Raw genomic sequence first — 115,343 nt, 5'->3', positions numbered from 1 at the left:
ATGTAATGAAGAAAAAAAAAGCGGGAATCAGGAACAGGATTTTAAGTTTCTGCTGGAACAATTTGCCGACCTGAAGATTATGCGATATCAGGTACCCGGATTTGACTCCCTCTCCCTTCAGCAAAAAGAACTGGTGTATTACCTGAGCCAGGCTGCAATCGCGGGTCGCGATATTCTTTTTGATCAAAACTACAAATACAATCTGGCAGTACGCCGTACGCTTGAAAACATTGTTGAGAATTATAAAGGAAATCGCGATTCTGAAGATTTTCAAAACTTTATGGTTTATACCAAGCGCGTTTGGTTTAGCAATGGAATTCACCATCACTATTCCAAGGACAAGTTTTTTCCTGAAATAAGCAAGGAGTATTTTGAATCACTCATCAGGGAAACCAAGGAAGGAAGCTTCCCCCTTCAGAACAATCAGGATTTAGAAGCTTTTATAACCCAAATCTCTCAAATCATATTCGACCCTGAAATTGCGCCCAAAGCAGTTAGTCAGGAAGCCGGAAAGGATTTATTACTAAACTCAGCCTGTAATTTTTATGACGGAGTTACAGAAAAAGAAGCTGAATTATATTATTCAAATCTCAAAGCCAACACCATTAAAAATGGCGGCGACACACTGGTTTCTTTTGGGCTCAACAGCAAGCTTGTAAAGAAAAATAATATTATCAGCGAAGAAGTTTACAAAGTTGGCGGATTGTACACAGAAGCCATTGAGCAAATTGTATTCTGGCTGAACAAAGCTGCTGAAGTTGCCGAAAACCCAGAACAGAAACAAATCATTAAATCATTGATCAATTATTATCAAACCGGCGACCTTTCCACCTGGGACGAATACAACGTACTGTGGGTTAAAGACTTAAAATCTGACATTGATTTTGTAAACGGATTTATTGAAAACTATGGCGATCCAATGGGGCTAAAAGCTACATGGGAAAGTATCGTAAACTTCAAAGATAAAGTTGCCACTAAAAGGGCAGAAATTATCAGTGCTAATGCTCAATGGTTTGAAGATCATTCACCGGTCGACCCCAAATTCAGGAAATCAGTAGTAAAAGGAGTGTCAGCCAAAGTTATAACAGCAGCTCAACTTGGTGGCGATTGCTACCCGTCAACACCTATTGGAATCAATTTGCCTAATGCCGACTGGATTCGCAAAGAACATGGTTCAAAATCAGTTACCATTGAGAACATTACCTACGCTTACGATAAGGCAGCTATTGGCAATGGCATGATGGAAGAGTTTGCAGGCTCTCCCGAAGAGATTGAACTAGCTAAAAAGTATGGAAGTCTGGCCAGCAATCTGCATACCGATTTACACGAATGTCTGGGTCATGGTTCAGGGCAATTATTACCAGGTACACGCGGTGATGAACTGAAAAACTATGGCTCACCGCTTGAAGAGGCCAGAGCTGATTTGTTTGCTCTTTATTATATGGCCGATCCCAGAATGATTGAGCTGGGACTTTATGACAATGAAGGGGTTTACAAAGCTGAGTACAACAGTTATATCCGTAATGGCCTGATTACCCAGCTTACCCGTATCCAACCCGGAAAAAACATTGAACAGGCGCATATGCGATGCCGTCAGCTGATTGCAGGCTGGTGTTATGAAAACGGCAAAAAAAACAATGTAGTGGAAATGTACGTCAAAGATGGAAAAACCTTTGTAAAAATAAATGATTACAAGGCTCTTCGCGTATTATTTGGCAATATGCTGGCCGAAATTCAACGCATCAAATCAGAAGGAGATTATGCTGCCGGCAGTGCTTTGGTCGAAAAATACGGAGTAATTGTTGACCCAACACTTCACAAGGAAGTGCTGGAAAGGTTTTCTAAATTAAACATTGCTCCTTACGGAGGGTTTATCAACCCCGTTTTTGTGCCGGTAATGAAAGATGGAATAATTGCCGATATAAAAGTTGAATATCCTGACGATTATACCGGACAAATGCTTGATTACTCAAAAAATCACTCATTCCTGCCTACCTATAATTAATTTATGAGCCGAGGCCGTCGATGAACCGACGGCCTCTTTTTTTTTAATGTATAACCTCTAATCACCTGTACATGCCAAAAAGAACAATCCTTTTTCTTGCATTTTTCGCACTTATAATCAGCAGCTTAAGCGCCCAGACAGAAGTTGACGAACGCGCCATGATATCATTTCGCAAAGGTTTGGGGTTTAACGCACCTGATAGCACTTTTGGTGTAAACATAAGATTAAGAATGCAGAATCGCCTTGTATTGAACATGAATGATGATTTTGACATTGAAGATATAGAAGCCAGGGTAAGTCGTCTCAGACTCAGATTTGATGGCTACATTCTCAACAGTAATCTGACTTATTACATTCAATTGTCGTTTTCGCGGGGCGATCAGGATTGGGACAATACACATATTCCCAACCTGGTGCGTGACGCTATGGTTTATTACCATTTTAATCCCAAATTTTATGTTGGCTTCGGACAGGGAAAACTACCGGGTAACCGCCAAAGAATAACTTCAAGTGGTCAGCAACAGTTTTATGACCGATCAAATGTAAATGCAAACTTAACTCTTGACAGGGACTTTGGATTTTTCGGATACTACAGCGACAAATTAGGAGGCGTTCATTATAATTTAAAGGCTGCTGTATCGACAGGCGATGGCAGAAACCAGCTTAAGACCAACGATGGATTGGCTTACACTGCAAGACTGGAGCTTTTACCACTGGGCAAATTTAAAAAAGACGGTGATTTTTCAGAAGGAGACCTTGAATTTGAATCTACTCCAAAAATTTCATTAGCTGCCGGATATTCCATCAATCAAAAAGCCAAACGAACCCGTGGTACAATAGGGACTGACCTTTATGAAAACCGCAACTTACAATCAGCGTTTGCTGATGTAATCATCAAATATAAAGGATGGGCACTTTCTTCCGAGTATTTAAACCGAACGGTAGATGGTTCGGCATATACTTATAATCCGGCTGATTCGTCACAGCTTGCATTTGTGGTTGCCGGGCATGGCATTAACACCCAAATAAGTTATTGCTTCAGAAACTATTGGGAAATTGCAGCGCGATATTCAGTTCTGGAACCTGATGCTGAAATAAGACCATTGGCCAGACAGGATTCTTACTATATTATCGGGGTAAATAAATACATCAAAAAGCACCTGACAAAATTTCAGGGTTTTATCGGATACCGTAATCAACACTTATACGATGCTTTACTATCTGATAAAAACAATCTGCTACTGGTATTTCAGGTAGAGTTAGGCATTTAATGAATAATCTTAAGAAAAAGCAGCTAACCGAAAATCAATCCGGTTAGCTGTTTTTTTTAATGCCCGCAAGAGCAACCGCTGCATCCGCCCATTTCATCATCATCTTCGTACCCGGTGCTGCAACTGCCAGAGCTGCACCCACCTGTATCACAGCTTCCTGAGCTGCAGCCATGGTTTACATTGTACTTAACCAAAAAACCTTCCTGAAACCAGGCCTGAACACCGCCAGCTACATAACCCACATTTTCAAACCCCTGATGATAAAGAAGGTTTGCGGCTTTAAAACCACTTGCCTCATCATAACCTCCGGCAATATACACAGGCGCTTTATCAAGCCATTGCAATTTTTCAAGTAACTGCAACAATGTAACCTGCGTAGTTTCAATGCCATCATAAGCAACAACACTAAATCCCTCTTCATCAATAATATCAAGGAATATAGCACCTTCATTCATTTTTTGGAAAGCCTCTGAGGGCTTAAGTTTCATTATTTCTGACATGATTTTATCGTTCTGAATTAAAGATGTGCAAAGTTATATATTTTACTGTTTTTGGACATGGATGAAATTATTCATTTCGCACTAACACTTTTAGTCATGCCATTTACAACACATAATAACCTGCATTTATGATATTTAAGCCAAATTTACGGGCTAAAAAAAATAAAATGATTAAACTGATTCAATCAACAAACTTTCCATAGTAAACCGAAACAAATCTAAATCAATTACCGGCAAATTTAAACCGGGTTCTATTGGCAATTTTTACTAAAGAAAGCATTACAGGTACTTCAACAAGGACACCAACAACAGTAACAAGTGTGGCGCCTGAATTAAGCCCGAAAAGAACAATGGCCACAGCCACCGAAAGTTCAAAAAAATTACTGGCTCCTATCATAGAAGCCGGAGCTGCAATACTGTGAGGAAGTTTCCAAATTTCTGCCCACTTGTAAGCAATAAAAAAAATAAAAAAAGTCTGTATAATTAACGGAATGGCTATCAAGAGAATATTTAAGGGATTTCCAAGAATAATATCGCCCTGGAATGAAAAAATAATGATAAGTGTGAATAACAGTCCGGCTATGGTTGTCCCGGTAAATTTTCTGATGAAAACCTGATTAAAATAGTTGAGCCCGTAACGTCTGATAACAGTTCGTCTGACAAAAACAGCAATAACGAGAGGGATAACGACAAACAACACCACAGAGAGTATCAATGTATTCCATGGAATTACAATGCCGCTGACACCCAGGAGAAAAGTAACAATTGGGATAAATGCCACCATAATTATCAGATCGTTAACCGCAACCTGAACAAGGGTATAAGCAGGGTTGCCTTGTGTAAGATGACTCCACACAAATACCATTGCAGTGCACGGAGCTGCTCCAAGCAGCACAGCTCCTGCCAGATATTCTTTGGCAAGGGTAGCCGGGATTAACCACTTAAAGATGACGAAAAAAAACAGCCAGGCAAAGCCAAACATCGTAAACGGTTTAACCAACCAGTTAACTACAAGAGTAATAGTCAGGCCTTTAGGCATTTTTACAGCATGTGCAACACTTGTAAAATCAATTTTAAGCATCATGGGAAAAATCATCACCCAAATTAACACTGCGATGGGGATTGAGACGCTGGCATACTCCAGTTTTCCGAGAGTTTGAGGAATTGCGGGAAAGGTCTTACCCAGAAAAATCCCTACAACGATACAACCAGTCACCCATAAACTAAGGTACCGGTCAAAAAAAGACATTTCCTGTAATTTGCTCATGGACTTTATGATAGCTGTTAGCAATTCAAAATAGTATTATTCCTGAATATTTTCGAGATAGAATTTCAGAAAACCTTCCTTTATTTCATTCCTAACCCTGATAAATTCGCTATAAACAAACTCATCAGTACCCACAGCATGGGAAGGATCATCAAAACCCATATGTAAACGATTTTTCACTTTACCAGAGAAAGCGGGACAAGACTCATTAGCTCCTCCGCAAACAGTAATCACATAATCCCACTCCTCATCGAGATATTTTTCAACCGAATCGGAAGTGTGCGTGCTGATATCCACTCCTATTTCGCTCATCACCTGAACGGCTTTTTGATTAAGCCTGCCAGAAGCATCAGTACCGGCTGAACAAACAACCAGACGAGGATCAAATGATTGTAAAAAGCCATGAGCCATTTGCGAACGGCATGAATTTCCAGTACAAAGAATCAGAATCTTCATGAATTTAATTGCTTTATTTTTCTTTAACTGAACTTAAAAAACACACTCCGGCGATACAATGACATCTTCAGGTTTTCCAGTCATATATATTACTATCTGCGCAAAATGAAAACAACAAACGACTTGTCGCCAGAAATGCAAAAACGAAGCAGCTTAAAAAAACTTCTTATTAACCCCTTTTTTAAACAGCTCAACTTTTACCTTTTCAGTCGTAATCAAACAACCGGTTGGTATCTTATGAAACCAGGGCCTGATAATATCCAAAAACTGGTTTATCATCTTATGGTCATCAACAATTTCAATGATTACAGGTAGTTTTTCAGTAATTTCCCACAACTTGGAAGTATGAACCACACTACTCGACCCATATCCCATGCTCCCTCTGAACACAGTTGCTCCGGCAAGGCCATACCTGCGGGCAGCAAAAACAAGTGTTTCACTTAGCAAGGAATGTCTGAACTTATCAGTATTGCTGATATAAACCCGCAGCCTGATGATTTCTGAATCTGCTTTCATGTTTTAAAATACTTTGGTTAATGCATTTCCTGCAAATGTGGCCGCCAGCCCCAAAAAAACACTTAATCCGGCATATAAGGTGAAATAAAGAAAACTACCATCGCGTAACAAAGCCAGATTTTCATTTGAGAAAGTTGAAAAGGTGGTAAAACCTCCGCAAAAGCCAACCGTTAGAAATAACCTCAGCTCGGCATTGTTCAGGTTGCCACGCTCAGAAAGTCCAAAAAACAAACCAATCAGAAAACAACCAATGATATTTACAAAAAAAGTCCCGAAAGGGATTGCAGAAACAAAGCCAGATTGAATATAGCGTGAAGCGAGATAGCGGGAAACACCACCTAAAAAACTACCGGAGCCAATCACAAAAAGTATTTTCAGCATACTGTGTTTTTGAGTTTTTAAAGGTAATCAACTTTTGAAAAATGGCCAGCCAGACACCCAAGCGAATACAAATATCCGAAATTCAGTATCAATAAATCCAATTAAAAATAAAACCTACAATGATGATACCAGTAGAAACAATACCCACAAAAGCAAAAATAAGTCTCAATTTCAACACTTTGCGAAGGATAATCAATTCGGGCAACGAAAGACCAATAACCGACATCATAAAAGCCAAAGCAGTGCCAAGCGGCACACCTTTCTCAATCAGAACACTTACAATCGGAATAATTCCTGCGGCGTTGGAATAAAGTGGAACGCCAATCAGAATAGAAAGAGGGACAGAATACCAGGTTGATTTACCCATCAGCTGAGCCATAAAGCTTTCCGGTACATAACCATGAGCTGCAGCCCCCACTCCTACGCCAATTACAATATAAATCCAGACCTTTCCAACAATTTCTCTAACGGCATCAAAACCCCTGCTGATACGCTGATCCATTGTAATAATTTCATTTTCACCATCAGTGACATTGCCCTTCATTTCGTAAACCCAGCCCTCAACATGCCTTTCCAGTTTGAGCTTTCCTATCATCCAACCTGCAGCAATGGCAAGTATAAGGCCTGTTCCAATATAAATAGCGGCCACCTCCCACCCAAAAAGCCCGAACAAAAGAACCACGGCAACTTCATTGATCATAGGAGCAGCTATCAAAAAAGAGAATGTTACACCTAAGGGAACACCGGCCTCCATAAATCCAAGAAAAAGCGGAATGGCTGAACACGAGCAAAAAGGGGTAACAATACCCAGCATGGCTGCCATAATGTTTCCGGCAAAAAGTGACTTTCCTTCAAGTGCTTTGCGGGTGCGTTCAGCTGTAAAAAAGGTCCTTACAATGCCCACAAAGAAAATTATCAGCACCAACAGCATCATGACTTTAGGCACTTCGAAAATAAAAAAGCGCAGTGCTTCTGTCAAATGAGCTCCCTGTTTAAGGTTGAAAACCTGCTCAATTAAAAAATCAACCGCAGGCTCCAGGTTATGATAAATGAAGTACCATATCACAATTCCGGCAATAATCCAGATAATTCTTTTCAATTTCATAATTTTCAATAAACTTGGCGGAGCAAAAAAGACTCAGATAAAAAAGATTACAATGTAGTATACGCCTACGCCTATAAACAATACAGAAACCACCCTGCGAAACCATAGTTCAAACATTTTCAACCGATTATAAGCCCTGCCAACATTCCCAACGGCATAGGCCAACAGCCAGGCAAAAATGATAACGGGCAACCCGGTAGCCAAAGCAAAAACTAATGGCAATAAAAGACCTGACGGACTTGAAATCGTTATGGGGATGAGCATTCCAAAATACAACACTCCACTATAAGGACAAAAAGCCAGCGCAAATGCCATTCCGAGCAACAATGCATTCCAGAAACCAATGTTTTTTTTGTTTTCCATCCGTTCAGCTAAATGAAAGCCGGGAATGCTCAATTTGATAAAATCAAGCATCAACAAGCCAATCAGAATCAGAACAGGGCCCAGGATTTTTTCGCCCCAACCCTGAAAAATCCGGATCACATCAAACTTGCTTGCTCCAAAAAAGAGAACAATACCAAGCCCCGTATAAGAAATAGCCCTTCCAAGTGTATAAATGAGCCCACTCGCAAAAACCCTGTTGCGGTTACTCAAATCGCGGCTAATAAAGCCGATAGCGGAAATATTGGTTGCCAGCGGACATGGACTAATGGCAGTCATTAAACCCAGCACAAGCGCCGTGAGGACTCCATAAGAAGAGTTTTCAAGCAGGGTGTTAAAAATGTTCATATCAGATTATGCTATTATTTTTTTGAAAGCCCTTAAAAAACTCAATTACAGCCAGATAAAACCTGGCAAAGCACTGAACAACTATGAAATTTTATCTCTTAAAACCGGGAAAACCATTGACAAAGCTGTGATCTTTACTATTTCAGGGCTGCATCAATAGTTGACTTAATCTCAGCTTTAAGTTTATCAGGCTCACTAAGAGCATACATAAACCCGGGTTCGGTCAAATCAGTTTGTAAAGTGTCCTTCAGGATAATCAATGCCTGCCCGGCAATTTTTAACCTATTGCCAAGCTCCTCCCCGTCCTTTTCTTCCAGATTAATTGACTGAAATGAAATTTCCCCATTTTTAAGTTTATCAGGGTAAAATTCATCTAAAACACTTCTGGTTACGTCTTCCACGGCATTACAGGTAGCACACCTGCGTGAGTAATGAAAATAGTACACTTGCACCCCTGCCCGGTCTTTGACAGTTGCCATAGCATCACCCTCTGTTTTAACACCGGAGTTATTACACGAAATCAGCGAAATACATATCAGTAATACGCCAAAAAAACTTAAATTTTTCATCCTTTATCGCTTGAAGTTAACCCAGAATAAACTTTGCAATTTCATCATTAGAAGGAACACGGCCTTTCACGACTACCTTTCCATCAACCACCAATGCGGGAGTGGTCATCACTCCAAATTTCATTATTTCCATGATATCGTCAACTTTAGTCACAGTTGCATCGATTTTGTTCTCTTCAACCACTTCACGGGTTGCTTTTTCGAGGGCTTTACATTTTTGGCAGCCAGGACCTAAAACTTTAATTTCCATTGATTTAATATTTAAAGGTTATTGATACAAAATATAAAGGCAAACAGGCTATTCCTTAAAAAAATTACGGAAAAGCGATTCAGCAAAAGCCCAGTTCTCCTTGTTGATACAATATTTAATATAGGGAGGGTTAATCTCCCCCTGAATCAATCCGGCGGCTTTCAATTCTTTGAGATGTTCAGACAAAGTTGAACGAGCAATATCGAGATTTTCATGCAAATCGCCGCTGTAACAGCAGGTTTTGGTATTACTGGCAATATAGTTAAGTATATAAACCCGCACCGGATGCGATAAAGCCTTGGCAAAACGGGCTATTTTATATTGTTCGTCGGAATAAATCTTAGCTTTGTCCATAACATTTCGCATTTCGTCGAATGACGAAACAAATGTAAATCAAAATAAAATCACCGGAAACAAAAAGGCTGAATAATTTTTAATTAAAAAAAAACACCCAAAACAGGAACAGATATGATAAGTTACAACTTATCAGCCAGCCATAGTTCCGCAAAGCTGATAAAGCACCCTGGCTCCGACATTGCCATCCCAGCTATCAGCACCCGGAGCAACTTCACAAAGGTCAAAACCAATAATTTCCTTTCCGCTAGCTTTCAACACATTCAGCAGATGCATCAACTCTTCAAAATCAAGCCCACCGGGAACCGGCGTACCAGTGTTCGGACATAGTTTAGGATCCAAACCGTCAATATCAATGGAAATATGAACCTTTTGAGGAAGCCTGCTTACTATTTCGAGACATAGCTGATGCCAGTTTTCACCGGTAAACAGCCTTCTTCTGATTTCCCTGTCGAAATAAACCGCAATTTTTTCAGGGTTATCTGCACACAATTCATTCTCCTGCAGGCAGTAATCTCTGATGCCTATTTGAACCAGTTTACTGATTTGCGGCACAGTTTCAAGTGCATTGTAAAAGATGGAAGCATGAGAATATGTAAACCCTTCAAAAGCCCTTCTTAAATCCATATGAGCATCGAGATGAAGGATACCAAAATCAGCATGATGCTCTCCCTGCAACTGAATATAACCAAGAGGAATACTATGGTCTCCTCCGATCAGGCCCACCATTTTCCCCTGATTTTTCCAATAAGCTGCTCTATTTTTAACCCAGTTATTCATTTGAATACAGGCGTTATTTACCTGATTGAGAACTTCTGTAAGTTCCTGATTCTTTTGAGGGTCAATTCCATCCTCAATGGCTTCAATAACTTTCTGAGCATTCGCTTTCGCCTGTTTCCCCATCAAAGCAATCTCCATGGGATACTCATCCAAAAAGATGCCTCTTTTCCACAGTTCAGGATAATTATGATGATGCAGGTCTATTTGTGTTGAAGCTTCATTCATGGCCAGCGGCCCATCTCCTGTTCCTGAGCCATAGCTTACAGTTACTTCCCACGGAACAGGAATAATAATGATATCAGACTGTTCAGCATTGAAAGGCAAGCCAAAAATCCCGGTAATACCCGAAGCTGCTGCACTGGGGTCGAATGTTGCAATTATTTCTTCCTTTTTCATTTTCAGATTATATCAATTAAGTGGCAAAAATAAAGATTAAAGGCAAGTTTTCTCTTATAAATAATCAAGCACATAACGAAACAGGGCAAACCTAATCGCTAAATTTGCCAAAATTTTCAACTGTCTTATGAGAACTGTCTTATTACTGATTGCTTCTAATGTATTTATGACATTTGCCTGGTATGGCCACCTAAAATTTAAAGAAGCTGCTCTTTGGAAAGTTATATTAATTAGTTGGAGTATAGCTCTTTTCGAATATATGCTGATGGTTCCGGCCAACCGCATCGGACATGGCACCTTTTCCGTTGCACAGCTAAAAACCATTCAGGAAGTAATTACCTTGCTTGTTTTTGCAGCATTTTCTGTCCTGTTTTTGAAAGAACCACTTAAATGGAATTACCTGGTGGGCTTTGCATTCATCGTTATGGCAGTATTTTTTATTTTTAAAAAGTGGTAAAACCCGCCAATTCTATCCCTTAAAATCAACATCACTATATTTTTATAATAGCCGGTTAACGTCGCCTGCCTGCCAAATAATGCTAAAATAACCGTGCAGATGAATTATTTCATCGGCTAATAATCTCACGTCATTCATAAACTTATCATTCTTATACCTACACCCCTTCCATCCTGAATAAACCGTGAGCTCTTCGAATCTTCAAACCTGTTTAATGCAAGGTCTATTAAACTCTTCCCTGTTTATAACCAAATAATTAACATGCCCTTAGGATTATTTTATCAAATTGTAAATTATTTATACACCAAGAAAATTTTGTGTAAAATTTAATAACTCTAACCCATTACTTTTTCGATTTTTTACCATTATTGTTAAACATTTTCCTTGATTTTAAGTAAATAATTTATACAGTCAACAATTTACCTCTGACATGAAAAGGCTCTTACTCCTTATTTGCCTTGCAGAACTCCTTATCACCACATCCACATTTGGTGTTTCAGTGAGCAAACAGGCCGTTCAGGTTTATCAACCTGACGGGAGCAAAATAGAGTGCTATGCTTCAGGGGATGAGTATTACAATTTTCTTGAGGACAAGGATGGATTTACCATTGTTCAGGCCAGCGATGGCTATTATTATTATGGTATTTCAGAAAACGGCATGGTTGTCGCTTCTCCTTACAGGGTAAATACAGTCGATCCGAACACCACCGGAATCAGGAAAGGAGTCAGAATTTCAAAGGAGAGGTACAACAGTAAAAGAGCTTTATTTAATGATGGCAACAGCCGTTCGGCCAGCGGGTTATCTACTGGAGCATTCAACAACATTGTTATTTACCTGAAATTCTCCGACGATACGGACTTTATCATACCGCGCCAGGATTACGACAACAAATTCAATCTTCCCGAAGGGAACTCACTCAAATCATACTTTCACGAAGTTTCCTATTCTAAACTAACAATTCACTCAACGCATTTGCCCGAAAGCGATGCAATGGCCAACCAATCCTATACAGACGCACACCCTCGCAGTTATTTTGAGCCATACAACGCCACAACAAACCCATCAGGATACACCGACGAGCCCGACAGGCGACTGCGCGAGCACACATTGGTGAAAGATGCAGTGGAATGGTTGAATACAAATTCACCAGTTCCGGCAAATCTTAATATCGACAGTGATGACGATGGGAAAATTGACAATATCAGCTTCATTGTCAGAGGCAATAACAGCGTCTGGTCAGGTTTACTATGGTCACACAAATGGGCATTAGGCTCGTTTAATGTTTACATGAATAACAAACAGGTTTGGAATTACATATTTGTGCCTGAATCACAAGCTTCTGTCACTACAATTTGCCATGAGATGTTTCATACGCTCGGAGCACCTGATTTGTACCACTATCATGACGACGGAGCTGACATATCACCTGTTTATGAATATGACATCATGGCCAATGGCAGTGGTCATATGACCTCATACATGAAATGGAAATACACAAATCAGTCCTGGATTGAATCAATTCCTGAAATTACTGAATCAGGAACTTATACGCTTTCTCCGCTCACTTCACCTGCCAACAATTGCTACAAAATTGCCTCCCCCTACTCTTCAGTTGAATACTTCGTACTGGAATACCGCCGTTCAACAGGTACTTTTGAAGGCAGCAGACCCGGTTCAGGGCTTATTGTCTACAGGGTTAATCCGCTAATTGAAGGAAATACTGACGGGCCACCTGACGAATTATATATTTTCAGGCCCAACGGCACAAATACTACAAACGGCGAGCCATGGAATGCATATTTTTCGCAACAGGCAGGACGTACAACCCTGAATGATGAAACAAATCCTGCTGCATTTCTTCAGAACGGAAATATAAGCGGATTGAATGTATATAATATATCAGAAGCCGGCAACACCATTTCGTTCAGCGTTGACTTTAACCCAATCCAAAACCCTGTTCAATTTATGGCAAATGCCATTACAGAAGAACAGATAGAGTTATCGTGGCAGAAAAAAAACCAGGAAGACAGAGTACTGCTGGCTTATCATAATTCACCTGATTTTGGCCAACCTGAAGAAGGACACATTTACCCAGCAGGGAGCACGTTGCCCGGAGGAGGTGAAGTTATTTATTCAGGTCACCTCTCAGATTTTGATCATGATTCTCTTTTACCTTCCACCGTTTATTATTACAAACTTTGGTCTGCCGACAGCACCATTTCTTACTCTTCAGGCGTAACTGTTTCTGCAAGTACACATTGTACTGTTGTAACATTACCATTTTCCGAATCATTCTCAGAAAACATTTTCCCTTTATGCTGGACCCAACAAACCTCAGGGACTGACATTTCGGGCAACTGGGAAGTATCAGTTACCAATAACACAAACGGCAATGCCAACGAAATAAAATCAACCTGGCAAAACAGAAGTCAGGCATTTACCCGGCTTGTTTCGCCTGCCATAAATACTTTAGGAGTTACAGAGCTATCTGTTTGTTTCAAATATTTATTGAATGATTATGGCCCCGGAGCTATTTTAAAAATCCAATCAAGCGCCGATGGAATAAACTGGACCAACGGCTCATGGTCGATAGAAACATCATCGGCTGCCATTTCATTGCCAACACAGGTTAACACCTCCATTGCAACAAATCCTTCATCTCCGCAATGGTATCTGGCTTTTACTGTTGAAGGAGATCTTTCGCAGTACAATTATTGGTATATCGATGACATAACAGTATCAGCCCTTTCAATGCAACAGGTAAATGTTGCATCTTCCGCCAGTCCCGATCAGGGAGGCATCGTTTCAGGAACCGGTACATACAATTTCGGAACATCTGTTAAGTTGGTGGCAGCCGCAAATTCAGGATACAAATTCAACTGTTGGTCTGAAAACGGGGCTGTAATTGCCACTGACCCTAAAATTACCATATCAGCAGACTGCAACCGTGAAATAACAGCAAACTTTAGCTTATCCGAATTCAACATTTCGGCTCTAACAAACAACGATAGCTGCGGAACAACCACTGGAGGTGGCATTTACAATTACGGAAACACGGCAAACATTACTGCTCAGCCTAATGAAGGCTGGACCTTTTTATATTGGAGCGAAAGCGGCCGTGTGGTATCAACCAATAATAACTATCGCTTTATTGTCGATTCAGACCATGTGCTGGTTGCAAATTTTACCCGATTATACAACATCTCAGCCAATGCCGATTCTGACATAAAAGGATATACAACAGGCAGCCAACAATACACCAGGGGCGAAAATGCAATAGCGATGGCATATGCCAATAGTGGATTCAAATTCGTATGCTGGACTGAAAATGGCGAGAAAATATCAGAGGAAGCCACTTTTTCGTTTTCTGTACAAAGTGACAGAAATCTTACCGCGGTGTTTGAACCTGCAGCCCTTTCAAACCATGGTGTCAACGAAAATTTCATAGCATACCCCAACCCAACCCAGGGACTTCTCAATATTGAATCAATACAATACCCCGGTTGTTTGATTGAAAACATAGTTGTTTACAACGCAAAAAAACAGCATATCTTCAACCAAAGTTCAGTCATCTCAGGGCAAAAAACCAGCATCGACTTTTCCAACCACCCCAATGGAATCTACTTTGTAAGATTAAATTCAAACACCCTGAATGAAGCAACAATTAAAGTAGTTGTAAAAAAGTAACATTCGGAAATACAACTGCCATTTGAGATGAGCACTCATATCATCATTTATCATCATTCAGGCCAGGCCATTACCTGAAAACCGGGTTTTCGGTTAAAGATCAAACAAAAGTCAAACTTCAAACAATTACACACCAAAAGATTCCAACCAAGTTTTTGCTCAAAGCCTGCAATTTTATGATTACTTTTTACCTTTAATTGCAATTAAATAATACAACAACATTGAGCTTTTTACAACATAAAGCACATTCAAAAAAAATAAATTTCCATGAAAAAGTTCTTCCTTTTACTTGTTTTTTCAACACTATTGCTGTCATCAAACATATTCGGAGCCTACGTTAAAGATCAGCCTTACCAGATAACTCAGCCAGACGGAACTGTCATCGATTGTTTTGTATCGGGTGACGAATTTTTTAACTGGCTGCATGATTCAGAAGGATTTACCATTATTCAGGCTGAGGACGGCTATTATTACTATGGAATTGAAGAAAAGGGCATAGTAGTACCATCAAGTTTCAAAGTAAACCAGGTGAACCCCGAAGCGGTTGGATTAAAAAGATGGGCAAAGATTTCAAGAGCAGAATATTTCAGCCGAAAGGAACTTTTAACTAAAGAAGCCAACACTTCAACCAGGGCCCCTCACCTTGGAACCATGAACAATCTGGTCGTTTATATCAAATTTTCAGATGATTCAGAATTTACAACTACCCGTCAGACATATGACAATTTGTTTAACCAGCCAACCGGCAACTCACTAAAATCATATTTTAACGAAGTCTCTTACACACAGTTTACCATAGGCTCAACTCATTATCCTGATTGCGCGCTTACAACAAACTATTCATACACCGACACGCACGCACGCAATTATTTTGAGCCCTATAACGCCACAACCAATCCCGCAGGTTATAATGGAAGTACTGAACGTACTACCCGCGAGCACACGCTTTTAAAAGATGCCATTACCTGGATTAATGCCAACTCTCCTGTTCCTGCCGGGCTCAATATTGATGGCGACAATGATAACAAAGTAGACAACGTTTGCTTTATTATCAGAGGAGGGAACGGCGCCTGGGCCAGCCTGTTATGGGCTCACCGCTGGGCTCTTTACACTGAAAATGTATACATTAACGGCAAACGTGTTTATGATTACACGTTTCAACCTGAAACGCAGGTCAATGTAAGAACATTATGCCATGAAATGTTCCATGCTTTAGGCGCACCTGATTTATATCATTATGATGATGGCGGTTTGAATATAGCACCTGTTTCTTCATGGGATTTAATGGAATCAGGGGGTGGACACATGGGTGCTTACATGAAATGGAAATACACCAATAATTCATGGATAAGCTCAATTCCGGAAATCACCACCTCAGGAACATATACCCTTAATCCATTAACATCATCAACCAACAACTGCTACAAGATTATTTCGCCTAATTCAACATCTCAATATTTTGTTGTTGAATACAGAAAAACGACCGGCACATTTGAATCTAACTTACCGGGAAGCGGATTAATTGTTTACCGCATTGATCCAGCTTACAATGGAAATGCAAGCGGCCCTCCTGACGAAGTATATATTTACAGGCCCAATGGAACCACTGCTGTAAATGGAACCACATCTTCTGCATATTTCTCTGCCGGTTCAGGACGTACAGCCATCAACGATGGAACCAACCCATCCTCTTTTCTTCAGGATGGCAGCGCCGGAGGATTAAACATCTACAATGTAACTGCAGCAGACAACACCATTTCATTTACCATTGGCATCAGCTACGTTACAAACCCCATAAGCCTTGCTGCAAACAGCGTATCAGGAAGCCAGATTAACCTGAACTGGCAAAAAAACAGCGCTAACAACAATGTTGTGCTGGCATACAGCACCACACCTACCTTTGGAATTCCTGTAACGGGAACAGGATATACCGCAGGCGCAACAATCCCTGGCGGAGGAACCGTTATATATGCGGGCAGTGGCACCAGTTTCAATCATACTTCGCTATCACAGGCTACCACCTATTATTACAAACTTTGGTCTGTTGACGGAACAAATACATATTCAAACGGATTAACAGCTTATGCTACTACCGATTGCGGTATAACAAACCTGCCCTATACTCAATCGTTTAATGAACAAATATTCCCGGCATGCTGGACACAGCAGGTTTCCGGTTCAAACGTATCACCAAACTGGACCATATCAAACACATCCAATGCCGGAGGCACAGCCAATGAAATGATGTCAACCTATCAGGATAAAAACCCTGCAACCACCAGATTGGTTTCCCTGCCTTTAAACACTACAGGAGTTTCAAGTCTCAACCTGAGTTTCAGGCATATGCTTGACGATTATGGCGCAGGTGCAACCCTTAAAGTTCAATCCAGCTCTGATGGAACAAACTGGACTGATGAAGCATGGTCTTTGGCAACATCCTCCAACAGCAATGTAGGCCCTTACCTGGTAAACACCACCATACAAAACAACTTAAACTCGGCTTCAACTTATATTGCCTTTACTATTGAAGGAAATCTTTATCAATATGACTACTGGTATATTGATAATGTATCCGTTTCAGCTGCCGCAGTTACATCATACCAGATAACAACCTCTTCAAACCCAACTGCAGGCGGAAGTACAAGTGGTGGAGGTAATTATAATCAAGGCGCTCAGGCCACTGTTACAGCTTCGCCAGCCAATGGTTATAACTTCATTAACTGGACTGAAAACGGAAATCCTGTTTCAACTTCGGCCAGTTATACCTTCACTGTAAATGCAAACCGAACACTGGTAGCTAACTTTACCATTCAGCAATTCACGGTTTCAACCTCCTCAAGCCCCATGGCTGGCGGCACAACTTCGGGTGGTGGAAGTTACAACTTTGGCGCTCAGGCCACTGTTACAGCTTCACCAGCCAATGGTTATAACTTCATTAACTGGACTGAAAACGGAAACACCGTTTCAACTTCGGCCAGTTATACTTTCACAGTAAATGCAAACCGGACACTGGTAGCTAACTTTGCCATTCAGCAATTCACGGTGTCAACCTCCTCAAGCCCCACGGCCGGCGGCACAACTTCGGGTGGCGGAAGTTACAACTTTGGCGCCCAGGCCACTGTCACAGCTTCACCAGCCAACGGTTATAACTTCGTTAACTGGACTGAAAACGGAAATCCTGTTTCAACTTCGGCCAGTTATACTTTCACAGTAAATGCAAACCGGACACTGGTAGCTAACTTTACCATTCAGCAATTCACGGTTTCAACCTCCTCAAGCCCCACGGCCGGCGGCACAACTTCGGGTGGCGGAAGTTACAACTTTGGCGCCCAGGCCACTGTCACAGCTTCACCAGCCAATGGTTATAACTTCGTCAACTGGACTGAAAACGGAAATCCTGTTTCAACTTCGGCCAGTTATACCTTCACAGTAAATGCAAACCGGACACTGGTAGCTAACTTTACCATTCAGCAATTCACGGTTTCAACCTCCTCAAGCCCCACGGCCGGCGGCACAACTTCGGGTGGCGGAAGTTACAACTTTGGCGCCCAGGCCACTGTCACAGCTTCACCAGCCAACGGTTATAACTTCGTTAACTGGACTGAAAACGGAAATCCTGTTTCAACTTCGGCCAGTTATACCTTCACAGTAAATGCAAACCGGACACTGGTAGCTAACTTTACTGAAGAAACAATTGAATACACCATCACCACCTTGTCCAGTCCTGCTTCAGGTGGCAACACTACAGGCGGAGGCACCTATGTTGCCGGCGCCCAGGCCACTGTCACAGCTTCACCAGCCAATGGTTATAACTTCGTTAACTGGACTGAAAACGGAAATCCCGTCTCAACTTCGGCCAGTTATACCTTCACAGTAAATACAAACCGGACACTGGTAGCTAACTTTACTGAAGAAACAATTGAATACACCATCACCACCTTGTCCAGTCCTGCTTCAGGTGGCAACACTGCAGGCGGAGGCACCTATGTTGCCGGCGCCCAGGCCACTGTCACAGCTTCACCAGCCAATGGTTATAACTTCGTCAACTGGACTGAAAACGGAAATCCTGTTTCAACTTCGGCCAGTTATACCTTCACAGTAAATGCAAACCGGACACTGGTAGCTAACTTTACTGAAGAAACAATTGAATACACCATCACCACCTTGTCCAGTCCTGCTTCAGGTGGCAACACTGCAGGCGGAGGCACCTATGTTGCCGGCGCCCAGGCCACTGTCACAGCTTCACCAGCCAATGGTTATAACTTCGTCAACTGGACTGAAAACGGAAATCCTGTTTCAACTTCGGCCAGTTATACCTTCACAGTAAATGCAAACCGGACACTGGTAGCTAACTTTACTGAAGAAACAATTGAATACACCATCACCACCTTGTCCAGTCCTGCTTCAGGTGGCAACACTGCAGGCGGAGGCACCTATGTTGCCGGCGCTCAGGCCACTGTCACAGCTTCACCAGCCAACGGTTATAACTTCGTTAACTGGACTGAAAACGGAAATCCCGTCTCAACTTCGGCCAGTTATACCTTCACAGTAAATGCAAACAGAACGCTGGTAGCTAACTTTACTGAAGAAACAATTGAATATACCATCACCACCTTGTCCAGTCCTGCTTCAGGTGGCAACACTGCAGGCGGAGGCACCTATGTTGCAGGCGCCCAGGCCACTGTCACAGCTTCACCAGCCAATGGTTATAACTTCGTCAACTGGACTGAAAACGGAAATCCTGTTTCAACTTCGGCCAGTTATACCTTCACAGTAAATGCAAACCGGACGTTGGTAGCTAACTTTACCATTCAGCAATACTTTATTAAACTGAATGCCAACCCCGAAAATGGCGGATATACAAACGGAGAAGGATATTACAATGAAGGGGAAACGGCTACTATTGAAGCTTTTGAAAACAATGGTTATATGTTTGTGAGTTGGGAAGAAAACGGAAACCCGGTATCAACCAATCCTGTTTATTCTTTTCAGGTTAACAGTAGCCGGGAGCTTGTGGCTCACTTTGAACTGCAGGTAGGAATAATCACCCATGATCAAATTGGAATTGTCATCTATCCGAACCCTTCCACAGGCATTGTTTATCTGGAATCAGCATCGCCAGAATCAGTTATATTTGAAGCTGTAGAAGTTGTAAACCTGGCCGGAAAGAAAGTTTACGATGCCCAAATCACCAACCCTATCTCTAAGGTTAAAGCCCGGTTGAATTCACTGCCCGACGGAGTATATTTTTTCAAGATTAAACCATTGAATCACAATGAATTCATCAGAAAAATAATCATTAAAAAATAACAATTGAAGACTACACATAAAAAGGCCGGAATTATCCGGCCTTTTCTTTTTGTTCACCTTTAATCAGAGAAGTCAAAAAGTGAATAAAACTACCAATCAGATGAATCAGAAGGCAACATAATCAGATTCGGGAATTCTATATATAAATATTTAAAAAACGCAGTAAAAATAAGCTTTTCAGGCTGACAATGACTGAACAATAGTCCCATCTGATTGTTTAAAAAGACTTAGATAAGTTCCCTAATTTTAGAAAACAAGGGAACATAAAAAAACATCAGAACAATGCCTCATTATCACAAGCTAGGACAAATTCCGCCAAAACGGCATACACAGTTTCGCAAACCTGACGGCAGCCTGTATGCTGAACAACTGGTTTCGACTGAAGGGTTTTCAGATGCCTACTCGCTCACATACCATGTTTACCCCCCTACTCAGGTAATTAAAATAGAACCACCTATTGATGTAAAACCGGAAATTGCCATACAAAACAACATGCAACATCGCAGTTTCCAGGGATTTAAAGTTAAGCCTACGGATGATTATCTTCAAAGCCGGGTACCCGTAATGGTAAACCACGATCTCAGTATAATTCTGGCATCGCCGACAAAATCAATGGAAAAATATTTCTTTAAAAATTCTCAGGCGAGTGAGATGATTTTTATACATGAAGGTTCAGGAAAGCTAAAAAGCATGTATGGAGAAATCACATTCAGCTATGGCGATCATCTTATCATTCCCCGTGGCATTATTTACCAACTGCATTTTGATACGCCTGACAACCGGCTCTTTATTGTGGAATCATATACGCCCATCAGATTTCCCAAAAGATATGTCAATAAACTTGGGCAGCTCGAAGAACATGCTCCTTTTTGCGAACGCGACATAAGAAAACCATGCAACCTGGAAACACATGATGAAAAGGGTGATTTTGTAGTAATGATTAAGAAAGAGCACCAGATATTCCCTTACCATTTTGCCAGTCATCCATTTGATGTAATTGGCTGGGATGGATATCATTATCCGTATGCGCTTTCCATCCATGATTTTGAGCCTATTACGGGTCGTATTCACCAACCGCCCCCTGTTCATCAAACTTTTGAAGCTCACAACTATGTAATGTGTGCATTTGTACCGAGGTTATACGACTATCATCCACAATCAATCCCAGTGCCCTACAATCACAGCAATGTCGACTCCGATGAAGTACTCTATTATGTTGATGGTGATTTTATGAGTCGCAAACATGTTGATCGTGGTCAAATTACCCTGCATCCGATAGGCATTCCACACGGGCCACATCCCGGAACAGTGGAAAAAAGCCTGGGAGCCAAAGAGACAAAGGAACTGGCTGTAATGGTTGATACCTTCCGGCCTTTATGGCTAACCAAACAGGCCATGGAAATTGAAGATCCTGAGTATTTTAAATCGTGGGCTCCATAGTTTTCATTCACTTCACCGCTCAACAATAAAAGAACGGCATTTTATTCAGTTTGAAAAGCTGACATTCACAAAAACATAGATACGATTCATTTAAACCTCACAAACCAATGACTTTAAAAGAAGACTTTCTGCCGCTTAACGGCACTGATTACGTAGAATTTTACGTTGGCAATGCCAAGCAGGCTGCGTTTTATTACCAAACAGCGTTTGGGTTTCAGCCATTGGCCTATGCCGGATTGGAAACGGGTCTGAAAGACCGCACCTCATATGTGCTCATACAAGACAAAATCAGATTTGTATTCACCTCCTCACTCATACCCGACAGTGAAATTGCACAACATGTCAAAAATCACGGCGATGGCATTAAAGTAGTTGCTTTATGGGTGGATGATGCGCGCAAATCATGGAAAGAAACAACTTCGCGAGGCGCTGAATCATATTTTGAGCCTGTTGTTGAAAAAGATGCCAATGGAGAAGTAGTACGTTCAGGAATACACACTTATGGCGAAACTGTGCATGTTTTTGTTGAGCGCAGGAATTACAATGGACCTTTTTTGCCAGGCTATACAGCCTGGAAACCAGAATATAAAACGAAGGAAACCGGGCTCAAATATATTGATCATATGGTAGGCAATGTAGGATGGGGCGAAATGAATAAATGGGTCAATTTTTACGCCAATACAATGGGATTCAACCAATTGGTTTCTTTTGACGATAAAGATATCTCTACAGAATACACTGCGCTCATGAGCAAGGTTATGAGCAATGGCAATGGCAGGATTAAGTTTCCGATCAATGAGCCGGCTGAGGGAAAAAAACGCTCCCAGGTTGAAGAATACCTTGATTTTTATGGAACAAGCGGGGTTCAGCATGTGGCTATGGCTACTGACAATATCCTGGACACTGTTTCGGAGTTGCGTAAACGTGGCATTGAATTTCTTTCTGTTCCTGACTCATACTACGAAACCGTATTGAATCGGGTTGGTAAAATTGACGAAGAAATTCTATCGCTAAAAAACCTGGGAATTTTAGTTGACAGAGACGACGAAGGATACCTGCTGCAAATATTTACAAAACCTGTGGAAGACCGGCCGACGGTATTTTATGAAATAATTCAGCGGAAAGGCGCAAAATCTTTCGGCAAAGGAAACTTTAAAGCACTATTTGAAGCCATTGAACTGGAGCAGAGCAAAAGAGGAACACTTTAAAATCCCGATAAAAACCAGCTCTGAAGCTTACAGTTTTATTCCATTCAGTAGTCATGACATTTTTATTCAAAACAAGAGATGATTTCAAAAACAAACCCGGAACTCAAATCGTGGATTGAGGTTGACAGCAAAAGTGATTTCCCGATTCAAAACATACCATTTGGAATTGCCCGACATAAAGACGGTGCAATAACAGCAGTAACCAGAATTGGTGATTTTATTATTGACCTGGCTGCTCTTGAACGGCTGGGTTATTTCCTGCCTACACATCTGCATTTAGCAACCAAATTCAGGCAGAATACACTCAATGACTTTATTGCCATGGGGCAAAACGCCTGGAGAGCCGTAAGAAACAGAATAATAGAAATTTTTCAGGAAAACAATCCGGAACTCCGCGACAAACAAGGGCTCAGACGATTGATTGTAATTCCATCTGAAGATTCTGAAATGCTAATGCCAGTAAAAGTTACGGATTACACTGACTTTTATTCGAGTATTGAGCATGCAACCAATATTGGTAAAATGCTGCGTGATCCGGAAAACGCTTTGTTACCCAATTGGCGTCACCTGCCGGTTGGATATCACGGCAGAGCGTCCTCTATTTTTGTTTCTGGTACAAATATTCACCGGCCCAAAGGGCAAACCATGCCACAAGGGGCAGTTTCTCCGGCATTTGGCCCCAGCAAAATGCTTGACTTTGAACTCGAAGTTGCATTTGTGGTAGGCTCTACAACCCAAGCGGGCGAAAGTATCACTACCGAAAAAGCTGAAGAGAATATTTTTGGCTTTTTACTATTTAATGATTTATCGGCCCGTGATATTCAAGCCTGGGAGTATGCGCCACTGGGACCCTTTCTTTCAAAAAATTTCGGTTCAATTGTATCGCCCTGGATTGTCAGCCTTGATGCATTAGAGCCTTTCAGAGTAAAAGGCCCTGTTCAGGAGCCCGATGTGTTGCCCTATCTGAAAACCGAAGGTTTGAGAAACTTTGACATCAACCTTGAAGTCATCATCAAACCCGAGAACGGACAAGAAAATACCGTTTGCAGGTCAAATTTCAAATATATGTACTGGAATATCTGTCAGCAGCTGGCACATCATACCATTAATGGTTGTAATATTTCAGTCGGAGATTTATATGCCTCCGGTACTATCAGCGGACCAGAACCAGGTTCTTATGGTTCAATGATGGAACTAACATGGAAAGGGGCAAATCCGATAACTTTGAGCGACGGAAGTGTGCGCAAATTTATTCATGACAATGACACGACAATTATCAGAGGATTTTGCGAAAAGGACGGGCTTAGAATCGGGTTTGGTGAATGTGTAACCAAAATTCTGCCAGCAAAAGAATAACACTTCAATTTAACAACAGCTTTTCTGAAATTTACCAACCACGGAATCAAAATTCATTTCCAAAGCCAGGTGACAATAGCCAATTACCTGATGAAAGGCAAGCATTTAAAGCCAACTTAACTATGTACAAATCATTTGATCCGACAAAAATCCCGCATTCAGCCCTTCATAAGCTGATGCTGGGCGCTATTGCACCCCGTCCAATTGCATTTGCCAGTACCATTGACAAGGAAGGCCGCCCTAATCTATCGCCCTTCAGTTTCTTTAATGCTTTTGGGGTGAATCCCAGTACGATTATTTTCAGCCCGTCACGGCGTGGGCGCGACAATACGACGAAAGACACTTTTGAAAATCTGAAAGAAGTTCCGGAAGTGGTTATCAATGCGGTAACTTTCAGTATGGTTGAGCAGGTAAGTCTGGCAAGCACCGAATTTGCAAAAGGGGTAAATGAATTTGAGAAAGCTGGATTTACAGCCCTGCCTTCCGAAAAAGTAAAACCATTCAGGGTGAAAGAATCGCCGGTGCAGTGGGAGTGTCGCGTACGTAATATTATTGAAACAGGCCAGGGCGGTGGAGCAGCAAATCTGGTCATCTGCGAAGTTTTGCTGGTGCATGTAAATGAAAATTTTTTGACTGTTGACGGCCAAATCAATACACCCGCCATTGACCTCATCGGGCGAATGGGTGGCGACTATTATGTTAGAGCCCACGGAAATGCCCTATTTGAAGTAGAAAAACCCCTGCAAAAGCCAGCCATTGGAATCGATGCCCTTCCTTATAACCTTCGCTTCAGCCCCGTGCTAACCGGCAATGAGTTGGGCCGCCTGGGCTCTGTCGAGTTCCCTCCTACTGACCATGAACTAAAAATGGCCGCTCAACGAAATGACGTCAGCATCATTCTTGACCATCCTGTTCTTACCGAAGACGCTAAACTGGAAAAACTTCATGAAACCATTAGAAAAGTGCTGATCGAAGGTCACAAAAGAGAGGCATTGTCCATAGGCTATCTGCTTTGATTTCAGCAAAATAAAAAATAATTTCCGATGTACTAAACAAAAAGAGTCAAGTAAAATAAGCATTTGCTCTCATCACATTTATTCAATTGACCTCCCGGGGTTATGAAAGAATCGGGCAAAAAAAATCCCGGCTCACAAACACGCCGGGCTTTTTCCACTTTCACAAACAAAATTTATATCAGAGTCACAACTTCTGATATTCAAACGTTGGATAACCTTTCTGACCGAGATTATTATAAAAATCCACAAATCTCAGTTTATAATAAAAACCATCAGCATCTTTAATAATGTAAACCATTTTGGGGATGGCAGAATAAGTAACATTTCCTGAAGTTACATCACCAATCACTTTTTTCCAGTCATAACCAATTACATCTTTTTGCGTTGAAAAGATCAAACCATCAGCAAACTCGCGGGTAATTGTTTCAAAAGGTGTAATAGAATCCATCACTGCTGAAACCAGTGTATCATTTATGAGCACACCCGTAACCAAATAGGGATATGGTTCACCGGTATCAGTAAAAAGCAGCGTTGTATATTGCGTAAAAACAAGATCCCATGATTCAGCCGGAGGTTCAGGTTGAATTTCATTCTGACCATTATCAAACGACATAGAAACAACTCTGAATCCTTCAATTTTATTAAAACTGAATATTCGCTCATCAGATCCATTGAGGTTAGCTATTCTGATACTAACAACTTTGGTTAATGGATTAAGCTGAGGCTGAATTTTCAGAAAGCCAGCCGGTAGCCCATCTGCATCAATCCCTTTATCAACCAACAAAACTTCGTTGAGACTCACAGGGCCGTCAGGCCCATCAGTCCACCATTTTCCTATAGCATTTCCCAGGGGATTACCGGTTGATTCATCAAACTGCCATACAAAGCCTTCGGTAGAGTAAGTTACATCAAAGTTATCTGATTCAGTGTGTGCAATTTTAACAAATCGCGAAGAGTTCAGAAAAAGTGTATAATCATCGGCTGTTGTAGTCAGACTAATATCCCAGATATCTTTCAGATTTCTGCCCGTTTCTTCATTCGTTGACAATTTAAAATAAACCTGATAGCTATAATCAGGCAGCAGTTCAATCACTTTGGTTGTCACATCACCGGGCCGGGCAGGCACCACCTTTTCATCCTCTTTAAAGCAGGAGGTCAGCAAAACAACAGAAATGCCCAACATCAGGACGAACCTATTCCTTTTTATCATTGCGCCAGATTGAAAAGTTAATTTTTGCAAAGAAAGTTCTGCCCCAGGCCACCGGAACACTGCTTCCTCCACCTGAGTGAATTCCACCATCAGTGCCGGTAGCGGTTATACTCGTAATATCAAACAGATTTTTAGCTCCGAGCGTAACAGTCAAACGATCATGATAAAATGACTTGAGAATGCTCATATCAAGATTATGGTAATCATCAACCTGTCCCTCAGAAATCAAACCCTGCTCATCCACAAAAAACCGCGGCATTTTACCTGTATATTTATAAAATGCTGAAAAGCTAAGTCCGGTTTTTTTGGGTCTGAATGTTAATTCAGAAGTTACTTCGGGTGACCATCTGAAATCCGATTCACTTCCGGCTATCCCAAATGAATTGGATTTTCCGGTACGTCCGTATCCAACCCTGAAATCGACCGAAGGAAATATAGACGTGCGCATCATAAGAGAATAACCCCTGGTACGATAGTGGTCAACATTAATGTATGTATAAGTACCTGAGCCACTTTCGGCCAGCGTAATAATATTGTTGATATTATTCACAAACAGGTTCAGCTCGCCTCCAACAACAAAACCAGCATGCTCCACTTTCTGCGAAATCTGCACCTGTAAATGCTTTGATTCTTCAGGTTTCAGGGCAGGATTACCTTCGATATTGTGATTTACATCAACAAAATAAAGGTATAATTCTTTAATTGAAGGAGCTCTGAAACCTGCTGACCATGAAGCCCTGATGCTTGCTCCTTTTAACGGCTCGGTCTTAATATGCAGCGCATAAATCAGAGGAGTATTGTATTTTGAATTGTATGCCACTCTGAAGCCCGGCTGAATTGATAATTTTTCAATCGGTTGATACTGCATACTAAAAAAAGCAGCCAAATCAGTAATACTGCGGGTATCGCCGCCTATTCTTTCGCCTCCGGCCCACTCAGCATTCAGGTCATAACCTGCCTGAAAACCGAGCAATCCGGTTGTTCCACGATATGTATACATTCCCCTCGACATCCAGGCACCAAAGATGGTGGTGTCTTTATCAACATTGTTACTTTCAAGAATTGTAAGATCGTTATAATAGAGCGAGCGGGTGCGCCTGTAATAAGAGTAGGAATTACTTGCTGAAAAATTATTACAACCCTTTGTTTGTAGACTTACTTTTGCTGTGTAGCGCTGTGTATTAAAATGGCTGTCAAACGCCTTTTCAAAATAAGGGGGCAGCAAATCGCCTTTGCTGAGCAATAACTCATCAAAAAGACTGAAACGGGTTTTAAAGGATACTTTTTTCAGACTCAGGTTATAATCCATATCTGCATTAAACTGACGCCGTGGTTTCCATTCCATTTCACGTCCTGTTCTTACTCCCTGGAAACCATCAAAAAAGTTTCGGCCTGCCTGGAATGAAAAACCGTGAATACCCCGTCCAATACCAATTCCACCTTCAAAATTATAAACTCCAACCGATTCGGTATAGGCAGAAGCATTGGCAGAGGAACGATTGCCAGTGTTATCTTTGGGAATAATATTGATAACACCTGCAAGTGCATTGCTGCCATAAATAACCGACATTGGCCCTTCAATAACCTCAACCTGTTTAGCCTGCTGCAAATTAACCTGCGTAAGGTCAATAACTCCATTTAAACGACCAATAACAGGCACCCCATCAATTAAAATTTTCACATTTTCACCAGACAGTCCCTGCAGGCTCATTCCTGTGCCCAACGCGCCATCCTGCGAAAGTCTGACATTCATCTGATTTCTGAGCAAGCCAGCCAAATCATAAGCTGCCCTTTTTTGAATTTGCATCGAATTGATAACATTGATGCGGTATATGGAGCGATCAGCGCTTACTGGACTATACTGAGCAGTAACAACCATCTCATCAAAGGTAATGACAGCAGGCTCAAGTTTTATATCCGCAGATTTTCCCGGGCTTATTGTATCAACATATGGTTTAAAACCAATGTATGATACTGCGATTATACTTGGAACACTGATCGTATAACCTGTATAACCAGCAGTATCACTCACATAGTATTTTGATTGTAAAGAGCCGACTGTTGAAATTTTAACATGAGCAAAAGGCACCGGCTTTCCTGATGAACCATCAAGCACGCGTAACTCTGCCCTTTGCCCGTGTGATAAAAACACACTCAACAATAGCCCTGACAATAAAATAAACCTCAGGAATTTTGTCATTATTTTATGATAACCTTAGTATTAATAACTGAGTTATTGCCATTCAATTGCAGCAAATACAGCCCGGGATTAATTCCATTGACCTCAATCTGTGCTGACATTCCACTGCCCAGATTCCATGAACGAAGCAGCTTTCCGCTGAGGTCATATAAAACGGCTGTTTTTTGACCTAAATCTTTGCTGAAGGTCATCTGAATAAAATCAGAAGCAGGATTGGGATATACTTTCAAGCCAGCTGCCACATCTTCCTCAACACTTAATGAAGAAAGTAATGTAGTATTAAAAGATGAAATACCGGTTGAGGAACCTGTAAAACCGTCAAAAACCAGTTTATAGACTCCTCCGTCCAATGCTTTTACAAAATACAACAATGAATCTTCAACAACATATTGAAATGAATTCATATCAAAATATTTCCAGTCGTAGCCAATCACATCCCGACCGGTTTCAAAATCAAGATTGCTCCAATCTGCAAATGCAGGGTCGGTTTGTGCCAACCGGGCAGTATTAACCTCGGGATTAAGCAACACACCAACAACCGGGTAAGGTGTATTTTGCACCACCCCAACATATTTTGTAAACAACATATCCCATTCGGAAGCCAAAGGTTCGCGATCAACAATACCGTTGGCAAATGAATAAGCTAGAAACACCCTGTCGTTCTGTGGATTTACGTCAATGCTCACGGTCTGATCCTGCTGTCCATCAAGTAATGCGAACCTTATCTGGTACTGATTTTGTGTTGAAACTTTGCGGATGATATTTAACTTGCGATAAATCCCGTCAGGAGTTTTGATCAAAAAAAGCGAATCGCCAACAACATCGTGGGTGGTCATACTATATACGCCCCAACCATAATCAGGATGTCCTTTCTGATTGCGGTCAAAAGCTCCGTTTTCCCAATCAGAAGCATCGTTATACATTTTTGTCCAACCTGTCATGCCGGTTGTATCAAAATTATCCCAACCATCATTGGCCGCTTTGGGATAAGTATATAATTCAACGCCTGCTCCATCGTTGATGATGATTCCAGCGCTGAATGCATTTGTGTGGAATGCAATATCCCACAAATTGCGGGGAGATGTTTTAACCACTCCGTTTGTAACAGAGTAAAAAACTTCATTTGCATACTGCGGGCCCATTTCTACTGAGCCAGGGGTTTGAGCCTGAAGCATTTTGAAATTTGCAGACACGAGTAAGGCAAATGCCAGTAAAGCAAAAGTAGTTTTTGTTTTCATGATGATTTGATTTTTGCGCAACTGATTATTTGTTGCAATGACTTTCTCCGATATGTTGATCAAAATCAACAACTTGAGCACAAGTCAAATAAATAAGTAATAGGTGAATTAAAAATGCCACACTTTCACAATGCAGGCAAAGCAGAAATTAAACGGCGGGAGGCCCTCTGAGCGCATGAACCAGAGATTGGTACGATATGAGGGCAGATTTGAAACAAATTTGGGTTTCAGTAAATATTGTAAGTTCTGCAGGTTTTTCAATCAAATCCTCTGAACAGGTATTGTCAGAAAACAATACAACCGGAAATATATGCGCATTAACAGCAGCTTCGATTGACTCCTCCCTTTTGGAAAGAATCCCCTGTGACATCAGGGTGCGACCAAAAATATGATGCTGATGAAAGTTTATAAGAGAACCCAAATAAATCCAGAAAACAAAAAACGCGGTTGCCAGTATAACAACGCGGCTAAGTTTTCCAGATATGATGCTTCGGTTCATTTACAAACTGTGATTGAGTAATTTGGCCTCTTTACAGGCTTTGATATGGCAAAGATAGTATATAGAACATTCGATATACAAAAAAAAAGCATCCATTGAGAAATATCATCATTTTAATGAACACATGTTCATAAACATGGTAAAACATCATGCTTAAAGTTACTTCATTTACCCCATAACACTGATTATCTTTTACTTAACACATTTTCAATCCATAAATGAACGGGAAACGTTATATTCTATCACTTCAGCACCTCCAGTTTTTTCATCCCATCATCAATCAGGCGTTTGAATGCCGGATTTTTAATTTTAATTTGATGAAGCCTTTGCTCAACCAAAGCCAATACACTTTTATCGGCTTGGGCACTTTCAAGGAATTCATACAATTCAAGCAGCAAAAGCCACTCATCAGGGTATTCAGTGGTAATTTCATTCAGTAAATCTGCAGGTTGAAACATACTTCCTTCTCCTGAGCGGGCATTTCTGATTTGCTGATATAATTGATGAAGCCGGCGTGACTGGCTATTATGGATAATCTTATGTGTCTGCTCGGCAGGAGATTGAAATTCGAGATCGAATGCATCAGCATCGGCAGGGCCCTGGAAAGCTGAAATTACTTCTTCACCAATAGCCATATCATAGTTGCCCCACGCTGGTTTAAACAAAATTTGCCCCTTATATTGCACCAGACAAGATGAAAAGCTTAGCAAAATCAGTTTTCCTTTATAAAATGTAGCTCTTTCAAAAATTCCCTGCAGCGTTATTCCACTCTCATAAAGCAGCTCCTGTCTCACACCAGGTTGAAAACCTGCATCATCCAGTTCACCCTGAGTCATTTTTGAAAAGGAGTAGCCGCCAGCCACCAGATTTCCCAGAGGTGAGCCAAATCCTTGAGGGTGATATTTTCGACCATGAAACATAAGCTCATGATTATCAACACAAAGAGATGTTGAACTATTCGTTTTTACATATATCACTTCTCCATCTGCGTAAATACAATCATCAAATGTCCCACAAATCTGGATGCCCGAATCTAATACAACTGTGGCTGTAGAGCCTGAGTCTTCGGCTCTTTTAACTGCCAGAGCCCCCCCTTTGCGCAAGGCCATTGTGTTGGCAAACTCATTCAAAACACTGTTCAGATGCTTGAAGTCCGGAGTTACAAATAACTGGGGTTGTTGCGTGGTAATATCAAAACTGTAATTCACAGCATCAATCGAATAGGGGATTTTTTTCACTTCAGGCTTCATGCAATTCATGCTTTCGCCAATAGATGAAAGCAATCCGGCTCCGTATATCTTATAATCTTTAATATTTCCAATCAGTCCATACTCAACCGTCCACCAATGCAAATTACGTATTAGCGCCATTTCGCTGGCAGGTCCAATGGCTGATTCTATTTGCTTTATTTGCCATTCAGCATTCTCAATATCAGTCATTGGGGTATAAGGGTCGGCTTTAAGGATAGATAAATGCCTGATGGCTTCGTATAATTTATAATCATTGGCTGAAGAAAATGCTTTTGCTCCAATTTCGCCAAAAAACTTAAGATAAGCTGCATATTCAGGATCGGCAATAATTGGAGCATGGCCGGCCGCTTCATGAATAATATCAGGAGCCGGCGTATATTCAATCTGACTAATTGGCCGGATATCAGCAGCAATTACCAACACATTATAGGCCTGAAATTCCATAAAAGCAGAGGGAGGAATAAACCCATCCACAGCTACAGCAGCCCAACCTATCTCCCTTAGTATTCGGTTCATTCCATACATATGTGGAATGGCGTCAATACTGATTCCGGTTTTTTTCAATCCATCCAAATACGAACCATGGGCAACACGACTCAAATACTGAACATTGCGGCGCATTACGTAACGCCATACAGCATGATCCTGCGCTGTATAATCATTATAGGGCTGGTCAATCACCAGTTTTAACAAATGACGGGGCAGTTTATCAAGAACTTCATTAGATTTCATAGGCAGGATCATTACTTTTGCATAAATTTCAACTAAACACATAAATCTGGCTGGCGCAATTGAGGATAATAACAACAGTAAGCATATGAAAGTTTATTTAACCCTGCCTGTTTTAAACGAAACAGAAAACCTCGAAGTGCTGCTAAGCTGTATTGAGAAGCAACAGTTTCAACAGTGGAAAATGATTGTATGTGTCAATCAACCTGATGAATGGTGGCATAATCCGATAAAGCTGAATATTTGCGAAGACAATCAGGCAGCTATCTCATGGTTGGAATCCCGAAAAAATCCAAAAATTCAGGTTATTGATAAAAGCAGCCGCGGCAATGGCTGGAAAGGAAAAAACCACGGAGTGGGATGGGCAAGAAAAACAGCCATGGATGAAGCTGCCTTACAAGCTGAACCGGAAGACATCATCATCAGCATTGATGCTGACACACTGTATCCTTCCAGCTTTATCAATTCTGTGATTTCCGGATTCGAAAAGCACCCTCAGGCGGCTGGTCTCTCAGCACCATATTACCACAAGCTTACGGGCGAAACAATAGCTGACCGGTGCTTGCTGCGCTATGAAATTTATATGCGAAATTACGCGCTAAATATGCTTTTATGTGATAATCCATACGCTTTTTCAGCCATTGGATCAGGCATGGCATGCAAGGCAAATACTTATCTGAAAAACGGAGGGTTAACCCCCAAACTTAGCGGAGAAGACTTCTATTTTATTCAGAAGCTCAGAAAACAAGGCAACATTATTATCGGGAGCGGTACATATATCTATCCGGCAGCAAGATTCTCTGACCGCGTATATTTTGGCACAGGTCCAGCCATGATAAAAGGGAAATCAGGCAACTGGGACAGTTATCCGATTTATCACTCAGCAGCCTTTCTTAAAGTTAAACAAACATTTAGTACTTTTAACAAGTTATTTATCAGCGATTTGCCAACACCAATGGATTCATTGCTAAAAGAAACAGCTAAAAACAAACCTTTATGGGAACCACTTCGGGCCAATGCCAAAACAGTTAAAAGCTTTGAAAAGGCGTGCATGCAGAAAGCTGATGCATTGAGAATACTACAATACCTGAAAGAAACTAACCAAGATTACCCTGAATCAAACGAAGTACGGTTGAGTAACTTTCTGCAGTCATCATTTCCTATGGATACATCTTTAAAACAAATACTCAACAACCTTTCATTTGACGAAACCAGCATACCTGACCTCAACGCTGTCAGAGATTTTATGGCAAACCGTGAAATGGAACTGCAGCAAATGAAAGAAATTATATGAAAAAGTATCCAAATATTATCATCCTTGGGCCAACAGCAACCGGAAAGACCAAACTGGCAGCCCTTACGGCCTCTAAAATTAAAGGTGAAGTTATTTCAGCTGATTCACGTCAGGTTTATAAAGACATGAACGAAGGAACTGGTAAAGACTTGATTGATTATGTGATTGATGGCAAAATTATACCTTCGCATTTGATTGACATTGTTGAAGCAGGCAGCCAATACAACATTTTTGATTATCAAAGAGATTTCATCCGGGCGGCCAACGACATTCTTGCCAGAAACAAAAATATAGTTGTTTGCGGTGGCAGTGGAATGTACCTGGAAGCCGCACTTGGCCTCTATAAACTTATTGAAGCACCCATCGACGATTTATTCAGAGCAGAGGCAGCAAACCTGAGCAATCTGGATTTAACCGAAATGCTGAAAACATTAAGGCCATTGCACAACACTACCGATATTACAGACCGCCAGAGACTGCTCAGAGCCATTGAGGTAGCAAGGGCCGAAAACAGTACAAATAATCAACACAGTAAAAATCATGAACACCCTGTGACGGCTGAGAACAGTCTGATTTTTGGGATTGATTTCCCCAGAGAGGTCATCAGACGCCGCATTACCGAAAGGCTAAAACAAAGGATGGAGAATGGCATGTTGAACGAAGTTGAAAATTTATTAAACAAAGGACTTAAAGCTGAAGAATTAATATACTATGGTCTGGAATACAAATACATTACGCTTCATTTAACAGGGAAAATATCTGAAAACGAAATGTTTAGCTTACTTAATACAGCCATTCATCAGTTTGCCAAACGGCAAATGACCTGGTTCAGAAGGATGGAAAAAAAAGGACTGAAAATAAATTGGCTGGATGGAGTTTCAGGCACTGAAAGAAATGCAGAAATCATTTCATCGCTATTTTATAGCAATTAAAGAATAGCACTGGCACAATTAAACATTTCCTTCCGATTCATGTTTATGATTCAACGTTAAATATTAAACAACAATCACTGTTTTGCACCTTTTCCACAATTGTTATGAAGAAAATATTTTTAGCAAGCTACTTTATACTATCACTTTTTCAGCTTTTTGCGCAGAACGGTACCATCAGGGGGCGTGTATTTGATGAGAAAAGCAACAATCCTCTGCCTTTTACCAACATTATTATTTTTGGAACAACGATTGGTTCAACCTCTGATCTTGACGGAAATTTTATATTCACCGGCATAAAGCCCGGCTTTGTGAAACTTGCGGCTACGTCGGTTGGTTATGAGCCTTATATCAGCGAAGAATTTCAGGTGACCAATGCCAAAACCTTTTTCATTGATATCCCTCTTCGCGAAACAACCATTCAACTGGAGCAGGTAGTTGTAAAAGCTTCTCCGTTTCGAAAAACAGAAGAAAGCCCTGTATCAATGCGCACACTGGGCATTAGCGATATTGAGAAAAACCCGGGAGCTAACCGCGACATCAGCAAGGTTATTCAGGCGCTTCCGGGAGTTGCTTCCACAGTTTCATTCCGCAACGATATTATTGTAAGAGGTGGCGGCCCCAGCGAAAATCGTTTCTTCCTTGATGGGATAGAAATTCCCAACCTGAACCACTTTGCCACACAGGGAGCTTCAGGAGGGCCTGTCGGAATTATTAATGTTGATTTTATCCGTGAAGTCGACTTCTATTCAGGTGCATTCCCGGCTAACCGGGGGAATGCGCTGAGCTCAGTGCTTGAAATGAAACAAATTGACGGAAATAAGGAAAGGATAGTATTCAAAGGTTCGGTTGGGGCGAGCGACCTGTCGCTGGCAATGAATGGCCCTTTAAGTGAAAAAACAACCTTTTTGTTTTCTGCCCGCCGGTCCTATCTTCAGTTTCTTTTTGATGTAATTGGCCTGCCATTTTTGCCAACCTACAACGACTTTCAGTTTAAAACAAAAACCAGGTTTGATTTAAAGAACGAACTCACCGTACTGGGCATTGGCGCTATTGATCAGTTCAGACTCAATACCGGATTAAACAATCCGACTGAAGACCAACAATATATACTCAATTACCTTCCGGTAAATGAACAATGGAATTATGCCATTGGCGCAGTTTATAAACATTTCAGAACCAACTCATTCGACACCTGGGTATTTAGCCGGAACATGCTTAATAATCAGGCTTACAAGTATGAAAACAATGATGAGAGCAAAAACAAAACACTGGATTATGTTTCTCAGGAGATTGAAAATAAATTCAGATATGAAAACTCAGGCAGGGTAAACGGATTTAAGTTAATATCAGGTGTTGGCGGTGAATACGCCCGCTTTACCACTACTACATTTCAAAAGGTTTTTATTCCACTGCCGGCAGACACGATACGCACAATCGATTATGGCTCAGAAATAGACATGTTCAAGTATCACATATTCGGACAAATGAGCCGCAATCTAAACAACGATCGCCTGATTTTATCATTTGGATTAAGGGCTGAAGGCAATTCCTTTTCAAAAAACATGTCAAATCCTCTGAAACAAATTTCTCCCCGCCTGAGTGCCGCCTGGGCAGTTAATGATAAATTTTTCCTGAATTTCAATACAGGAAGGTATTATCAACAGCCTTCCTACACAACGCTAGGCTTCAGAAATAACAGTGGAAACCTGGTAAACAAAACCAACAATATCAAATACATCGCAACCAATCATTTGGTGGGTGGTATTGAATACCGCAGGCGGGAAGATACGAAATTTACGCTGGAAGCTTTCTATAAACAATATGAAAACTATCCGGTTTCAGTCAATGACTCAGTATCGCTGGCCAACAAAGGAGGTGATTTTGGAGTTTTTGGAAATGAAGAAGTAACTTCAACAGGCCGGGGAAGGGCCTATGGAATTGAAGCTTATGTGCGCGACAAAATTGCCAGACATTATGACATCATATTCTCTTACACATTTGTCAGAAGTGAATTTAAGGATTTCAACAATGCTTATATTCCTTCATCATGGGACAACAAACATTTGCTGAATGTCACCATCTCACGTGAATTCAGAAAAAACTGGAATCTCGGAGCCAAATGGAGATTTGTAGGTGGCTCACCTTATACTCCCTGGGATTTAAACAGGTCGTCACTCATTGCTGCCTGGGATGCCCGTAAACAAGGTTATCTGGATTACAGCAACTTTAACACTTTCCGAACGGGAAATTTTCAACAACTGGATGTAAGAATTGACAAACAGTACTTTTTTAATAAATGGTCACTTAATTTATACATCGACATCCAGAATTTCTATAATTTCAAGCAGAATGGCCCTCCCAACCTGATTACACAAACAGATGAGTTCGGGAACAGTCTCATTAATCAGGAAGACCCTTCGCGTTATTTGCTGAAAGAAGTAGTCAACACATCGGGCACCGTTTTGCCTACCATCGGAATTATTGTCGAATTTTAACCAGTGAACCTTATGAAAGACACATCATCAATCATTGTGAATGCTGCCATTTTCCTGAGCTTGCAATTGGTTACAGGATTGTTTATTCCTGGTGGGGCAACGTCTCAGGTTTTAAACAAAAAAACAGTTTCAACATCCATTGACACCATTTCCACAAATATTCAGGGAACTGGCATTGAATTAATCATTGAATTCAAAAAAGGGCCAGAACACAATCACCCTCTGATGGCTGTTTGGATAGAAGACATGGATGGCAACTACATTCAAACTCTTTATGTAGCCCGCTCAATTGCTACAGGCATATTTTCATTCGGACAAAAAACTGAAGGCAAATGGCAACCCGGAGAAATTTCAAGGCCGGCTGCGCTGCCTTACTGGATGCACAAACGCAATATTGTAAACAACAAAGGCTCGCTTGTACCCTCAAAGGGTTATGAAGTGCCTGATGCATACAGCGGAGCCACTCCTGTTGATAATTTCACCCTATACACCCGTACTGATAAAACAATCGACAGCAAATTCAGAATATTATTTGAAATCAATCAGTCATGGGACTGGAACGAGTACTGGACAAACACCAAATATCCTGACGATGAGGAATATAAAACATCATCACAACCGGCAGTTGTTTATGCAGCAGAAATAGACCCCCATCAGATGAATGCCAGGTACAAACTCACCCCCATAGGCCGTAGCCACTACTCCGGTGCAGACGGGAACCTGTATCACGATTTGGAAACATTAACTACTGCTTTGCGAATTGCATCTGAAATCACCGTTACAGTGTTGCCTCAGAAATAACCATCTACTCATGCGCCTTGTCGCCTAGTAAAGGCACAAATCTGAAACGGCCGTGATATTCGGTAATAAGATGCCCATCGGCATGTTTGCAAACCGAAGTCATCAACTGGCCTTCTTCGTCATCAACCGGAATAACCAGAATACCACCGGGTTTAAGCTGCTCGGTTAAAGCATCAGGGACATAAGGAGCACCGGCAGTTACAATAATTTTATCGAAAGGTGCAAAAGCAGGCAGACCTTTATAGCCATCACCAAAAAACAACTTAACGCCAAAACCAATTTTTGGAAGCAGTTCTTTGGCTTTGGAATAAAGCACCCGCTGACGCTCAATAGAATAAACTTTTGCGCCCATTTGATAAAGTATACTGGCCTGATAACCAGAACCTGTACCAATTTCCAGTACCTTTTCCCCTTTTTTAATTTTCAGAAGTTCCGTTTGAAATGCCACAGTAAAAGGCTGTGAAATAGTTTGGCCGGCGCTTATCGGGAAAGCTTTATCTTCATAGGCAAATTCAAGAAATCCTGAATCAAAAAATAGATGTCGCGGAACAGATTCTATTGCGCTGAGTACATTTTCATCTGAAATCCCTTTCTTGCGAATACTATCTACCAGCTTCTTTCTAAGCCCTTTATGACGAAAAGTATCAGTGTAATTGTTATGAGTCATGAAGTAATACGAAGGTTTCTGTTTTTGATGTAAAAATACTAATTTCGCCGTGTCATAATTACTAACCACCGAATCAAATTACTTCCTATGCTCAAAATCGGAGTTCTTGGCGCAGGCCATCTTGGAAAAATTCACATCAAATGCATCAAGCAGATTGCTAAATATCAACTCGTTGGCTTTTACGATGCCGACCCTGAAAATGCGGCCAGAGTCGAAGAGGAATATGAAGTAAAAAGTTTTTCGGGCATCGATGAACTCATCGAAGCAGTAGATGTAATTGACATTGTAACACCTACCCTGTCACATTTTGACTGTGCTTCGCGCTCATTAAAACGATTCAGGCATGTTTTCATTGAAAAACCAGTGGTTACTACACCTTCAGAAGCACTTGAACTCATCAAACTGGCTGGTGAAGCCAGCGTAAAAGTTCAGGTAGGCCATGTTGAGCGGTTCAATCCGGCATTTATAGCAGCCGAGCCTTTTATTGACAACCCAATGTTTATTGAAACACATCGGCTGGCACAGTTCAATCCACGTGGTACCGATGTACCGGTTATTCTTGACCTGATGATTCATGACCTTGATATCGTATTGAGTGTGGTAAAGTCAGAGATTAAGAAAATAAGCGCCAGTGGAGTTTCAGTAGTTAGCGATACACCTGATATCGCCAATGCAAGAGTGGAATTTGCCAACGGATGTGTTGCAAACCTCACTGCAAGCCGTATATCAATGAAAAATATGCGCAAATCCAGGTTTTTCCAGCGCGATGCATACATTGCGGTTGATTTCCTTGATAAAACAGCTGAAATTATCAGAATGCGCGGAGTAAACCCGGAAACAGCCGACCCTTTAGCCATGGTACTTGATTTGGGACCCGGAAAACAGCCCAAGCAAATACTGTTCGACAAACCCGAAATCAAACCTATTAATGCGATTTTAACTGAGTTGGAAAGTTTTGCTGATGCCATTATCAACAACACCATTCCGTCTGTCACCATTAATGATGGTTACGCTGCCCTGGACCTCGCCCACCGGATTATTGAAAAAATGAACAACTCGTCAAATCTGGTTTAAAAATACCTAAATAAAAAAAATTAAAAATATCATCTTTGCAGGCAATAATCTACATTGTACTGCGTTGAAGAGGTATTCACGATAGTAAGCAATATGTATGGAATTATGAGGATTTTTACCAAGCTGTCCCGGTTCATTACTTTCACTTTTTTAACCTCCACTTTTTTAGTTGGTTGTGAAGAAAAGGACAATCCTGATTTGGTTCCATCATACATCCACATTGAACAAATTGATTTAATATCAAACTACAATCAGGGAACAGCTTCTCATAAGATTACAGATGCATGGGTATATGCTGATGAAACACTGATTGGCGCTTTTGAACTTCCGGCTACAGTGCCAATTTTAAGAAAGGGTCAGCAAAAAATCACCATCAGGCCAGGAATTAAAATCAATGGCATAGCCAACACCCGCAGTATTTATCCTTTTTACAGCACCATTGAACGAACACTCAATCTGGTTCAGGATAGTGTCATTACTATTTCTGATGCAGTTGTAACCTACAAGTCAAATGTAGATTTCCCCTGGCTCGAAAACTTTGATTTGACCGGTATAACACTCGACACCACAGCCAAAAGCACTGTAGGTATTATAAAAAGCAACGATCCGGCTTTATTATTTGGATATAAAAATGAAGATAATAATTATTCTGCACTTATCAGAATGACGGGTGATACCGCCGTTTTTGAAGCTACCACCATTGGCAAATATGATTTCCCAGGAAACGGAGCGGCTGTATTTCTTGAAATGAATTATAAAGCCAATCAAACGATGGTAGTAGGAGTCATATATCTGGCTTCGGGCATCAGGGTTCAACGCCCCTTGCTCTACCTGAACAAAACCGACGAATGGAAAAAAATATATGTAAACCTTACCGTTCCCAAATATGACACGCCTTCTGCTACTGATTTTCAAATCTTTTTTGGCGCTCAGAAAGAAGAAGGCTTAGAGGAATCGCTGATTGCATTAGACAACTTAAAACTGGTGCATTTTAATATATCGAAATGAATAAAACTTTACAGGTAACAAAGTATGTTATTGCGGATTTGTTCTCGGCTTTTTTGGCCTGGGGAGCATTTTTCATTTTCCGGAAATACTCCATCGACCCCAACGTATTCGAGTATCCTGAGACCATTTACAAAGACACCAACCTCATTTACGGGCTGATTTTCATTCCGGTATTCTGGCTTTGTCTTTATATCTTAGTTGGTACTTACCGCCGCATTTACCGCAAAGCCCGGCTCAAAGAACTCGGACAAACCCTGCTCATTACCATCATAGGTGTTATCATCCTTTTCTTTGCGCTTATTCTTGACGACACAATTATCTCTTACCGGAATTACTATCAGTCTATTCTCGTATTGTTTGCCTTACATTTCATTCCAACATATTTATTCAGGCTCACCCTTACTTCCATTACAGCATATCGTATACATCACAAAACAATAGGTTTTAATACCATTATTGTAGGAAGCAACGGCAATGCTATTTCTATATATAACGAGATTGAAAACCAGGAAAAATCAAGCGGAAATCATTTTGTTGGTTTTGTGAATGCAGCCAGTTACAACAACTATAAGCTTGAAAAATTTCTGAACCATCTCGGACAGATAACCGATTTGAAAAAAATCATAAAAGATTATAGCGTGGAAGAGGTCATTATAGCCATTGAGCGCTCAGAGGTTAAAACCATTGAGCAGATTATTACGGAAGTGGAAGATACGAATGTAGTTATCAAGGTAATTCCTGATATGCAGGACTACCTTTTGGGCACAATTCGGTCCAATTCAATTTTTCATGCTCCTTTGCTGCAGATTTCGCCTGACCTTATGCCAGCCTGGCAACAATCCATCAAGCGTATTATTGATATTGTGGTTTCTATCATTGCCATGATAATATTATCACCAGCTTATCTGATTATTGGTCTTATTATTAAACTCACATCAAAAGGGCCTGTTCTTTATAAACAACAACGCATGGGAGTGCATGGCAAACCCTTTACCATGATTAAATTCCGAAGCATGTATTGCGATGCCGAGAAAGGCGGAATTCCCCAGCTATCTTCAAAAGAAGACCCCCGAATTACAAAAGTTGGCAAATTTTTACGCAAAGTGCGACTTGACGAAATACCTCAGTTCTGGTCGGTACTGATTGGCGATATGTCGCTGGTAGGTCCCCGCCCCGAAAGGCAATATTTTATCGACCAGATTGTTCAACGCGCACCACATTATCGCCTCCTGCAAAAAGTAAAACCCGGTATTACTTCCTGGGGGCAGGTTAAGTATGGATATGCTGAAAATGTGGATGAAATGATTGAACGATTAAAGTTTGACATCCTTTACATCGAAAATATGTCGCTCGCCATGGACTTTAAAATCCTAATCTATACGGTTTTAATTGTTGCTCAGGGTCGAGGGAAATAAGTACAAAACCTGTTCGGACTTTACTGTTACAGTATACACTTCAGTATCAGGCAGACGCCAGTTAAAGTAATGCAGGTATTAGATAATATACAAACAGTCTGAATGCCGGATATAGTTTTATATCATCTTTAAATGATGTTATTTTAGCCTGACTGAAAATTCATCTTTTTAAGTGTTACCCATCTTACATATGGCTGTCCTGCTTTAATTTCAATCAGAAATTTTAAAACGAAAGATTGTGAATGGTCTCCTGCTAAATTTCGAAGTCCGTACAATCAAAAATTTGGCACTAAAGTGAAAATAGCTTGACAGATGCAATCAAACCTTTTCAAAATCAATCGCACAGGCTTATGCTTAGTTTTAAAATAAAACCAAACAGCCCCATTCTACTTCTCTGCCTGTTGGTTGTTGTTTTATTATCAGGATGTTCGCGTCGCAAAGCCACGCTTGACCAAAGTAAAAAAGCACTCAAGGCATTTGACTATGAAATGATTCAAATTACCAAACGCCTTGCTGACACAGAGGCCTTTGAAGCGTTGATGCTTATACGCAGATTGCCCGGCATTCAATTGCCATTTATCACATCAAACGACACCATAGCCGGTTCAGGGTTATCCACTTTTAACATGAAACGGGCCAACGGAGTATATGAGTACCATTCAACCGACAGCCTGCCTGAAAAAATTTCCGATTCTGACTCCCTGATAATTCTATACAAAAACCCCAAAAACCAGTCAAAATCGTATAAGCTTATAGTAAAAAGCTTCCATGAAACACTCACTGATTTGGGAATGGTTTTCCCCGACAACCTGGATGCTGAAATTTATCAGAACAACCACTCAATCGGGAAAATCACACTTCATACCAAATTTAAGCATGGGATTCCGGCAACATCTGATTTTACTGTTGATGCCGGAAGAATAAAGGCTGAAATTCAGATGACAACCACTTTCAGAAGAAAAAAGTCAAACATAGAATTGAAATTTAAACTGAGTGAAGCTGGCCGCTTGCTTATTAAAGCGGGAATAAAGTCAGACGTAAAGAAAACTTTATCAAATTCACTGGCTTACGATGCCAAAAATATAGAGTTGGAAGTATTTCCGATAAAAGTGGAAATGACATCCGGCTTTTGTTTTTCCGATAAAATTTCAGAAAACTTCTTCAATGACTTCAATAAAAACACAAAAATCACGCTAAGTGATGAAGAGGGGTTTGAACTTGGTCAGGTAAAACTGGCGCAGGCACCCGGCCGCTCGCGTGTAAATCTCATCATGTATTATAACGATGGCAGCACCGAAAATCTGGAAGATTTATTATTCTCTGTCAGGAAAATTCTTAACATGAAGACCACCATGCCCCATTAATTTCAATTAATAAAGCGCCGGGCATCTGAAAAACCATTAAAATCTTATGCGTCCTTCTCCCTCAGGAAGTTGATCAAAATAAGGACTGTTGATTAAGTCATTTGGATAAACCATATACCCCCCGTTTGGGTCTAAATCAATTCCGGTAACATTCAAAAACGACTGCCAAACAAGCAATGAGCAATACCAGGTTTCATTTTTTATCAAACCTCCGGCAACAGTTTGCTGCTCCTGAGCTACAGGAAAATACTTGGAAGCATTCCATGAAGACAACTTCCCCTTCTGGGATAACGCAAAATCAACAATACTGTCAACCTGAGTTTTATGTAACTGCAGCCGCAAACGGTATCGGTTCGAGACATATGAATTGCCAAAATTATGATTATCAAAAGCTTCCATCCGACTGGACACCATTGCGTTGATTTCGCGCACCTGAAATGCAGCAGGAACATCTTTGGCAATTGACTCCACAATGACTGCACCGGCAAGCAGGCTATCAACATTTGTATGTTTATACCCCTTGACCACCAAAGCAGCATGACCGAAATTTTTACCATTTGCCACAAACGATGAGCCCGGCAAAAGGTTTAAATTAGGCCGCACCAGAATATCTCCCCTTTTCAGTTCAATGGTGTCACTATTAGCTTTTAAAACCGAGCCCACCACTATTTGTTCGGCATTAGCAGTGTCAGATATGCCTGTACATCCATGAATACCCATAAACGCAAACAGTAGAAGAACGAGATTAAATAAAACAAATTCTGATCGTTGCATAATTACTTTTATCTTATTGCCTGCTTTCATAAGTGCAAAGGTCGTCAGAAATTGAGAATTCATAACAGATATTTGGATTTTTACGCAATTTTAATATCTTTGCTAAAGAAATATTAAACCAACCAAAACCAACCAAAAAAATGAAGACAAGACACCTTGCCGCGTTTGTTTTTCTTTCTTCCATAATCTTATTTTCAGGATGTGGTAAAGACGAGAAAAAGAAAGAGATTTCAGCCTCAGAGGCGAAAACAGAATTAAGAACTGCGAGCCAATCCATTTCAGTTGAAATGGAAAGTATGATGAATAAGCCAGCTATGGTTTCACTCGATTTTCTGACCCAATTAATGGACAATGGCGACTGGAAGTCAAATCTCAAAAATCTGGCTTTCAATTCAGGGAAACTTCACCTTGCTAAAGTAAAATCAGCGTTCCGCCATAATTCCGCTGAAAAAGGAGCTAACGAAGTTGGCGATTTTGGCATTTATCGTTTTAATTTCTTATTGGATGACTTTGAGTTGGTTGAAAACAGTACAACATCATTGCAATTAACATTCCCTGCCGACGAAGCTGCATATGCTGCCCAGCAAAACAATGCAGTTCTTTTGCTTGACAACCTCTCTTACAAAACCATCTCTTATACTGAAACTTATTATGATGAGTATATGCAGACATGGGTAACAGAAACTTACGAGGAAATGGTTCCTACAAATGTAAGTGTTGCCCTGAAGCTTGACGATGTAAGTCAAATGACCATGACTTATACTGCATCGTATGACGACAGTGGATTTCCAACAGGGATGACTGCCAGTATGAATATGGCTCCTTATGAATTTCAAACCAGCCTGAGTGGCAGCGGCACTGATTTCAACACATCTCTTACATTTAAAGAATCAGGAAACGTGCTGATGGCATACGATTGGGATCTGCATTATTCTTCTGACATGACAGAATTAACAAAAGCCATTGGCAGCCAAACAGTTACTCCGCTTAAAGCTGAAGGCTGGATGAATATGGCTGCTATTCAAAACCACATGGATGAAGTTGATATGAACCAGGGCTCCTATGATTTGAACTTCCTGAACAACCAGCTGGATATGGAATTAAGCCATACCGGAATTAACGCCAAAATAGGTGATATTGAGTTCAGAATGTACACCGATACTGAATACAATGAGACTTACCCTGAATTGGCTATCGTTTATTCAGATGGTTCATATGAATGGCTTGCCGATATCTTGAATGACAGTTCATTCAAATACCATAGAGTAAGATAAAATTGGGCATCCCCAACAACAAAAAAGCCGGTTAAAACCGGCTTTTTTGTTGTTGATTAGATATTTTTATGCTCCATTATCATCATAAAGTGGTCCATGTCAGGCTTATTCTATTCGAAAAAGGCAGAAGCTTAAGCAAAGCCATATTTTGCGTCTTAAACTTAAATTAATCCATTTTCAATCATCTGAACAATAGTTTCGATATCTCTGTCCTTGCCTTGCGGATCATACTTTTCCTTCAGATTATAACCAAAAAGCCGACTCAGATTCTGCCAGAAAAAAGCAACAAAACTTCCCCTAAGCTCTTTAACTATATGATAGGTAGGGTTTCCTGTTTCACGATCAACCAACTTTAGCAAAATACGTCCTTGTGTAAAAGTAAGTCCTTTCAGTTCTTCGCCAAATTGAGCTTTTAGTTCCTCCTCAGCACGTTTGTATAATTTTCTTTGCTCCTTTTCATCAAGTCCGGCCATCATCGCATCATACTCATTGAGTTTAATACCAGCCAGTTTTGCATAAGGATACACTTTTTTAACATTCCTGACCAGGCGGTCGAAACGCCGTTGATCAGAGGGAGTACGGTAAATAATAAATCCTTTAATCCTGACTTCGGGCAAACTCATCATGGGAATGGTGTCTCCATCTACAATTTTTGCCCGCGCTATTATCACATCATAAGATTGAGATATTGCGGATGTAATCAGTCCAGCTGAGAAAAGCAATATAAGAAAAAGGCGTTTCATGCCATTGTTGCTAAATGATACCGTCAATGAAGAATACAAATACAATGCCGATTGATAAAACGCAACACTTTATTTTTTGTTTTAGCTCCGTAATAAATCAATACGGAATTAAAAGCTAAGCAACTTTAAGCCGGGTCATATTGGCTTTTCGGAGCTTCTCTTCTGCGTACTGACGTGTAATTTTCAGTTCAAGTGTATCCTGATTGGAAGGCAGTTCATACATGGCGTCAATCAGAATGGCCTCCATAATAGAACGAAGTCCGCGGGCGCCCAGCTTAAATTCAATTGCCTTTTCAACGATGTATTCATATACCTGCTCATTGAAAGTAAGCTTAATGCCATCCATTTCGAAAAGCCTAACAAACTGTTTTACCAGCGAATTTCGCGGTTCAGTAAGAATCTGCCTCAATACTTTGGCATCAAGCGGGCTCAGATAAGTTAATACCGGCAAACGGCCCACCAATTCAGGAATCAGGCCAAAGCTTTTTAAATCCTGAGGCGCTATATATTGCAAAAGATTGCTGCGGTCAACCACTTCAAGATCATTACCCGATGAATAGCCAATCACATTGGTTTGCATGCGTGAAGCTATTTTCTTCTCAATACCATCAAAAGCTCCTCCTGCAATAAAAAGGATATTATGCGTATTAATCTGAATCATTTTCTGTTCGGGATGCTTACGACCTCCTTGCGGGGGAACATTCACAATGGAGCCTTCCAACAATTTAAGCATCGCCTGTTGCACGCCTTCACCCGAAACATCGCGAGTAATGCTTGGATTATCACTCTTACGGGCAATTTTATCAATTTCATCAATAAAAACAATCCCTTTTTCAGCTGCAGCCACATCATAATCAGAAGCCTGGAGCAATCTGGAAAGGATACTTTCTACATCTTCACCCACATATCCTGCTTCTGTCAGCACAGTGGCATCAGCAATGCAAAAAGGCACATGCAGCAGCTTGGCGATGGTGCGGGCCAGCAGTGTTTTTCCCGTACCGGTTTCCCCGACAAGAATAATATTGGACTTTTCAATTTCAACATCATCTTTGGCAACAGCCTGTCCAATACGCTTATAATGATTGTATACTGCTACCGACAATACTTTTTTAGCATCATCCTGGCCAATTACATACTGATCGAGGTATTGCTTGATTTCAGCAGGTTTATGCAATTTTACCTTCGAGAAATCTTTGCCTGTGCCTGATGATTTAATCTCTTCGCGTAAAATATCAGAAGCCTGATCTACACAATAATCACAAATGTGAGCATCCAGGCCTGCTATAAGCATATTGGTTTCACTTCGCGGACGACCACAAAACGAACATCTTTCTTCTTTTTTAGGCATATAAATATATTATCTTTTAATGCAATTATGCGGCTTTAAGTAATGAACTGAGAAATAAATTCAGGAGTATTCAGTAAAATTCCCAGACCTGCAAAGTTACAAAAATTCAGCAAGCCATTACCATCAAAAAAGCGGTTAATTAAATCCTTCTTTTTCAGAATGATAATGCCGCGTTTTCAAAAAAAAACACCTGCACCATGAGGAGTGAAAAAACTGCAATAAATGTGAATGGTTTTTTACGACTTGAACCTTATGTCAGGCTCTTTTTTGCCTGTTCACGATAAATACGTCCGATAGGAATTTGCTTGCCATTGATTTCAACGGAATGGCTTGTAAACATACTTACGTATTTAACATTGATGATAAAAGCACGGTGTATGCGCACAAACCGGGAACTATTCAGCATTGTTTCAAGGGCTGATAAACGCTGATAACACACCAGCATTTTGTGAATAGTATGAACCTTAATATAGTCATCCAGGCTTTCAATGTATTGAATATCATCTAAAGGCACTTTGTAATTTTTCTTATCTGATTTCAGGATGATGAAATCCTTTAAAGCAGGCTCTGTCATGCCATCATCGTCTGAAACCTGCTTCACTTTTTCTGTAAACTTGTTGATAGCTTTCAGAAACCTTTCGAATGATACCGGTTTGAGTAAATAATCAATGGCATCAACTTCAAAAGCATCAGCAGCATAATCGCGGTAAGCCGTAGTAAAAATGACTGCAGGCGGGTGCTGCATTGACTTGAGAAAGGAAATTCCATTCAATCCAGGCATTTGAATATCAAGAAACAACAGATCAACCTGTTCATGACTCAGCACCTTTAAAGCAGCAAGAGCATCGGTAAATCCACCTAAAAGAACAAAGCCTTCTATTTTTTCAAGATGCGATTTTATCACCCTGATGGCAATAGGCTCATCATCTATAATAACACAGGTAGTTTTATTTTCCATGCAGTTGTCAGCTAATCAGTAAACAATTCGATGCAAACGCTGAAAACACCATTTATACATTCAATTTTCAACGAATACTTTCCCGGATAAAGCAAATTTAAACGCTCATTTACATTCATGAGTCCAATCCCTGTTCCACCATTTGCTGACAAAGGCTGGCAGCTACCGGTAACACTATTCTCCACAATCATTTCTACTGAATAACCTTTGAGAGACATCGCAACCTTTACAAAACTCTCACCTGAAGTTTTATCAACACCATGTTTAAATGCATTTTCGATGAAAGTAAAGAAAATCAAGGGTGCAACCTGTGGACCATGATTCGCTTCGGGTAACTTAATATCGCAAAACAATCGGGTATCATGCCTGAGTATTTCCAGATCGATAAAATCGCGTATCAACCTGATCTCTTTGCCTAATGAAATTTTTGTCTGATTACATTCATAAAGCATAAAATCCAGCATTGACGACAATTTCAGGATAACATCAGGTGTAGCAGCTGAATTTTCCATCCATAAACCATAAAGATTATTCAGCATATTAAACAAAAAATGGGGATGAAGCTGCCCCTGCAGCATACGTAGCCTTACTTCCTTTAACTTTAATTCAGCTTCAGCTTTTTGTCTGCCAATGCGTTCAGATTCAACCGACTTCCGGAAGGCTTCCTTTAGAAAATGTATAAATGCTGCGAGCAAAATAATCAGATAATTTCCTGATATCAATAAAATTACATCATCGTTCCCCGGCAACCCTGATTGAGGCACTGTAAGAACCTGATACCAGATAATAGTCAGGACTGATAAGTAGTTAATCCAAACTGAAAGAACAATGGCAAAAGCCGATAAATAAAAAAATCTGAAATATTTACCCGTAAACAAAAAACGGGGAATCAGATAGTAATTTATAAAATAAGCCAGACTAAAACTCATTAGAATCAATGAAAGCACCAGCATAACTCTGATATTCAATCTGGTACCATTATTGGTAAAAACAAAAAACAACACCAGAGCCGCCAGCAACCAATAGAGCAACTGCCAGACTTTAGGATGTTTTGAAATAAGGGTAATGAGTTGATTATTATTTTCCATGGCCTGAGCCAAAGATATATCCATTTGACAACAGGGCAAAATACAGTCTGGAGAATTTCGGCAAACAACTTGTTTTTCGCCCTTAACGACAGATTATAATGAAAAAGGAGGTTATTTTGCAGTTCGGGGGTTAATACTGGCCGTTGGCCTAAATAGTTTTCAGAGAATCATATTCAGCGCTAATATTGGCTCATTATTCACCTAAAATCTAAACCATGTTGTACAAACATTTGATTGAAGGAGGTATATGGTTTATGCTTCCGATTTACTTACTGGCCATAGGTATAATTCTCCTCTCGGGCATGCAGGCCTATCGAAGAGCCCAAATAAATACAACAAAGCCTGCAAATTATGCCAAACGAACTGAAGCCATTCTTTTTTTGGGCAGTTTGGCTTTTTTATGGGGACTGTTGGGGCAAATTACCGGCATGATGCAAATGCTCGGCATTTTATCAGAATTCAGCGACATTTCACCTTCACTGATAGCCGGAGGAATAAAAGTTTCACTTCTGGCTCCATTGTATGGATTTGTTATTTTTATTTTTTCAGCGGTGGTATGGTTCGTTTTCAGGATATCCCAAAAGTAGAACACAAGCCTTTCGTGAGTTACTCGCGAAAGGCTAATTTCATTTAATCCGAATCTTTATAAACGTTATAATTGACTATTTCATCAAGGCTTTTTCTGGTTTTTAAACGCAATTTGTAGCCATCCTCTGCATATCCAACGCTTATGAGCAGTGCAATTGATTTATCTCCAGGAATATTAAGCAGCTTTTGAATTTTCTTTTCATCAAACCAGCCAAGCATACATGTTCCCAAACCAACTTCGGCTGCCTGCAAACAAAAGTGCTCTGCCGCAATTCCAATATCAATCAAAGGCCATTCTTTTTTCTTCACCATCATGGCCAACCGTGTGATAAGCCGGGCTTTTTCCATAACTATCGCTATCATTACCGGAGCCTGAAGGGTAAATTTGTTAATCAACTGAACATCAGAAAATGTGGCTTTTGCCACTTGTGTACGAAGCGGTTCATCAGTGACTACCACAAATCGCCAGGGCTGGGAGTTGCTGGCCGAAGGAGCCAAACGGGCAGCTTCGAGGCACATGTTTAATTTTTCGTCTTCAACCTGAGTTGTTGCATATCGGCGAACACTCTGACGCTGAGTAATTAATGTATTGAAATTCATCTGCGTTTATATTTCAGGCAAAGATAAGTGAACTATTCAACACAGATTATCAGATTCTGCTTTGAACAAAATCTGCAACATTTTTCCCGGCAAAGCGTTACAATCAAAATACGTTGACCATGATTGCGAAAACCTTACTTTTGTAAAACAAGGCAAACTACTGATACCAGATGTTGTTCGACAAAGAAGCTTTTGAAACACTTTTTCGTAATGAATACAAAGGGCTTTGCTTCTTTGCAGTAAAGTATGTTAAAGACCTTGAAACTGCAAAAGAAATTGTTCAGGATTCCTTCATCTCTCTCTGGGAAAAAAGGGCCTCTGTGGATGTAACGCGTTCGGTGAAATCATATCTTACTACTTCTGTCCACAACCGGTGTCATAATTACCTGCGCGACAATCGCAAATTCAACAAAAACCTTATGCAGATTGAAGATTTGCTGGAAGTCAGCCATCAACCAGACACCGACGCACTGGTTGTGCAAGAGCTTCATCAAACCATTCAGAAAGCCATTGCCGAACTTCCCGAAAAATGCCGTGAAATATTTCTGCTAAGCCGTTATGAGAATCTGAAATATCAGGAAATTGCTGAAAAACTGAATATTTCGGTAAAAACAGTGGAAGCACAAATGTCGAAAGCCCTGCAGCATATGCGTGAAAAACTTGCTGGTTATGTGTTGGCTTTTCCGGCAGCACTTCTCATCATTCAGCCTCTTATTCAGGAATTAATCATCAACAATAATTAAAAAAACGACTAAGGGTAAAGCCCGAAAACGGTGTATTATTAACAGAAAAATGCTATGAAAAGGGAAACCACCTATTACGAAGAGTTGATTGCGGCCTATTTTGCAGGCGAAATATCGCCTGAAGATATGGAATTGCTATCAGTGTGGTTGACTGAAGACAAAGATCACCTGCAATTATTTGAAGAATATCGCAAAACCTGGGCCCTTACTGTCAAAGACTCTATTGCTTCGGGTGTAAATCTGAATGATGAATGGAACGAACTTTCTGCAAAACTTGATTCTGCATCATCACGCCCATTCCATCAAAAATTACATCGGAAGGGTGTTCTTATCACTTTTTTCAAGTCGTGGAAAGTTGCGGCAGGCATTCTCACTTTACTAAGCATTGCAGCTGCACTTTTTTATTTAAACATCTTCTCTTCAAAAGTTATTGTCACAGCTGAAAAAGGAAATCTGGAACAGATATTGCCTGACGGCTCAGTCATTCATCTCTACAAAGGGTCAATGATTGAATATAACGCTGACTTCAATAAAAAAAACAGATTTGTAAAATTAGAGGGCGAGGCATACTTTAACGTGGTTCATGATACAAACCGGCCATTCATTGTGGCTGGAAATGACGCGCGGATTGAGGTCTTGGGCACTTCCTTCAATGTAAACACCACTTCAGGCAAAAACACCATTCAGGTAATACTTACCACCGGAAAGGTTTCATTATATTTTAATGACAACATTTCTGAAAAAGTTATACTTAAGCCGGGTGAGCAGGCAGAAATATCCACTATTGAGAAGAAAATAGTTACAACTCCAAATTTGGACCCCAATTACATGGCATGGAAAACCGGGGTAATTACATTTAACAATTCGGGGCTCGACAATGTAGCTGCAACGCTGGAAAAAGTATTTCAAAAACCAATAAAACTTGAAAACCAACAACTTGCAAACTGCCGGCTAACAGCTGTTTTTGACAACCAATCTCTTACATCGGTTCTTCATGTAATTCAGGCTACGCTGGATATTGAAATAAAACAAGAAAACGGCTTGATTCTGCTGGGTGGCAAAGGATGCAATTAACTAAAACAGCCAAGACTTTACATGCAGGCGCAATCAGGCATTGCAAAAACCATACAAACACCTCACAATAAACACTTTATAAAACCAAATATCTCTTTGAAGGTTAAAGTTTTTATATTCAAAGTACTTTTCACAACAGCCATTTTACTGGCTGCTGGTTTTACACTGCAAGCTCAGAATCTGGACCAAAAAATCTCCATTGCATCAGCCAGCATGCCACTGAGTGAAATACTTTCTGAAATCAGTCAGCAAACAGGACTGCATTTCTCATATAATCCACAATCGATTCCTGTTAACCAGAAAATCAATATTTCATTTGAAAACAAAACGGCAAGGTTCGTCCTTGACGAAATATTACCACCTCTGAACATCAGATATTTTGAAACTGAGAATCAAATTATCCTGAAAATCAACAAAACTCTACCAGACGAGGGCAAGTCCAATCAAGAGAAGACAACGTATTACACCATAAGCGGTTACGTGCGCGACAGCCTGAGCGGCGAAGTGATGATTGGTGCGAATATTTATGATAAAATATCGGGCAAGGGAACATCAACCAACGGATATGGTTTCTTCTCCATTACCCTTGCCCAAGGCAAGTACCAGATGTATTTTTCGCTGCTGGGCTACCAGACAAAAGCTATAAATATCAACCTGAATCAGGATAAAACAGTGCAGGTTAATCTGCACGAATCACACATCCGTATGCGTGAGGTTGAAATAACAGCTCCCGAAGAAGATATTCAGCATTTAAAAACCGGAGCATCAGGCAATTTTAACATTACATCACTCATGCTTAAGCAAATGCCTGGTTTTGCCGGCAACATTGATGTAGTAAAATCAATTCAGGCCATCCCGGGCTTTAATGCCTTTGGCGACGGTTCAAGTTTTTATTACGTCCGGGGCGGAAACAGCGACCAGAATCTGTTGCTGATTGATGAAGCACCCATTTTTAATCCGGCACACTTATTTGGCTTTTTCTCAGCACTCGCCCCCGATGCTATCAAGGATATAAAAGCCTATAAAGGTGATTTTCCGGCATCTTTCGGAGGCCGGCTTTCATCAGTGGTGGATGTAAGGGCCAAAGACGGAAACTTTAACAGGCTGGGCTTTTCCGGTAATCTGGGCGTTTACACTTCCGATCTGACAGTTGAGGGCCCGATTTTGAAAGAAAAAAGCTCCTTTATCTTGTCGGCCAGAAAATCTAACATGAACTGGCTGAATAACCGAAGTTTGAACAGCAACACCTTCTCCATTAATTTTTACGACTTTAACTTCAAAATAAATATCAAAATCAACTCCAAAAACAGGCTTTTCATCACAGCCTTCAGAGGAAATGACATTTTTAGCAGGGTTACAAACGGGTCGCTGCACACTTTTGGAATCAACTGGGACAATACCACTGCAACAATCAGATGGAATCACCTGTATAGCAATAAGTTATTTTCAAACACAACCGCCATTTTCAGCCAGTACAACTACTACTTGTTTGTTTCGCGCGAGCAGGACGACTACTGGCACTCATCAATCAACAATAAAACGCTGAAGACTGATCTTACTTATTATATAAATCCGGCAAACACATTCAAAACAGGAATTGAGCTCAACACGCACCACTCAAACCCGGGCAATTTAAATGTTTCAGGCGACAAACAACAGCGTTACAAAGCCGAAATGGCATTATACAATTCATTGGGTTTAAATATGTATATGAGTCTCAATCAAAATATAGGCAGCCGGCTTTCATTCGCCTATGGAATGAGGATAAGTTCATGGTTTAATTTTGGCCCGACGTCTGTATTCTTTTTCGATCCCAATCATATTGTTTATGACACACTTCAGGTGGCATCAGGTCGTTATTATTCACCATATCTGAATTTTGAACCGCGATTCAATATGAACTTGCTGACAGGCAAAAACTCATCACTCAGAGCCGGATATAGCCGTACAGCACAATACCTGCAAATGCTCTCCAACTCAACCAGTCCGTTTACTTCACTTGAAGTTTGGGCTCCTGCCGGGCCCAACATCAAACCCCAGCATGCAAACCAATTTACGCTGGGATATCTGAAGACTCTCAATAAAAATGGGTTATACCTGACCCTTGAAACATTCTACAAAATATTTTACAATCAGATTGACTATAAAGATCACGCCAATATGCTATTCAATCCACTGATTGAAGGTGAGCTCAGATTTGGCAAAGCCCGGTCATACGGACTTGAATTTCTGCTTCGTAAAAACAAGGGAAAACTGAATGGATGGGTTGGATACACTTACACCCGGGCATATAAAACAATTGAGGGCATCAACAACTCTAAAGAATTTGCGGCCGGATATGACCGGCCTCACAACCTTTTTGTGAGCATTTCTTTTCCGGTAGGCCAGCATTGGGACTTGTCGGCAAACTGGATATACATGACAGGTTCAGCCATCACCACTCCAATAGCCTTTATTGATTATAATGGATATCAGGTTCCTGTTTATGGTAAAAAAAACAACGACCGTTTGCCCGATTATCACAGAATGGACATAGCCATAAGCTATAAAATAAGTAAACCTGAAAGCCGCTTCAAACAAAGTATTGTTCTTTCGGTATACAATCTTTACGGACGGAGTAATCCATTTTCAGCAAACTTTAACAAAATAATGGACGACAACGGCAACTTTTATGTACCATCAGATATAAACGGGAACTACGAAATTATCCCAACAACCATTTCAGTTGCGGGAGCAATTCCTTCAATAAACTACACTTTCAGATTTTAATAAAGTTGACAAACCAGAGATGAAAAAGCTGACAGCGCTCCTTTGTTTACTACTTAGCCTTGTTTCCTGCGAAAAGGAAACAAGCTGGACTTTGCATACAAACGACTCAAATTACATCGTTGTTGACGGATTGATTACCAATGAGAACAAAATTCAGCAAATTAAACTGACTAAACCATACACATTTGACAATGACAGCCCTGCAGTTGTTTCCGGAGCAAGTCTTGTAGTCAGCTCCAATGATAAGATTTACTATTTTCATGAAGATCAGGAAAACCCCGGGACTTATCTTTCAAATGACCTTTTTGCTGCCAAAATCAATAGAGAATACTCTTTGCTGATATCTTACGAAAATAAAATAGTTACATCCAAAGCACGAATGGCCGTTGGCACTGAGTTTATTTTTTTGAGATATACATTGGACAAGGATTCCCGCTTATATAAAATTACCTGGGTTGCCAATCCATTCAATGCCCTGCGCCCGGCCATGTATGAAATACTACTCGACTGGTCGGCAGTGGCGGGTTATGAGAACCAAACGTATGATGAAACACATGCCCGGTTATTGTACTATTCATTGCCGACCATTGATGTCAGCCAGATTTTTGCGCCAGAGATGGAAAGCATCAGATTTCCATCGGGCACAACAATCACCGAGCGAAAATACTCACTCACAACGGAGCATGCAGCATACCTCAGAGCCCTTTTATCAGAAACTACCTGGCAGGGAGGCTTGTTCAATACTGCCCCTGCCAACCTGCCAACCAATCTGAGCGGAAATGGCATGGGTTATTTTGGCATTTGCGCTGTTATACAAAAAACTGAAATTGCCGGAGTTACAATGAATACAAACCCAAACTATAAATAGAAACTAAACCTTAAGCCTCACAAAAACAAAAATCAACCGGCATTACATTTTTTTTTGAAAACCCGTAAGGGTAAAAAAGCAATTGCGTGTATTATTTGTACACAACGAATAAAGATTAAGAATTACGTTGTAAACGAAAGAAATGAAATCAATAAACTTTAACCCAATGACGATGAAAACACGTAACCTATTGCGCACTGCAGCTTTTATGCTAACCTTAACCGGACTAACCTTAACCGGTTGCCAGAAAGACAAGTTAGAAGAAGGAACCAATGATGCTGCTTCGTTAACCGAGCTCTCCAATGACGACATTAATGTTGAAGAAATTACCAATGATGCCCTTCAGGATGTTGAAGGTGTACTGAGTTTTAGTGGAAGTGATTTCAAATCGACCGACAGGTTACCATGTAATGCTACCATTGATTCAACTTCTGTCGTCAATGATACAATTACTATTTTCATAACATATAATGGACTTACATGTAACGGCAGACTTTTCAGAACCGGCCAGGTTGAAATCAAAAAAGCAGTCGGAACATTCTGGTGTATGGAAGGTGCAAGTGTAAATATCAAATATATTAACTACACAGTTACCAGAGTTTCAAACAACAAAACCACTATCCTGAACGGTTCAAAAACTTTTACAAATGTAAGCGGAGGCGCTATCTTTATGCTAGGGCACAATGGCTTTACATCACTTATCCACAGGGTAAATGGCCATATGTCTATTACATTTGACAACGGTTCTACACGCGAGTGGTATTTTGCACGTCAGCGCACCTATACCGGCGCACGCGGAGAATTATTGATGACTGTTGATGGATTTGGCACTGCTGGCGACTACAGCAACCTTGTAAGCTGGGGATTAAACCGAAAAGGTGAAGAATTTTACACTCAGATTACACAATCAGTGGTTTACAGGGAAACGTGCGATTGGAATCCTGTTTCAGGCATCAAAGTCCACCAGATTCCGGCTGCTGAAAAAAGTGCCACAATTACCTTCGGCTATAACAGCAACAACGAACCCGTTTCAGGAGACGATTGCCCTACTCATTACCGTGTTGACTGGATTAACGGAACTTATAGCGGAACAAGCTATTTTCCTCTCAGGTAATTTTAATAAAACGCTTCAAGTAAAAAGCACCTCTTACCAGGGGTGCTTTTTTTATACACCCGAGCTGGCCGGTGATATAAACCGCTTTCAATCACCATAAAACCGGTAAAAACATTCAATTCCATAAAAGATATAACAATCGACAACTGAAATACCGTCACACCCATTTGGGTCAATTACATTTAAAGGATTATTAAACGCATAATTATATGGACTCCAAAAAGAATATTTCTCTGCACTTGGGTCAACAATATGCCATCTCCCCAATTACGGGTCATAAAACCTCGCCCCATAATCCAACCACCCCAGGTTCATTTCATCCTGCTGCACCTCCCCCTGCCCTCTTCCCGAATAGTCGGGAAGAGGGCGGGGCTGAGAAGTAAGGTGGGTTTCCGTAAAATAATACACTGCACCTTGGTTTATAATTACCCTTCCCTCGTCAAAATTAATCCATGCTGGAGTGTTGCTGATAAAGACAACGTTAGAGATAAAATCAGTGCGCTTGTCTAATAAGTTTGCAAGAATTACATCCTGCCTTATTTTGTTACCATTCGCATTGTAAAGGTATGATAATCTTTTGTTACCCGTAAATTCTAATTCACCTGGCAAGTTCAGAAAGTTGTAGTTTATTTCAATAATTCCTTTGTTAGCATCTTTTATCAGGTTGCCGTTTGCATCGTAAAGATACTCCACGAATGTTGTAAGTATAATCTATGGTTTGAAGGATAGTGGTACCTTCCGTTATTTTCTTCTGTTTAAGCTGGCCCAATGGAGTGTAGGTATTTTCAACCTTGTGTATGGCTATAATATCTGGCTGTGTTAAAATTTCTTGGGGTTTATAACAGTCCATAAACCATCAATGAACATAATGGAGGTCACCAAGATTTGCATGTAATGAACTTTGTCAGTATTTTTGAAAAACTACTTTGGTCAAACACGAAACCAGCAAATTAACCAGGCAAAAAACATCCCGGTTTCCATTTTCGTGACATGGGTAGTTTCGGGCCTTCAGATTCAATTTCACGGGCTATATCAATTTACTTAAAATGCCGTAGTAGTAAAATCTGCCTCCCATCAAGAAGAACAACTATCAACACACCAGAAATACATTGACAACAAAAAACCGCATATCATTAATTACCAGGCAATTTGAAACTTTTTTCCTTTTGCTTTTGGCGCTCATAGCAAGAGAGGCCGCCTGTCAGAATCCGGCTGTTATTTCCATACAGGAAAATCCCTACGCGCATTTCAGAACACTTACAACCAATGACGGATTAACACATAACCAGATTATTGACATCATTCAGGACCATCATAACTTTCTGTGGATAGGTACCTTACAGGGACTTAACCGCTTCGATGGCATTAAAATGAAATCCTATCAGCACCAATCTGACAAACCCGGCAGCTTGCCCGGAGGTGCAGTAACCTGTCTGGCAGAAGACAACAACGGAACACTCTGGATTGGAACAGAACAGGGATTATGCTACCATGACAGGCAAAAAGAACAATTTATTAAAGTCCCTGTCAACATACAAGACATTGATGCAAGCCACATCAGGTCTATACTGCCCGAAGGAGATTCGCTGTTATGGATTGAAGTACAAAGCGGTTATCTTATTAAACTAAATAAAAAAAATTATGCTTGTTTGCAATACTGGAGACATGCAGCTATATGGCAGCCTTACTATTATTATCATTCGATATACAGAGACAAGAAAGGAATACTCTGGGTAGGCGGACGGGGACTTTCGCCCAACTATCTCGACACAAAACTGAATAAACTCGTTCAGATTGATGCAGGAGAAAAACCAGAAAAAAAACGCGCAGACGACATTTCCTGTTTCTTTGAAGATAAATCAGGAAATTTTTGGGTTTCAGGCATTGATGGAGCCTATTTGTTCAATTCTGAAAAAAGAACATTCAGTCGATTTCTGAACGTTTCCACATTTTCAATTATACAGCCCGACAACAACAGCATTTGGCTTGGCACAGGCAATGGTGTGTATCAGTACATACTGCATACACAAAAAATGATACATTACACTGCTGACATCAATAATATCAATGCCATCCCCGACAATTATGTAAATAAAATATATGCCGATCGCACCGGTACCATATGGATAGCAACCAACAACGGACTTTCATACTTCAGAAAGAGCAACAATGCAGCCGATTTCCTGTATCATATACCGGGGAATGAACATACACTATCATCAAACTTTGTTACCGCAGCCTTAACCGACAAAACCGGAAATGTATGGATTGGATACAAGGACCATGGCATAGACTTATACAACCCGGAGACCAACAGTTTAAAGCATTTCCGCTCATCAGATGCCTACACAGGAGCCTTACCCTGCGACAATGTAAGTTGTTTTTATGAAGACATCCATGGCGACCTTTACATCGGACTTTGGGATGGAAAAGGCTTTGCCAGAAAACGAAAAAACAAGAATCATTTTGAGCTATTTACGTTCAATCCGATGAACAGACTGCAAGATTGGTACTATGATTTTGCAGAGGATAAGAGCGGACAGTTTTATGTCGGATTCTGGGGCGCCAAAGGACTTCAGCTTTTTGATCGGAAAAAGAACAGTTTTGGCAGAAATCTGATGTACAAATTAAACGCCCCGGGTAGTTCGCGTCTGATAACACGCTTATATACAGATAGTAAAAACCAGGTTTGGATAGGCACTACCCGGTCGGGGCTGCATATTTATTATCCTGAGAAAGACACTTCCCAACGTTTTTTTAACCAACCTGAGCTAAAAACCTCCTTTGAAGGATTAACCATTTATGACATTCTGGAAGACAAATCAGGCCGGATTTGGATTGCAGCTGACAGTCTTTTTTGTTACGATCCCAGGTTTAATACCTTCAATGTGTGGGGCAATCTTAAGGGTCTTGCCTGCAACCACGTTTACAAAATAATTCAGGATCAATCAGGCATGCTTTGGCTGGGAACAGAATCGGGTATTCTGAGTTTTAATCCCCAATGGAATTATGGCATGTCATTCCCAGCCCTCTCCCACATAAAAATGAATGAGGATTTCAGAGCGGGCACCTTGTTGCATGACGGAAGAATCCTGTTTGGCAGTAAAAGCGGGTTATGTATTTTTAACCCTGAACTCATGATTGAATCAAACCTTCTACCTGACATATTTCTGACAGAGCTCAGCGTAAAAGGTGTAACACGGATTTCAGATCTTTCAGATGTTCATCAAATCATCCTCCAATATGATGAAAATTACTTCTCAGTTGAATTTTCAAGTTCTGATTTAGCATCAAGCAATGAATACAGCTACCGTTACAGATTAATAGGACTGGAAAACGACTGGAATATCGTGCAAAAAGGCAATACACAGGCACGATACACCAATGTTCCGGCTGGAAAATACGTACTTGAAATTCAACTTGCCATTGACAACAGCAACTGGAAAGACATCAGAATGAAATCTGTTGATATCGCCATCCAGCCACCATTCTGGAGAAAAAGCTGGTTTATTATCCTGAGTGCAGTTATTTTGCTAAGCATTATTATACTGATAATCAGAAGCACATATCAACGAATTTTAATCAGAGAAAAGAATACCGAGCTCAAAACCCTGCTTTTAAGGGCTCAGATAAATCCTCATTTTATTTTCAATGCGCTGGTTGCCATACAAGCATATATTTATAAAAAAGACGAAAAAGAAGCAGGCCGGTACCTGTCAGAATTTGCAAGACTAATGCGCCTGATACTTGAAAACACAAAAGAAGAATATATTACGCTTGAAAAAGAAATTCAATTGCTTGAGTATTACCTGCGATTGCAGCAAATCAGGTTTGCCGGCAAGTTCACTTTTCATATTGATATTGATCCGAAACTTGATCGTGCTTTAACCAAAATTCCGCCTATGCTGGCTCAGCCATATATCGAAAATGCCGTTGAACATGGCCTCTCAAAAAAAGAAAATGCAGGTCACATCCTGTTACAAATGACTCTCCGGGGAAATTATATAGTATTCCTGATTGAAGACAATGGCATTGGACGTGCCCGTTCAAAAGAAATAAGACCCGAAAATAGCACTCATCAATCTTACGGAACTGGCATTACCGAAGAGAGGCTTGAGTTTCTCAGAAAAAAACACAAACTGAAAATTCAATACAAAATTGAGGACTTGTACAACAATAACAATCAGGCATCAGGAACCCGCGTAACGTTTGAAATACCTGTAAACTATTCATAATATGCTCAGAACTATACTCATCGACGACGAAAAAAGCGCGCGTGAAGCACTCGGCCTTCTTCTGAAAATTTATGCACCAAATATTGACATCATTGCTCAGGCCGATGGCGTTACTTCAGGCATTGAGGTTATAAATGAGTACGAACCCGACCTGGTTTTCCTTGACATACATCTCGGTGACGGCAGTGGCTTTGACCTCCTTGACCATTTCACATCACGTAATTTTCTGGTTGTATTTGTAACCGCATTCGAAGATTACGCCATTAAAGCATTCAAATTCAGCGCCATGGACTACCTGGTTAAACCAGTTATCCCTGACGACCTGGTTCAAACAATAGAAAAACTGGACAAACATTCATCCAATTCAACATCCAATTCACAGATAGAAATACTTAAAAATGCATATACAAATCCCGAAAGCCCTGACAATAAAATAGTTCTTAAAACTGCCGAAGCCATTCATTTGATCAATATTACCGATATAGTTCGTTGTCAATCTGACAATAATTACACACTTTTTCACCTGACCAACCACAAAAAGGTATTGGTTTCACGCACGCTGAAAGAATATGATGAATTGCTTGCTGATGCAGGTTTTATCAGGGTGCATCAATCGCATCTGATCAATATCAGGCAAATTGATCATTTTGATAAAAGAGAAGGTGGCACACTGGGAATGAAAGATGGCTCAATCATTCCCGTATCCTTCAGAAAAAAAGAACAAATTATTCAGCTCATCCAACAAATGGGAAGACACCTTTAGGCTGAACAGGTGAATTGCCTCACCAATTTTTCCTTTGTATAATAAACCATCCTGCACGAATACTAAAAGGGGTCCGGCAATTTCTCATTTGCCATACTTTGGCTTGAGTGGCATTTTAACTTAGCTGGTAAATCTAAAAACCTCAAGTATGAAAAAACTTATGATTGTATTGGGCATCATGCTCATGGTTGTAGCACTCAACGCACAAAATGTGACCATTTCTGGCACACAAAACAAAGGTAATGCAGGAAAAAATGCAGAACTAAAATCAACTCCGGTAAAGATTACCAAAGACATGAAGATAATAACAGCAACAGGAGATTGCGAAGGATTCTGGATTGTGAAAGACAATGCTATTGTACACCAGTTTTACAATCTTGAAAAACCCATTGGTACAATTTTAAAGCCAGGCACATATTACATTTATCCCAACCTCAAAAGAAATATGACTTCAGCAAGTATAACCATAACGTTAAAGTAATACCCCAATAAAAGCCCCTGCCAAACTCATTTATGACGGGGGCATTTATTTTATCTGATAATGAATATGCTGAGATTTCCTTCAATGGTTTAAAACTGCATACTGCCTGTTGTATTTGCTTGAGTTAAAACTTGAGCAACATAAAAATACCGGATTAAAAGCACGACAACAAGAGATGACAGTTTTTTTCAGCACTTCACTTTATTTTCTCACAACAAATCAATTCATCTATCCTTAACTTTTAAAACGAAAAAAAATGAAAAAGGCAACCATTTTATTATTGATAGCATTGGGAATCATTGTAACTTTAAACAGCTGCAATGTGTCAACTGCAAATATAGCTGATGTAAAAGTTTGTGAATCAGTTACCGATAATCAATGCCCACAGGATAACCCGATGTTTGGCACTTCAACTCCGGTTATTTATTGCTCAATTGTTGTAAAAAACGCCCCTGCAGAAACCCCTGTTACGTTTACCTGGTATTATCAGGGCGACAGCCGGATAAAAATTGACGCTGTAACCATCAATACCCCAGATGGCGGAACAACTTTCAACATGCAATCAAGTCTGAATATCCCAAACAATGGATGGCCTGCCGGTGTTTATGAAGTAGAAATTGCCCTGGGTACAGACAATTCAGAGCCTGTTGTAAAGAGTTTTGTGATAGAGTAAAGCATTGGAATATGCAATTCATAAGGGATCGCCGGATATTTGTTTATCCCGCGGTCTCTTTATTGATTTAATAAATTTTGCATTCGCCAGCATGTCATGCTGTTATGGAGAAATTACATTTTGATAAATTAAAATCATCAACCCAGCACCGGATCAGCTCCCGATTAATCAAAAACTCACTAAATTGCATGACAAAAATAACAAATATGAAGAAATCTGTTTTATTACTTTTACTTTCAATGCTTATTATATCAGGCTGCAAAGCCGATACCCTTCCGGAAGTGAACAATGGCATCAGTCCCGATGACATCATTAAAACCATTGACAAGGGCAAAGCTGTTGAAATCTCAGGTAAAATCATTACCGGAGATCTGGATTTCACCAGGACAAAGTCAAAAGTAACATTCAGCTCTTCGCATTTAATTACTGCAATTGAAGTGCCGGTAACTTTTATCGATTGTATTTTTATGGGCAGGGTAACCACCAACAATACAAGTGATAAGGCGGCTGTTACAACTCATTTTAAAAGCACTCTTACATTTGAAGCCTGCGATTTCAGGGCAAACGCAGAATTTGACAACATGATAGTTGATGGAATGGCTAACTTTACAGGAGCCATTTTCAGAGAAAAAGCCTTATTTAACAATGTGACTTTTAAAGGCAGACAAACTTATTTTACTGCCTTTACATCCGAAAAATTCTTCAGTATGCAGGAATCCTTCATAGGAGGTGCTATCGATTTTTTTAAAGGTAAAACATCAGGGAAACTAACTTTTCAGAGCTCTGATTTTGTTGGGAATGCCCGTTTCAGCGACCTGGACTGCAATGGCAAATGTGAACTTTCACTCACCAATTTTAAAAGTGATGCATATTTCACCTATGCCAATTTTGGCAATGATTTCAGAATGGCCAATACAACCGTATGGGGTAAACTTGACCTTATCAGCGTTCAATTTCAGGGTAACGCTACTTTGACCAACAGCACATTCTGCCATAGTGTAAATTTAAGCAAATCAACGGTGAATGGCCAATTTGATCTCTCCGGCACTATTTTTACGCTTGGCAAGCCTGTTATGGAAGAATTTACAACCGGCCCGGCCGGAACAATTATAACAAAAGGCACACAATTTGCTACATTCAAAGAGTTTTCCGAACAATAATACAAAGCAAAACCAAAAATTAACCTATAACAACAAACACATGAGAAACCGCCTCATCAAACCGGCTACATCTGCCATACTTATTCCCTTGATGGCTTTTTTAGCAATAACCTTTTCATTCAGCAGTTGCACAAAAGAGGAAGTAACACAGTTTCTGAGCGAAATTCTGGTTCAGGCAATGGCCAGTTGGAATGCAGAAGATGAAAATCTCGATGAGATTCCACAGGATTTGGATGTTAATGATAACACAGGCGCACTGCCATCAAGTGTTAACCTTACGGGCAAATTCCCTCCGATTGGTGATCAGGGTGAATATGGTACTTGTGTTGCCTGGGCCGTTGGGTATAATCTGAAAACAGCCATGAATGGAATTGACAACCAATGGACAGCCAGCCAGTTGGCTCAAGCCTCAAACCAAACCAGCCCGAAAGACGTTTTCTGGGCTATTCCCAGCGCCGAAAAAGGAAGTAATTGCAACGGAACCCAGTTCGAATCTGCTATGGACCAACTTATTTCGCGCGGAGGAGCTTCCATGGCAACTGTGCCCTATTCAAGCATGGGTGATTGCAGTCAAACCCCTCCTCAGGATTGGACGCAGGATGCAGCTGACAATAAACTTTTAAACTATCGGAAAATAGCTGACCAAAGTAACAGCGCCTCCATGACCGTAGAAAACTTCAAGGCATATCTTGCTGAAGGCAGGCCTATCGCTTTCGGAGCCAAACTCGGCGACCGTTTTATGCGGTGGAACAGCGACGCGGTAATTGACTATGACACTTACCTGAACCCCGGAATGCAACATGCCTACCATGCCATGGTACTTGCCGGGTATGATGACAGCAAAAACGCATTCAAGGTCATCAACACATGGGGAAATACATGGGGAAATGCAGGCACTATTTGGGTAGATTACGACTTCTTTGTCAGCAACTTCTGCTTTGCTGCTTTTGTAGCACAAAACAAAACTGATGTCAATGTTTCAGGTGGTCAGGTAGGCTCTGGCAATATCATTACAGGTTTAGACCTATTGGCCTGGAACCTGATTGATGAAGACAATCCGGAATCGACCAACCCTCTTGACAGACAAATTACCTACAACGTATACAATTCAGGCACACAAACCATAATGGCATCATCACGCTGGAGCATTCTGTATATGTTCTACAACGCTTACGATGCCAACGATTATGAAATTCTTATTCATGACTATTATACTGATGAATTTAGCACCACGCCCGGCGATAATGCATATTGGGATGGTGGCATAGGTGTTGCCGGAAGCTGGTGGAATTACATCAATGTTCCTTCTGGGGTGAGTGTTGCTGCAGCCCTTTACAATCAACAGGAAGCTGATTTTCTGTTTAATTACTCAATGCCTTCAACCATTAACGGTAAATACTACCTGGTGCTGCTGGCTGATGGGTTTGACGATATCGCTGAAGCGAATGAAGACAACAATTTTTACTTTTACAGCACTGCTGACGGCAAACCTTTTGAATTTGTAAATGGTTTGATTCAGGGTGGGGCTGCCCAAAAGAATACCGAAGTAAAAAAGCAACCCAAACTCTACCAAAACACTGATTACCAAACCGTAGTCAGCAAAACAAATGTCAACGCCTATTCTCCTGAAGAAATCATGAAGCTGATAAAGCATAAAAAAGAAACCGGCGAACTTCAGCAAAAAGCACTTAAATATAAATTTAAAAGAAGTATTGAACTTCAACAGAAAAGAAAAGCTCATTAGTTAACCGAAAGAAGGCTCTTGTTTAAGGGCCTTCTTCTTTTTTAGAAAAAAAACTCCATTTCAACATAAACCTGATTTCTCATTTGATAATTAATTTATCAATTGTGGCAGCTCAAACTTTTTCTGAAGAGGCCTACAAATGTTACGCTCAAAATTCGCTTTTCAGACAGAAACCATGTAAATACCTGCCGGGGATTTTGCCAGCAACAGGAATAAAAAAGCCCTGAAACATCAACTGATGGCTGACGGTTCAGGGCTTTCTGACAAATCATTTAATCCGTCAGGCCTTATTTGATAAAGCCAACTTTTTTCAGGCTTTGTTCAATTTTCAGCCAGCTGCGTTCGATATCATTGTCAAGACCAACACTGTAGCGCACCAGGCCTTCGCTCAGACCCATTTTACGCTGCACGTCTTCAGGAACTTCGCTCGAAGTACTTTTACCTGAATTGCTGAACAAAGTTTTAAAATAGCCAAGACTAACCGCCAGATATCCAACATCATTGGCTTCCATATCTTCCATAAATGCTGAAGCTTTTTCGGCAGTTTCCAAATCAATGGCAATCATCCCACCAAAACCAAACTGGTCATTCATCATGGTTTTCAGTAAATCATGGCCAGGATGAGCAGGCAGACCCGGATAAATGGTGCGAATACCAGCTGCTGTAAATTTCTCAGCCAGATAGGCTGCATTGTAGCTATGCTGTTTCATACGGATATGTAACGTGTGCATATTCTTCAGGATAGATGACGAGCGCAAAGGATCAAGTACCGGCCCTAACAGCATGGCTGTCCCGTCATTTACATCAATCATCGAATTGATGAATTCATTGCTGGCACAAATAGCACCTGCAACACAATCGTTTTTACCATTTACAAACTTGGTAAGACTATAAACCACAACATGAGCGCCAAGACGGGCAGGGCTAATAATCATCGGGGTAAACGTATTATCAACAACAAGCTTGATATTGTTCTTGTTGGCAATAGCAGCCAATGAAGGAATGTCAGATATCTGAAGCAATGGATTGGTCATGCTTTCAGTATAAATCATTCTGGTGTTCGGACGAATGGCTGCTTCAACAGCTTTCAGGTCGGTAATGTCGACAAATGAAACTTCAACATTAAATTTTTTCAGATAATTTGCCAAAAATGCAAAAGTACCTCCGTAAGTAGTGATACTCGAAACAATGTGGTCGCCGCATGAAATCAGGTGCAAAATAGTGGTCGTAATAGCACCCATGCCACTTCCTGTAACCCAGCCGGCTTCTGTGCCTTCCATGGCAGCCATGGCATCGGCCAGAAATTTATTACTGGGATTCCAATGACGTGAGTACAGGAAACAACCTTCGGTCTCTCCATGAAACGTATCAACCATTGTTTTGGCCTCCATAAAGGTAAAAGTTGCCGAATCAGTTATTGATGGGTTTACGCCACCAAATTCGCCAAATTGACGTAAGTCCTGAATCTGACTAGCCGGATCGAATTTCATATTGCTTGTTTTTAAGGTTTATATTTTGAACAGTATATTCAGTAAAAAACTAAAAAGTTTCAAGCAAAAATATCATTATTAAACATATTGTCAACCATATCTGATATTACCAAACCCATTAAGCTTATTTTTTTAAAATATCTAATCATTTTTAGCATTTTTGCAAAATATTCTAATCAAAGCAGCTAAAAACATGAACCACAACTTTCATCTTGATAGTCTCGATAAAAAAATCATCAATTTGCTTAATGCAGACGCTCGTACCCCTTTTGTTGAAGTTGCCCGCAAATGTAAAGTTTCAGGAGCGGCCATCCACCAGCGGGTAGCCAAAATGGAAGAGGCCGGTGTTATTGCTGGCTCCTCGCTCAGGCTCAATCCCCAGGGCATGGGATTTCAAACCTGCGCCTTCATCGGCATTCAGGTTAATCTTACTTCTACTTCAACACACGACGAAGTCTTTAAAAAAATTGAAAAAATACCTGAAATTGTTGAATGCCACCATATTTCAGGCAAATACAGCCTGCTGGTTAAACTTTATACCCGCAACAATGAGCACCTGAAACAGGTAATTGTAGAGCAAATACAATCGATTCCCGAAATTACTTTTACTGAAACTTTTATTTCACTTGAAACCGGTTTTGAACGTGAATTGGGCATGTAATCCATATTCAGGTTTACACAAAGACTATTTGGCTTAATCGGGATAAATGATTAATTTTGTGTTATTCTCCAATGCAATCCACATAAAGAATATAATACCGGCCCGGTTCTTAGCCAACATTTAAGCCTCTACAAATTACTTAACTAGTTCATTCATCAATTGCATTATTTATGAGAAAACTATTTCTGCTTTCAATAATGGCCATAGCTATGAATACAGCCTATTCGCAATGGAACTTTATCCAGTATCTGCGTGAAAATGTTGTAAAAACATGTTTTCTATCAGCAAACACTGGCTATTATGCCTCACATTTTTCGGCCATTCATTGTAACACATACACAATTTATAAAACCACCGATGCCTGGAACACCTCTACAGCCATGTATTCACATGGTGAGAACTATTACCCAGACTATCTGACGGATATGTGTTTTTTAAACGAAACCACAGGCTTTAAGCTGTGTGGCAATATGTTTTTGGGTGTAAGCAAAACCACAGACGGGGGTTCATCCTGGACTGATGTACCCAACAATACATATCTCTGGGACGTGAGTAAAATATCCTACCCCAATGAAAATCTAGGCTATTATCTAGCTTCAAGAGATTACCAATCGTCTTTGATAAATGTGATAGTTTCAAACAATGGGTTTTGCACTGTTGACTCTTTATCTGACTTATACCGCAACGCTTATGAAATAGACTTTGTGAACGATTCAACCGGGTTTATTTTTTGCAGGGATACAGCTCAAAACTATATCTGCATTCAATCAACCGATTCAGCTAAAACCTGGAATACAGTACTGACAAGCGGGCCGGAAAAGCTAATGAACATACAGTTCACCTCACTGCACACAGGATATATTGCGGGTAGAAATGGCACATTGTACAAATCTGTTGATAGCGGTCAAAGCTGGAATCCAATCGCTACAAATACCTCACAATTAGTCAATTCTTTATATTTCGTCAATGACAGCTTGGGGTTTTTAGCCTGCAACAATGGCCTGTTAATCAAAACAATGAACGGTGGAATCAGTTGGTCAACAGAAAATACCGGAATTACCAATGACATAAAACAGGTATATTTTGCTAACGAAAGCACGGGATATTTTCTTGACAATAAAGGTCAAATGTATAAAAAATCATCCGTGGGTATCGATGAGCATAACAATAACAACCCTATTTCAAACGAGGTGGAATTATTTCCTAACCCGGCTTCGAAAATGCTAAATATCAGGTATGGCAAATCGGAACAAGCTTTCTCATTTCAAATATTAAATCAGGCTGGATTAGCGGTTTCGAAAACAGTTAGAATACGCAGTGGCAACTATCTTAACATTGACAATCTGAAGCCAGGAGTTTACTTCTTAAAAATTGAATCAAATGAAGGATTTACGCTAAAAAAGTTTGTTAAATTATAACAGACAGCATAAGCCTAACCCAATTGGGGTATTTTCTGACTTCAGCGTTGAAAAACAAAACTGTCGGGTATTGACATAAGCGCTTCATCAGAAACCATTCATCCACAGAAATCAACATATTGTCAAAACCAACCTGACAAGTTGGTAAATCAGTTGTGCCAAAATAAAAAACAGATAAAACCTGCGAAATACAAAAACGCCCTCAACACCTGAAACATCAGTAATCATCACAGTTTACTCTCCTCATATCCATCAGTAGAAAAATAATAATCAGCAAAAACAATATATTATTTATAATTATTCTAAATAAGCGTAAATTATTGATTATCTTTACGATATTATTAACCAAAACAACAGTACCATGAAAAAGTATTTTATCCTTATCTCTATTGTGTTGATGATAGCAGGAATTACTTTTGCCCAGCAACCTGCTGATTCACCTACAATTGTATTTGAAAATCTGTACATTCTCCCTAAAAGAGGCATGGACGACAAATTTGAGGCCGCCATTAAGGCTCATAACCAAAAGTTCCACCCTGACGGGCCTTACAAAGCCGGACTGCGCAAGGTGGAATACGGCGAAAAAGCCGGTTGGTATGTTTGGGTTTTCGGCCCCGCCACTTATGCTGGATTAGACACCCGCCCGGCCAAAGATAACGGGCATGCCAAAGACTGGTCAGAAACAGTTGATCCCCTGGTTGAAACTTATGGAGAAACAAGTTTGTGGAATTACAACCCTGATCTTTCATTTGGGATGGACATTCTGAAAAAATCAGCTTATTATGAAGCCTGGACTGTAGATCTTAAACGTGGTCAATATTACAGATTTAAAGTCCTTGCTGAAAAATTGAAGAAAACTTATGAATCAATGGGAAATGTGTCTTTCTTGGTTTATAACAACCCCATTCACACAAGCAACAATGCAGATATAGCACTTCTATGGAGCTTTGACACTTATGCCAGCTGGGCTGAAGATCCAGGCCCCAAAGCAGCATTTGAAAAACTCTTTGGCCAGGGAAGCTGGCAAAACATGCTGGACGAATGGATGGATATAACCGTTGACTATAATGCTGAAATCAGAAGTATAGTTAAATAGCGATTAAAGCTCTTTTAAAGCGCAGAGATTGTCAGCAAACAACTAAAGTAACTCCATCATATCACCTCTGAAAAGCCAAAAGTTTACCTATAACAATTCAATGAATTGGTCATTTGTTAACAGAACGAAATAAGTTTGGCTATGCTTATTATACTTTTGATGGCAGTCTCTGCTCTTTTAATTACCAAATATTGATGACACACTGAAATTTGAATCATACAACCCTGTCACATCAACTTAATCGCTTCAACAATCGGATAAATCATTCCGGCAACCAACAAAAGTGTAATAAATGGCCGGTTAATATTTTGCCATTTATAGTTCCTTCTATTTATTGCATCAAGCGCATGATTGAGTCCTGAAAAAACAAAAAAGAAGATGAAAGCGAAGAAAATTGTCAGTTCTGACTTTATGCCCCAGCCCGAGAAATAAACAACAATAGCAACTGCTGCATATGATAAAAGTGCGATAGCCGATTGCCGCTGATAATTACTTCCGGTTTCAAAGCCTTTCATTTCAGCCGATTGCTTTCCCAGAAACAATCCTTCCAGACCAGATATGCCAGCTATTGCAACAATAACGACTGGAATCATAAAATGGAGTTGAGTATCAGGCCGATACACACCATCTTCGCCAAAACCAATATTATATCCTGCATAAAATGCAACGCAAACTATGGCGATGCGAACCATTTCCAGCACTTTTATAACCATACCTTTGATTTAATTAACCATCATTCTGTTAAAACAAACTACACCTTACCAATAGTGGTTTACTGCTGAAGCATTTAATAAATCCACAATTTGCATGCAATGCAAACAAATATACCAAAATATTCATTCAGATATGATGACAGGTTCATTTACAGGCCAATGCTATCAGGTTGCAAAGTAAATTTGACGACTAATAAAAATGGGAAAATTATGTTAACGCAACTCTTAAACAAAAGCCATTCCCGCTTGTTAAAGCGGTGTATTTTCTTAATTTTGCATTGATATTAAGAATTTGCTTAAAAATGTTCTTTCATTAATCAAATTCCAGAAGTCGCATTCCTTAATTAATCAAGGTTGTTGAGATTTTTTACGTTTGGGTAAACGTACATTCTAATTAAATGCGGCATTGACACACGGAAATTATAAAAAACAATCATCTATGAATTACGATGTAATAGTAATTGGTTCTGGTCCCGGCGGTTATGTAGCTGCTATCAGAGCATCTCAACTTGGCTTTAAAGTTGGCGTTGTTGAACGTTCTGAGCTTGGAGGCATCTGTCTCAACTGGGGATGTATCCCAACGAAAGCTCTGCTTAAAAGTGCGCAGGTATTTGAGTACGCAAAACATGCAGCAGACTATGGAATCAGCATCAACGGCGAAGTGAGTGCAGATTTTGAAGCCATTGTAAAACGCAGCCGTGGCGTAGCCGAAGGCATGAGCAAGGGCATTCAGTTTCTTTTCAAAAAAAATAAAATTGAAGTAATTAGCGGCTCAGGAAAGCTTAAGCCCGGCAAAATTGTTGAAGTTACAGACGCTGACGGAAACAAAACCGATTATCAGGCTGCACATATCATCCTTGCTACCGGCGCCCGTTCACGCGAATTGCCAAACCTGAAGCAGGATGGAAAAAAAATTATTGGCTACCGTGAAGCCATGACACTTCCCCAAAAGCCTGAAAGCATGGTTGTGGTAGGTTCAGGAGCCATTGGATCTGAGTTTGCCTACTTTTACAATGCCATTGGCACAAAAGTAACACTGGTTGAGTTTATGCCGAATGTAGTTCCCATTGAAGACGAAGAAGTTTCCAAACAGCTGGAGCGCAGTTTCAAAAAATCGGGAATGAAAGTCATGACCTCTTCTACTGTTGAATCAGTTGACACCAGTGGCGACCTGTGCAAAGTGACTGTAAAAACCAAAAAAGGAGAAGAAGTTATTGAAGCAGAAATTGTCCTTTCAGCTGTTGGCATTGCAACCAATCTTGAAGGCCTCGGACTTGAAGAGACCGGTGTTCTGACTGAAAAAGGCAAAGTTATAGTTGACGATTATTATCGCACCAACGTTGAAGGAGTATATGCCATTGGAGATATCGTTCACGGGCCGGCACTGGCTCATGTAGCATCGCATGAAGGCATTTTATGTGTTGAAAAAATTGCCGGCAAACATGTTGAGCCCATCAACTATGGCAATATCCCGGGCTGTACATACACACATCCCGAAATTGCATCAGTAGGCATGACCGAAAAAGCAGCCCGTGAAGCCGGTTACGATGTTAAAGTTGGTAAATTCCCCTACTCTGCTTCCGGTAAAGCCAGTGCAGCCGGTTCAAAAGAAGGCTTTGTAAAAGTTATTTTTGATGCAAAATATGGCGAATGGCTGGGAGCCCACCTGATTGGCGATAATGTTACTGAAATGATTGCCGAAGTTGTTGTTGCCCGCAAACTGGAAACAACCGGTGAAGAAATCATCAAATCCGTACATCCGCATCCTACCATGTCAGAAGCCATTATGGAGGCGGTTGCAGCCGCTTATGATGAAGTAATTCACATATAATCAGTCAACTGATTGATTAGTTTCAACAACCTTCCGGGCTAAAAATTCCGGAAGGTTGTTTCTTTATCAGACCAAAAGGATTCAGTATATTTACACCCTCAGTTGCAATAAAGCTCAACGAGAATACAACCATCAACTTATTCATCCAACCTTTACTTTTATGGAAATTGTTCCCACCGAAATTCCCGATGTCCTCATCATTAAGCCACAGGTATTTGCCGATGAGCGTGGTTATTTTTTCGAATCATACAACAAGCAAAAATTCATGAATGCAGGAATTGATGCAAATTTTGTTCAGGACAACGAGAGCAAATCGATGAAAGGAGTTTTGCGAGGCCTGCATTTTCAGAAACCCCCTTTTGCGCAGGGTAAACTGGTTAGGGTAATGCGGGGTGCTGTGCTTGATGTAGCGGTTGATCTCAGGCAAGGCTCTCCCTGGTATGGTAAATGGGCTGCCATAGAACTCACTGAGCACAACAAATGGATGTATTGGATTCCTGCCGGATTTGCTCATGGTTTTCTTACGCTTGAGGACAATACAGTCTTTTTCTACAAATGCACCAACATTTATAACAAAGAATCTGAAGGAAGCGTGAGATGGGACGATCCCGACCTCAATATCCATTGGGGAAACAACAATCCGATTCTTTCTGCCAAAGATGTAGTTGCGCCCTTGTTCAGTGAACTGGGTCATATATTTTAAAAAAAACAACATTCTATTTACTGGCCTTTCGATGAAACCAGAGATTGCCCGGACAACGCATTTCCGGGTAAATAAGGTCAATACAACACTCCTGCACCCTGTTGAATAAAAGCAGGGATTCTCTATACAACGCTTCCCATATAAAAGCGTAAAACTCATAATCAGTAAATATTACTGCCAAACCACTGCATAACAGCACCGGCTACAAATAAAACTGCCGAAAGTAAGATTTACACAAACGAAACTGCGCTTTAAAACGTTATCATATCATCAGCACCAGGCATTGGCACAAACACTTCAAAAACTTCACATAAAAATGACATTTCGCAAACCCCTGATTATATTTTTCATTGTATTCCTGGCAGGATCTCTGTTCACATTTCTTTGTTTTACCGGCAACCACAAGCAAAACGACACACAATACCGCGAATCGTTTGCTGCACACAACAGGGTTCAGGCAATTGCACTTCCCGATACGCTTGCATTTGCAGGGGAACAAGTCCCTATGGATTTATATTATGTGAGGGAGGGGCTTGACCGCGAATTACTGGTTAACACTTACTGGCACTCCAACACCCTACTTCTCATCAAGAGAGCTGCCCGCTATTTCCCTTTAATCGAGCCCATTCTGAAAAAGAATAACATTCCCGATGACTTTAAATATCTGGCTTTAATAGAAAGTGGTCTTATAAATGTAGTTTCCCCGTCCAATGCGTCGGGTTTCTGGCAATTTCTTGACAAAACCGGCCGCCAGTACGGACTTGAAGTAAACGAGCAGGTTGACGAGCGGTACCATGCGGCAAAATCAACCGAAGCAGCCTGCAAATACCTCAGGGCATCTTACAACTCATACAATAACTGGACTCTGGCAGCAGCTTCATACAATGCGGGTCCCGGGCGTATTAGCAAAGAACTGAACCGCCAAAAAGCTGACAATTATTTTGATTTATATCTGAATGCCGAAACTTCCAGATACATTTTCAGAATACTGGCCATGAAACTTATCATTGAAAAGCCAACAGAATATGGCTTTTATCTTCGTGAGAAAGATTTGTATCCGGTAATCCCCACCTATAGCATTTCGGTTGACACCAGTATTACAGATCTCATTACCTTTGCAAACCAGAATAAAGTCAATTACAGGATATTGAAAGAGTTCAATCCATGGTTAAGAACCGATCAGCTTATAAATAAAGAACGCAAAACTTACCAGATCGAATTGCCGCAAAGCGGATACACTTCCTATAAGAAACTGATATCTGAAACAGAAAACCCGGATGCAATATTTGGCCAAAAAGGCGAAGAATTGCCTCTGCAGAAACCCTGAATTACCGGATCGGATTGAATAATGAATCAAAACAATCAGCATACCCCCAACATACCCCGTGAGTCATTAAATGACCCTGAAGAACAGCTTGAAATATTCGGAGCACGGGTGCATAATCTTCAGAACATTGACCTCACCATTCCCCGCAACAGCCTTGTAGTTATTACCGGGTTAAGTGGCAGCGGAAAATCATCACTGGCTTTTGACACCATTTATGCCGAAGGACAACGCCGCTACATGGAAACATTTTCAGCTTATGCCCGGCAGTTTATTGGCAATTTAGAACGCCCTGATGTTGATGAGATTAACGGGCTAAGCCCGGTTATTTCTATTGAGCAAAAGTCAACTTCACGAAACCCGCGCTCAACAGTTGGAACCATCACCGAAATTTATGACTTTATGCGCCTTTTATTCGCCCGGGCGTCTGAGGCCATATCGCCGGTTACAGGCCTTCCGTTAGTCAAATATTCTGAACAAAAAATCATCGATCTTATCCATGAATTGTTCGATGAGAAGGAAATCATCATTCTAGCTCCGCTTGTTAAAGGCAGAAAAGGACATTATAGAGAATTGTTCGAACAACTTCGCAAGCAAGGCTTTTTAAGAGTGAGAATCGATGGTGAACTGCGTGAAATCAGTTTTGGGCTACAGCTCGACCGATACAAAACGCATGATATAGAGTTGGTTGTTGACAAAACGCAGGTAAAAGAAAAAAATGTGCAGCGCATCAATTCATCGGTACAAACTGCCCTCAGACAAGGCAAAGGAACCATTATGATGATTGAGCCTGCTTCAGGCGACATCCGATACCTGAGTAAAAAGCTGATGGATCCTGCCACAGGAGCTGCCTTTGACGAGCCAGAGCCCAATTCGTTTTCTTTTAACTCTCCTTATGGCGCATGTCCGCATTGCAACGGACTGGGCACAATTACCGAAGTTGACCTCAATAAAATCATTCCGGATCCCAAAAAAAGCATCAAAAAAGGAGGAATAGCACCTTTGGGCGAAGCCAAAACCACCTGGATATTCAGGCAAATAGAGGCGCTGGGCGAAAAATACGGCTTTAAGCTTGATACTCCCATTAGCGAAATTCCGGAATCAGCCATTCATGCCATTCTTTATGGAACCGACGAAGTGCTGAAGGTTAAGAATGAATACCTTGGAGTTACCTCGTCCTATTCACTGAATTTTGAAGGCATCGTCAATTATATAGCCACACAGGCTGTTGAAAACGGAGCCAGCGGTGTAAGGAAATGGGCCAGCAACTTTATGAATTATGTAGAATGTCCTGAATGTAAAGGTGCAAGGCTTAAATCCGAATCACTAAACTTTAAAATTGGGGGAAAAACCATAGCAGATTTGGCTGAGCTTGACTTAAGTTCACTTGACGAATGGTTCAGCCGCGAAGATCTCTTCTCAGACGAACGCCACCGGCTGGTAGCCCACGAGATTGTAAGAGAAATTAAAAACCGGATTCAATTTTTATTAAATGTGGGTCTTGATTATCTTACGATTAACCGCCCTGCAGGTAGTTTATCGGGAGGCGAAGCCCAGCGTATACGCCTGGCAACCCAAATCGGCTCACAATTGGTTGGCGTTCTTTACATTCTTGACGAGCCCAGTATTGGACTTCATCAACGCGACAATCAAAAGCTTATTCAGGCACTGCAGGATTTGCGCGATGTTGGAAACTCAGTGATTGTAGTGGAACATGATCAGGACATGATCTTATCTGCCGATTACGTAATTGACATTGGCCCGGGTGCAGGAATTCACGGAGGTAAAATTGTAGCAGCCGGCACACCTGCCGAATTGCCGAAATTTAATTCAATAACCTGCCAATACCTGAATGGAACAAGAAAAATTGAAATTCCGGCACACAGAAGAAAAAGCAATGGCAACAATCTGGTACTCAAAGGGGCCTCAGGTAACAACCTGCAGAATGTAACCCTTAAATTACCGCTCGGCGTTTTCAACTGCATAACCGGCGTTTCGGGGAGCGGAAAATCAACACTCATCAACGAAACGCTCTACCCTATTCTCAGCCAGCATTTTTACAGGTCAGATAAAAAACCTTTGCACTATTCAAGTATTCAAGGGCTTGAAAATCTTGACAAAGTAATAGAAATTGACCAATCGCCTATTGGCCGCACTCCACGATCCAATCCGGCGACTTACACCGGAGTTTTTGATGATATCCGCAAATTGTTTGCGTCATTGCCTGAATCTAAAATCAGAGGATACCAGGCCGGCCGGTTTTCATTTAACGTGAAAGGTGGCAGATGTGAAACCTGCAAAGGAGCCGGAGTCAGGGTAATTGAAATGAATTTCCTGCCTGATGTTCAGGTCCCCTGCGAAAATTGCAACAGCAAACGCTATAACCGGGAAACCCTTGAAGTAAGGTTTAAAGGAAAATCCATCAATGACATTTTGAATCTAACCATCAACCAGGCTGTCGAATTCTTTGAAAATATTCCATCCATACTTCAGAAAATAAGAACACTAAAAGAAGTCGGGCTTGGATACATCACACTTGGTCAGCAATCAACCACACTTTCAGGCGGTGAAGCCCAGCGCGTAAAACTTGCCACCGAGTTATCAAAAAAAGATACCGGCAAAACACTTTACATTCTCGATGAGCCAACCACCGGATTGCATTTTGAAGACGTGAATGTACTATTGGGCGTGCTCAACAGACTGGTTGACAGGGGAAATACAGTCCTGGTCATTGAACACAATATGGAAGTTATAAAAGTGGCTGATCATATTGTTGACCTGGGCCCGGGCGGTGGTAAACGGGGCGGACAAATTGTGGCCGAAGGCACTCCTGAACAGGTTACAAAAAATGCAACAAGTCTTACAGGAATATATATCAAAGAGGAATTAGTTAAGCACTTAAACTCCATATAAACCTCAATTAAATTTATAATTGTAAATTAATTGAATAATTTGTATATTTACCGCCTGATTTTTTTTAAGTAATTTTCAAAATACTTTAAATCTCTTATGTACGCTGACGGCCTAAACGAAGACGACAGAATCAGAGAAGCCATTACGCCCAAAAGCTGGAATGAAATCATGACCAGCGATTCATGGGCTGTTTTTAAGATAATGGCTGAATTTGTTGAAGGCTTTGAAAAGCTTGGTAGAATAGGCCCGTGTGTGACCATTTTTGGCTCTGCGAGAACTCCGGCCAGCAACCGATACTATAAACTGGCTGAAGAAATTGCTTATATGCTCACCAAAAAAGGCTTTGGCGTTATATCAGGCGGAGGCCCCGGTATTATGGAAGCAGCCAATAAGGGCGCTCATTTTGGCGGAGGCAAATCAGTTGGATTGAACATAGAATTACCTTTTGAACAAAGTGCAAATCCGTTTATCGACCCTGATAAACTCTTAAATTTTGACTACTTTTTTGTAAGAAAGGTAATGTTTATGAAATACTCGCAGGGGTACATTGTTTTACCCGGCGGATATGGAACGCTCGACGAACTTTTTGAAGCAATTACCTTGATTCAAACACATAAAGCAGTGAGATTTCCTATTGTTCTCGTTTCGAAAGAATACTGGAAGGGCTTGTTTGATTGGATTGAACAAAAAATGCTGAACGAAAAGAATATCAGCAACGACGATCTCAAAATTTTTTCAATGGTTGACACCGCCGAAGAAGCTGTACAAACAATCGAAACTTATTACAATAAATACGCATTGAAACCGAATTTCTGAGGCAAGCCGGGAATCTCGTCTCTTAATTATAAACCTTAAACAATTACGACATGACATCTCTAAATTTAATTCAACTCAATTTTGAAACAGGAGGGTACAACTTACTTGCAAGAGTAATTATTAATGACAAACCCGCCCTGCTATTGGTTGACACAAGTGCTCCAAAAACAGTGCTTGATTCAGACCATCTTCAGAAATTTGTGAGTCAGACAGAACTTAAACGCAGTTCACGTCGCAATCTTATTCCGGGTGCAACCAGCATTTACAGCCATGTTGCTACCATCGAAAAAATGGAAATTGGCTCAGTTGTGATCAATAATTATAAAATTTCGTCAATTGACCTCGGCATAACCAACCGATCATTCAGAGGCATGGGCAATCCTCAAATTGACGGTCTACTGGGTTGCGATTTGCTAAAACACTGCAAAGCAACCATTAATTTCGACAAAAGAGTGCTTGAACTCGGACTTCTGGAAGAACCAACGACTCCACCGGCAAACGCTATTATTGAATAATTACGGCTTTCCCAAACAATTGCTCTCCGGCAATTCCGGTGGCGGTTGCTTTAATAAAAACTATTCCTGAGCAGGGCTTTTCTATGCTTACTTTTTGAGCAGTAAAGCCTTTGGCCGGGAATTTTTTTATGATACGCCCAGTTGAACTGTACAATTCCACCTGCCATTCTCCATCTTTCATAATCTCCATATCAAAAATACCATTCCCCGGATTGGGAGATATACGAATCCGGGATTTCTGTTTTAATGACTGCGGCTGAATCCCCGCTGGCCCCGGAGGAGTCCCTTTGTATAAACTAACGCCTCCTGCATAATTTCCTATGGCCAAATCAGGATAACCATCATGATTGAGATCAGCCCAGGCCGGTGCAGTACGGATACCTTCGGTCAGATACATAAAATGGGCATCCTGCAAAACGAAAGCCTGGGAAGTATCGGCCGAAATCCCCGAAAAATATTTTAATAAGCCCGTTTCAGAGCCTGAAAGTAGCTTTAAATTGCCTGACTCCATCTCAATAAAGGCAGGAATGCTGTACCCCTTGTATGATAACATTTCATCTGTTACATTCACTTTACCCAAAAAATCGGTAATCAATTTAAAATCAGGCTGAGTTGGCGAGCCGGCATTCCGAAACCATGAAAACTTTCCACTTGCCGAACCTGAAACAATATCTGCCAGTCCATCCTTATCAATATCAATAAAAACCGGGGCACTATACCCGTCTGTTTTTAAATTCTGATATGACAAAACCGGAGATTCAAAAACAGGAAGATTTCCGGGTCCTGCAGAATTAGAGAACAGATGAAAATATCCTTCACTCTCCCCTATCAGCATATCCAAATCTCCGTCATTATCAATATCAAAAAAAGCAGGATAAGCAGCCAGAAGCTCCAGTTGCGAAACATTTGCAAAATCATTGTCAATTAATGTAAATGCCGGATTATCCATTGTTCCTGTATTAAGATACAGCTGCAAAACCGACGTATAATAGCACTTTAACTGACCTGACAAATTAAGAATACAGGTATCGAAAAGTCCATAATTTCCCACAACCAAATCAATCAGTCCATCACTATTCACATCGGCAAAAACCGGATATGATCCAACACCCGTTTCAATCATCGAATTCTGAATAAAAGATTTTGTTTTCAGCCTGAAATCAGGAACATCAGAAACAGACACGTTCTCATACAGCCATACACTTTCCGACCCTTCTGATTTCATCAGGCCCGGGTCAAAAGGAGAAACCACAAGCTGAGGTTTGCCGGTATTCTCCAGGTCAATGTGTTCAGTCAAAGGGAAAGACCACAGGGCAATAGGCTCATTTAAGGGATAAAATGGCAACTGCTCCACCATCACAGCATTAAAATTATCACCACCGTTGAGCAATGGCACCGCATCACTGTAATCCACATCGCCCAGCAATAAGTCAAGAACATGATCACCGTTCATGTCTAGCAAAGTAAACGTTGATCCTGTATGTTTAGGGTCATTTTTACCTGGCTGATTCATTGATTTATTGAAGCATGTATCGAGATATATCAGGTTAGATTCAGGATTTTCAGCAAAGCGGCCCCAGCAAAAATCAACCTTATGGTAAACCAATGAATCTGCATTTCCATATAATTCAACCGACATATTCCGATGCAACTCCACATAAGAGCCTAAACCCCAGAAAGTCAAAATGTCAAGATCTCCGTCATTATCCAAATCTTCAATGGCAGGATAATCAACATAAGTAACCAGTAAATTGGTAAAAATGCTTCCTTGCAAAGACGTTATGTACGGAAACACAGCCCTCTCAAATTTCGGCTCATCGCTGCTGACATTCCTGTAGACCATAATTCCTCCGGGGGTGTAGGTAAAAATATCAGGAAGCCCGTCAGCATTATAATCCTTCAACTGAAACCACTGTTTAATTTCCGGAAAGAATCTTTTGTATTCAGGTGCATATAAATAATCAGATTGATTACCACCCGGTTGATAAAGAAATGGCAATAGCCGGTCGCCATGCCTGTCAAACAGCAACAAATCATCGAAACCATCATGGTTCAGATCAATTTTTCCGAACTGAGCATTGTTAACACCTCCTGCCCAGGGGTTATCAAGTTGCACATTTGAAGCACTAACTGGTAGATTTTTCCAGAAAACAAACCCAAAATCATTTAAATCCTGAGCCATCAAGGAAATTTTGATGCCTAGCAGAAAGCAGGTAAGTAAAAAAAGAAACAATTTTTTATTCAACATAAAATCCTGATTTTAACTGAGCCAGACAAAACATCATTCCATTTAGCAAACCAGGAAGGAAGACCCGGCTTCGGATAATCACCCTATCGCTCTCTTTATCATTTAGATACATCATTTTAAGCTTCAAAGAAAATAAGGTATTCAAAGGTACTCAAAAAGCTGTTTTGGCCACAACAAAACACTGACTGAATCAGTATATTATTCAATCTGTCAAGATATAAAAACAGACGGAAAGCCACTACTTCCCTTGCGGCTGTAGTAAAGCGGCAATAATTCCCGTATTAAAAAAAACTTAAAAACCCGAATTGGTAAATTCTAATAGATGTTCTATATTTGCAGGCTCAAAAAATCAGTCTATTACATTTAATCTAAATTAAACATGCAGAATAAGGGTGCTATTAAATTTTTCGCGATTGCGCTGGCAATTGTGTGCCTTTTTCAGCTTTCGTTCACATTCTTTACAAAAAGGGTTGAGAAAAAAGCCAAGGAATACTCCATGAATGACGCAGCCAGGAGTCAGGCAAAAGAAATGGCTAAAGGAAATGCAGGATTAGAAATTACTCTGCAGGATTCAATCAGCAAATCGAGGGAACGTTATTATCTGGACTCCATGTCAGGTCAGACTGTTTTCAACATTCTTGTGCGCAAGTACACCTATCAGGAATGTAAAGAGCGCGAATTGAACCTTGGTCTTGACCTTAAGGGAGGGATGAACGTAACGCTGGAAGTTTCAGTGGTGGATATTGTAAGAGCATTATCAGGCTACAGCACCAATCCTGCTTTCACCCAGGCCATTGATAAAGCCATCCTGAAACAGCGCGATAGTCAGAAAGATTTTGTAACCCTGTTTGGTGAATCATTTACAGAAGTTGATCCCAACGCTAAACTTGCAGCTATATTCAACACCGTTGAGTTAAAAGATCGTGTATCCTTTAATTCAACAAATGATGAAGTGCTGTCAGTTATCCGCGAAGAGACCAAAGGCGCTATTGACCGCACTTTTAACATTCTCCGCACCCGTATCGACAGGTTCGGGGTAGCACAACCCAATATTCAGCAACTTCAGACAGCTGGCCGTATTCTGGTTGAGCTGCCGGGTATTAAAGAACCAGAACGTGTTCGTAAACTCCTGCAGGGAACTGCACAGCTCGAATTCTGGGAAACATACCAGTTTTCAGAATTAGTTCCGTTTTTTGAAGATGCCAATAAAAGGCTGGCTTCAATGGCCGGAACCAATGCTGCTGACTCAGCCATCATGGCAGGCGACACGCTGGCAAAAACAGAAGTGGCTAAAGACACCACTGCAGTTGCACAAAATGACACCGCCAAATCAACCTTGCTTGATAAAATCAGTGACACAACTGCTACTGACAACAAAAAACAGTCATTTGAAAAATATGCCAAACAAAATCCTTTGTATGCTTATCTGAACCCGGCCATCTTCCCCGATAAAGACGGAAGGTACTTCCCCGGACAGGGCGCAACAGTTGGTTTTGCCATGATTAAAGATACAGCCCGCGTTAACCGTATGTTACGCGAGGTTAAAAGTGTTTTCCCACGTGATCTCAAACTTGCCTGGACAGTTAAACCTGAAAAAGACAGACCTGATGTTCTTGAGCTCAATGCCCTTAAAGTTACCAGCCGCGATGGCAAAGCACCACTTGGCGGAGATGCAGTAGTTGATGCCCGTCAGGATTATGACCCTAACGGCCGCGTTGAAATTTCCATGTCGATGAATGCTGATGGAGCCAAAACATGGAAAAGACTTACCGGTGACAACATTGGCAATCAGATAGCCATTGTGCTGGACGGATATGTTTATTCAGCTCCAAGGGTAAACGGAGAGATTCCTAACGGAAGATCTTCCATTACTGGTAACTTCTCTATTGAAGAAGCACTTGACCTTGCCAACATTCTGAAAGCTGGTAAACTGCCGGCTCCGGCCCGTATTGTTCAGGAAGAGATTGTTGGACCTTCACTTGGACGTGAATCCATTAATGCAGGTTTAACTTCATTTATCCTCGCATTTGTCCTTGTACTTCTTTACATGATCCTTTATTATAACCGTGCTGGTTGGGTTGCCGACCTCGCGCTGGTTACCAATATTTTCTTTATTTTCGGAGTATTGACATCTCTTGGCGCAGTTCTTACATTGCCTGGTATTGCGGGTATTGTTCTTACCCTTGGTATGGCAGTGGATGCCAACGTAATTATTTACGAACGTATCCGCGAGGAATTAAGAGCGGGTAAAGGACTGAGACTGGCTGTTACCGATGGATATAACAATGCTTACTCTGCTATTATTGACGGTAACGTAACCACCTTACTTACGGGTATTGTTCTTTACACATTCGGTTCAGGTCCTATCCAGGGTTTTGCTACCACTCTTATCATTGGTATCATCACTTCTCTTTTCACAGCTATCTTTATTTCAAGAATTATCTTTGAAAGACTGCTGGCCAAAAACAAACCTATATCTTTTGACAACAACATTACCCGTTACGCTTTCACCAAGGTAAACATCAACTTTATCAGCATCCGTAAAACTTTATACTTTGTATCAGGTGCTATTATTCTGATTGGTATAATCTCCCTTTCAACTAAAGGATTAAACTTTGGAGTTGACTTTACCGGAGGACGTACTTATGTTGTAAGGTTTGACAAGGAAGTTTCAACCGGAGATGTACGCTCAGCTTTGGCCACTCAGTTTGGTGAAGCCCCTGAAGTAAAAACATTCGGAGCCAGTAACCAGGTAAAAATCACTACAAAATACATCATTGATGACGACACCAAAACGGCTGATTCAATTGTGGAAACCAAACTTTTTGACGGAGTAAAACAATTCTACACTACTCCAATGAGTTTGAAAGATTTTACCTCTGACAACGAAGCCAAAGTATTAGGAAGATTAAGCTCACAAAAGGTAGGACCTACCATTGCTGACGACATTAAGCAAGGCGCTGTAATGGCCGTATTCTTTGCTCTTCTTGTCATCTTCATTTACATTGCTATCAGGTTTAAGAAATGGCAGTATGGTCTTGGAGGTTTGGTATCACTTACCCACGATACTTTAATTACAATCTCGCTTTACTCAATATTCTATGGCATTCTGCCATTTAACCTTGAGGTAGATCAGGCATTTATCGCTGCTTTGCTTACCATCATTGGTTATTCTATCAATGACACTGTAATTATCTTCGACAGAATCAGGGAATATATTACTCTGTATCCGAAACGTGAGCTTAGCGAAAACATGAACCACGCTATGAACAGCACCCTCGGTCGTACATTCAACACAGCCGGAACAACCCTCGTTGTATTGATTGCCATCTTCATCTTTGGTGGAGAAGTTATCAGAGGATTTATCTTTGCGTTGATGGTTGGTGTGGCCATTGGTACTTATTCATCAATCTTTAATGCAACCCCGATTGCATTCGACTTTATCAATTTATCCAATCGTCGTAAAAAACGCAAAGACGAATTGAAGAAAGCTGCCAAATAAAGTAAAATGAACTTTTGCTAAAAAAAGTCCGGATATGTTCCGGGCTTTTTTTTTTGTACTTTTGAACCTAAAATTTCAACCAGATGACAGAAGCCCAATTATTATTTCTTGATATCAGCGGAGGCGAACTTCTGATCATATTTATTGCAGCCTTTCTTATTTTTGGCCCGAAGAAAATGCCGGAAATTGCCAGAAAATTAGGGCGCACAATGAATGAACTGAAAAAAGCATCCAACGATATAACAAAAGAGTTCAGAGAAGAAACCAATTCGATTAAAAATGAATTATTATCTGCTCGTGAATCTATTCGCCGGGAAACAACGATTATTGAAAAAGACCTGAATACAACCATAAGTAAAGTTGAAAACAACCTTTCAACCAAACCTTTGGACGATACTTTATCAGCCCTGAAAGACCCTTATGGACTTGACAAAATGCCAGATGAAAGCTCCGGCAAACAACCAGGTACTGAATAACACAATTTTAAACCATCAAATCCGTTACTTTGGACAAATGCGTAACATTTTAAGCATTACCAAAACCGGAATGACAATCATAAAATAACTAACTTAGCTGTTCAATCTTTTTAACCTCTGATTGAATAACCAGTCGTAAATAATCACAGCACCTCAATGAAAATATTCCGAATCACGCTGCTATTTGCCATTATTTCAACCTGTATCCCCAATCTTACCTCTGCTCAAAGCCGAAGGATTGCAGCAGCTGATGAAGCTTTCAGCAGCTTTCAATACAATATTGCTGTTACCCGGTACAAAAAAGCTTATTCAAAAACCAAAAGCAAACCCGAAAAAGAAAGAATCTCTTTTCAGATGGGCGAATGCTACCGGATGATGAATCAAACCAAAAAAGCAGAGATAAACTACAGGCGAATCATCAAAGGTGACTTTGCACGCCGTAATCCGGTTGTGTATCTGAACTATGCTGATGTTTTAAAAGCCAATGAGAAATATGACCTTGCAAAAGATTACTATCTGATTTACAGTGAAAATGCACCGGAAGATTCACGTGGCCCCAACGGAGTAAAATCATGCGAAATGGCCGCCGAATGGTTGAAAAATCCAACCAAATATACCGTTACCAATGTCAAAAAAGTCAACTCGAAAAGCGATGACTTTGCGGCTACTTACGCTGATAAATTTTACAATGCCATCATCTTCACCTCCACCCGTGAAGGCAGCACCGGAAAAGGAACAGACGACTGGACCGGACAGAATTTCAGTGATTTATTCCTTGCCCGCCAGGATCGTAAAGAAGAATGGGGCGAACCTACGCTTGCTGACACGGAAGAAAAACTTAATACTGCGGCCAACGAAGGTGCACCTGCTTTTAATGACAAATTCTCTACTTTGTACTTTACCCGCTGCGGCAATGCTGACGATGCCATGTCCAATTGCAAAATCATTACAATCAAACGTTCAGGCAGGGGTTGGGGCGAAGCCAAAGTTCTTGAACTTGGTTCCGACAGTACTGTTACGAATGGTCATCCGGCTATCAGCAGCGATGAACTCACCCTCATTTTTTCGAGCGACCGCAAAGGCGGACAAGGAGGTAAGGATTTATGGATTGCTACCCGTAAAACAGCCAATGATGATTTTTCAAAACCGCTCAACCTTGGCCCCGAAATTAACACTCCGGGCGATGAAGTATTCTCCTTTCTCAGAAATGACACGACTCTTTATTTTGCTTCAAACGGACATCCGGGGCTTGGCGGTCTTGACATTTTTAAGAGCATCAAACGAAACGGAATATGGACAAAACCTGTAAACCTTGAAGTGCCTGTTAATTCAAGCGGCGATGACTTTGCTATGATTTTCCAGCCGGGTGAAGACCAGGGATTTCTTTCCTCAAACCGCAAAGGTGGAAGAGGTGGCGACGATATTTACTCCTTCATCAACCCTCCGCTCTTGTTTACACTTCAGGGAACTGTTAAGGATGATCAAACATTGCAATTTGTGCCCCAGGCAACTGTTAAGCTCGTTGGGTCAGATGGATCTTCTGTGGATGCAAAAACCGACCCCAAAGGGTTTTATTCATTCAGCAAATCACAAATTAAACCCAATACAACTTACGATCTGACTGTTATAAAGGACAATTATTTTAATAAAAAAGCCCGCGAAACAACGGTTGGTCTCGATAAAAACAAAGATTTTGTGATTGATTTCATGCTGGAACCTATTCCTGAAAAACCAGTTGTACTGCCTGATATCCTCTACGACCTGGCAAAATGGGATTTAAAACCTCAATATCAGGACTCATTGCAGGGTCTGATAAAAACGCTGCTTGAGAATGAAACTGTTGTGGTTGAACTTGCGGCTCACACTGACGCCCGTGATACTGAAGAGCGCAACGACATCCTTTCTCAGCGAAGAGCCGAATCGGTGGTTGATTACCTGATACAACGCGGAATTGACCCTGCACGACTTGTTGCCAAAGGGTATGGCGAAAGAATGCCCCGGATACTTGTACGCGATATAAGAAAAGACGGATTCCTGTTTAAAGCCGGCACCAAACTCACTGAATCGTATATTGATTCGCTGAAGACTGTGCCCGAAAAAGAAGCAGCTCATGCACTCAACAGACGAACAGAGTTCAGGGTTCTGAGTAAAGACTTTGTGCCCAAGCCTAAAAATCAACTTCTTGATAAAAAAGTTGAAATAAAACTTAACCCAGAGGAAAACACAGTGTCACTCGAAGCCGGCCGAGGCAATTCATTACTTATACCGTGCATCATCAACGGCTTTAATGTCAAAGTAATGTATGACAACAACGACCGTGGCCTGATATTTTCACTTCCGGAGGCGCTTAAACTGCTGCAAACAGGAGCCATTACCAAAAACGATTTCATTGGCGACGCCAACGTAATACTTGCCGATGGAAGTATTTCTGACAAGGCTGTTTTCAGAATCAAGGAAATAAGAATCGGGCAACGCTCAACCACCAATGTAGAAGCCATTGTTTCGCATAAGCTTACCGAAGGTGTTATCATGGGCGAAAGCACCATTCTGATGCTGGGCAGGTTCAAGCTTGATCAAAACAGCAAACAACTGATTTTTAATTAATCTGAAATATCTGCCGGCTGCCATTGCAGCCGGTTCTTTTTAAAGCAACCACATTCACTTTATGTCACAGGAATCACGATACATCCGCAGGGGTGTTTCTGCAGGAAAAGAAGACGTTCACCAGGCCATCAGCAACATTGACAAAGGGCTATATCCCAAAGCTTTTTGTAAAATTATTCCTGATTTACTGGGCAATGACCCTGAATGGTGCAACATCATGCATGCTGATGGCGCTGGAACCAAATCCTCTCTGGCCTACCTTTACTGGAAAGAAACCGGCGATTTGAGCGTTTGGAAAGGCATTGCGCAGGATGCAGTAGTAATGAACACCGACGACCTGTTATGTGTGGGAGTTACCAACAATATTCTTCTTTCCTCCACCATTGGCAGAAACAAAAACCTGATTCCCGGTGAAATAATTTCAGCAATCATCAACGGAACAGAAGAATTTCTTGAAGAGATGCGTTCTTATGGCATAGGAATACACTCAACCGGCGGCGAAACCGCAGATGTAGGTGATTTGGTGCGGACCATTATTGTTGATTCAACCGTAACTGCCCGCATCAAACGAAGTGAGGTAATCTCAAACCATCGCATACAATCGGGTGATGTAATTGTCGGATTGGCTTCATCTGGCCAGGCGACATATGAAAAATCATACAACGGCGGAATGGGCAGCAATGGACTTACTTCGGCCAGGCACGATGTGTTCTCAAAAAAATATGCAACAAAATATCCTGAATCATTCGACCCTTCCATTCCAATTGATTTGGTGTACAGCGGTGAACTAAGCCTCACCGAAGCCAGTCCTGTTGAGGGAGTTGACTATGGCAAACTCGTGCTCTCCCCTACCCGCACATATGCTCCGGTAGTTAAAAAGGTACTCGACACATGCCGCGGACAGATTCATGGAATGGTACACTGCTCAGGAGGTGCCCAAACCAAAATCCTTCATTTTGTAGACAATCTGCACATCATAAAGGACAACTTTTTTGAAATCCCTCCCCTTTTCAAGATAATTCAGGAACAATCGAAAACATCATGGGCCGAAATGTACAAAGTTTTTAACATGGGACATCGCCTGGAATTCTATATTCCTGAAAAAAATGCAGCTGAAATTATCACAATTTCTGAAAGTTTTGGAATACCAGCCAAAATTATCGGTCGTTGTGAAGCTTCTGCAACAAAACGACTGACTATCCGCACCCAGGATAACGAGTTTTCATATTAGCTATCGCACAATTCATTAGCTATTGAAAAAGTAGCGATGTTATTTCAAAGCCATTTTTGGCTTCAGGAATTATTGTACCTTTGCACCCTCAAAATAAAACAAAATGCTCGACAAACTTGAAGCCATAAATCAGCGCTTTATTGATCTTGAAAAACAGATGAACGACCCTGCGGTGATGGCCGATATGAAGGTTTACATCAAACTTAGCAAGGATTATAAAGAGTTGCAGCCCATTATCGCTGCCTATAAGGAATACGAATTGGTCATAAAGAATATTGAATCATCGAAAGAAATCCTTTATCAGGAAAAAGATGAAGAATTCAGAGCGATGGCCAAAGAAGAGCTTGCCTTGCTTACCGAAACCCGCGACAAAATGGAAGAAGACATCCGGCTGATGTTGATTCCAGCTGACCCGCAGGACGGGAAAAATGCTGTAGTTGAGATACGCGCAGGAAGCGGCGGCGATGAAGCAAGTATTTTTGCCGGCGACCTTTACCGTATGTATACCAAATACTGTGAAACCAAAGGCTGGAAAATTGAATTGGTTGATTATACCGAAGGTACAGTTGGCGGATATAAGGAAATTATCCTGAACATTTCGGGCGAAAATGTGTACGGCCTGATGAAATATGAATCAGGAGTGCATCGCGTTCAGCGTGTACCTCAGACTGAAACCCAGGGCCGCGTGCATACATCTGCAGCTTCGGTGGTGGTATTGCCTGAGGCCGATGAGTTTGATGTTGACCTTAAACCCAGCGATATCCGAAAAGACACATACTGCTCTTCAGGACCCGGCGGCCAATCTGTAAATACTACCTATTCTGCTGTCAGGCTAACTCACATTCCAACTGGCATTACTGTGGCTATTCAGGACCAGAAGTCGCAAATGAAGAATTTCGACAAAGCCATGACCATTCTCAGAACCCGCTTATTCGAACAGGAATATCAAAAATACCTTGATGATATTTCTAAAAAGCGAAAAACCATGGTGTCTACCGGCGACCGTTCGGCTAAAATTCGCACTTACAACTATCCGCAAAGTAGAATTACTGACCACCGTATCAATCTTACTGTTTACAACCTGCCCATTTTTATGGATGGCGATATTCAGGATATGATTGATGCACTTCAGCTTGCCGAAAACGCCGAACGACTCAAAGAAGCCGTAGGTTAATCATTGCACTGAAAACTATCTGCTACCGGAAGATGAATAGTTTAGCTTTTTTATAAACAGATTACTGAAATTACAAGTATGAACCGCGAGCAACTTATTGCATTAATCAAAAGAAAAGGATCCTTTCTTTGTGTAGGCCTTGACAGTGAAATTGAAAAAATTCCCACTCACCTGCTTGACACGGATGACCCCGTATTTGAGTTTAACAAATGCATTATTGATGCAACCATTGACTTTGCGGTAGCTTATAAACCGAATCTGGCTTTCTACGAGTCACGTGGACTTGCCGGATTGACCAGCCTTCATAAAACCATGGATTATCTGGAGAAATTCAAAGACTCCTGCTTTTCCATTGCTGATGCCAAAAGAGGAGATATAGGCAATACTTCCACCCAGTACGCCAAAGCATTCTTCGATAAAAAGTCATCAGGATTTGATTTTGACGCAGTTACGGTAGCCCCGTACATGGGCGAAGACTCCGTGAGCCCGTTTCTGAAATTCGAAAACAAATGGGTTGTCCTGCTGGGATTAACTTCCAACAAAGGAGCTTTTGACTTTCAGTTTACAGAAGACACCAGGGGAGATAAACTTTTTTCCAGTGTATTGAAAAAAGCACAAAATTGGGGTACTGCCAGTAATCTGATGTTTGTAGTTGGTGCAACACGCGCCGAAATGCTGGCCGATATCAGACAAATTGCGCCTGAACACTTTCTGCTTGTTCCCGGTGTTGGAGCCCAGGGCGGAAGCTTGCAGGAAGTCGCAAAATACGGAATGAATGCCGATTGCGGAATCTTAGTTAACGCATCCCGAAGTATCATCTTTGCTTCGAAAGACAAGGATTTTGCAGCCAAAGCAGCCGCTGAAGCGCAGGCCATGCAGAGTGAGATGAAAAAACTGCTTCTTGAAAAAGGGATTATCTGAAGATAAAAGTTTATATAAATAAAAAGGTTGCCTTCGAAGGCAACCTTTTTATTTATCTGAATGTTTGATTATTCAATCACATAATTCCAGTTAAATACATCCGGTTCATCACCGAACTGAATACCCTGGAGTCTTTTGTACAATTTGGTGGAAACAGGGCCTGCATTTCCATCTTTGCAATACTGATAAACATCACCGGTGACGTGATCCACAATTTTACAAATCGGAGAAATGACTGCTGCAGTTCCACAAGCTCCTGTTTCGTCAAATTCGGCAAGCTCTTCAACAGGCACAGGTCTTACTTCAACTTCCATACCCATATCACGTGCCAGATCCATCAGGCTTTTGTTGGTAATGGATGGTAAAATAGAATCGGATTTTGGCGTAATATATTTATTCCCCTTAATACCGAAGAAGTTGGCAGGACCCGCTTCATCAATATATTTCTTTTCTCTTGCATCGAGGAAAATAGCAGCAGCATAACCATCGGCATGAGCTTCTTCACCGGCAGTTAAACTGGCAGCATAATTTCCGCCTACTTTAAACCGACCGGTTCCATTGGGAGCAGCCCTGTCATGATCGCGTGCAATCATCATAGACACTGGCTTAAATCCTTCCTTAAAGTAAGGCCCAACCGGTGTAACGAATACAAGAAACAGATACTCATCAGCCGGTTTTACACCAACACGGGCTCCACTGCCAATCAATAATGGGCGAAGGTAGAGTGATGCGCCCGTTCCGTAAGGCGGAATAAATCTTTCGTTCAGCTTAACAGCCTGAACAATAGCTTTTAAAAACAATTCGTGGGGAACAACTGACATCATTACCCCATTGGCTGAACTTTCCATACGCTTTGCATTCTCTTCCCAGCGGAAAATTCTGATTTTTCCATCTTTTCCTCTGAAGGCTTTCATCCCTTCAAATGCTTCCTGACCATAGTGTAACGATGAGGCAGCCATATGAATGCTGATAAATTCTGAGGATGAAGTTTCCAGTTCTCCCCATTTTCCATCTCTGTAATAACAGCGAACATTGTAGTCGGTTTTCACATACCCAAATGGTAAGTGGCTCCAGTCAATATCTTGCATAGTTTGTATATTTAGAAGTTTATGAATTGCACCGTTATGGTGGCTAAATTATAAACTTTCCCAACAATGGCAATGGAAAATTAAAAGAATATATCCTATTGCTGAAAAATACTAGAAATTGATTTACAATTATTTGCAAAAACAATTTTAAAACTCAGTAAGGAATTCAAAATGGATTACGCAGAAAATAATCCTCAAAACACACTTTTAACACTAAGTATTTTACTGTATCATTCAATGCTGAAATAAAAAATAGCATAGCTTTATCTTTTATAATCCATTTTCAATCACACATCATGAGCATGAAAGCTGTTCCAGCCATCCCCCTTCCTGAGAAAGAGTTTTTGCTGGCCATTGATGCAGGAGTTAAAACAGGTTTAGCTTTGTATCAGAAGCCCGACACACTGATTTGGTATCGTTCACATAATATGGGTTCTGTTTCTTCTCTGCGCAAAGCTGCTTATTCACTTCTTCATTCTCTGGAAAATTTAAAGGTCATTATTGTGGAAGGAGGCGGCCCGGTGGCTCTTGCGTGGACAAAGGAAGCCCAAAAGCTTCAAATCAGGGCTGTATTGACAGATGCCGGCGACTGGCGTAAAGAGGTGTTGCTTCCCCGCGAACAGCGAAATGGCATAATTGCCAAACAAACGGCCATCAGGCTTGCCGAAAGTCTCATTCACCAATCTGAAGCAGATTCAAAAAACACCCCGACACATGATGCGGCTGAAGCCATTTTAATCGGGCTATGGGGATGTAAAGAAGCCGGGTGGACATCTGTTATCCGGAAAATTCCACGATGAACAAGCAGTGCTATTTAGAAATGTCATTTTAGACAAAATTCAAATTACAGTTACACATACCTGTATATCTGCCATTTACACATTCATTTTTCTGCATACCATTCTAAATTACATCAAATAATAATCAAAGAAATGAATTTGTATTAATTTTGGCTTTCCAAAGCAGTTAACCATCAATGAGCCAACCAATAACCTATTTCGCACCTGCAGGTCGCAAAGGGCCTGAAGAAATTGTTAAGGATTACGCGTTTGTAACATCTAACCAATTAACGGTTTCTATTCTGGATGGCATTCCCACGCTGGCTCTTTTACTAAACCATGAGCGTCAGATAGTATTCAGCAACAAAGCTTTTCTCGATTATTTTCAGCTTAAAGACAATATGGCTGTAATTGGGCTGCGTCCGGGAGAAGCTGCAGGATGCCCCTTTGTTAAAGACGGGCCTGATGGTTGCGGCACTTCAAAAAACTGCAAAGTTTGCGGAGGTGTAAAAGCCATTCTCAACTGCCTGAATAATGGCCAAGACACACAGGAAGTAACCATCAATAACGAGCTGAATCAACCACTGCATTTCAGTGTAACTACCAAAATACTGAACATTGAACACCGTGAATTTCTGCTGTTCAGCCTGGTTGATATCAGTTCCGAAAAGAAAAAAGCAATACTTGAACGGTTATTCTATCATGACATTCTGAACACTGCGCACAACATCAACAGTATGGCCGAATTGCTATCCTCTGAAGACCTGCAGGATAACCGGCATGAATATCTTGGCTTTCTGATGAAATCGACAAGCGCAATGATTGACGAAATTAATACACATCGCATCATTTCCAACGGAAATCATCTGGAGTATATCAGTCAACCAGTGCCGGTTGATTCGTTATCATTATTCAATGAACTGAAGACTGAATTTGAATCAGGAGCACCCGGTGTTCAAATAATTGCGCTTGATAACCGGAGTGAAAGTTTTACTTTCAACGCTGACAAGGTACTGCTGAAAAGAGTTGTTACCAATATGGTTAAAAATGCATTGGAAGCCGAACAGGGAGCTGGCATCGTTACTTTAGGCTTTATGTCATTGCAGGACAGAGGAACCATGATTTGGGTTCATAATGCTTCCTTTATGAGTGAAGAGGTACAAATGCAGGTATTTAACCGTTCGTTTTCAACCAAAGGCAATGACCGCGGATTGGGCACTTACAGCATGAAAATGCTCACTGAAAAGTTTATGAAGGGCAAAATCTCCTTTACAAGCTCACCCACCAACGGCACCACATTTATCATCGAAATTCCCGCACAAATATAGCTCCCGGGCTACCTTTCCAAAAATTACAGCTCTTGCTTCCTGCCCTGAACAGCAGTAAAAAGCTACTTTTTGAGGGGAAATTTTTAATCCAGTCTGGTATTAGCCGCATTCCACCAGGCTTATCCTGTAAAAATCCCGACATTTTGGCAGCAAAATGGCAATGGCACATGCTTTGCTAAGCAAAGCATAAAAAAACCAAACTTAAAAATTACAATACTATGCAATCGGGAAAAATCAATGTTCAGACGGAAAACATATTTCCAATCATTAAAAAATTCCTGTACTCAGATCATGAAATATTCCTGAGGGAACTTATTTCGAATGCCGTAGATGCCACACAAAAACTTAAAGCGCTCTCCTCTATGGGCAATGTTAAAGAGGATTTGGGCGACCTTACCATTGAAGTGATTCTTGACAAAGAAAAAGGCACACTCACCGTTAAGGATAATGGAGTTGGCATGTCGGCCGAAGAAGTTGACAAATATATCAATCAGATAGCATTCTCAGGCGCCGAGGAATTTGTAAAAAAATACAAAGGCAAAAGCGAAGCAGAATCTGCTCAGTTAATCGGACATTTTGGACTTGGATTCTACTCCTCATTCATGGTTTCAAAAAAAGTAGAAATCATTACCAAAACCTATAAAAAAGGCCCCGGCTCAAAAGCTGTGAAATGGGAATGCGACGGCAGTCCTGAATATACACTCACTGAAACTGAAAAAAGCACAAGAGGAACTGAAATCGTGCTGTATATTGCCGACGACTCCAAAGAATTTCTGGAGGAGATGCGCATACTCGACCTTCTGAAAAAATACTGCAAATTCCTGCCTGTTCCTATTCGTTTTGGAAACGAAAAAACATGGGAGAAAATTGAAGGTGAAAAAGATGACAAAGGGAATGACAAATATGATGAAATTGAAAAACCCCGCTTCATCAACAATACCAACCCTGCCTGGAAACGTAAACCAGCCGATTTGAACGAAGAGGATTACAACAATTTCTATCGCGAGCTTTACCCCACCCTTTTTGAAAATCCGTTATTCAATATTCACCTGAACGTTGACTATCCGTTTAACCTTACCGGAATTCTGTATTTCCCGAAAGTTAAACGCAATTTTGAAGTACAAAAAGAAAAAATTCAACTCTATTCAAACCAGGTATTTGTTACCGATTCAGTCGAAGGCATTGTACCTGACTTTTTAACGCTGATGCACGGTGTACTTGATTCTCCTGACATCCCGCTTAACGTTTCGCGTTCATATCTGCAAAGCGATTCAAACGTAAAAAAGATATCGAACCACATTATGAAAAAAGTGGCCGATAAACTGGAGGAGATTTTTAAAAACAACCGTGAAGATTTTGAGAAAAAATGGGATGATATCCGCATTTTCATTGAATATGGTATTATTTCGGAGCCAAAATTCTACGACAGAGCTGAAAAATTTTGCCTGCTTAAAGATACTGACGGAAAATACCACACTTTTGAAGAGTACAAAGAGCTCATTAAAAATGCGCAAACCAACAAAGAACAAAAGCTTGTTTACCTCTATACTTCCGACACAGTTGAGCAGCACAGTTTCATTGAAACCGCTACCAGCAGGGGTTACAATGTTCTTGTAATGGACGGTCCGATTGACAACCATTTTGTGAATACACTTGAGCAGAAATTTGAAAACACCTCCTTTGTAAGGGTTGATGCTGATGTGATAGACAAGCTTATTGCAAAAGAAGACGCAATGCCTTCAAAACTGAGTGATGAAGAGCGCGACAAGCTGAAACCGGTTTTTGAAGAAGTTGCCGGCAAAGAACATTATACCGTTATGTTTGAAAGCATGAGCGAAACCGACATGCCTGTTCAGATTACCCGTCCGGAATTTATGCGCCGCATGAAAGACATGTCGATGATGGGCGGAGGTGCAATGTACATGGGCGGATTACCTGACTCTTTCAACCTGGTAATTAATGGAAATCATCCGCTGATTACCAAAATGAGTGAAGAAAAAGATGAAGACCATAAAAAAACATTGGCCAAACAATTGGTTGATTTGGCCAAGCTTTCGCAAAACCTGCTCAAAGGAGAAGACCTCACAGGTTTTATTAAGCGAAGCATAAACATTATTGAATAATGGTTATGCCCGGAAAGCTCAAAATTCCGGGCATAATTTTATTTTTTTGTCATTTTCGAATCCAAATCTTGTAATTTTACACTAAACAAACACTTCATATTTATGAAAAAATCACTGATTGCAATACTTGCCGTTGCCGGAATCATCCTTATTCTGTTTATGTGGGGCAGCAGCCGCTACAACAGCCTTGTTACCAAGGAAGAAAGTGTAACTGCCGCCTGGTCGCAGGTTGAAAATGTTTACCAGCGCCGCGCCGATTTGATTCCCAATCTTGTTAACACTGTAAAAGGCTATGCTGACTTTGAAAAAAGCACGCTTACTGCCGTGATTGAAGCCCGCTCAAAAGCTACCAGTGTTACCATTGATCCAACCAATCTGAATGAAGCCAATATCCAGCAATTCCAAAAAGCACAGGATGGCCTGGGCTCAGCATTGTCGCGCCTGATGGTGGTAATTGAGCGCTATCCCGACTTAAAAGCCAACCAAAACTTTATGGATTTGCAGGCTCAGCTCGAAGGAACCGAGAACCGCATTACGGTTGAACGCCGTAACTTCAACCAGGCAGCTCAGGATTACAACACTCAAATCAGGCGCTTCCCAAGCAACATCTTTGCAGGAATATTCGGATTTGACAAAAAAGCCTATTTTGAAGCCTCTGAAGGCGCTGAAAAAGCTCCTGAAGTCCAGTTCTAATCAGCTTATTAACTGAATAACAGTGAATAACAAATGAATGTTTAAAATGATTCATGTTTTTTTAAGCAGGTTATTCACTGTTATCGTTCTCTCAAATTTCTGTTTAACAGAATTGTAATTAACAAACAACCCAATGCCTCAAACCGCAAAGAATTTCTTTACCGCTGAGCAACAGGATGACATTCTGCAGGCCATCAGGGATGCCGAGCTGAACACTTCCGGTGAAATCAGAGTGCATATTGAAAATAAGTGTGTTGGCGATGTACTCGATTGTGCCGCTTTCATATTTAAAAAACTGGGAATGCACAAAACAGCCCAACGCAATGGTGTTTTAATTTATTTATCTATTCAAAACCGAACGTTTGCCATTATTGGCGATAGTGGAATAAACGCCGTTGTTCCTGAAAACTTTTGGGAAAGCACCAAATTAAAAATGATCAATCTTTTTCGTGAAGGAAAATTTGCTGAAGGATTGGTTGAAGGTATCACTCAGGCAGGAATGCAGCTCAAAAAGCACTTTCCTCACCAATCTGATGACATTAATGAACTTTCAGATGATATTTCATTTGGAAACAACTAATCCGGATAACCAATGAAAAATCCCCGACGATCTATTCTAAATCTGAATCTTCTCCATTTCCTGTTCCTTATACTTTTGCCTTTTGTTACTTTAGCGCAAATTCCTCCTAAACCTGAGCCCCCCAGGCTGGTAAACGATTTGGCAGGATTGCTCACCGCTGATGAAGCCGGCAGACTTGAACAAAAACTGGTTGATTACAACGACTCCACCTCCACACAGATTACGGTGGTAACAGTTTCAAGTCTTGACGGGTATGATATTGATGATATGGCTCAAAGAATCGGCCAGACATGGGGTGCAGGACAGAAACAATATGACAATGGGGTGATTATCCTCATTAAGCCTAAAGTGGGCAATGAACGCGGCCAGGCTGCTATCTCCATAGGTTACGGGCTCGAAGAAATCATTCCCGATGCCCTCGCCCGCCGTATTGTTGACAATGAAATGATTCCATACTTCAAACAAAACAACTATTACGGAGGTATAAATGCGGGTACTGATATTATCATCGACCTGGCTTCCGGCAGGTTTAAAGCTTCTGATTACGAAAAAAAGGGAAGTCTGATTTCAGGGCTGGTCCCACTCATTATTATTATCATCGTCTTTTTGCTGATAGGCAGAAACTCGGGCAATAAACGCCGGAATTTCGGTTCATCCAACCTGCCATTATGGATCATACTTTCGATGCTTGGTGGCGGCGGAGGCGGCGGCCGAAGCTCAGGGAGTGATTGGGGCGGCTTCTCAGGTGGCGGCAGCAGCGGAGGCGGTGGCTTCGGCGGCTTTGGTGGTGGAGGCTTTGGCGGCGGTGGCGCCAGCGGAAGCTGGTAATAAATAGATATTTAATTTAAAACCGCAATCAATTTATTCAATTATTCTGAAGCATCTTTTAATGCCTTTAAATATGATTAAAACAGGCTGCCTGATAATCAAGGCAGCCTGTTTTTTATTGTATATATTCCTTTTACTCCTTTTGCAGTAGCAGGATTACCTCCGGTGATCCCCGGAAGGGGGGCTTCAGACAAATCAGGCATCATGCGGTGCATGATGTTTTTATTTTCATGGCCAAACATGCCAACACAAAGAATCTCAAGAAATCAGGATTACCTCCGGTGATCCCCGGAAGGGGGGCTTCAGACAAATCAGGCATCATGCTGCGCATGATGTTTTTATTTTCATGACCCACCATGCTCAGACAAGTCTGGCATAGCGGGTCATGAAAATAAAAATGCCCCGCTATGCGGGGCACCTGATTTGTCTGGCGGAAAGAGAGGGATTCGAACCCCCGGACCCTTTCAGGTCAACGGTTTTCAAGACCGCCGCAATCGACCACTCTGCCATCTTTCCGGGGGCAAAATTACAATAATTTTTGATTCACCAAAAAAAAGTTTTCAAAATAGCGCTTTTGATGGCATATCAATGCAATTGCTTGAATCAGGATTTAAAATTGAGTACCTTTGTATAGTTTTCAACAAGGGCTTACTCATACTCTTTGCAAGCATATATTTTTTGCCTTTCAGCTAATTATGAAACACATACACTGCTATGAAAAAGATATTCCTTTCTGTCATTTTGCTTTGCGCCATTGCATTTTCAGCATCAGCATCAACACGCAGCCTTGGAGCTTACCTTTCACATGCCACCTTCAATATTCCGGGAAACGGGCCATTTCTTGAAACATATCTTGAAATTATAGGCAATTCAATCACCTATAAGCGCAATGAATCCGGCAAATTTCAGGGCAGCATACAGGTTACCATGATTGTCAGGCAGGATTCAGTGATTAAAGACTTCAGAAAATACGAGCTGTTAAGCCCTGAGGTTGACGACACCACGGCTGTTGGACTCAACTTTATTGATCAACAGCGTTTTTCACTGCCCAATGGTAACTATTTGCTCGATTTATCAATAGCTGACATGAACGTTGATAAAAAACCGGTGGTTGTTACCTATCCAATTGGCATTGATTTTCCGGCAGACAATTATTCAATCTCGGGAATACAACTCATCAACTCTTTTACCAAGACAACCGAACCCAACCTTCTGAGCAAAAGCGGATATGATTTTGTGCCTTATGTCGACAATTTTTTCCCTTCCGACAAGAATAAACTGACCTTCTATACCGAAATATACAACCCTTTGCATAAAGAGGGCTCAGAAGAAAAATACCTTGTTTCAGCTTTTATTGAATCGTTTGAAACCAAGCGGATGTTAAATGAATATGTAAGAATAAAAAAAGAAACATCGAAACCGGTAATTGTTTTACTCAGCGAATTTGACATTTCAGGATTACCTTCCGGCAATTACAATCTGGTTGTCAGTTTGCGCGACAAGGAAAATAAAATTGTAACCCAGAATGCTGTTTTCTTCCAGCGGTCAAATCCCAATGTTGATTCTCCGGCACTGGACATTACCAAAGTTAATTTTTCAAATTCATTTGCCGATCGCATCAGCAACGCAGATACCCTGCGCGAACACATCAGGTCGATGATGCCTGTAGCTACACAACTGGAGGCTATATTCATCAAATCGCAGCTTGAAACAGCTCCGCTGGATGTATTGAAACAATTTTTTCTGAACTTCTGGATGACCCGCAATGAAATAAACCCCGAAAAAGCCTGGGAAGATTACAAATTTGAAGTTAAAAAAGTGAATGCCGCTTACAGCACACAAGTTAAGAAAGGGTATAACACTGACATGGGCAGGGTTTATCTTCAGTATGGCCCGCCCAATACAGTTACTGACGTGCCTTTTGACGTGAGCTCCATTGATGGCAACCCTTCTGTTCCTTATCAGATTTGGCACTATTATTCACTGAACAACAACAGGGAACGCAACAGAAAATTTGTATTTATTGCTTCTGAGTTAAGAGCAAAGGATTACACGCTTGCGCATTCTGACGCATCCGGTGAAATACAGAATTACAACTGGCAAAATCAACTGGTCAGGCAACTGGGAGTTGGTGACACAGACAGAGACGTAATGAGACAAGACCGCGGACGTTCGGCCACTTATTACAACAATCCCTATTAAAACAGGCCATTAATCACCTGCTCAAACGGCCTAATTGTATGGAGTACGGCCTTCTGATTGATAAATATCGTATGTTTGCAATATATTAAAGCATTCATTTTATAGCAACATTTAGCACTTCTGATTTTGATAAAAACGGCTGTAGTTATACTTAACTGGAATGGTAAAGGTTTTCTCGAAAAGTTTTTACCCGTTGTGCTTTTACACAGCCAAGGATTTGCTGAAGTTATTGTGGCTGACAATGCATCATCTGATGGCTCTGTTGAGTATCTGAAAGCTGCATTTCCAGAGGTCAGAATTATACAAAACGCCACCAATGGCGGCTTTGCCAAAGGCTACAATGATGCATTAAAACAAGTGGAAGCTGAGTATTTTATTCTGTTGAATTCAGATATCGAAGTTACCACCAACTGGATTCAGCCGGTGATAGAACTTATGGACAGCGACCCGATGATTGCCGCCTGTCAGCCTGTTATCCGTTCATACCACGCTCCTGAAAAGTTCGAATACGCCGGCGCTGCCGGAGGCTTTATTGATGCTTTTGGCTACCCTTTTTGTCGGGGCCGTTTGTTTCAACACCTTGAAGATGACCTGGGCCAATATGATGATAAGATGGAGGTATTCTGGGCAACCGGTGCCTGTATGTTTGTAAGAGCCGGCGTTTTTAAGAATCACCAGGGTTTTGATGAAGACTTTTTTGCCCACATGGAAGAAATTGATTTCTGCTGGCGGGTAAAACACAGTGGCTTTAAAATCATGGTCTGTCCTGACTCAAAGGTATACCATATTGGTGGCGGAACGCTCCCCAAACAATCATCTTTCAAAACATACCTGAATATGCGCAACAACATCTCGATGTTGTATAAAAACCTGCCGGCCGAGCGGCTGTTCCCTGTGTTCTTTTTGCGCCTGCTTCTGGATGGGATTGCCGCCTTTAAATTTTTGGTTGACGGCGGTTTTGCCGATTTCTGGGCTGTAGTCAGGGCTCATATGAGTTTCTACCGCAGATATTCCATTCATCGCAAAAAAAGAAAAGCAATTCAGCCTCAGCGTGTATCCTGTGTTTACCAGGGGAATATTGTGTTTGACTACTTCCTGCGTGGAAAGAAAAAATTTACCGAGCTATCTGCTCAAAAATTCAGCTCCTGATGCCCTGGCTAATTTTAATCATTGCCGGTTTGTTTGAAACCGTGTGGGCCGTTTCAATGAAATATTCTGAAGGCTTAACCAGACTCTGGCCCTCGCTTATTACAGCTGCAGCCATGATCATAAGCCTTTGGCTCCTTGCCATTGCCTTAAAATCGCTGCCATTGGGCACAGCCTATACAATCTGGACAGGCATTGGTGCTTTAGGTACGGTTATTTATGGTATCCTGATTTTCGGGGAGTCAAAAGACCTGCTGAAAATCCTTTTTGTGATGATGATTCTGGGCGGAATTATAGGTTTGAAAGTGGTATCAAAAGAATCAACCGCCCAAAAGGCTGAGCAAAGCCAACCGGTAGGAGCCCAGCCCGAAACCGGCAATCACACCACGGGCCGCCCCTGATATATAAGACTTGTGGCGAAACTCTTCTCTTGACCATATATTGCTCATATGCACCTCAATTACCGGCGCTTTTACAGCCCTTACGGCATCGCCAATAGCCACAGAAGTATGCGTGTATGCCCCTGCATTCAGAATGATGCCATCACATGAAAAGCCTGCCTGCTGTATTTTATTGATCAATTCGCCTTCCACATTGCTCTGGTAATATTCCAGCTCCACATCAGCAAATGCCGATTGCAATTCAGGGATAAACTGCTCAAAACCAATCTGTCCGTAAGTCTGCGTTTCACGCACACCTGTCAGGTTCAGATTAGGACCATTGATAATGCATATCTTCATATCTTTTTGTTTTCATAAATCCGCCCAGGCTTCCCTCCTGCCACGGCCCGGTTACTTTCTTTTAAAAACAGTTCTTGAGGGCGATTCAGGTGAAGATGGAAAAAGGCTGTATATTACCAACTCCTCCTTTTTGGTTGAATAAGAAAGTTTATGGAGCGTTCTTTTACCATCAGGGTAGTCTTCGGGCAAAAACAGCTGCAACTCATCCTTTTTATCAAGTTTATAACGAAGCGTATCAATTTCTTCGGCAGAACCCGGCTTAAAATAAGCCCTGTTCCCGCTTTTAAACTCAATTTCAGCCTTGACTTCAGCATCCGTTTTTTCGAGCCAGGGCCCGACAATTGAGAATCCATCAGGAAATTCATCCTTGTTGCAAGCTGCAAGCATCACTAACATCAAACCCCAAACAAGCGTCAATCGTTTCATTCGTCAAATTTCTATAAGGATATAACCTGTACAATGCCGTTTTATTGCTCCGGACTTGTAAACTGCAAAGATATAATATAGCCGCAATACAACATCATTCATGCTTAACGCCTTTAAAATAAGACAAATCTTATAGTCAGGGCCAGTTTGCAAACAGGGCCAATTTACTGTTATCAATATGCTGAATTTTTAATTTCCCCAAAAAAAACGCTCTTCGGACAACCCGGCATTTCCCATTCCTATACGCCTCATTATCATAACAATGAATAAATAAAAGTAAAAAAACAAGCCATTTTCTTGCTAAACGAATAAGTATTCCTTTACCTTTGTCGCGATTTCCAATTGGGGTGCCCTAAATTACGGGCTGAGATCATACTCATAGAACCTGCTCCGGGTAATGCCGGCGAAGGGATATTAGAGAAAACTTGATTACGGAGGGTTAAAGACCCAATTCAACCTTCCAGGGTTTAATCTAAAAAAAATCAAACTTATGAAATTACGCATTTTGCTGGCATTGCTGGCACTGTTGCCGTTTTTAACAATGGCACAAATTACGCTCAAAGGGAGGGTGCAGGACGAACAAACGGGCAATCCGCTCACCGGCGCTCATCTCAAACTCAACAACCGCCTTGTAAAAACTACTACAGATGACAAAGGCTTGTTTGTAATTGAAGGGTTAAAACCCGGTAATTACAATCTGAAAGTTACATTTATCGGATATCACACATGGGAAAGCCTGGTTGAGCTTACTGAAAACAGCACCATGAGGATTTCAATGAAACAGGCGCCGCTTTTTACTGAAGAAGCCATCATTACTGCTACCCGAGCCAACGACAAGACACCGGTAGCCTATCAGAATTTAACCGGAAAGGAGATTTCGGATCAGGATCAGGGTCGCGACATCCCATTTTTGCTTGAACAGATGCCGGCAACGGTGGTTACTTCCGATGCAGGAGCCGGTGTGGGCTACTCAGGATTCCGTATCAGGGGAACCGACATGAACCGCATTAACATCACCGTGAACGGAATTCCTTTGAATGACGCTGAATCGCACAGTGTTTTCTGGGTAAATATGCCTGACTTTGCCTCCTCGGTCGGAAGTTTGCAGGTACAGAGAGGTGTGGGAACATCAACCAACGGTGCCGCCGCCTTTGGCGCCAGCATCAATCTGCAAACAGCTACGCCTGCGCCCGAAGCATATGGCAGTATTACCAATGCTACCGGCTCATTCAATACCTGGCGACACACAGTTGAAGCCGGAACAGGCCTGATTAAAGGCAAGTGGGCAATGGATGCACGACTTTCAAGACTCTCATCTGACGGCTATATTGACAGGGCCACCTCCGACCTCAAATCGTTTTATGTATCGGGTGGTTATTATGGCAAATCAACCATCGCCAAAATCAATGTCTTCTCAGGAAAAGAAATCACCTACCAGGCCTGGGACGGCATTCCGTCTGAAATACTTGACACCAACCGCACCTGGAATGGCATAGGACAATACACCAATTATCAGGGAAAATCAGCTTTCTATGAAAATGAGACCGATAATTACCAGCAGGATCATTATCAGTTTATTCTTTCGCAACGATTGGCTGCAAATTTCACAGCCAACCTTGCCCTTCACTATACCAAAGGATTCGGCTATTATGAACAGTTTAAAGATGACGAAGACCTGGCCGACTACCTCATTCAGCCTGTGATTACCCCAGGCAATGACACTGTAAGTGTGAGCGATCTGATTCGGCGCAAGTATCTCGACAATGACTTTTATGGTTTCACCTGGTCGCTGAATTACGAACGCAAAAAACTAAACCTGGTGGCGGGTGGATCGGGCAATATATACGACGGACTGCATTACGGCGAAGTTATCTGGGCCGAATTTGCACAAACAGCCGGCTACAAACACCGCTGGTACGAAGGAACCGGCAACAAACGCGACCTGAACTTCTATACCAAGATGCAATACCAGTTCAGTCGCCGCCTCAGCTTATATGCCGATATGCAACTCAGAAATATCAACTACAAACTGGGAGGAAAAGATGACGATCAGCGCGACATTACGCAGAAACACGACTTCCTCTTTTTTAACCCCAAAGCCGGCCTGTTTTACAATCTTAATTATAACAGCAGCCTGTATTTGAGCTTTGCCATTGCCAACCGCGAGCCTAACCGCGACAACTATACCGATGCCGACCCCACCAAACCGGCGCCGGTAGCCGAAACCCTTTTCGACTATGAACTGGGCTATCACTTCAGCCATGAAAAGGTGAAAGCGACAGCCAACTTTTACTATATGTCATACCGCGATCAGCTTGTACTCACTGGCGAAATCAATGACGTTGGCGCTGCGGTTATGACCAATGTACCTGTTTCATACCGCACAGGTACTGAGCTCAGTGCATCTTACATCATCAGCAAAAAGCTCAAAGCCTCGGCCAACCTCACCCTGAGCAGCAACAAAATCAAGGACTTTACCGAGTTTGTTGACGATTGGGACAACTGGGGAGCACAAATTGAAAATAAAATCGGCAAAACCGACCTCGCCTTTTCGCCTTCAACAGTGGCCGGCGCATCAGTCGAATGGTCATTTTTCAAAGGATTCGGCCTGAACCTGAATGGAAAATATGTCTCAAGACAGTTTATCGATAATACAGCTTCTGATGAACGCAGCCTCGACCCCTATTTTGTTTCCAACCTGAGGTTAAGCTGGGCTATTGAGCCTGATTTTATGCGCGGACTGGAAATAAACCTGAACATCAACAACCTTTTCAATACCGAATATGAAACCAATGCCTGGGTTTATCGTTATTACTACGACGGCAGCTATGGCAAATATGACGGCTATTTCCCACAGGCCGGCATTAACTTTATGGCCGGATTAACACTAAAAATTTAACCGGAAACGCTGTTAAAATAAAATCCCTCATCGCACGCAGGCTGATGAGGGATTTTTGATTTATTCCCCGGTCTGTTATTTACTGAAGTGCAGTTTGCACATCGCGCAATAAGGCATCAAAATCCATGCTCTTTTTGGGCGAATATCCTAAAACAATCACTGCCAGATCCTTATCAGGAAGAATAAAAATACGCTGTCCGTCATGGCCACGGCACTCAAAAGTATTTTTCGGACCCGAAGGGTAAGTGCCCATCTGATTCAGCCAGAAACCAGCGCCATAAGCCCCTTTGGTATTCGGAACTATTGATCTTGAATAGTTCACCCATCCTTCAGGCAAAATTCTTTCTCCGTTAAAAACCCCATCATTCAGGTAAAGCAGCGCAAACCGGGCATAATCGCGTGTAGTAGCATAAATATAAGACGAACCCACCTGTGTACCCGAAGCATCAACTTCAAACACAGCATCAGGCATCCCAATCCTGTTAAACAGTTGCGTGGTGGCAAACCTGTAATAATCATCATCGTTTGTAAAACTTTTTCGCATCAGGTAATTGACAATATTGGTCGACCCTGACGAATAATACCAGAATGTGCCGGGCTCGTGTTCAAGAGGTTTACTGTAAGCAAAACGCGCCAGGTCCGACTCGCAATGCAGCATTACAGTCACATCTGAGCGGTTTCCGTAGTCTTCATTGTACTTCAAACCACTTTGCATCTGCAACAAGTTGTTGATGGTAATATTTTTACGGTTGTCGTTTTTCCATGCCGCCAAATCAACCGGCTTTTGAATATCCCAGGTTCCGTTCATCACCATAATACCGGCAAGCGCACTGGTAAAACTCTTGGCCATTGACCATGAAAGCAGGCGGGTACGGGCATTGATGCCCTGACTGTATTTTTCGGCAACCGGAATACCCTTATGCAGCACCATAAACGAAAAAGCATGGCCGCCATAGGTGCCCTTATCAACCAGATTTATGGCAATATGCTTTAATTTTTCAACATCAATACCCGTAGTGGTATCAGGAACAATATTTCCCATGGGCCAGCGCACAGTATCCTGACGATAATTTACCGGTGGGATTTCGGGGAATTTTACACTTCTTAAATCCTCTTCATCCACATCACGCAAGAGCGTACAGCCAAAACCATCACGATAAATGGCCACTGATTTGCCCCATAAAAACCGGCTGGTTACCCGTTTATGAATCGTATCAACCTCATTCGAAGTATACCTGATAAACGAAAAATTTAAATCAAGCGCTTCCACATCCCCGGCATTGCGGCCTGATACAAAAACAGCCGATGCCAGATTTTTAGCCGCATAACCAGTGATAATCGGCAACAACGAATTGATATACATGGCACTTCCGGTAAGCACCGAAAGCAGAATAAAAGTCACTACATAGCGAAGTTTCATTTTCATAGCAGAACACATTTACGATCATCAATCATTCTTCTGAAATCGGGAAGTAAAAGTAAAACATTACCCTTCCAATTCAAAACATACGGTTTTCAAAACAAAACAGCACGCAGGTATTCAGGCGGCTGTACATGACTTCTGATGATAATGAATACCTGAACCATAACTGATAACCGCAAATTCGCTACCTTTGCAGCAAGAATAAGCTAAAAATGGCCACTGGAATCGCTATAAAAAATAAGAAAGCAGGTTTTGAATACTTCCTTACGGAAGAATTCACAGCCGGCATTGTGCTTACCGGAACCGAAATCAAATCGGTGAGAGAAGGCAAAGCTAACCTTACTGACTCCTATTGCGCTTTTGAAAAAAATGAGCTGTTTGTAAAAAACATGCACATCAGCGAGTATAAATTCGGCACTTATGCCAATCATGAGCCCAAGCGCGACCGCAAACTGCTGCTTACCCGCCGCGAGTTACGCAAAATCATCACCAAAACCAGCGAAAAAGGCCTCACCATTATTCCCACCCTGCTTTTTATCGACGAAAAAGGGCTTGCCAAAATGAAAATCGCCATTGCCAAAGGAAAGAAGCTTTACGATAAACGTGAAACTTTAAAAACCAAAGATACCCGCCGCGAGATTGAAAGGCACAGGGATTAAAACAGGCTGATTCAGTCGTCAAACCGCTTTTTTCGTCTGCTTTTTTTACTGAACTATCGCTTCAGGCATCCGCCTGTTTATGGCCAAAGGAGGAAGCCCCTATTTCTTATTTAACCGATAAACAGCCTCGGCAAATCTGATGCCCAAATCGATGTAGCCAGCGCTGTTGTAATGATACGGATCGCTGTACTTGTAATTCTGCGTACTTCTTACAATGGCGGCCCGCTTATCGGTGATGGCATATTTCTCCTGAGCATACTGCACCAGCTCGCCAAAATCCCACACCTTGCCATCTTTATCATCGCCCGAATCAGATATTTTGCCAATAACTACCGGCACATTATCTTCGCGCAAAGCAGCCCTGATTAAATCCATCAGCCGCTTCAGATTGGCATGATAGCGAAGGGCCACGGCTTCGTCAAGCGCATCGCTTTCGCCCTGCATCCAGATAATGCCACAAGGCTTAAAATAGTCGTTGATGCCGTCGCCGTCAATATCACGGGTATCAGAAGCATGCCTGATGGTTGACAGGAAATGATCGTATTGATTGACACCTTGCCCACCTTTGAAATCAGCTTCCCAACTGCCAAACCATCGGGCGGCAGAACTGTCGATGGACGAGCCTGATCTCGAATACTTTATCAACGCTATCTTTTCACCCGGATATAACTTCTGCAGATGTTTGGCAAATGACAATTCTATTCCAAATCTATCTGACAAATAATTGACGGAGGCATCAGCATAAAAACCGGTTCCATGGCCGGCCTTCAGATTTTCCCATTTCCCCAGTCCACCGCCCTTTTCATTATCTGCAACAGCGTTGCCATGAAAAATCCACACATTGTCATAACCTCCCTTCAATGAATCAGGCAAATCGGCATTGTACCCGTAACCATCCATATTTGATTGGCCGCCCAGGTAAAAAACCCTTACAGTGTCGGCATGGTTCAGTTGCCCGAATAACGTGAAGGGAAGGAGAATAAAAACCAAAATTTGAAGTATCTGCTGTCTCATATAAGTTTTCAGTTGAGTGCTGATTCCATTGCCAGCCAAAGTTACAGGCATTTTGCCACCGCATAAACCATGTCACCAACATTTTGTTTGATAACAACAATATCTTCCTGTCCGTTCAACTTACCCTGGCAATGCAACTCACTTTGAAGGAGAATATTGGTGTTTGCCCGGCTCCCATCCGCGCACTTTCAAAAATTTCTCACCCGATTCAATGGCACCATCTTCAATGGCAGTTCCCATTGAATCGTTCCATCTGTTTAAATAACCAAACAGGGCAATCACACCGGTAATCTCAACAATATCGCCTTCACTCCAGTGCATTCTCAGTTTTTCGGCCACGGCATCATCAACCGAATTGGGCACTGTAGATGCCTGAAATGCAAACGCAAGAGCAGCTCTTTCCTTCTCCGAAAAAGCCGGGTGTGTTTGAAACTCCCATATATTTTCCATTTTTTCCTGTTCGGCTCCGTAGCGCTCAGCCGCTCTGATAGTGTGCGCCTGACAGTAACGGCAACCCGCTGTGTGGCTGCAGATATAACCAACCATCCGTTTCAATGCACTGCTAACCTCCCCTCTGTTCTCCATTACTGCTTTATTCAGTTCAATAAAAGCATAAGCTATGCGGGGCCTGTGATACATTGTTTTTACACTATTGGGGCAAAAACCCAGTGTTTCATCAAAAAACGCAATTAATTCCTGAAATTCCCTGTCATCATTGTCAGACAGTGGCATAACCAAAGGTTGTTTCATAAAAAAGTGTTGGATTGATTCATCTATTAATTCTTATTTCAATGCTGCCGCAATCATACCTTCCTCCCGATTCTGCTCAAGAAGGCCAGGCACCATAACGCTTCTGCTAAATTAAACTAAATGGGAATATCGACGGAAATTATCGATAAAACACTGTTAAACGACAAAGACGCATCATTCAGTGAGTGCTAACGGTAAATGATTTAAAAGGTCAGAATTGAAAATACAGCCTGCACAATGCAGGCCGGTATCTTTTGCCCGTTTTCCTTCGTTTGTTTATCAGGCCACAGCATGCTGGTTAAACTCATTCACCGGTTTCAGAGCATAATTAACATTCAGGTTTCCTTCAATCGGTAAGCTGCGCGCCTGCCGATGGCTGCACCGCTTGCCTTAGCTGTTCAATCATGGGTTTGTTATCCATTCTTACTGCATGGTGGTGCGAAATGAGCAGCTGATTTATCAAAGTTTCGGTAAAACGGAATCTTTATTCTCTTAAAACCTGTTTACCACTGCCACCAGGTATAAAGCCTGAAAATAAGAAGCCAGCCGGGGCTTATTGCCAGCGATAGAGGCCAAACAGAGAATGATTTATCATGGGTTGGAATTGAGCTCGCTTTTGATTTTATCATAATCATTTAAAGCCAATTTTATGCTTGAGAGCACTAAATCAGGCTCATCGGTTTGCATATAATGACTTGATTTTGAACTATAAAACAACCTTCCGTACTTCAACGGATACAGCAACTGGAGATAGCGTTTCATTTTAAGGTTCTCACTCACTCTAAACAATTTCTCCCAATCACAAACCAGCGGTGAATTATCGTTGCCATATGCTGTATAACCACCAGCCATAAGAAAATGCACCGGCACGTCGGGCAATGGATTGTGGTCACACTCATTGAATTCACTTTGCGTTAATTGTACTGATATTTTCACTTCTTCCACGTAGTACTTTGGCATTTCGGCATAGAGCTTTTCATGAAAATCTTTATTGGGTTTCCCAAAAACAGAATCAATCTGATGCTTTGTAAATCCCATTTCTAAATATGGCAACTCACCCATCCCTGCCTTTTTTGTAAAATCAACCGGATCAATAAAGATTAGACCTGCAATTTCATCGGGGTACTGCGAAGCATAGCTTCTTATATATGCACCACCAAAAGAATGTGACACCAGTAGATAAGGAGGTTTCAACCCCTTTTCCAACAGCATTTTTCGCAAATTGCTCACAATATGTTCTGTTGTTGGTGGAAGAGCGTCGTCTTCTGACTCACCAATCCTGGGACGGTTATATGCAAAAACAACGTTTGTCAGGGAAACTTCATCCATGATGGTTTTCCATCTATCGTATGTGTCGGCCATCCCATTTTCAAATACAACAACCGGCTTATTCGCTTGATTATTTTTCATGCCACTTACATATACGTCAACCTTAAACCCATTCAAAGTAATAAAGTCAAGTTGAGCATATTCCTTTTCCCTGTTAATTTTAACCAATTCTATAAGGGGTTTCCATCTGCTATCAGTGTATAATGATTTTAAATCCGGATCAGTCTTTACATGTGCATATCTGGAGTAGTTCATGCAGGCAGCAATATGATTCAAATGAGCAAACGCGCTATCAGCGTTGTTGGCCAGTGCATATGAACATGCGGCATTATATCGATGATTGATCGTTATTTTAGCATCAGGCATACTAAACGCATCAGAAAACGCATAAGCTGAGCTCTTAAAGTCTTTTGCCCGGTAGAGGGAGTCAGCTTTTCGAATAAGCATTTCATAGCCTTCATGACTATGCTGCGCAAATAACAATGCAGTTGATACAAAAAAGGCCAATAGAAAAGTTGTCGTTTTCATTTGTTCTTCTTACTAAATGGCACATTCAAACGGGACTCATAATAACTTAATGCTGATGACTGAAGTAAAGCAGTGGTGAACTTCTAAAAATATCCTTTTACGGCCACCATACTTCTCTATAAATGTACAATCTTTTCCCTTGCAAGCATGCGCCCGATAGCGTATAGCCTTTGTTGAACTAAATCCCGTCTGCGCGCAATAGCTTCATCAAAAATACCCGATCCTTTCCGTTATTCAAGAATTATTAACCATAAAAATTCTAGATATGAGAAAGAAATCAGGTTTTATCCCGAACCTTCGGGATTGAACAGGCTGTCGAATGTAGTTCAACCGGGTACCGGGGACGAAGGACAAGCTCAGCGAAGCTCATATTCGCCGGGCTTCCGCTTAGGCGGAACAGGGTCTACGCGCCGTTCATATTCCTATTTGTTAGCATTAATTTAGTTCTCCTTTTTCCTTTATTACTACCTGTAATCTCGGATTGACGCTATTTATTGAATACGGTAAAAGTAATGATTTATCAATATACAGAAATTCTAAACTTTTGCAATATCTTATTGTTTCTGGAATTTTGACCATTGGTCCACAAAAGGCAACATTTAACTCTATAAGACTTGTTAAATTACCTATTTCATCAGGCAAGGATGTGAGACTATTTTTTCCTATTACAAAAAACCTTAAGTTCTCCAGATATCCGATTTCATTTGGAATCTTACTCAATTTATTGTCATTAATGTTAAGGAATTTTAAATTTTTAAGGTTACCAATGCTTTTGGGAATAGCTTCTAATTCATTATATTCAATATACAATTCTTCCAAGGCTGTCAAATTTCCAATTTCGTTGGGTAATTGTTTTATTTTATTATGTTTTAGGGATAGTTTTTTCAATTTGGTTAATTGTCCAATTGAAGCAGGTATTTTAACAAGTCGATTGCTACTAATTACAAGCGTTTCTAAATTCTTTAGATTTCCAATTTCTTCAGGTATTTCAGTTAAATTGTTTTTGAATAAATATAGTGTTTTAAGATTGGTCAAATTTCCAATTTTCTTTGGTATACTATCAAGTCGTGCGTATTTGATATTTAATTTTGTAACACTTTCTGGATTTGCCAATGCCTTATTCAGTTTTTTATAACCAGAACAATTTGCAAAGATTAGTATTATTAGTAAAGTCAGTCCCGTTAATAAAATTTGTCTCATATTTCTGCTTTTTTTAATTAATGCTAACGATGGCAATATGCGGAGGCCGGGATTTCAAGGCTCTGACTTATCAAACTGTAACAATTTTGAGTAAAAGTACAAAAGTCTTAATTAACCACATCCAACGGCTTACGTATATTGCGTGTTAGGCTTTCGTGCATTATTGTTTCAGTATTTCAATCAATTCTTTATTTATATACAAAGTCTCTCGCCCCACTTTTTGAGATTCAACAATTCCGATATCTTCAAGTTCTTTTAAATATCGAGAAGCTGCTTTTCTTTCCACTCCAATCTTATTTACCACAAATTCAATTTTTGAATATGGTTGCTCAAAAAGTAATTCAACCAATTCTTTTCTATATACTTTCGGTGCCTTTTCCTGAACCTTAATTATCGTCGAATCAAGTTGGTTTTTGATATTCGTAATCTTAGTGATTGTGTCTTTTGAAGTACTTTCAACTGCTTTAAGCATAAACATTATCCATTCTTCCCATTTCCCTTTCCGATTAGTCTGATTTAAAAGTCGATAGTATTCTGGTTTATTAGCAATTATATAGGAACTCAAATATAAAATTGGGACATCAATTAATTCATTAATTATCAGATACATAATATTTAAAATCCGACCAGTTCTCCCGTTTCCGTCATAAAATGGGTGAATGCTTTCAAACTGATAATGCAATATTGCCAAGTTTATCAATGGAGACAATTCATCCTGTTGATTAAAATGGTTAATAAAATTTGTTAATAAGTCAAGTATTTCCGCTTTGTCTTGAGGTGGAGTATAAACAATTTCTCCTGTTGTATCATTTTTCAAAACGGTTCCTGGTGTACTTCTAATCCCAGCAGTATTATCAACTAGTTCCTGTTGAATACTCACAATGTCGTTAACTCTCAGAAATCCTTGTTTTTTCGCAAGGTCATATCCTTGAAATATCGCTTTACGATAATTTACAACTTCCTTAGTCTCTGGAGATATGTGAGTTTTATTAATAGTCAATGCTTTATAAAGCTCATCTTGGGTTGTTATAATATTTTCAATCTCCGAACTGTCTTTTGCTTCCTGTAAAACTATTGCATTAATCAACATTGCTTGATTAGGAATTGTCTTTGCAATCCCTTTCAATTCAGCCAATGCAGCAGTGGATTTATTCGTTTGTCTAAGAATCTCAATGGTTTCCACCTTTTCTCTCAATGGTGGAAGTTTTTCAAGTTGATAATGTGGTGCATTTTGTCCCATATTCTTTTTATTTGTACCAAAAATACAAATTACGGTACAATTACCAATATTTGCAGTGGTCTTTTTGCATGAAGCCTAACGGTTGGTACATGTTGTCGGGGCGGATTTCGGAGAGCGTTCCTGTCCGAAGGACACGGAACTGCGATGCGAGTCCCGATAGCTATCGGGACGCAGTTGGCGTACCACCAAACCCCGCCCTGCAATATGTACCGTGTTACAGGGCGTATTTTCTTATTTTTTCATATTCTGTTTTGTTAATCTCTCTAATTCTCATAGGAAAAAGATTTTGTACTTCTCTAAGTTTCTCTGAATCTAAATCTTCATAATTTGGCTCGTTAAATTTATTAAGGGAGTATTCATTCCGAACGGAGTAGTAATTTTCTCTAAGTGCAGATAGTTTTTTCAGATAGCTTTCAAAATCCATCTTTTCATCAAAGTACACATGCACTATAAAGCCTTTAACAGACTGTATTTTTTCACGTGTAATTGAATCCAATTTTTCGGG

General features: G+C 41.0%; 93 protein-coding genes, 1 tRNA gene and 1 riboswitch (1 of these 95 running past the window's edge). Of the genes, 56 read left to right on the top strand and 38 right to left on the bottom strand.

Annotation, left to right across the window (positions count from 1 at the left end; genetic code table 11):
- Positions 1 to 2,005: the 3' portion of a dihydrofolate reductase gene (locus H6541_10550; protein MCB9016224.1), read on the top strand. The gene continues 53 nt to the left of window position 1, outside the view; 2,005 of the gene's 2,058 nt are visible here — the last part of the coding sequence; its start codon lies beyond the left edge, outside the window; it ends in the stop codon at positions 2,003 to 2,005.
- A 71-nt stretch (positions 2,006 to 2,076) separates the two neighbouring features.
- Positions 2,077 to 3,276: a porin gene (locus H6541_10545; protein MCB9016223.1), complete on the top strand. Its 1,200-nt coding sequence runs from the start codon at positions 2,077 to 2,079 to the stop codon at positions 3,274 to 3,276.
- Between the two features lie 56 nt (positions 3,277 to 3,332).
- On the opposite strand, the gene H6541_10540 is transcribed toward H6541_10545, so the two are convergent.
- From H6541_10540 to H6541_10490, 11 genes are all read right to left on the bottom strand, one after another.
- Positions 3,333 to 3,764 (bottom strand): rhodanese-like domain-containing protein, encoded by a 432-nt coding sequence (locus H6541_10540; protein ID MCB9016222.1) that lies wholly within the window; start codon positions 3,762 to 3,764, stop codon positions 3,333 to 3,335.
- Positions 3,765 to 3,999: 235 nt separating this feature from the next.
- Positions 4,000 to 5,043, bottom strand: coding sequence for an ACR3 family arsenite efflux transporter (gene arsB / locus H6541_10535; protein MCB9016221.1), 1,044 nt, complete (start codon positions 5,041 to 5,043; stop codon positions 4,000 to 4,002).
- 36 nt (positions 5,044 to 5,079) lie between these two features.
- A complete protein-coding gene (locus H6541_10530) occupies positions 5,080 to 5,499 on the bottom strand; it encodes an arsenate reductase ArsC (GenBank protein ID MCB9016220.1) in 420 nt (139 codons plus the stop codon).
- A gap of 153 nt (positions 5,500 to 5,652) precedes the next feature.
- Complete coding sequence (locus tag H6541_10525) at positions 5,653 to 6,015, bottom strand: DUF190 domain-containing protein (GenBank protein ID MCB9016219.1); 363 nt, start codon at positions 6,013 to 6,015, stop codon at positions 5,653 to 5,655.
- 3 nt (positions 6,016 to 6,018) lie between these two features.
- Entirely contained in the window at positions 6,019 to 6,396 is a 378-nt protein-coding gene (gene crcB / locus H6541_10520; GenBank protein MCB9016218.1) for a fluoride efflux transporter CrcB, read from the bottom strand.
- A gap of 88 nt (positions 6,397 to 6,484) precedes the next feature.
- Entirely contained in the window at positions 6,485 to 7,501 is a 1,017-nt protein-coding gene (locus H6541_10515) for a permease (protein ID MCB9016217.1), read from the bottom strand.
- Positions 7,502 to 7,534: 33 nt separating this feature from the next.
- Positions 7,535 to 8,230 carry a sulfite exporter TauE/SafE family protein gene (locus tag H6541_10510; protein MCB9016216.1) on the bottom strand — a complete coding sequence of 232 codons (696 nt, stop codon included), beginning with the start codon at positions 8,228 to 8,230 and terminating at the stop codon, positions 7,535 to 7,537.
- A 137-nt stretch (positions 8,231 to 8,367) separates the two neighbouring features.
- On the bottom strand, positions 8,368 to 8,799 hold the full coding sequence (locus H6541_10505; GenBank protein ID MCB9016215.1) for a hypothetical protein: 432 nt from the start codon (positions 8,797 to 8,799) through the stop codon (positions 8,368 to 8,370).
- Between the two features lie 16 nt (positions 8,800 to 8,815).
- Positions 8,816 to 9,049: a TM0996/MTH895 family glutaredoxin-like protein gene (locus tag H6541_10500; protein MCB9016214.1), complete on the bottom strand. Its 234-nt coding sequence runs from the start codon at positions 9,047 to 9,049 to the stop codon at positions 8,816 to 8,818.
- A gap of 48 nt (positions 9,050 to 9,097) precedes the next feature.
- On the bottom strand, positions 9,098 to 9,403 hold the full coding sequence (locus H6541_10495; GenBank protein MCB9016213.1) for a helix-turn-helix transcriptional regulator: 306 nt from the start codon (positions 9,401 to 9,403) through the stop codon (positions 9,098 to 9,100).
- Between the two features lie 132 nt (positions 9,404 to 9,535).
- Positions 9,536 to 10,579: an agmatinase family protein gene (locus tag H6541_10490; GenBank protein ID MCB9016212.1), complete on the bottom strand. Its 1,044-nt coding sequence runs from the start codon at positions 10,577 to 10,579 to the stop codon at positions 9,536 to 9,538.
- 127 nt (positions 10,580 to 10,706) lie between these two features.
- Here H6541_10490 and H6541_10485 point away from each other — a divergent pair, with 127 nt between their 5' ends.
- The 7 genes from H6541_10485 to H6541_10455 all read left to right on the top strand — a co-directional run bounded on the left by H6541_10485 (position 10,707) and on the right by H6541_10455 (position 25,054).
- Positions 10,707 to 11,036 carry a DMT family protein gene (locus tag H6541_10485; protein MCB9016211.1) on the top strand — a complete coding sequence of 110 codons (330 nt, stop codon included), beginning with the start codon at positions 10,707 to 10,709 and terminating at the stop codon, positions 11,034 to 11,036.
- Between the two features lie 430 nt (positions 11,037 to 11,466).
- The gene (locus H6541_10480; protein MCB9016210.1) at positions 11,467 to 14,724 is read left to right on the top strand and encodes a M6 family metalloprotease domain-containing protein; all 3,258 of its coding nucleotides are present in this window, start codon (positions 11,467 to 11,469) and stop codon (positions 14,722 to 14,724) included.
- A gap of 267 nt (positions 14,725 to 14,991) precedes the next feature.
- Positions 14,992 to 20,034 carry a M6 family metalloprotease domain-containing protein gene (locus H6541_10475; protein MCB9016209.1) on the top strand — a complete coding sequence of 1,681 codons (5,043 nt, stop codon included), beginning with the start codon at positions 14,992 to 14,994 and terminating at the stop codon, positions 20,032 to 20,034.
- 282 nt (positions 20,035 to 20,316) lie between these two features.
- Complete coding sequence (locus H6541_10470; GenBank protein ID MCB9016208.1) at positions 20,317 to 21,474, top strand: homogentisate 1,2-dioxygenase; 1,158 nt, start codon at positions 20,317 to 20,319, stop codon at positions 21,472 to 21,474.
- A gap of 107 nt (positions 21,475 to 21,581) precedes the next feature.
- A complete protein-coding gene (gene hppD / locus H6541_10465; GenBank protein ID MCB9016207.1) occupies positions 21,582 to 22,682 on the top strand; it encodes a 4-hydroxyphenylpyruvate dioxygenase in 1,101 nt (366 codons plus the stop codon).
- A 78-nt stretch (positions 22,683 to 22,760) separates the two neighbouring features.
- Positions 22,761 to 24,038, top strand: coding sequence for a fumarylacetoacetase (gene fahA / locus H6541_10460; GenBank protein ID MCB9016206.1), 1,278 nt, complete (start codon positions 22,761 to 22,763; stop codon positions 24,036 to 24,038).
- 122 nt (positions 24,039 to 24,160) lie between these two features.
- Entirely contained in the window at positions 24,161 to 25,054 is an 894-nt protein-coding gene (locus H6541_10455; GenBank protein MCB9016205.1) for a flavin reductase family protein, read from the top strand.
- 184 nt (positions 25,055 to 25,238) lie between these two features.
- Here the strand turns inward: H6541_10455 and H6541_10450 are convergent, their stop codons facing one another.
- From H6541_10450 to H6541_10430, 5 genes are all read right to left on the bottom strand, one after another.
- Positions 25,239 to 26,264 (bottom strand): HmuY family protein, encoded by a 1,026-nt coding sequence (locus H6541_10450; GenBank protein MCB9016204.1) that lies wholly within the window; start codon positions 26,262 to 26,264, stop codon positions 25,239 to 25,241.
- A complete protein-coding gene (locus H6541_10445) occupies positions 26,248 to 28,464 on the bottom strand; it encodes a TonB-dependent receptor (protein ID MCB9016203.1) in 2,217 nt (738 codons plus the stop codon). Before H6541_10445 ends, H6541_10450 begins: the two co-directional genes overlap by 17 nt.
- A complete protein-coding gene (locus tag H6541_10440; protein ID MCB9016202.1) occupies positions 28,464 to 29,702 on the bottom strand; it encodes a T9SS type A sorting domain-containing protein in 1,239 nt (412 codons plus the stop codon). The genes H6541_10445 and H6541_10440 overlap by 1 nt, the downstream gene beginning before the upstream one ends.
- A 148-nt stretch (positions 29,703 to 29,850) precedes the next feature.
- Entirely contained in the window at positions 29,851 to 30,201 is a 351-nt protein-coding gene (locus tag H6541_10435) for a hypothetical protein (GenBank protein ID MCB9016201.1), read from the bottom strand.
- Positions 30,202 to 30,443: 242 nt separating this feature from the next.
- A complete protein-coding gene (locus H6541_10430; protein MCB9016200.1) occupies positions 30,444 to 32,189 on the bottom strand; it encodes an aromatic amino acid hydroxylase in 1,746 nt (581 codons plus the stop codon).
- Between the two features lie 79 nt (positions 32,190 to 32,268).
- On the opposite strand from H6541_10430, the gene H6541_10425 reads away from it, so the two are divergent.
- The 4 genes from H6541_10425 to H6541_10410 all read left to right on the top strand — a co-directional run bounded on the left by H6541_10425 (position 32,269) and on the right by H6541_10410 (position 37,702).
- Positions 32,269 to 33,474 carry a hypothetical protein gene (locus tag H6541_10425; GenBank protein MCB9016199.1) on the top strand — a complete coding sequence of 402 codons (1,206 nt, stop codon included), beginning with the start codon at positions 32,269 to 32,271 and terminating at the stop codon, positions 33,472 to 33,474.
- On the top strand, positions 33,471 to 34,406 hold the full coding sequence (gene miaA, locus H6541_10420; protein ID MCB9016198.1) for a tRNA (adenosine(37)-N6)-dimethylallyltransferase MiaA: 936 nt from the start codon (positions 33,471 to 33,473) through the stop codon (positions 34,404 to 34,406). The genes H6541_10425 and miaA overlap by 4 nt, the downstream gene beginning before the upstream one ends.
- A 104-nt stretch (positions 34,407 to 34,510) precedes the next feature.
- Entirely contained in the window at positions 34,511 to 36,901 is a 2,391-nt protein-coding gene (locus tag H6541_10415; protein ID MCB9016197.1) for a TonB-dependent receptor, read from the top strand.
- A 12-nt stretch (positions 36,902 to 36,913) separates the two neighbouring features.
- Positions 36,914 to 37,702 carry a hypothetical protein gene (locus H6541_10410; protein MCB9016196.1) on the top strand — a complete coding sequence of 263 codons (789 nt, stop codon included), beginning with the start codon at positions 36,914 to 36,916 and terminating at the stop codon, positions 37,700 to 37,702.
- A 4-nt stretch (positions 37,703 to 37,706) separates the two neighbouring features.
- Here the strand turns inward: H6541_10410 and H6541_10405 are convergent, their stop codons facing one another.
- Positions 37,707 to 38,369: a protein-L-isoaspartate(D-aspartate) O-methyltransferase gene (locus H6541_10405; GenBank protein ID MCB9016195.1), complete on the bottom strand. Its 663-nt coding sequence runs from the start codon at positions 38,367 to 38,369 to the stop codon at positions 37,707 to 37,709.
- An 87-nt stretch (positions 38,370 to 38,456) separates the two neighbouring features.
- On the opposite strand from H6541_10405, the gene H6541_10400 reads away from it, so the two are divergent.
- The 4 genes from H6541_10400 to H6541_10385 all read left to right on the top strand — a co-directional run bounded on the left by H6541_10400 (position 38,457) and on the right by H6541_10385 (position 43,230).
- Positions 38,457 to 39,443 carry a Gfo/Idh/MocA family oxidoreductase gene (locus H6541_10400; GenBank protein MCB9016194.1) on the top strand — a complete coding sequence of 329 codons (987 nt, stop codon included), beginning with the start codon at positions 38,457 to 38,459 and terminating at the stop codon, positions 39,441 to 39,443.
- Between the two features lie 105 nt (positions 39,444 to 39,548).
- Positions 39,549 to 40,451, top strand: a complete 903-nt coding sequence (locus H6541_10395) for a hypothetical protein (GenBank protein ID MCB9016193.1) — start codon at positions 39,549 to 39,551, stop codon at positions 40,449 to 40,451.
- Complete coding sequence (locus H6541_10390) at positions 40,448 to 41,866, top strand: sugar transferase (protein ID MCB9016192.1); 1,419 nt, start codon at positions 40,448 to 40,450, stop codon at positions 41,864 to 41,866. Before H6541_10395 ends, H6541_10390 begins: the two co-directional genes overlap by 4 nt.
- 350 nt (positions 41,867 to 42,216) lie before the next feature.
- Positions 42,217 to 43,230, top strand: coding sequence for a hypothetical protein (locus tag H6541_10385; protein MCB9016191.1), 1,014 nt, complete (start codon positions 42,217 to 42,219; stop codon positions 43,228 to 43,230).
- Between the two features lie 36 nt (positions 43,231 to 43,266).
- On the opposite strand, the gene H6541_10380 is transcribed toward H6541_10385, so the two are convergent.
- On the bottom strand, positions 43,267 to 44,067 hold the full coding sequence (locus H6541_10380; protein ID MCB9016190.1) for a hypothetical protein: 801 nt from the start codon (positions 44,065 to 44,067) through the stop codon (positions 43,267 to 43,269).
- A gap of 77 nt (positions 44,068 to 44,144) precedes the next feature.
- Here H6541_10380 and H6541_10375 point away from each other — a divergent pair, with 77 nt between their 5' ends.
- A complete protein-coding gene (locus tag H6541_10375) occupies positions 44,145 to 45,278 on the top strand; it encodes a hypothetical protein (protein MCB9016189.1) in 1,134 nt (377 codons plus the stop codon).
- Positions 45,279 to 45,439: 161 nt separating this feature from the next.
- Here the strand turns inward: H6541_10375 and H6541_10370 are convergent, their stop codons facing one another.
- From H6541_10370 to H6541_10355, 4 genes are all read right to left on the bottom strand, one after another.
- Positions 45,440 to 46,021 (bottom strand): DUF4294 domain-containing protein, encoded by a 582-nt coding sequence (locus tag H6541_10370; GenBank protein ID MCB9016188.1) that lies wholly within the window; start codon positions 46,019 to 46,021, stop codon positions 45,440 to 45,442.
- 115 nt (positions 46,022 to 46,136) lie between these two features.
- Entirely contained in the window at positions 46,137 to 47,375 is a 1,239-nt protein-coding gene (clpX, locus tag H6541_10365) for an ATP-dependent Clp protease ATP-binding subunit ClpX (GenBank protein ID MCB9016187.1), read from the bottom strand.
- 244 nt (positions 47,376 to 47,619) lie between these two features.
- Complete coding sequence (locus H6541_10360; GenBank protein MCB9016186.1) at positions 47,620 to 48,327, bottom strand: response regulator transcription factor; 708 nt, start codon at positions 48,325 to 48,327, stop codon at positions 47,620 to 47,622.
- 11 nt (positions 48,328 to 48,338) lie between these two features.
- Complete coding sequence (locus H6541_10355; protein MCB9016185.1) at positions 48,339 to 49,439, bottom strand: histidine kinase; 1,101 nt, start codon at positions 49,437 to 49,439, stop codon at positions 48,339 to 48,341.
- Positions 49,440 to 49,630: 191 nt separating this feature from the next.
- Between H6541_10355 and H6541_10350 the strand changes: the two genes are divergently transcribed.
- Positions 49,631 to 50,002, top strand: a complete 372-nt coding sequence (locus H6541_10350; GenBank protein ID MCB9016184.1) for a MotA/TolQ/ExbB proton channel family protein — start codon at positions 49,631 to 49,633, stop codon at positions 50,000 to 50,002.
- A 43-nt stretch (positions 50,003 to 50,045) separates the two neighbouring features.
- Here H6541_10350 and H6541_10345 read toward each other — a convergent pair whose 3' ends face one another.
- The gene (locus tag H6541_10345; protein ID MCB9016183.1) at positions 50,046 to 50,603 is read right to left on the bottom strand and encodes a nitroreductase family protein; all 558 of its coding nucleotides are present in this window, start codon (positions 50,601 to 50,603) and stop codon (positions 50,046 to 50,048) included.
- A gap of 170 nt (positions 50,604 to 50,773) precedes the next feature.
- On the opposite strand from H6541_10345, the gene H6541_10340 reads away from it, so the two are divergent.
- The 5 genes from H6541_10340 (at position 50,774) to H6541_10320 (ending at position 57,171) form a co-directional block, all read left to right on the top strand.
- Entirely contained in the window at positions 50,774 to 51,346 is a 573-nt protein-coding gene (locus H6541_10340) for an RNA polymerase sigma-70 factor (GenBank protein MCB9016182.1), read from the top strand.
- A gap of 54 nt (positions 51,347 to 51,400) precedes the next feature.
- Positions 51,401 to 52,420 carry a FecR domain-containing protein gene (locus H6541_10335; GenBank protein ID MCB9016181.1) on the top strand — a complete coding sequence of 340 codons (1,020 nt, stop codon included), beginning with the start codon at positions 51,401 to 51,403 and terminating at the stop codon, positions 52,418 to 52,420.
- Positions 52,421 to 52,441: 21 nt separating this feature from the next.
- Positions 52,442 to 55,189, top strand: a complete 2,748-nt coding sequence (locus H6541_10330; GenBank protein ID MCB9016180.1) for a TonB-dependent receptor — start codon at positions 52,442 to 52,444, stop codon at positions 55,187 to 55,189.
- A 19-nt stretch (positions 55,190 to 55,208) separates the two neighbouring features.
- Positions 55,209 to 56,057, top strand: coding sequence for a DUF4249 family protein (locus tag H6541_10325; GenBank protein ID MCB9016179.1), 849 nt, complete (start codon positions 55,209 to 55,211; stop codon positions 56,055 to 56,057).
- Positions 56,058 to 56,229: 172 nt separating this feature from the next.
- The gene (locus tag H6541_10320) at positions 56,230 to 57,171 is read left to right on the top strand and encodes a hypothetical protein (protein MCB9016178.1); all 942 of its coding nucleotides are present in this window, start codon (positions 56,230 to 56,232) and stop codon (positions 57,169 to 57,171) included.
- Positions 57,172 to 57,438: 267 nt separating this feature from the next.
- Here the strand turns inward: H6541_10320 and H6541_10315 are convergent, their stop codons facing one another.
- Complete coding sequence (locus H6541_10315; protein ID MCB9016177.1) at positions 57,439 to 57,864, bottom strand: hypothetical protein; 426 nt, start codon at positions 57,862 to 57,864, stop codon at positions 57,439 to 57,441.
- A 416-nt stretch (positions 57,865 to 58,280) separates the two neighbouring features.
- On the opposite strand from H6541_10315, the gene H6541_10310 reads away from it, so the two are divergent.
- The 6 genes from H6541_10310 (at position 58,281) to H6541_10285 (ending at position 66,227) form a co-directional block, all read left to right on the top strand.
- Entirely contained in the window at positions 58,281 to 61,406 is a 3,126-nt protein-coding gene (locus H6541_10310) for a histidine kinase (protein MCB9016176.1), read from the top strand.
- Position 61,407: 1 nt separating this feature from the next.
- Positions 61,408 to 62,169: a response regulator transcription factor gene (locus H6541_10305; protein ID MCB9016175.1), complete on the top strand. Its 762-nt coding sequence runs from the start codon at positions 61,408 to 61,410 to the stop codon at positions 62,167 to 62,169.
- A 148-nt stretch (positions 62,170 to 62,317) separates the two neighbouring features.
- The gene (locus tag H6541_10300; GenBank protein MCB9016174.1) at positions 62,318 to 62,650 is read left to right on the top strand and encodes a hypothetical protein; all 333 of its coding nucleotides are present in this window, start codon (positions 62,318 to 62,320) and stop codon (positions 62,648 to 62,650) included.
- Positions 62,651 to 62,906: 256 nt separating this feature from the next.
- Positions 62,907 to 63,323, top strand: a complete 417-nt coding sequence (locus tag H6541_10295) for a hypothetical protein (GenBank protein MCB9016173.1) — start codon at positions 62,907 to 62,909, stop codon at positions 63,321 to 63,323.
- Between the two features lie 206 nt (positions 63,324 to 63,529).
- Positions 63,530 to 64,483 (top strand): hypothetical protein, encoded by a 954-nt coding sequence (locus H6541_10290; GenBank protein MCB9016172.1) that lies wholly within the window; start codon positions 63,530 to 63,532, stop codon positions 64,481 to 64,483.
- Positions 64,484 to 64,523: 40 nt separating this feature from the next.
- Positions 64,524 to 66,227, top strand: a complete 1,704-nt coding sequence (locus H6541_10285; protein ID MCB9016171.1) for a C1 family peptidase — start codon at positions 64,524 to 64,526, stop codon at positions 66,225 to 66,227.
- Between the two features lie 287 nt (positions 66,228 to 66,514).
- Here the strand turns inward: H6541_10285 and H6541_10280 are convergent, their stop codons facing one another.
- Positions 66,515 to 67,717, bottom strand: coding sequence for an aminotransferase class I/II-fold pyridoxal phosphate-dependent enzyme (locus H6541_10280; protein ID MCB9016170.1), 1,203 nt, complete (start codon positions 67,715 to 67,717; stop codon positions 66,515 to 66,517).
- Between the two features lie 193 nt (positions 67,718 to 67,910).
- On the opposite strand from H6541_10280, the gene H6541_10275 reads away from it, so the two are divergent.
- The 3 genes from H6541_10275 to H6541_10265 all read left to right on the top strand — a co-directional run bounded on the left by H6541_10275 (position 67,911) and on the right by H6541_10265 (position 70,892).
- Positions 67,911 to 68,378 carry an Lrp/AsnC ligand binding domain-containing protein gene (locus H6541_10275; GenBank protein ID MCB9016169.1) on the top strand — a complete coding sequence of 156 codons (468 nt, stop codon included), beginning with the start codon at positions 67,911 to 67,913 and terminating at the stop codon, positions 68,376 to 68,378.
- Between the two features lie 170 nt (positions 68,379 to 68,548).
- Positions 68,549 to 69,796: a T9SS type A sorting domain-containing protein gene (locus H6541_10270; protein MCB9016168.1), complete on the top strand. Its 1,248-nt coding sequence runs from the start codon at positions 68,549 to 68,551 to the stop codon at positions 69,794 to 69,796.
- A 361-nt stretch (positions 69,797 to 70,157) separates the two neighbouring features.
- A complete protein-coding gene (locus tag H6541_10265) occupies positions 70,158 to 70,892 on the top strand; it encodes a hypothetical protein (protein ID MCB9016167.1) in 735 nt (244 codons plus the stop codon).
- Positions 70,893 to 71,119: 227 nt separating this feature from the next.
- On the opposite strand, the gene H6541_10260 is transcribed toward H6541_10265, so the two are convergent.
- Positions 71,120 to 71,605, bottom strand: coding sequence for a hypothetical protein (locus H6541_10260; GenBank protein MCB9016166.1), 486 nt, complete (start codon positions 71,603 to 71,605; stop codon positions 71,120 to 71,122).
- Between the two features lie 439 nt (positions 71,606 to 72,044).
- Between H6541_10260 and lpdA the strand changes: the two genes are divergently transcribed.
- The 6 genes from lpdA (at position 72,045) to H6541_10230 (ending at position 79,707) form a co-directional block, all read left to right on the top strand.
- Positions 72,045 to 73,436 carry a dihydrolipoyl dehydrogenase gene (gene lpdA / locus H6541_10255; protein MCB9016165.1) on the top strand — a complete coding sequence of 464 codons (1,392 nt, stop codon included), beginning with the start codon at positions 72,045 to 72,047 and terminating at the stop codon, positions 73,434 to 73,436.
- Positions 73,437 to 73,596: 160 nt separating this feature from the next.
- Complete coding sequence (gene rfbC, locus H6541_10250; GenBank protein ID MCB9016164.1) at positions 73,597 to 74,139, top strand: dTDP-4-dehydrorhamnose 3,5-epimerase; 543 nt, start codon at positions 73,597 to 73,599, stop codon at positions 74,137 to 74,139.
- A 316-nt stretch (positions 74,140 to 74,455) separates the two neighbouring features.
- Positions 74,456 to 75,466 carry a lytic transglycosylase domain-containing protein gene (locus H6541_10245; protein ID MCB9016163.1) on the top strand — a complete coding sequence of 337 codons (1,011 nt, stop codon included), beginning with the start codon at positions 74,456 to 74,458 and terminating at the stop codon, positions 75,464 to 75,466.
- A gap of 21 nt (positions 75,467 to 75,487) precedes the next feature.
- Complete coding sequence (gene uvrA, locus H6541_10240) at positions 75,488 to 78,376, top strand: excinuclease ABC subunit UvrA (GenBank protein ID MCB9016162.1); 2,889 nt, start codon at positions 75,488 to 75,490, stop codon at positions 78,374 to 78,376.
- A 96-nt stretch (positions 78,377 to 78,472) separates the two neighbouring features.
- Positions 78,473 to 79,192, top strand: coding sequence for a TIGR00730 family Rossman fold protein (locus tag H6541_10235; protein ID MCB9016161.1), 720 nt, complete (start codon positions 78,473 to 78,475; stop codon positions 79,190 to 79,192).
- A gap of 50 nt (positions 79,193 to 79,242) precedes the next feature.
- Positions 79,243 to 79,707: a retropepsin-like domain-containing protein gene (locus tag H6541_10230; GenBank protein MCB9016160.1), complete on the top strand. Its 465-nt coding sequence runs from the start codon at positions 79,243 to 79,245 to the stop codon at positions 79,705 to 79,707.
- On the opposite strand, the gene H6541_10225 is transcribed toward H6541_10230, so the two are convergent.
- The gene (locus H6541_10225; GenBank protein ID MCB9016159.1) at positions 79,697 to 81,955 is read right to left on the bottom strand and encodes a VCBS repeat-containing protein; all 2,259 of its coding nucleotides are present in this window, start codon (positions 81,953 to 81,955) and stop codon (positions 79,697 to 79,699) included. The two genes, H6541_10230 and H6541_10225, sit on opposite strands and share 11 nt — an antisense overlap.
- Before the next feature lie 379 nt (positions 81,956 to 82,334).
- Between H6541_10225 and secDF the strand changes: the two genes are divergently transcribed.
- The 6 genes from secDF to pyrF all read left to right on the top strand — a co-directional run bounded on the left by secDF (position 82,335) and on the right by pyrF (position 91,863).
- A complete protein-coding gene (gene secDF / locus H6541_10220) occupies positions 82,335 to 85,457 on the top strand; it encodes a protein translocase subunit SecDF (GenBank protein MCB9016158.1) in 3,123 nt (1,040 codons plus the stop codon).
- Positions 85,458 to 85,540: 83 nt separating this feature from the next.
- On the top strand, positions 85,541 to 85,933 hold the full coding sequence (locus H6541_10215) for a twin-arginine translocase TatA/TatE family subunit (GenBank protein ID MCB9016157.1): 393 nt from the start codon (positions 85,541 to 85,543) through the stop codon (positions 85,931 to 85,933).
- Between the two features lie 156 nt (positions 85,934 to 86,089).
- Positions 86,090 to 88,537: an OmpA family protein gene (locus tag H6541_10210; protein MCB9016156.1), complete on the top strand. Its 2,448-nt coding sequence runs from the start codon at positions 86,090 to 86,092 to the stop codon at positions 88,535 to 88,537.
- 61 nt (positions 88,538 to 88,598) lie between these two features.
- Positions 88,599 to 89,768: a phosphoribosylformylglycinamidine cyclo-ligase gene (locus H6541_10205; protein MCB9016155.1), complete on the top strand. Its 1,170-nt coding sequence runs from the start codon at positions 88,599 to 88,601 to the stop codon at positions 89,766 to 89,768.
- Between the two features lie 103 nt (positions 89,769 to 89,871).
- Positions 89,872 to 90,942, top strand: a complete 1,071-nt coding sequence (prfA, locus tag H6541_10200; protein ID MCB9016154.1) for a peptide chain release factor 1 — start codon at positions 89,872 to 89,874, stop codon at positions 90,940 to 90,942.
- Between the two features lie 78 nt (positions 90,943 to 91,020).
- The gene (gene pyrF, locus H6541_10195; GenBank protein MCB9016153.1) at positions 91,021 to 91,863 is read left to right on the top strand and encodes an orotidine-5'-phosphate decarboxylase; all 843 of its coding nucleotides are present in this window, start codon (positions 91,021 to 91,023) and stop codon (positions 91,861 to 91,863) included.
- Between the two features lie 68 nt (positions 91,864 to 91,931).
- Here the strand turns inward: pyrF and H6541_10190 are convergent, their stop codons facing one another.
- Positions 91,932 to 92,951 carry a branched-chain amino acid aminotransferase gene (locus tag H6541_10190; GenBank protein ID MCB9016152.1) on the bottom strand — a complete coding sequence of 340 codons (1,020 nt, stop codon included), beginning with the start codon at positions 92,949 to 92,951 and terminating at the stop codon, positions 91,932 to 91,934.
- A gap of 302 nt (positions 92,952 to 93,253) precedes the next feature.
- Here H6541_10190 and H6541_10185 point away from each other — a divergent pair, with 302 nt between their 5' ends.
- The 6 genes from H6541_10185 (at position 93,254) to H6541_10160 (ending at position 99,282) form a co-directional block, all read left to right on the top strand.
- Positions 93,254 to 93,751, top strand: coding sequence for a hypothetical protein (locus H6541_10185; protein ID MCB9016151.1), 498 nt, complete (start codon positions 93,254 to 93,256; stop codon positions 93,749 to 93,751).
- A gap of 176 nt (positions 93,752 to 93,927) precedes the next feature.
- Positions 93,928 to 95,058 (top strand): HAMP domain-containing histidine kinase, encoded by a 1,131-nt coding sequence (locus tag H6541_10180; GenBank protein ID MCB9016150.1) that lies wholly within the window; start codon positions 93,928 to 93,930, stop codon positions 95,056 to 95,058.
- A gap of 218 nt (positions 95,059 to 95,276) precedes the next feature.
- On the top strand, positions 95,277 to 97,181 hold the full coding sequence (htpG, locus tag H6541_10175) for a molecular chaperone HtpG (protein ID MCB9016149.1): 1,905 nt from the start codon (positions 95,277 to 95,279) through the stop codon (positions 97,179 to 97,181).
- Between the two features lie 102 nt (positions 97,182 to 97,283).
- Entirely contained in the window at positions 97,284 to 97,874 is a 591-nt protein-coding gene (locus H6541_10170; GenBank protein ID MCB9016148.1) for a LemA family protein, read from the top strand.
- A gap of 133 nt (positions 97,875 to 98,007) precedes the next feature.
- Positions 98,008 to 98,454 carry a TPM domain-containing protein gene (locus H6541_10165; GenBank protein MCB9016147.1) on the top strand — a complete coding sequence of 149 codons (447 nt, stop codon included), beginning with the start codon at positions 98,008 to 98,010 and terminating at the stop codon, positions 98,452 to 98,454.
- A 12-nt stretch (positions 98,455 to 98,466) separates the two neighbouring features.
- On the top strand, positions 98,467 to 99,282 hold the full coding sequence (locus tag H6541_10160) for a TPM domain-containing protein (GenBank protein ID MCB9016146.1): 816 nt from the start codon (positions 98,467 to 98,469) through the stop codon (positions 99,280 to 99,282).
- Positions 99,283 to 99,710: 428 nt separating this feature from the next.
- Here H6541_10160 and H6541_10155 read toward each other — a convergent pair.
- A tRNA-Ser gene (locus H6541_10155) sits at positions 99,711 to 99,798 on the bottom strand.
- A gap of 198 nt (positions 99,799 to 99,996) precedes the next feature.
- Here H6541_10155 and H6541_10150 point away from each other — a divergent pair.
- The 3 genes from H6541_10150 (at position 99,997) to sugE (ending at position 103,031) form a co-directional block, all read left to right on the top strand.
- Positions 99,997 to 101,484 (top strand): GWxTD domain-containing protein, encoded by a 1,488-nt coding sequence (locus tag H6541_10150; protein ID MCB9016145.1) that lies wholly within the window; start codon positions 99,997 to 99,999, stop codon positions 101,482 to 101,484.
- Positions 101,485 to 101,604: 120 nt separating this feature from the next.
- Complete coding sequence (locus H6541_10145; GenBank protein MCB9016144.1) at positions 101,605 to 102,633, top strand: glycosyltransferase family 2 protein; 1,029 nt, start codon at positions 101,605 to 101,607, stop codon at positions 102,631 to 102,633.
- Entirely contained in the window at positions 102,633 to 103,031 is a 399-nt protein-coding gene (gene sugE / locus H6541_10140) for a quaternary ammonium compound efflux SMR transporter SugE (protein ID MCB9016143.1), read from the top strand. Before H6541_10145 ends, sugE begins: the two co-directional genes overlap by 1 nt.
- Here the strand turns inward: sugE and aroQ are convergent.
- Entirely contained in the window at positions 102,951 to 103,370 is a 420-nt protein-coding gene (aroQ, locus tag H6541_10135; GenBank protein MCB9016142.1) for a type II 3-dehydroquinate dehydratase, read from the bottom strand. The genes sugE and aroQ overlap by 81 nt on opposite strands.
- Before the next feature lie 51 nt (positions 103,371 to 103,421).
- Positions 103,422 to 103,796, bottom strand: a complete 375-nt coding sequence (locus tag H6541_10130; protein MCB9016141.1) for a hypothetical protein — start codon at positions 103,794 to 103,796, stop codon at positions 103,422 to 103,424.
- A 333-nt stretch (positions 103,797 to 104,129) separates the two neighbouring features.
- Positions 104,130 to 104,226, top strand: a riboswitch (TPP riboswitch).
- A 60-nt stretch (positions 104,227 to 104,286) separates the two neighbouring features.
- Here H6541_10130 and H6541_10125 point away from each other — a divergent pair.
- Positions 104,287 to 106,695: a TonB-dependent receptor gene (locus tag H6541_10125; GenBank protein MCB9016140.1), complete on the top strand. Its 2,409-nt coding sequence runs from the start codon at positions 104,287 to 104,289 to the stop codon at positions 106,693 to 106,695.
- A gap of 79 nt (positions 106,696 to 106,774) precedes the next feature.
- On the opposite strand, the gene H6541_10120 is transcribed toward H6541_10125, so the two are convergent.
- Positions 106,775 to 108,121 carry a serine hydrolase gene (locus H6541_10120; GenBank protein ID MCB9016139.1) on the bottom strand — a complete coding sequence of 449 codons (1,347 nt, stop codon included), beginning with the start codon at positions 108,119 to 108,121 and terminating at the stop codon, positions 106,775 to 106,777.
- A 209-nt stretch (positions 108,122 to 108,330) separates the two neighbouring features.
- Here H6541_10120 and smpB point away from each other — a divergent pair, with 209 nt between their 5' ends.
- Positions 108,331 to 108,777 (top strand): SsrA-binding protein SmpB, encoded by a 447-nt coding sequence (gene smpB, locus H6541_10115; GenBank protein ID MCB9016138.1) that lies wholly within the window; start codon positions 108,331 to 108,333, stop codon positions 108,775 to 108,777.
- A gap of 99 nt (positions 108,778 to 108,876) precedes the next feature.
- Here the strand turns inward: smpB and H6541_10110 are convergent, their stop codons facing one another.
- From H6541_10110 to H6541_10085, 6 genes are all read right to left on the bottom strand, one after another.
- Complete coding sequence (locus H6541_10110) at positions 108,877 to 109,791, bottom strand: hypothetical protein (protein MCB9016137.1); 915 nt, start codon at positions 109,789 to 109,791, stop codon at positions 108,877 to 108,879.
- A gap of 138 nt (positions 109,792 to 109,929) precedes the next feature.
- A complete protein-coding gene (locus H6541_10105; protein ID MCB9016136.1) occupies positions 109,930 to 110,541 on the bottom strand; it encodes a carboxymuconolactone decarboxylase family protein in 612 nt (203 codons plus the stop codon).
- A 591-nt stretch (positions 110,542 to 111,132) separates the two neighbouring features.
- Positions 111,133 to 112,398: an alpha/beta hydrolase gene (locus H6541_10100; GenBank protein MCB9016135.1), complete on the bottom strand. Its 1,266-nt coding sequence runs from the start codon at positions 112,396 to 112,398 to the stop codon at positions 111,133 to 111,135.
- A 435-nt stretch (positions 112,399 to 112,833) separates the two neighbouring features.
- Complete coding sequence (locus H6541_10095) at positions 112,834 to 113,598, bottom strand: leucine-rich repeat domain-containing protein (protein ID MCB9016134.1); 765 nt, start codon at positions 113,596 to 113,598, stop codon at positions 112,834 to 112,836.
- Positions 113,599 to 113,758: 160 nt separating this feature from the next.
- Positions 113,759 to 114,838 carry a Fic family protein gene (locus H6541_10090; protein ID MCB9016133.1) on the bottom strand — a complete coding sequence of 360 codons (1,080 nt, stop codon included), beginning with the start codon at positions 114,836 to 114,838 and terminating at the stop codon, positions 113,759 to 113,761.
- Positions 114,839 to 115,052: 214 nt separating this feature from the next.
- A complete protein-coding gene (locus H6541_10085) occupies positions 115,053 to 115,334 on the bottom strand; it encodes a hypothetical protein (protein ID MCB9016132.1) in 282 nt (93 codons plus the stop codon).
- Positions 115,335 to 115,343 lie beyond the last annotated feature (9 nt).

Source organism: Lentimicrobiaceae bacterium (assembly GCA_020636745.1).
In the GTDB taxonomy this organism is placed as follows: domain Bacteria; phylum Bacteroidota; class Bacteroidia; order Bacteroidales; family Lentimicrobiaceae; genus Lentimicrobium.
Note: the sequence above shows the minus strand (reverse complement) of the source record. Positions and strands in the feature narration are given on the sequence as shown.

Bases quoted from the DNA above. Each gene is read 5' to 3' on its own strand.
- H6541_10545 (MCB9016223.1), top strand. From the start codon at position 2,077: ATGCCAAAAAGAACAATCCTTTTTCTTGCATTTTTCGCACTTATAATC.
- H6541_10540 (MCB9016222.1), bottom strand. From the start codon at position 3,764: ATGAAACTTAAGCCCTCAGAGGCTTTCCAAAAAATGAATGAAGGTGCT.
- arsB (MCB9016221.1), bottom strand. From the start codon at position 5,043: ATGAGCAAATTACAGGAAATGTCTTTTTTTGACCGGTACCTTAGTTTA.
- H6541_10530 (MCB9016220.1), bottom strand. From the start codon at position 5,499: ATGAAGATTCTGATTCTTTGTACTGGAAATTCATGCCGTTCGCAAATG.
- H6541_10525 (MCB9016219.1), bottom strand. From the start codon at position 6,015: ATGAAAGCAGATTCAGAAATCATCAGGCTGCGGGTTTATATCAGCAAT.
- crcB (MCB9016218.1), bottom strand. From the start codon at position 6,396: ATGCTGAAAATACTTTTTGTGATTGGCTCCGGTAGTTTTTTAGGTGGT.
- H6541_10515 (MCB9016217.1), bottom strand. From the start codon at position 7,501: ATGAAATTGAAAAGAATTATCTGGATTATTGCCGGAATTGTGATATGG.
- H6541_10510 (MCB9016216.1), bottom strand. From the start codon at position 8,230: ATGAACATTTTTAACACCCTGCTTGAAAACTCTTCTTATGGAGTCCTC.
- H6541_10505 (MCB9016215.1), bottom strand. From the start codon at position 8,799: ATGAAAAATTTAAGTTTTTTTGGCGTATTACTGATATGTATTTCGCTG.
- H6541_10500 (MCB9016214.1), bottom strand. From the start codon at position 9,049: ATGGAAATTAAAGTTTTAGGTCCTGGCTGCCAAAAATGTAAAGCCCTC.
- H6541_10495 (MCB9016213.1), bottom strand. From the start codon at position 9,403: ATGGACAAAGCTAAGATTTATTCCGACGAACAATATAAAATAGCCCGT.
- H6541_10490 (MCB9016212.1), bottom strand. From the start codon at position 10,579: ATGAAAAAGGAAGAAATAATTGCAACATTCGACCCCAGTGCAGCAGCT.
- H6541_10485 (MCB9016211.1), top strand. From the start codon at position 10,707: ATGAGAACTGTCTTATTACTGATTGCTTCTAATGTATTTATGACATTT.
- H6541_10480 (MCB9016210.1), top strand. From the start codon at position 11,467: ATGAAAAGGCTCTTACTCCTTATTTGCCTTGCAGAACTCCTTATCACC.
- H6541_10475 (MCB9016209.1), top strand. From the start codon at position 14,992: ATGAAAAAGTTCTTCCTTTTACTTGTTTTTTCAACACTATTGCTGTCA.
- H6541_10470 (MCB9016208.1), top strand. From the start codon at position 20,317: ATGCCTCATTATCACAAGCTAGGACAAATTCCGCCAAAACGGCATACA.
- hppD (MCB9016207.1), top strand. From the start codon at position 21,582: ATGACTTTAAAAGAAGACTTTCTGCCGCTTAACGGCACTGATTACGTA.
- fahA (MCB9016206.1), top strand. From the start codon at position 22,761: ATGATTTCAAAAACAAACCCGGAACTCAAATCGTGGATTGAGGTTGAC.
- H6541_10455 (MCB9016205.1), top strand. From the start codon at position 24,161: ATGTACAAATCATTTGATCCGACAAAAATCCCGCATTCAGCCCTTCAT.
- H6541_10450 (MCB9016204.1), bottom strand. From the start codon at position 26,264: ATGATAAAAAGGAATAGGTTCGTCCTGATGTTGGGCATTTCTGTTGTT.
- H6541_10445 (MCB9016203.1), bottom strand. From the start codon at position 28,464: ATGACAAAATTCCTGAGGTTTATTTTATTGTCAGGGCTATTGTTGAGT.
- H6541_10440 (MCB9016202.1), bottom strand. From the start codon at position 29,702: ATGAAAACAAAAACTACTTTTGCTTTACTGGCATTTGCCTTACTCGTG.
- H6541_10435 (MCB9016201.1), bottom strand. From the start codon at position 30,201: ATGAACCGAAGCATCATATCTGGAAAACTTAGCCGCGTTGTTATACTG.
- H6541_10425 (MCB9016199.1), top strand. From the start codon at position 32,269: ATGAAAGTTTATTTAACCCTGCCTGTTTTAAACGAAACAGAAAACCTC.
- miaA (MCB9016198.1), top strand. From the start codon at position 33,471: ATGAAAAAGTATCCAAATATTATCATCCTTGGGCCAACAGCAACCGGA.
- H6541_10415 (MCB9016197.1), top strand. From the start codon at position 34,511: ATGAAGAAAATATTTTTAGCAAGCTACTTTATACTATCACTTTTTCAG.
- H6541_10410 (MCB9016196.1), top strand. From the start codon at position 36,914: ATGAAAGACACATCATCAATCATTGTGAATGCTGCCATTTTCCTGAGC.
- H6541_10405 (MCB9016195.1), bottom strand. From the start codon at position 38,369: ATGACTCATAACAATTACACTGATACTTTTCGTCATAAAGGGCTTAGA.
- H6541_10400 (MCB9016194.1), top strand. From the start codon at position 38,457: ATGCTCAAAATCGGAGTTCTTGGCGCAGGCCATCTTGGAAAAATTCAC.
- H6541_10395 (MCB9016193.1), top strand. From the start codon at position 39,549: ATGAGGATTTTTACCAAGCTGTCCCGGTTCATTACTTTCACTTTTTTA.
- H6541_10390 (MCB9016192.1), top strand. From the start codon at position 40,448: ATGAATAAAACTTTACAGGTAACAAAGTATGTTATTGCGGATTTGTTC.
- H6541_10385 (MCB9016191.1), top strand. From the start codon at position 42,217: ATGCTTAGTTTTAAAATAAAACCAAACAGCCCCATTCTACTTCTCTGC.
- H6541_10380 (MCB9016190.1), bottom strand. From the start codon at position 44,067: ATGAATTCTCAATTTCTGACGACCTTTGCACTTATGAAAGCAGGCAAT.
- H6541_10375 (MCB9016189.1), top strand. From the start codon at position 44,145: ATGAAGACAAGACACCTTGCCGCGTTTGTTTTTCTTTCTTCCATAATC.
- H6541_10370 (MCB9016188.1), bottom strand. From the start codon at position 46,021: ATGAAACGCCTTTTTCTTATATTGCTTTTCTCAGCTGGACTGATTACA.
- H6541_10360 (MCB9016186.1), bottom strand. From the start codon at position 48,327: ATGGAAAATAAAACTACCTGTGTTATTATAGATGATGAGCCTATTGCC.
- H6541_10355 (MCB9016185.1), bottom strand. From the start codon at position 49,439: ATGGATATATCTTTGGCTCAGGCCATGGAAAATAATAATCAACTCATT.
- H6541_10350 (MCB9016184.1), top strand. From the start codon at position 49,631: ATGTTGTACAAACATTTGATTGAAGGAGGTATATGGTTTATGCTTCCG.
- H6541_10345 (MCB9016183.1), bottom strand. From the start codon at position 50,603: ATGAATTTCAATACATTAATTACTCAGCGTCAGAGTGTTCGCCGATAT.
- H6541_10340 (MCB9016182.1), top strand. From the start codon at position 50,774: ATGTTGTTCGACAAAGAAGCTTTTGAAACACTTTTTCGTAATGAATAC.
- H6541_10335 (MCB9016181.1), top strand. From the start codon at position 51,401: ATGAAAAGGGAAACCACCTATTACGAAGAGTTGATTGCGGCCTATTTT.
- H6541_10330 (MCB9016180.1), top strand. From the start codon at position 52,442: ATGCAGGCGCAATCAGGCATTGCAAAAACCATACAAACACCTCACAAT.
- H6541_10325 (MCB9016179.1), top strand. From the start codon at position 55,209: ATGAAAAAGCTGACAGCGCTCCTTTGTTTACTACTTAGCCTTGTTTCC.
- H6541_10320 (MCB9016178.1), top strand. From the start codon at position 56,230: ATGAAAACACGTAACCTATTGCGCACTGCAGCTTTTATGCTAACCTTA.
- H6541_10305 (MCB9016175.1), top strand. From the start codon at position 61,408: ATGCTCAGAACTATACTCATCGACGACGAAAAAAGCGCGCGTGAAGCA.
- H6541_10300 (MCB9016174.1), top strand. From the start codon at position 62,318: ATGAAAAAACTTATGATTGTATTGGGCATCATGCTCATGGTTGTAGCA.
- H6541_10295 (MCB9016173.1), top strand. From the start codon at position 62,907: ATGAAAAAGGCAACCATTTTATTATTGATAGCATTGGGAATCATTGTA.
- H6541_10290 (MCB9016172.1), top strand. From the start codon at position 63,530: ATGAAGAAATCTGTTTTATTACTTTTACTTTCAATGCTTATTATATCA.
- H6541_10285 (MCB9016171.1), top strand. From the start codon at position 64,524: ATGAGAAACCGCCTCATCAAACCGGCTACATCTGCCATACTTATTCCC.
- H6541_10280 (MCB9016170.1), bottom strand. From the start codon at position 67,717: ATGAAATTCGATCCGGCTAGTCAGATTCAGGACTTACGTCAATTTGGC.
- H6541_10275 (MCB9016169.1), top strand. From the start codon at position 67,911: ATGAACCACAACTTTCATCTTGATAGTCTCGATAAAAAAATCATCAAT.
- H6541_10270 (MCB9016168.1), top strand. From the start codon at position 68,549: ATGAGAAAACTATTTCTGCTTTCAATAATGGCCATAGCTATGAATACA.
- H6541_10265 (MCB9016167.1), top strand. From the start codon at position 70,158: ATGAAAAAGTATTTTATCCTTATCTCTATTGTGTTGATGATAGCAGGA.
- H6541_10260 (MCB9016166.1), bottom strand. From the start codon at position 71,605: ATGGTTATAAAAGTGCTGGAAATGGTTCGCATCGCCATAGTTTGCGTT.
- lpdA (MCB9016165.1), top strand. From the start codon at position 72,045: ATGAATTACGATGTAATAGTAATTGGTTCTGGTCCCGGCGGTTATGTA.
- rfbC (MCB9016164.1), top strand. From the start codon at position 73,597: ATGGAAATTGTTCCCACCGAAATTCCCGATGTCCTCATCATTAAGCCA.
- H6541_10245 (MCB9016163.1), top strand. From the start codon at position 74,456: ATGACATTTCGCAAACCCCTGATTATATTTTTCATTGTATTCCTGGCA.
- uvrA (MCB9016162.1), top strand. From the start codon at position 75,488: ATGAATCAAAACAATCAGCATACCCCCAACATACCCCGTGAGTCATTA.
- H6541_10235 (MCB9016161.1), top strand. From the start codon at position 78,473: ATGTACGCTGACGGCCTAAACGAAGACGACAGAATCAGAGAAGCCATT.
- H6541_10230 (MCB9016160.1), top strand. From the start codon at position 79,243: ATGACATCTCTAAATTTAATTCAACTCAATTTTGAAACAGGAGGGTAC.
- H6541_10225 (MCB9016159.1), bottom strand. From the start codon at position 81,955: ATGTTGAATAAAAAATTGTTTCTTTTTTTACTTACCTGCTTTCTGCTA.
- secDF (MCB9016158.1), top strand. From the start codon at position 82,335: ATGCAGAATAAGGGTGCTATTAAATTTTTCGCGATTGCGCTGGCAATT.
- H6541_10215 (MCB9016157.1), top strand. From the start codon at position 85,541: ATGACAGAAGCCCAATTATTATTTCTTGATATCAGCGGAGGCGAACTT.
- H6541_10210 (MCB9016156.1), top strand. From the start codon at position 86,090: ATGAAAATATTCCGAATCACGCTGCTATTTGCCATTATTTCAACCTGT.
- H6541_10205 (MCB9016155.1), top strand. From the start codon at position 88,599: ATGTCACAGGAATCACGATACATCCGCAGGGGTGTTTCTGCAGGAAAA.
- prfA (MCB9016154.1), top strand. From the start codon at position 89,872: ATGCTCGACAAACTTGAAGCCATAAATCAGCGCTTTATTGATCTTGAA.
- pyrF (MCB9016153.1), top strand. From the start codon at position 91,021: ATGAACCGCGAGCAACTTATTGCATTAATCAAAAGAAAAGGATCCTTT.
- H6541_10190 (MCB9016152.1), bottom strand. From the start codon at position 92,951: ATGCAAGATATTGACTGGAGCCACTTACCATTTGGGTATGTGAAAACC.
- H6541_10185 (MCB9016151.1), top strand. From the start codon at position 93,254: ATGAAAGCTGTTCCAGCCATCCCCCTTCCTGAGAAAGAGTTTTTGCTG.
- H6541_10180 (MCB9016150.1), top strand. From the start codon at position 93,928: ATGAGCCAACCAATAACCTATTTCGCACCTGCAGGTCGCAAAGGGCCT.
- htpG (MCB9016149.1), top strand. From the start codon at position 95,277: ATGCAATCGGGAAAAATCAATGTTCAGACGGAAAACATATTTCCAATC.
- H6541_10170 (MCB9016148.1), top strand. From the start codon at position 97,284: ATGAAAAAATCACTGATTGCAATACTTGCCGTTGCCGGAATCATCCTT.
- H6541_10165 (MCB9016147.1), top strand. From the start codon at position 98,008: ATGCCTCAAACCGCAAAGAATTTCTTTACCGCTGAGCAACAGGATGAC.
- H6541_10160 (MCB9016146.1), top strand. From the start codon at position 98,467: ATGAAAAATCCCCGACGATCTATTCTAAATCTGAATCTTCTCCATTTC.
- H6541_10150 (MCB9016145.1), top strand. From the start codon at position 99,997: ATGAAAAAGATATTCCTTTCTGTCATTTTGCTTTGCGCCATTGCATTT.
- sugE (MCB9016143.1), top strand. From the start codon at position 102,633: ATGCCCTGGCTAATTTTAATCATTGCCGGTTTGTTTGAAACCGTGTGG.
- aroQ (MCB9016142.1), bottom strand. From the start codon at position 103,370: ATGAAGATATGCATTATCAATGGTCCTAATCTGAACCTGACAGGTGTG.
- H6541_10130 (MCB9016141.1), bottom strand. From the start codon at position 103,796: ATGAAACGATTGACGCTTGTTTGGGGTTTGATGTTAGTGATGCTTGCA.
- H6541_10125 (MCB9016140.1), top strand. From the start codon at position 104,287: ATGAAATTACGCATTTTGCTGGCATTGCTGGCACTGTTGCCGTTTTTA.
- H6541_10120 (MCB9016139.1), bottom strand. From the start codon at position 108,121: ATGAAAATGAAACTTCGCTATGTAGTGACTTTTATTCTGCTTTCGGTG.
- smpB (MCB9016138.1), top strand. From the start codon at position 108,331: ATGGCCACTGGAATCGCTATAAAAAATAAGAAAGCAGGTTTTGAATAC.
- H6541_10110 (MCB9016137.1), bottom strand. From the start codon at position 109,791: ATGAGACAGCAGATACTTCAAATTTTGGTTTTTATTCTCCTTCCCTTC.
- H6541_10105 (MCB9016136.1), bottom strand. From the start codon at position 110,541: ATGAAACAACCTTTGGTTATGCCACTGTCTGACAATGATGACAGGGAA.
- H6541_10100 (MCB9016135.1), bottom strand. From the start codon at position 112,398: ATGAAAACGACAACTTTTCTATTGGCCTTTTTTGTATCAACTGCATTG.
- H6541_10095 (MCB9016134.1), bottom strand. From the start codon at position 113,598: ATGAGACAAATTTTATTAACGGGACTGACTTTACTAATAATACTAATC.
- H6541_10090 (MCB9016133.1), bottom strand. From the start codon at position 114,838: ATGGGACAAAATGCACCACATTATCAACTTGAAAAACTTCCACCATTG.